The 104,452-nt window shown below is 68.6% G+C and carries 103 protein-coding genes and 2 pseudogenes; 81 read left to right on the top strand and 24 right to left on the bottom strand.

Going from position 1 to position 104,452, the window contains the following annotated elements:
• Both A5745_RS03045 and A5745_RS03040 read left to right on the top strand, forming a co-directional pair.
• Positions 1-2,339, top strand: a 2,339-nt coding sequence (locus A5745_RS03045; protein WP_254848482.1) for a tryptophan 2,3-dioxygenase family protein, incomplete at its 5' end; no start/stop codon positions are given.
• Positions 2,340-2,352: 13 nt separating this feature from the next.
• Complete coding sequence (locus A5745_RS03040) at positions 2,353-3,153, top strand: class I SAM-dependent methyltransferase (protein WP_076115053.1); 801 nt, start codon at positions 2,353-2,355, stop codon at positions 3,151-3,153.
• 117 nt (positions 3,154-3,270) lie between these two features.
• Here the strand turns inward: A5745_RS03040 and A5745_RS03035 are convergent, their stop codons facing one another.
• A complete protein-coding gene (locus tag A5745_RS03035) occupies positions 3,271-4,122 on the bottom strand; it encodes an alpha/beta fold hydrolase (RefSeq protein ID WP_175879754.1) in 852 nt (283 codons plus the stop codon).
• A 67-nt stretch (positions 4,123-4,189) separates the two neighbouring features.
• On the opposite strand from A5745_RS03035, the gene A5745_RS03030 reads away from it, so the two are divergent.
• The 8 genes from A5745_RS03030 (at position 4,190) to trmD (ending at position 9,855) form a co-directional block, all read left to right on the top strand.
• The gene (locus A5745_RS03030) at positions 4,190-5,575 is read left to right on the top strand and encodes an NAD(P)/FAD-dependent oxidoreductase (RefSeq protein ID WP_175879753.1); all 1,386 of its coding nucleotides are present in this window, start codon (positions 4,190-4,192) and stop codon (positions 5,573-5,575) included.
• Positions 5,576-5,657: 82 nt separating this feature from the next.
• A complete protein-coding gene (locus A5745_RS03025; protein WP_083662669.1) occupies positions 5,658-6,389 on the top strand; it encodes a tryptophan 2,3-dioxygenase family protein in 732 nt (243 codons plus the stop codon).
• 13 nt (positions 6,390-6,402) lie between these two features.
• Positions 6,403-7,179, top strand: a complete 777-nt coding sequence (locus A5745_RS03020) for a S9 family peptidase (protein ID WP_254848481.1) — start codon at positions 6,403-6,405, stop codon at positions 7,177-7,179.
• A 32-nt stretch (positions 7,180-7,211) separates the two neighbouring features.
• Positions 7,212-7,643, top strand: a complete 432-nt coding sequence (locus tag A5745_RS03015) for a nuclear transport factor 2 family protein (protein WP_076115062.1) — start codon at positions 7,212-7,214, stop codon at positions 7,641-7,643.
• Between the two features lie 161 nt (positions 7,644-7,804).
• Complete coding sequence (gene rpsP, locus A5745_RS03010) at positions 7,805-8,365, top strand: 30S ribosomal protein S16 (RefSeq protein ID WP_076115049.1); 561 nt, start codon at positions 7,805-7,807, stop codon at positions 8,363-8,365.
• A gap of 5 nt (positions 8,366-8,370) precedes the next feature.
• A complete protein-coding gene (locus A5745_RS03005; RefSeq protein WP_003878715.1) occupies positions 8,371-8,613 on the top strand; it encodes an RNA-binding protein in 243 nt (80 codons plus the stop codon).
• A gap of 13 nt (positions 8,614-8,626) precedes the next feature.
• Positions 8,627-9,163 carry a ribosome maturation factor RimM gene (gene rimM / locus A5745_RS03000; RefSeq protein ID WP_076063484.1) on the top strand — a complete coding sequence of 179 codons (537 nt, stop codon included), beginning with the start codon at positions 8,627-8,629 and terminating at the stop codon, positions 9,161-9,163.
• A 2-nt stretch (positions 9,164-9,165) separates the two neighbouring features.
• Positions 9,166-9,855 carry a tRNA (guanosine(37)-N1)-methyltransferase TrmD gene (trmD, locus tag A5745_RS02995; protein WP_076115048.1) on the top strand — a complete coding sequence of 230 codons (690 nt, stop codon included), beginning with the start codon at positions 9,166-9,168 and terminating at the stop codon, positions 9,853-9,855.
• Here the strand turns inward: trmD and A5745_RS02990 are convergent.
• The gene (locus A5745_RS02990) at positions 9,852-10,823 is read right to left on the bottom strand and encodes a hypothetical protein (RefSeq protein WP_076115047.1); all 972 of its coding nucleotides are present in this window, start codon (positions 10,821-10,823) and stop codon (positions 9,852-9,854) included. The genes trmD and A5745_RS02990 overlap by 4 nt on opposite strands.
• Before the next feature lie 347 nt (positions 10,824-11,170).
• Between A5745_RS02990 and rplS the strand changes: the two genes are divergently transcribed.
• From rplS to A5745_RS02970, 4 genes are read left to right on the top strand one after another with little or no spacing between them, the layout of a single operon-like run.
• Complete coding sequence (gene rplS / locus A5745_RS02985; RefSeq protein ID WP_076063490.1) at positions 11,171-11,512, top strand: 50S ribosomal protein L19; 342 nt, start codon at positions 11,171-11,173, stop codon at positions 11,510-11,512.
• Between the two features lie 54 nt (positions 11,513-11,566).
• Positions 11,567-12,457 (top strand): signal peptidase I, encoded by an 891-nt coding sequence (gene lepB / locus A5745_RS02980; RefSeq protein ID WP_076115046.1) that lies wholly within the window; start codon positions 11,567-11,569, stop codon positions 12,455-12,457.
• A gap of 14 nt (positions 12,458-12,471) precedes the next feature.
• A complete protein-coding gene (locus A5745_RS02975) occupies positions 12,472-13,191 on the top strand; it encodes a ribonuclease HII (RefSeq protein ID WP_076115061.1) in 720 nt (239 codons plus the stop codon).
• A gap of 56 nt (positions 13,192-13,247) precedes the next feature.
• Positions 13,248-13,553 (top strand): DUF2469 domain-containing protein, encoded by a 306-nt coding sequence (locus A5745_RS02970; RefSeq protein WP_007171389.1) that lies wholly within the window; start codon positions 13,248-13,250, stop codon positions 13,551-13,553.
• Position 13,554: 1 nt separating this feature from the next.
• On the opposite strand, the gene A5745_RS02965 is transcribed toward A5745_RS02970, so the two are convergent.
• A complete protein-coding gene (locus A5745_RS02965; protein ID WP_076063493.1) occupies positions 13,555-14,310 on the bottom strand; it encodes a GAF and ANTAR domain-containing protein in 756 nt (251 codons plus the stop codon).
• Between the two features lie 272 nt (positions 14,311-14,582).
• Between A5745_RS02965 and A5745_RS02960 the strand changes: the two genes are divergently transcribed.
• The 9 genes from A5745_RS02960 to A5745_RS02920 all read left to right on the top strand — a co-directional run bounded on the left by A5745_RS02960 (position 14,583) and on the right by A5745_RS02920 (position 24,864).
• Positions 14,583-15,563 (top strand): NAD-dependent epimerase/dehydratase family protein, encoded by a 981-nt coding sequence (locus A5745_RS02960; RefSeq protein ID WP_076115045.1) that lies wholly within the window; start codon positions 14,583-14,585, stop codon positions 15,561-15,563.
• Between the two features lie 36 nt (positions 15,564-15,599).
• Complete coding sequence (locus A5745_RS02955) at positions 15,600-17,921, top strand: FdhF/YdeP family oxidoreductase (protein ID WP_175879752.1); 2,322 nt, start codon at positions 15,600-15,602, stop codon at positions 17,919-17,921.
• The gene (fdhD, locus tag A5745_RS02950; protein WP_076115044.1) at positions 17,921-18,736 is read left to right on the top strand and encodes a formate dehydrogenase accessory sulfurtransferase FdhD; all 816 of its coding nucleotides are present in this window, start codon (positions 17,921-17,923) and stop codon (positions 18,734-18,736) included. The genes A5745_RS02955 and fdhD overlap by 1 nt, the downstream gene beginning before the upstream one ends.
• Positions 18,737-18,830: 94 nt before the next feature.
• A complete protein-coding gene (locus A5745_RS02945) occupies positions 18,831-19,208 on the top strand; it encodes a YraN family protein (RefSeq protein WP_076115043.1) in 378 nt (125 codons plus the stop codon).
• Positions 19,208-20,719, top strand: coding sequence for a YifB family Mg chelatase-like AAA ATPase (locus A5745_RS02940; protein WP_076115042.1), 1,512 nt, complete (start codon positions 19,208-19,210; stop codon positions 20,717-20,719). Before A5745_RS02945 ends, A5745_RS02940 begins: the two co-directional genes overlap by 1 nt.
• The gene (gene dprA / locus A5745_RS02935) at positions 20,716-21,867 is read left to right on the top strand and encodes a DNA-processing protein DprA (protein WP_076115041.1); all 1,152 of its coding nucleotides are present in this window, start codon (positions 20,716-20,718) and stop codon (positions 21,865-21,867) included. Before A5745_RS02940 ends, dprA begins: the two co-directional genes overlap by 4 nt.
• A gap of 32 nt (positions 21,868-21,899) precedes the next feature.
• Positions 21,900-22,760: a siderophore-interacting protein gene (locus A5745_RS02930; protein WP_076115040.1), complete on the top strand. Its 861-nt coding sequence runs from the start codon at positions 21,900-21,902 to the stop codon at positions 22,758-22,760.
• Positions 22,761-22,762: 2 nt separating this feature from the next.
• On the top strand, positions 22,763-23,935 hold the full coding sequence (locus A5745_RS02925) for a lactate 2-monooxygenase (RefSeq protein ID WP_076115039.1): 1,173 nt from the start codon (positions 22,763-22,765) through the stop codon (positions 23,933-23,935).
• A 32-nt stretch (positions 23,936-23,967) separates the two neighbouring features.
• A complete protein-coding gene (locus A5745_RS02920; protein WP_076115038.1) occupies positions 23,968-24,864 on the top strand; it encodes a tyrosine recombinase XerC in 897 nt (298 codons plus the stop codon).
• Positions 24,865-24,934: 70 nt separating this feature from the next.
• Here A5745_RS02920 and A5745_RS02915 read toward each other — a convergent pair.
• Positions 24,935-25,378 (bottom strand): annotated as a pseudogene (locus A5745_RS02915) (M23 family metallopeptidase); the annotation flags it as partial.
• 269 nt (positions 25,379-25,647) lie between these two features.
• Between A5745_RS02915 and rpsB the strand changes: the two are divergent.
• From rpsB to A5745_RS02900, 3 genes are read left to right on the top strand one after another with little or no spacing between them, the layout of a single operon-like run.
• On the top strand, positions 25,648-26,505 hold the full coding sequence (gene rpsB / locus A5745_RS02910) for a 30S ribosomal protein S2 (protein WP_076115059.1): 858 nt from the start codon (positions 25,648-25,650) through the stop codon (positions 26,503-26,505).
• A 1-nt stretch (position 26,506) separates the two neighbouring features.
• Positions 26,507-27,322, top strand: a complete 816-nt coding sequence (gene tsf / locus A5745_RS02905) for a translation elongation factor Ts (RefSeq protein WP_076115036.1) — start codon at positions 26,507-26,509, stop codon at positions 27,320-27,322.
• 31 nt (positions 27,323-27,353) lie between these two features.
• The gene (locus A5745_RS02900; protein WP_076115035.1) at positions 27,354-28,772 is read left to right on the top strand and encodes an amidase; all 1,419 of its coding nucleotides are present in this window, start codon (positions 27,354-27,356) and stop codon (positions 28,770-28,772) included.
• A 1-nt stretch (position 28,773) separates the two neighbouring features.
• On the opposite strand, the gene A5745_RS02895 is transcribed toward A5745_RS02900, so the two are convergent.
• Together A5745_RS02895 and A5745_RS02890 are read right to left on the bottom strand one after the other, a co-directional pair.
• Positions 28,774-29,193, bottom strand: coding sequence for a MarR family winged helix-turn-helix transcriptional regulator (locus tag A5745_RS02895; RefSeq protein ID WP_076063514.1), 420 nt, complete (start codon positions 29,191-29,193; stop codon positions 28,774-28,776).
• 43 nt (positions 29,194-29,236) lie between these two features.
• Positions 29,237-30,076 carry a glucose 1-dehydrogenase gene (locus A5745_RS02890; RefSeq protein ID WP_076115034.1) on the bottom strand — a complete coding sequence of 280 codons (840 nt, stop codon included), beginning with the start codon at positions 30,074-30,076 and terminating at the stop codon, positions 29,237-29,239.
• 269 nt (positions 30,077-30,345) lie between these two features.
• On the opposite strand from A5745_RS02890, the gene A5745_RS02885 reads away from it, so the two are divergent.
• Positions 30,346-30,906: an MPT63 family protein gene (locus A5745_RS02885; RefSeq protein WP_076063517.1), complete on the top strand. Its 561-nt coding sequence runs from the start codon at positions 30,346-30,348 to the stop codon at positions 30,904-30,906.
• 94 nt (positions 30,907-31,000) lie between these two features.
• On the top strand, positions 31,001-31,936 hold the full coding sequence (locus A5745_RS02880) for a lysophospholipid acyltransferase family protein (protein ID WP_076063519.1): 936 nt from the start codon (positions 31,001-31,003) through the stop codon (positions 31,934-31,936).
• Positions 31,937-31,976: 40 nt separating this feature from the next.
• On the opposite strand, the gene A5745_RS02875 is transcribed toward A5745_RS02880, so the two are convergent.
• Both A5745_RS02875 and A5745_RS02870 read right to left on the bottom strand, forming a co-directional pair.
• The gene (locus A5745_RS02875; RefSeq protein ID WP_076063521.1) at positions 31,977-32,702 is read right to left on the bottom strand and encodes a winged helix-turn-helix domain-containing protein; all 726 of its coding nucleotides are present in this window, start codon (positions 32,700-32,702) and stop codon (positions 31,977-31,979) included.
• A gap of 201 nt (positions 32,703-32,903) precedes the next feature.
• Entirely contained in the window at positions 32,904-33,146 is a 243-nt protein-coding gene (locus tag A5745_RS02870) for a CsbD family protein (protein ID WP_076063523.1), read from the bottom strand.
• Between the two features lie 301 nt (positions 33,147-33,447).
• Between A5745_RS02870 and pyrH the strand changes: the two genes are divergently transcribed.
• From pyrH to A5745_RS02840, 6 genes are all read left to right on the top strand, one after another.
• Complete coding sequence (pyrH, locus tag A5745_RS02865) at positions 33,448-34,200, top strand: UMP kinase (protein WP_076063525.1); 753 nt, start codon at positions 33,448-33,450, stop codon at positions 34,198-34,200.
• A 12-nt stretch (positions 34,201-34,212) separates the two neighbouring features.
• Positions 34,213-34,770 carry a ribosome recycling factor gene (gene frr, locus A5745_RS02860; protein ID WP_076063527.1) on the top strand — a complete coding sequence of 186 codons (558 nt, stop codon included), beginning with the start codon at positions 34,213-34,215 and terminating at the stop codon, positions 34,768-34,770.
• Between the two features lie 22 nt (positions 34,771-34,792).
• On the top strand, positions 34,793-35,725 hold the full coding sequence (locus tag A5745_RS02855; protein WP_371336808.1) for a phosphatidate cytidylyltransferase: 933 nt from the start codon (positions 34,793-34,795) through the stop codon (positions 35,723-35,725).
• Positions 35,726-35,787: 62 nt separating this feature from the next.
• A complete protein-coding gene (gene rlmN / locus A5745_RS02850) occupies positions 35,788-36,891 on the top strand; it encodes a 23S rRNA (adenine(2503)-C(2))-methyltransferase RlmN (protein WP_076115033.1) in 1,104 nt (367 codons plus the stop codon).
• Positions 36,892-36,936: 45 nt separating this feature from the next.
• Positions 36,937-37,443, top strand: a complete 507-nt coding sequence (locus A5745_RS02845) for a protein disulfide oxidoreductase (RefSeq protein WP_139329422.1) — start codon at positions 36,937-36,939, stop codon at positions 37,441-37,443.
• Positions 37,444-37,447: 4 nt separating this feature from the next.
• Positions 37,448-38,329 (top strand): cytochrome c biogenesis CcdA family protein, encoded by an 882-nt coding sequence (locus tag A5745_RS02840; protein WP_076115032.1) that lies wholly within the window; start codon positions 37,448-37,450, stop codon positions 38,327-38,329.
• A 15-nt stretch (positions 38,330-38,344) separates the two neighbouring features.
• On the opposite strand, the gene A5745_RS02835 is transcribed toward A5745_RS02840, so the two are convergent.
• On the bottom strand, positions 38,345-38,599 hold the full coding sequence (locus A5745_RS02835; RefSeq protein ID WP_076063534.1) for a DUF2631 domain-containing protein: 255 nt from the start codon (positions 38,597-38,599) through the stop codon (positions 38,345-38,347).
• A gap of 21 nt (positions 38,600-38,620) precedes the next feature.
• Here A5745_RS02835 and dxr point away from each other — a divergent pair, with 21 nt between their 5' ends.
• The 13 genes from dxr (at position 38,621) to A5745_RS02770 (ending at position 53,147) form a co-directional block, all read left to right on the top strand.
• On the top strand, positions 38,621-39,901 hold the full coding sequence (gene dxr, locus A5745_RS02830; RefSeq protein WP_083662665.1) for a 1-deoxy-D-xylulose-5-phosphate reductoisomerase: 1,281 nt from the start codon (positions 38,621-38,623) through the stop codon (positions 39,899-39,901).
• Positions 39,898-41,112 (top strand): RIP metalloprotease, encoded by a 1,215-nt coding sequence (locus A5745_RS02825; protein WP_076063537.1) that lies wholly within the window; start codon positions 39,898-39,900, stop codon positions 41,110-41,112. Before dxr ends, A5745_RS02825 begins: the two co-directional genes overlap by 4 nt.
• A 15-nt stretch (positions 41,113-41,127) precedes the next feature.
• A complete protein-coding gene (gene ispG / locus A5745_RS02820; protein ID WP_076063538.1) occupies positions 41,128-42,294 on the top strand; it encodes a flavodoxin-dependent (E)-4-hydroxy-3-methylbut-2-enyl-diphosphate synthase in 1,167 nt (388 codons plus the stop codon).
• Positions 42,295-42,341: 47 nt separating this feature from the next.
• A complete protein-coding gene (locus A5745_RS02815; RefSeq protein WP_076063540.1) occupies positions 42,342-43,196 on the top strand; it encodes a GNAT family N-acetyltransferase in 855 nt (284 codons plus the stop codon).
• Positions 43,197-43,350: 154 nt separating this feature from the next.
• Entirely contained in the window at positions 43,351-45,165 is a 1,815-nt protein-coding gene (locus tag A5745_RS02810; protein WP_076115030.1) for a penicillin-binding transpeptidase domain-containing protein, read from the top strand.
• 95 nt (positions 45,166-45,260) lie between these two features.
• Positions 45,261-45,839 carry a DUF1707 domain-containing protein gene (locus A5745_RS02805; RefSeq protein ID WP_076063545.1) on the top strand — a complete coding sequence of 193 codons (579 nt, stop codon included), beginning with the start codon at positions 45,261-45,263 and terminating at the stop codon, positions 45,837-45,839.
• A gap of 81 nt (positions 45,840-45,920) precedes the next feature.
• Positions 45,921-46,778, top strand: coding sequence for a type I methionyl aminopeptidase (map, locus tag A5745_RS02800; protein ID WP_076063546.1), 858 nt, complete (start codon positions 45,921-45,923; stop codon positions 46,776-46,778).
• Between the two features lie 7 nt (positions 46,779-46,785).
• A complete protein-coding gene (locus A5745_RS02795) occupies positions 46,786-48,288 on the top strand; it encodes a cobyric acid synthase (RefSeq protein ID WP_076115029.1) in 1,503 nt (500 codons plus the stop codon).
• A gap of 58 nt (positions 48,289-48,346) precedes the next feature.
• A complete protein-coding gene (locus A5745_RS02790; protein ID WP_076063550.1) occupies positions 48,347-48,901 on the top strand; it encodes an alpha/beta hydrolase in 555 nt (184 codons plus the stop codon).
• Between the two features lie 17 nt (positions 48,902-48,918).
• Positions 48,919-50,283, top strand: a complete 1,365-nt coding sequence (locus tag A5745_RS02785) for a glutamine synthetase family protein (protein WP_076115028.1) — start codon at positions 48,919-48,921, stop codon at positions 50,281-50,283.
• A gap of 22 nt (positions 50,284-50,305) precedes the next feature.
• Positions 50,306-51,016: a gamma-glutamyl-gamma-aminobutyrate hydrolase family protein gene (locus A5745_RS02780; protein WP_170874540.1), complete on the top strand. Its 711-nt coding sequence runs from the start codon at positions 50,306-50,308 to the stop codon at positions 51,014-51,016.
• Positions 51,013-52,374, top strand: a complete 1,362-nt coding sequence (locus tag A5745_RS02775; RefSeq protein WP_076115027.1) for an aldehyde dehydrogenase — start codon at positions 51,013-51,015, stop codon at positions 52,372-52,374. The genes A5745_RS02780 and A5745_RS02775 overlap by 4 nt, the downstream gene beginning before the upstream one ends.
• Positions 52,371-53,147, top strand: a complete 777-nt coding sequence (locus A5745_RS02770) for a 3-oxoacyl-ACP reductase (protein ID WP_175879756.1) — start codon at positions 52,371-52,373, stop codon at positions 53,145-53,147. Before A5745_RS02775 ends, A5745_RS02770 begins: the two co-directional genes overlap by 4 nt.
• Here A5745_RS02770 and A5745_RS02765 read toward each other — a convergent pair.
• The 5 genes from A5745_RS02765 to A5745_RS02745 are packed head-to-tail and all read right to left on the bottom strand — an operon-like array spanning position 53,144 to position 58,687.
• Positions 53,144-53,971, bottom strand: coding sequence for an oxaloacetate decarboxylase (locus A5745_RS02765; RefSeq protein ID WP_076115025.1), 828 nt, complete (start codon positions 53,969-53,971; stop codon positions 53,144-53,146). The two genes, A5745_RS02770 and A5745_RS02765, sit on opposite strands and share 4 nt — an antisense overlap.
• A gap of 29 nt (positions 53,972-54,000) precedes the next feature.
• The gene (locus tag A5745_RS02760; RefSeq protein WP_076115057.1) at positions 54,001-55,122 is read right to left on the bottom strand and encodes an alkaline phosphatase family protein; all 1,122 of its coding nucleotides are present in this window, start codon (positions 55,120-55,122) and stop codon (positions 54,001-54,003) included.
• A 16-nt stretch (positions 55,123-55,138) separates the two neighbouring features.
• On the bottom strand, positions 55,139-56,245 hold the full coding sequence (locus tag A5745_RS02755) for a HoxN/HupN/NixA family nickel/cobalt transporter (RefSeq protein ID WP_076115056.1): 1,107 nt from the start codon (positions 56,243-56,245) through the stop codon (positions 55,139-55,141).
• 14 nt (positions 56,246-56,259) lie between these two features.
• Entirely contained in the window at positions 56,260-57,651 is a 1,392-nt protein-coding gene (gene mtr, locus A5745_RS02750; RefSeq protein WP_076115024.1) for a mycothione reductase, read from the bottom strand.
• Between the two features lie 4 nt (positions 57,652-57,655).
• A complete protein-coding gene (locus A5745_RS02745; protein ID WP_076063559.1) occupies positions 57,656-58,687 on the bottom strand; it encodes an alpha/beta hydrolase in 1,032 nt (343 codons plus the stop codon).
• A gap of 93 nt (positions 58,688-58,780) precedes the next feature.
• Between A5745_RS02745 and mqo the strand changes: the two genes are divergently transcribed.
• From mqo to A5745_RS02705, 8 genes are all read left to right on the top strand, one after another.
• On the top strand, positions 58,781-60,277 hold the full coding sequence (mqo, locus tag A5745_RS02740; protein ID WP_076115023.1) for a malate dehydrogenase (quinone): 1,497 nt from the start codon (positions 58,781-58,783) through the stop codon (positions 60,275-60,277).
• Positions 60,274-60,744 (top strand): GNAT family N-acetyltransferase, encoded by a 471-nt coding sequence (locus A5745_RS02735; RefSeq protein WP_076115022.1) that lies wholly within the window; start codon positions 60,274-60,276, stop codon positions 60,742-60,744. Before mqo ends, A5745_RS02735 begins: the two co-directional genes overlap by 4 nt.
• Positions 60,745-60,752: 8 nt before the next feature.
• Entirely contained in the window at positions 60,753-62,597 is a 1,845-nt protein-coding gene (locus A5745_RS02730) for a magnesium chelatase subunit D family protein (RefSeq protein WP_076115021.1), read from the top strand.
• Between the two features lie 26 nt (positions 62,598-62,623).
• On the top strand, positions 62,624-63,238 hold the full coding sequence (gene cobO / locus A5745_RS02725; RefSeq protein WP_076115020.1) for a cob(I)yrinic acid a,c-diamide adenosyltransferase: 615 nt from the start codon (positions 62,624-62,626) through the stop codon (positions 63,236-63,238).
• Positions 63,232-64,638: a cobyrinate a,c-diamide synthase gene (locus tag A5745_RS02720; protein WP_076115019.1), complete on the top strand. Its 1,407-nt coding sequence runs from the start codon at positions 63,232-63,234 to the stop codon at positions 64,636-64,638. Before cobO ends, A5745_RS02720 begins: the two co-directional genes overlap by 7 nt.
• Positions 64,635-65,843, top strand: a complete 1,209-nt coding sequence (cobA, locus tag A5745_RS02715; RefSeq protein ID WP_076063570.1) for a uroporphyrinogen-III C-methyltransferase — start codon at positions 64,635-64,637, stop codon at positions 65,841-65,843. The genes A5745_RS02720 and cobA overlap by 4 nt, the downstream gene beginning before the upstream one ends.
• 33 nt (positions 65,844-65,876) lie before the next feature.
• Positions 65,877-67,469, top strand: a complete 1,593-nt coding sequence (locus A5745_RS02710) for an MFS transporter (RefSeq protein ID WP_076115018.1) — start codon at positions 65,877-65,879, stop codon at positions 67,467-67,469.
• A 106-nt stretch (positions 67,470-67,575) separates the two neighbouring features.
• Positions 67,576-69,324: a proline--tRNA ligase gene (locus tag A5745_RS02705; RefSeq protein WP_076115017.1), complete on the top strand. Its 1,749-nt coding sequence runs from the start codon at positions 67,576-67,578 to the stop codon at positions 69,322-69,324.
• 26 nt (positions 69,325-69,350) lie between these two features.
• On the opposite strand, the gene A5745_RS02700 is transcribed toward A5745_RS02705, so the two are convergent.
• The gene (locus A5745_RS02700) at positions 69,351-69,797 is read right to left on the bottom strand and encodes a ferritin-like domain-containing protein (protein WP_076063576.1); all 447 of its coding nucleotides are present in this window, start codon (positions 69,795-69,797) and stop codon (positions 69,351-69,353) included.
• Entirely contained in the window at positions 69,794-70,315 is a 522-nt protein-coding gene (locus A5745_RS02695; RefSeq protein WP_254848480.1) for a hypothetical protein, read from the bottom strand. The genes A5745_RS02700 and A5745_RS02695 overlap by 4 nt, the downstream gene beginning before the upstream one ends.
• A 264-nt stretch (positions 70,316-70,579) precedes the next feature.
• On the opposite strand from A5745_RS02695, the gene rimP reads away from it, so the two are divergent.
• The 6 genes from rimP (at position 70,580) to A5745_RS02665 (ending at position 76,861) form a co-directional block, all read left to right on the top strand.
• Positions 70,580-71,131, top strand: a complete 552-nt coding sequence (gene rimP / locus A5745_RS02690; RefSeq protein ID WP_076115015.1) for a ribosome maturation factor RimP — start codon at positions 70,580-70,582, stop codon at positions 71,129-71,131.
• Positions 71,128-72,183, top strand: coding sequence for a transcription termination factor NusA (gene nusA / locus A5745_RS02685; protein ID WP_076063580.1), 1,056 nt, complete (start codon positions 71,128-71,130; stop codon positions 72,181-72,183). Before rimP ends, nusA begins: the two co-directional genes overlap by 4 nt.
• A gap of 60 nt (positions 72,184-72,243) precedes the next feature.
• Positions 72,244-72,618, top strand: a complete 375-nt coding sequence (locus A5745_RS02680) for a YlxR family protein (RefSeq protein ID WP_217695261.1) — start codon at positions 72,244-72,246, stop codon at positions 72,616-72,618.
• 67 nt (positions 72,619-72,685) lie between these two features.
• Positions 72,686-75,403, top strand: coding sequence for a translation initiation factor IF-2 (gene infB, locus A5745_RS02675; protein WP_076115014.1), 2,718 nt, complete (start codon positions 72,686-72,688; stop codon positions 75,401-75,403).
• Positions 75,403-75,876 (top strand): 30S ribosome-binding factor RbfA, encoded by a 474-nt coding sequence (gene rbfA / locus A5745_RS02670; RefSeq protein ID WP_076063583.1) that lies wholly within the window; start codon positions 75,403-75,405, stop codon positions 75,874-75,876. Before infB ends, rbfA begins: the two co-directional genes overlap by 1 nt.
• A complete protein-coding gene (locus A5745_RS02665; RefSeq protein WP_076115013.1) occupies positions 75,851-76,861 on the top strand; it encodes a bifunctional oligoribonuclease/PAP phosphatase NrnA in 1,011 nt (336 codons plus the stop codon). Before rbfA ends, A5745_RS02665 begins: the two co-directional genes overlap by 26 nt.
• Positions 76,862-76,883: 22 nt before the next feature.
• Here A5745_RS02665 and A5745_RS02660 read toward each other — a convergent pair whose 3' ends face one another.
• Positions 76,884-77,306, bottom strand: a complete 423-nt coding sequence (locus A5745_RS02660; RefSeq protein WP_076063588.1) for a hypothetical protein — start codon at positions 77,304-77,306, stop codon at positions 76,884-76,886.
• A 4-nt stretch (positions 77,307-77,310) separates the two neighbouring features.
• Positions 77,311-78,060, bottom strand: a complete 750-nt coding sequence (locus A5745_RS02655) for an enoyl-CoA hydratase (protein WP_076115012.1) — start codon at positions 78,058-78,060, stop codon at positions 77,311-77,313.
• Positions 78,061-78,099: 39 nt separating this feature from the next.
• Between A5745_RS02655 and A5745_RS02650 the strand changes: the two genes are divergently transcribed.
• Both A5745_RS02650 and A5745_RS02645 read left to right on the top strand, forming a co-directional pair.
• Positions 78,100-78,369, top strand: coding sequence for a DUF2277 domain-containing protein (locus A5745_RS02650; RefSeq protein ID WP_076063591.1), 270 nt, complete (start codon positions 78,100-78,102; stop codon positions 78,367-78,369).
• On the top strand, positions 78,366-78,938 hold the full coding sequence (locus tag A5745_RS02645; protein ID WP_076115011.1) for a DUF1802 family protein: 573 nt from the start codon (positions 78,366-78,368) through the stop codon (positions 78,936-78,938). The genes A5745_RS02650 and A5745_RS02645 overlap by 4 nt, the downstream gene beginning before the upstream one ends.
• A 38-nt stretch (positions 78,939-78,976) precedes the next feature.
• Here the strand turns inward: A5745_RS02645 and A5745_RS02640 are convergent, their stop codons facing one another.
• A complete protein-coding gene (locus A5745_RS02640) occupies positions 78,977-79,570 on the bottom strand; it encodes a DUF3558 domain-containing protein (RefSeq protein ID WP_076063924.1) in 594 nt (197 codons plus the stop codon).
• Positions 79,571-79,739: 169 nt separating this feature from the next.
• Here A5745_RS02640 and A5745_RS02635 point away from each other — a divergent pair, with 169 nt between their 5' ends.
• The 5 genes from A5745_RS02635 (at position 79,740) to A5745_RS02615 (ending at position 84,826) form a co-directional block, all read left to right on the top strand.
• Positions 79,740-80,705, top strand: a complete 966-nt coding sequence (locus A5745_RS02635) for a metallophosphoesterase (RefSeq protein WP_076115010.1) — start codon at positions 79,740-79,742, stop codon at positions 80,703-80,705.
• Positions 80,702-81,397 (top strand): 4'-phosphopantetheinyl transferase, encoded by a 696-nt coding sequence (locus A5745_RS02630; RefSeq protein WP_076063596.1) that lies wholly within the window; start codon positions 80,702-80,704, stop codon positions 81,395-81,397. Before A5745_RS02635 ends, A5745_RS02630 begins: the two co-directional genes overlap by 4 nt.
• Positions 81,394-82,299: a tRNA pseudouridine(55) synthase TruB gene (gene truB / locus A5745_RS02625; protein WP_076115009.1), complete on the top strand. Its 906-nt coding sequence runs from the start codon at positions 81,394-81,396 to the stop codon at positions 82,297-82,299. The genes A5745_RS02630 and truB overlap by 4 nt, the downstream gene beginning before the upstream one ends.
• Positions 82,300-82,365: 66 nt before the next feature.
• The gene (locus A5745_RS02620; protein WP_076115054.1) at positions 82,366-83,568 is read left to right on the top strand and encodes a lipid-transfer protein; all 1,203 of its coding nucleotides are present in this window, start codon (positions 82,366-82,368) and stop codon (positions 83,566-83,568) included.
• Positions 83,569-83,572: 4 nt separating this feature from the next.
• Positions 83,573-84,826: an acyl-CoA dehydrogenase family protein gene (locus A5745_RS02615; protein WP_076115008.1), complete on the top strand. Its 1,254-nt coding sequence runs from the start codon at positions 83,573-83,575 to the stop codon at positions 84,824-84,826.
• Positions 84,827-84,833: 7 nt separating this feature from the next.
• Here the strand turns inward: A5745_RS02615 and mntR are convergent, their stop codons facing one another.
• A complete protein-coding gene (gene mntR / locus A5745_RS02610; protein WP_076063602.1) occupies positions 84,834-85,538 on the bottom strand; it encodes a manganese-binding transcriptional regulator MntR in 705 nt (234 codons plus the stop codon).
• 71 nt (positions 85,539-85,609) lie between these two features.
• Here mntR and A5745_RS02605 point away from each other — a divergent pair, with 71 nt between their 5' ends.
• From A5745_RS02605 to A5745_RS02585, 5 genes are all read left to right on the top strand, one after another.
• Positions 85,610-86,581 carry a bifunctional riboflavin kinase/FAD synthetase gene (locus tag A5745_RS02605; RefSeq protein WP_076063603.1) on the top strand — a complete coding sequence of 324 codons (972 nt, stop codon included), beginning with the start codon at positions 85,610-85,612 and terminating at the stop codon, positions 86,579-86,581.
• A 165-nt stretch (positions 86,582-86,746) separates the two neighbouring features.
• The gene (gene rpsO, locus A5745_RS02600) at positions 86,747-87,016 is read left to right on the top strand and encodes a 30S ribosomal protein S15 (RefSeq protein WP_076063605.1); all 270 of its coding nucleotides are present in this window, start codon (positions 86,747-86,749) and stop codon (positions 87,014-87,016) included.
• A 281-nt stretch (positions 87,017-87,297) separates the two neighbouring features.
• The gene (locus A5745_RS02595; protein ID WP_076115007.1) at positions 87,298-89,583 is read left to right on the top strand and encodes a polyribonucleotide nucleotidyltransferase; all 2,286 of its coding nucleotides are present in this window, start codon (positions 87,298-87,300) and stop codon (positions 89,581-89,583) included.
• Positions 89,564-90,931, top strand: coding sequence for a pitrilysin family protein (locus tag A5745_RS02590; protein WP_076115006.1), 1,368 nt, complete (start codon positions 89,564-89,566; stop codon positions 90,929-90,931). Before A5745_RS02595 ends, A5745_RS02590 begins: the two co-directional genes overlap by 20 nt.
• A gap of 4 nt (positions 90,932-90,935) precedes the next feature.
• A complete protein-coding gene (locus tag A5745_RS02585; RefSeq protein ID WP_076115005.1) occupies positions 90,936-91,973 on the top strand; it encodes a nitronate monooxygenase in 1,038 nt (345 codons plus the stop codon).
• A 2-nt stretch (positions 91,974-91,975) separates the two neighbouring features.
• On the opposite strand, the gene ald is transcribed toward A5745_RS02585, so the two are convergent.
• Positions 91,976-93,103, bottom strand: a complete 1,128-nt coding sequence (gene ald / locus A5745_RS02580) for an alanine dehydrogenase (protein WP_076115004.1) — start codon at positions 93,101-93,103, stop codon at positions 91,976-91,978.
• A gap of 67 nt (positions 93,104-93,170) precedes the next feature.
• Between ald and A5745_RS02575 the strand changes: the two genes are divergently transcribed.
• From A5745_RS02575 to A5745_RS02550, 6 genes are all read left to right on the top strand, one after another.
• The gene (locus A5745_RS02575; protein WP_076115003.1) at positions 93,171-93,698 is read left to right on the top strand and encodes an Lrp/AsnC family transcriptional regulator; all 528 of its coding nucleotides are present in this window, start codon (positions 93,171-93,173) and stop codon (positions 93,696-93,698) included.
• 16 nt (positions 93,699-93,714) lie between these two features.
• Positions 93,715-94,200 (top strand): SRPBCC family protein, encoded by a 486-nt coding sequence (locus A5745_RS02570; protein WP_076063616.1) that lies wholly within the window; start codon positions 93,715-93,717, stop codon positions 94,198-94,200.
• 19 nt (positions 94,201-94,219) lie between these two features.
• Positions 94,220-95,665 carry an NAD(P)/FAD-dependent oxidoreductase gene (locus tag A5745_RS02565; RefSeq protein WP_076115002.1) on the top strand — a complete coding sequence of 482 codons (1,446 nt, stop codon included), beginning with the start codon at positions 94,220-94,222 and terminating at the stop codon, positions 95,663-95,665.
• An 80-nt stretch (positions 95,666-95,745) separates the two neighbouring features.
• Entirely contained in the window at positions 95,746-96,666 is a 921-nt protein-coding gene (locus A5745_RS02560) for a metal-dependent hydrolase (RefSeq protein WP_076115001.1), read from the top strand.
• 3 nt (positions 96,667-96,669) lie between these two features.
• The gene (locus A5745_RS02555) at positions 96,670-98,469 is read left to right on the top strand and encodes an SDR family oxidoreductase (RefSeq protein ID WP_076115000.1); all 1,800 of its coding nucleotides are present in this window, start codon (positions 96,670-96,672) and stop codon (positions 98,467-98,469) included.
• Positions 98,470-98,485: 16 nt separating this feature from the next.
• Positions 98,486-99,583: a 2Fe-2S iron-sulfur cluster-binding protein gene (locus tag A5745_RS02550; protein ID WP_371336797.1), complete on the top strand. Its 1,098-nt coding sequence runs from the start codon at positions 98,486-98,488 to the stop codon at positions 99,581-99,583.
• Between the two features lie 5 nt (positions 99,584-99,588).
• Here the strand turns inward: A5745_RS02550 and A5745_RS02545 are convergent, their stop codons facing one another.
• Together A5745_RS02545 and A5745_RS02540 are read right to left on the bottom strand one after the other, a co-directional pair.
• Positions 99,589-100,101 (bottom strand): GNAT family N-acetyltransferase, encoded by a 513-nt coding sequence (locus A5745_RS02545; RefSeq protein WP_076114998.1) that lies wholly within the window; start codon positions 100,099-100,101, stop codon positions 99,589-99,591.
• Positions 100,098-100,706 carry a TetR family transcriptional regulator gene (locus tag A5745_RS02540; protein WP_076114997.1) on the bottom strand — a complete coding sequence of 203 codons (609 nt, stop codon included), beginning with the start codon at positions 100,704-100,706 and terminating at the stop codon, positions 100,098-100,100. Before A5745_RS02540 ends, A5745_RS02545 begins: the two co-directional genes overlap by 4 nt.
• A gap of 164 nt (positions 100,707-100,870) precedes the next feature.
• On the opposite strand from A5745_RS02540, the gene A5745_RS02535 reads away from it, so the two are divergent.
• The gene (locus tag A5745_RS02535) at positions 100,871-101,869 is read left to right on the top strand and encodes a Rieske 2Fe-2S domain-containing protein (protein ID WP_076063627.1); all 999 of its coding nucleotides are present in this window, start codon (positions 100,871-100,873) and stop codon (positions 101,867-101,869) included.
• Between the two features lie 5 nt (positions 101,870-101,874).
• Complete coding sequence (locus A5745_RS02530; protein WP_076063629.1) at positions 101,875-102,963, top strand: dihydrodipicolinate reductase; 1,089 nt, start codon at positions 101,875-101,877, stop codon at positions 102,961-102,963.
• 16 nt (positions 102,964-102,979) lie between these two features.
• Here the strand turns inward: A5745_RS02530 and A5745_RS02525 are convergent.
• Positions 102,980-104,269, bottom strand: a pseudogene (locus tag A5745_RS02525) (HNH endonuclease signature motif containing protein); the annotation flags it as partial.
• Between the last annotated feature and the right edge of the window lie 183 nt (positions 104,270-104,452).

Raw genomic sequence — 104,452 nt, 5'->3', positions numbered from 1 at the left:
TTCATTCACCGAGTGCAGGCAATCGCTCGCATCCACCGAGCCCACGCCGGGCACCTCCAGAGACCAGCGCCTACCGCGCCCCCACCACCCCCACCGAACAAATCCTGGCCGCCATCTACGCCCACACACTCGGACACGACCACGTCAGCATCGACGACTCCTTCTTCGACCTCGGCGGAGACAGCATTTCGTCGATGCAGGTGGTGGCGCAGGCCCGTGCCGCCGGCCTGATGTGCAGGCCGCGCGATATTTTCGTCGAGCAGACGGTGGCCCGGCTGGCCCGGGTGGTTGGAATTGCCGACGGTGCAGCCGGCCCGATCGACGAGGGTGTCGGGCCGGTGTTGGCTACCCCGATCATGCGTTGGCTGCAAAGTGTTCACGGCCCGGTTGAGCAGTTCAATCTGATGGCGTTGTTGCAGGCTCCCTCGGGGGTCAGCGAGGCCGACGTGGTGGTCATGCTGCAGGCCTTGCTGGATCGGCATGCCATGCTGCGGCTCCGGGTCGACGACGACGTCGCTGGCGGCTGGTCTCTGGAGGTGCCCGGCGTGGGCTCGGTGGATGCGAGCGATTGCCTGCACTCGGTGGACGTGTGGTCCGACGAGGCGCTGGCGGAGGCGCAATCTCGGTTGAATCCGGCCGCCGGGGCGGTACTCAGCGCGCTGTGGGTCGCTTCCACCCGCCAATTGGCGCTGATCGTGAATCATCTGGCCGTCGACGTGGTGTCGTGGCGGATATTGCTGGATGACCTCAACACCGCCTGGAGTCAACACCGGGTGGGCCGGCAAGTGGTATTGCCCGCGGCGGGGACATCGTTTGCCCGCTGGGCGTCGCTGCTGGCCGAGTATGCGCGCTGCCCGGAAGTCGTGGGCCAAGCGGACGCCTGGAGGGAGGTCGTGGCGATCCCTCCCGCGCTGCCCGCGGTTCACCCCGACGTCGATACGTTTGTCACGGCTGAGCACATGGAGGCGTCGCTGGATGTCGAGACCACCCGCACGCTGCTCGGCGAGGTGCCCGTCGGGTGTGATGCCGGGGTGCACGAGATCCTGCTGATCGCGTTCGCCTTGGCGTGGGCGGAGTTTTTGGGCACCGGCGACACCCCGATCGGCATCGACGTCGAGGGCCACGGACGCGACGAGGAGCTGGCCCCCGATGTTGACCTGTCGCGCACCGTGGGGTGGTTCACCACCAAATCCCCGGTGTCGTTGACGGTCGGCGGGCTGCCTTGGACACACGTGACGGCCGGCGAATCAGCACTGGGCCTGGTGATCAAGGACGCTACAGCGCAACTTCGTGCGCTACCCCAGCCCCTGACCTATGGGCTGCTGCGCTATCTGAACACCGATGTTGATCTGGCCGGGCCCGACCCGCCGATCGGGTTCAACTACCTGGGACGCCTGGGTGTACCGGTGCTCGATGCTTCGGCCGATGGTGAAGTCTGGCGGATCGGCTATTGGGGATCGTCGTTCACCGACAGCGGCGCCGCCGGCCGCGCCATGCCGCTGGCGCACACCGCGGCCGTCAACGCCATCACCGTCGACACCGACGCCGGCCCGCAACTGCACGTCCAGTGGACGTGGGCGCCATCGGCCCTGGATCGCGAGCAGGTCACCCAGCTCAGCCGGTTGTGGTTTGACGCCCTCGGCGGCATCTGCGCGCATGTGCGAAGCGGTGGGGGAGGCTTGGCTCCTGCCGACATCGCGGCCGAACCGAAGCCGGGAGATACGAGCAGGCTGCGCTACGACGATTACCTGCACCTCGACCAACTGCTCGACGCCGTGCGGCCCTTGTTCGCAGACGGCGACCGTTGCGCTTGGGGCGACGAAAGATACTTCCTGATCATCCACCAAACCTCCGAACTGTGGGTTTCGCAGATCCTCGCCGATCTCGAGGTCGCGCTGGAGGCCGCCCGCCTGGCGGACTTCGACAGGGCGATCGAACGCTTGAAGCGTGCCAACGCCGTGCTCGAACTGGTGTTGACGACACAGGGTGCCCTACAACATCTTGCGGTGGATGACTTCCATCGGTTCCGGCCTCGATTACAGGGTGTGAGCGCGGCACAGTCGGCGCAATTCGAAATCTTGCTGCGGGGCGTTCGACACGCTCCGGTGAAGGGCCTCCTCGAGATTGCCGCCGATCGGCGCGACGACGACGGCGGCGACCGCCGAAAGAAACTGCAACTGGGCGCGCAGCTCGATGTGTTCATCGCCGGCCTGACGCGGTGGCGGCTGGCTCACGTGGACGCAGTCCGCCGCTTCATTGGCGGAAACCGAGGCACCGGCGGCAGCGCCGGCGTCGACTACCTGATCGATCAATTGATCGAGGCAAGCCGCCCATTATAAGGAGGCACCCACCATGGCGAACATCGACGAGCCGGCTCGCGACATCGCGACCATGCCCCGGGGCGGGCCTGACGCTTCCTGGCTGGACCGGCGGTTGCAGACCAACCGGCTGGAATACCTGGATCGCGACGATGTCGACAAACTTAAGCGCAGGGTGATTCGCTCGCTTGACAGGGTCGAACGGTTGTTTGCCCTGCACACGACGGGCGCCCGTATGGCGCTTGATGAGGTGGCCGATATCTCCTCTCCCAAGGTCTTAGAACTCGGGTCCGGTCACGGCGGGCTGTCCCGCAAGCTGCTGGAGATTCATCCCACCGCTCAGGTCACAGTGACCGACATCGATCCCACGTTTGTGGCGGCCATCGCCGCCAGTGACCTCGGCAGTCACCCCCGCGCCACGGTGCGCGAAATGGATGCCGCGGCAATCGACGCGCAAGACGGGGAGTACGACCTCGCAGTGTTTGCGCTGTCGTTGCATCACTTGCCGCCTGCACTGGCCTCCCGGGTGTTCGCCGAAGGGACCCGCGCTGCAGACAAGTTGTTGATCATTGACGCCCACAGGCCGTCAGCACCGGTCCACTTGATGATGCTGGCACTGACGCTGCCGTTTGCTGCGCTATTGCCGCTAATACACGACGAGGTAATCAGCGCACTACGCGCCTATAGCCTGTCGGCGCTACGTGCGCTCGCCCACGATGCGGACCCGGCGATTAACGTCGAATTCCGCCGCGCGCGGGGCGCGATGGTGGTGGTTGCGAGTCGCGCACGGCAACCCGGCAATCGTCACCGGGATCACGAACCGCGGTCCCGGTGAACTCGAACAGTTCGAGCACAGCCAACCCCCGCCCTGGTGCGCACGGCGCTCACCGACGAATAACCCAGCTACGCAAGGAATCACGGGCTGCGACGGCAGTTGGAGCCGACTCGGGGTCTACTGCGTGCCGCCTTCGTGTGATCCGCCACCGGTGAGGGCGGCCACAAGGTCGCCGGCGCGATTGACGATCAGGGAGATGTGCCCCTCGTCGGGGTAGTAGGTGGCAGTGCAGTGGGGTAGTTCGTCGGCGATCGCGCGGGCCACGCCGATCGGCACCGAGCGGTCGAGCTCGCCGTGCCAGAGGTAGACCTCGGACATTTCGATGTCGCGCCACGAGAAACCCCACGGGTGCCCGAATATTGCGCCCTCGCGGGCGGGGCCGCGCGGGCCTTGCCGGAACGCGTCGGCCAGCACGGCGGCCATGAGCTCGGCGACCCCGGGTTGGTCGAGGACCAGCCGGTCCGGTTCGACCCAGCCGCGCGCCAGGCGCCGCAGCCGTCGCTGACCGCGCTCGGCGTCGGCGAACAAGCGAGACGTCAGCCGGGTGACGACCCACGGTATCGACCTGGACAGCAGAGCCCTAACCGGACCGAAGGGGCCGAGGGGGGAGACCAGGCCGCAGGCGTTGAGCCGGCCCGGGATCCGGTAGGCGCACGCCGCCGCGTGGGGTCCACCGCTGGCGACCCCGACGACCGAGAACCGGTCGATACCCAGCCCGTCGGCAAGCTCGGCCACATCGTCGGGCCAGTCGAGCAGCCGGCGCCGGGGTTGATAGGTCGAGAGCCCCATGCCCGGGCGATCCACGCCGAGCAGCCGAACGCCGGCGTCCTCGGCGGCCTGCGCCAAAAACCTTGCCTCGAGCCGAGAACCGGGATCGCCGTGAAAGTAGAACAGCGCCTGCCCGTCTCGGTTGCCGTACTCGGCGTATCCGATCGTGCGCCCGTCCGTCAGCCGAATTGCCTCGCCCATTGTTCTACTTCTATGCCATACAGAGGCCATACAGAAGCCATACTTGCGTGGAAGGAGGGGGGTGCCGATGAGCAAGCTCGGACAGCGAGCCGTTGTCTGCGGCGCGAGTATGGCCGGGCTGCTGGCCGCTCGAGTGCTGTCGGACTTTTACGAAACGGTGACGCTTGTCGAGCGCGACCGGCTGCCCGACGGCGCCGAGCAGCGCCGAGGCGTGCCCCAGGGACGGCACTTCCATGCGCTACTGAGCACCGGGTCGAAAGCCCTGAGCGAGCTGTTCCCCGGCCTGCTCGACGAACTTGTCGCTGATGGCGCCATCGTCCTCGACAACGACCAATCGCGTGCCTATGTCCAGTTGGGCCGGCACGAGCTCGACTTCTCCGGCGAATTTGCCGACCCGGCAGCGCTTTTCATCTATCAACCGAGCCGGCCCTTTTTGGAGGCCCACGTCAGGCGACGGGTCCGCGCCCTCGCGAACCTGACGTTTTTGGAGGGCCATGACGTCGTCGAGCCGATCGCGGGCCAGGCCCATCGGGTGACCGGCGTTCGCGTGGTCAACCGTGACACCGGTGCGGAAACCGTGCTGGATGCCGACATGGTGGTCGATGCGACGGGCCGGGCCGCGCGCATGCCGGCGTTCCTCGACAACCTGGGCTACGAGCGACCCGTCGAGCAGCGCTACCCGGTGCAGCTGAGCTATGCCAGCCAATTTCTCCGCATTCCCCCGGGCATGCTCGACGAGAACGCCATCTCGGTGGGCCTCACGCCCGACCGGCCGGTCGGCGTGGTGGTGGTGGCCTACGAGCACGGCACCTGGATTTTGACCCTGTTCGGCATCGACGGCTACGAACTGCCCGACGACCTGCCCGGCATCATCGACTGCGCCGCGGAATTCGCGCCGCCCTTTCTGATCGACGCGCTGCGGGCCGCCGAGCCGCTCGGTGCGGTGTCCGCGCAGCGATACCCGGCCAGCACCTGGCGGCGCTATGACAAACTGCGCCAATTCCCGGCGGGGCTGCTGGTGATCGGCGACGCGATCTGCAGCTTCAACCCGGTGTACATGCAGGGCATGACCATGGCCGCGCTGCAGGCCGTCGCGCTTCGAGACTGCCTGGCCGATCGCGACGGCGACCTCAGTCGGCGATTCTTCAAGGCGGCTGCCAAGCAGATCGCCCCCGTTTGGCGGGGGAACCGTCTCAACGATTTCGCCGTGTCACACGCGGATGGTTGGCGTCGGGCGCTACGGCGCTTGATGAACTGGCACTCGGAGAAGGTGCAGGCAGCCGCAGCCAACGATCCGGCGGTCACCGAAGCGCTCCTGCGGGTGCAGCACTTTGTCGACCCACCGGGCCGGCTAATGCAGCCCTCGTTCCTGATGCGGCTCGTCGCAGCAAACCGGCGCCCCAAAATGGCCCGAGCCACTGGGGTTGAGGGTCTGCGCGCAGGGGGCCCCTGAGCGCTTTCGCTCTGGGTCGAGCCAGACAACGACATCGCGGAATACGGCCCCGGCGGGCAAATGCTCGGGTACGGTGCCAGACATGGGGAGTAACGGGTGGGCTACGCATGCCGGTTCGGTGAACGTAATTCCCGCGGTATGCCCGGCCAGTGGTCTTTCGGACCATGACGGCGGCGAGGCCGAGCGAACTGCCGGGGGCAAGAGGCTCACCTACGCCGATTACCTGCACCTCGACGGCCTGCTCGACGCCGTCCGGCCCTTGTTCGCCGACGGCGACCCCGCCGCCTGGGGCGACGAGCGATTCTTCCTGATCATCCACCAAGTCTCTGAGCTGTGGGTTTCGCAGATCCTCGCGGACCTCGAGGTCGCGCTCGAGGCCGCTCGCCGGGGGGACTTCGACAAGGCGATCGATCGCTTGAAGCGTGCCAACGCCGTGCTGGAGCTGACGCTCACGACGCAGGGCGCCCTGGAACATCTCGCGGTGGACGACTTCCACCGGTTCCGGCCGCACTTACAGGGCGTGAGCGCGGCACAGTCCCCTCAGCTCGCGACCTTGCTGACGGGCGCGGACCACGCTCCCGTGGCGGGGCTGCTGGAGATCACCGCCGATCGGCGCGCCGGCGACAGCGCTAGCCGCCGGCAGAAACTGCACTTGAACGCGCAGCTCGACGTGTTCATCGCCGGCCTCACCCGCTGGCGGCTCGGCCACGTGGACGCGGTCCGCCGTTTCATCGGGGACGGCCCGGGCACCGGGGGCTCGGCCGGGGTCAGCTACCTGATCGATTGCCTGGACGGGACTCCCCGCCCGTCGTAGGACACGTTTGCGCGTGACGCTCGTGCGCTATGGCACCCATCCGAGCCAGTACGGCGTGCTCAGCCTTCCCGACGGCCCGGGTCCCTGGCCGGTTGCCGTCGTCGTCCACGGCGGGTTCTGGCGGACGGCCTACGGCGCCGACCTGGCCTCCGAGCTGGCCGAGGATCTGGCGCGGCACGGCTTCGCCGCCTGGAACATCGAATACCGCAGGGTGGGCGAGGACCCGGATCGCGGGGGCGGTGGCTGGCCGGCCACCTGCCTCGACGTCGCCGCCGCAGTCGACCTGCTGGCCGCGACCGGCCAGAACCTGGCAGCGGGCCGCCTCGACCTGTCGCGGGTGGTCGCGATCGGGCACTCCGCGGGCGGTCAGCTTGCCGGCTGGCTGGCCGGCCGGGGGTCGCTGCCCGCCGGCGCGCCCGGGGCCTCGCCCCTCGTGCCGCTAACCGGTTTCGTCAGCCAGGCGGGGGTCCTGGACCTGGCGCTGGCGCTGGAGGAGGACCTGGGCGCCGGAGCGGTTCGCGACTTCCTCGGTCCCGGGAGCGACGCTGAGGCCCGCTCGCTGGCCAGCCCCAGCGCACTGCTTCCGATGGGCGTTCCTTCGGTTTGCGTGCACGGCACCGACGACGGCGACGTGCCACTGGGGCAGTCGCAACGCTTCGTCGCGGCGGCTCGGCACGCCGGCGACGACTCCCGGCTGCTGACGCTCCCCGGCACCGATCACTACGCGCTGATCGATGTGGCCTCGCCCGCGTGGGCGGCGTGCCGTGCGGCGGTCATCGATCTCGCGTAGCTGGCCGTCGGTCTCCGGTGTTGAATCAAGGCATGTTGAGCCTGGCCGAAATTTCCGACCGCCTCGAGATCCAGCAGCTGCTGGTGGACTATTCCACCGCCATCGACAACCGCCGCTTCGACGATTTGGACAAGGTCTTCACCCCCGACGCGTACATCGACTACCGCGAGCTCGGCGGCATCGATGGCCGCTACCCCGAGGTGAAGAAGTGGCTGTCCGAAGTGTTGCCGACCTTCCCGGTGTATGCGCACATGCTCGGCAACTTCTCGGTGCGCATCGAGGGGGACACCGCGTCGTCTCGGGTGATCTGCTTCAACCCGATGGTGCTGCCCGGCGACCCCCAAGCAAAACAAGAGCAGGTGCTGTTTTGCGGCCTGTGGTACGACGACGAGTTCGTGCGCACCCCCGAGGGCTGGCGGATGACGCGCCGGGTGGAGACCAAGACCTTCCAGAAGGTGATGTAGGCGAATTTCCGCCGGGGGACCGCGTTCTGGCACAATGGGCGGCTGTCCGCCCCGCGACTACGGCCGTTGGGCGGTCACACACGCGAGGCAAAACCGGATCCGGGCAGTCCGCCCGGCTCGCTGAATTGCAGCGTGACACACACAGGAGAACTCGCTTAACCATGGCTGTGAAGATCAAGCTCACTCGGCTTGGCAAAATCCGCAATCCCCAGTACCGAATCGCCGTCGCCGACGCACGCACGCGGCGCGACGGCCGCTCGATCGAGGTAATCGGCCGCTACCACCCGAAGGAAGACCCGAGCCTCATCGAGATCAACTCCGAGCGTGCCCAGTACTGGCTTTCCGTGGGCGCCCAGCCGACCGAGCCCGTGCTCAAATTGCTGAAGATCACCGGCGACTGGCAGAAGTTCAAGGGGCTGCCGGGCGCGGAGGGTCGCCTGAAGGTCAAGCCGGCCAAGCCCAGCAAGCTCGAGCTGTTCAACGCCGCGTTGGCCGCCGCCGAGGGCGAACCCACCACCGAGGCCGCGAAGCCGAAGAAGAAGGCCCCGGCCAAGAAGGCCGCCAAGGCCGCCGAGCCCGCGCCCGAGACGAGCGCCGAGCCCGCCGCCGAGGCCGCTCCGGAGACGAGCGCTGAGCCCAGCGCCGAAGCCAGCCCCGAAGCCGAGAAGGCTCAGGCGCCGGCCGAGGGCGGCGAGCAGTCCGAACCGACCACCGAAAGCTGACTGACGTGAGCACCGTCGTCGTGGATGCCGTCGAGCATCTGGTCCGCGGGATCGTCGACAACCCCGACGATGTTCGGGTGGACATGGTGACCAGTCGGCGCGGCCGAACCGTCGAAGTACACGTTCATCCGGACGACCTGGGCAAGGTGATCGGTCGGGGGGGACGGACCGCGACCGCATTGCGCACGCTGGTCGCCGGCATCGGTGGCCGCGGTATCCGCGTCGACGTGGTGGACACCGACCAGTAGGGCAGCGCTGCTCATGGAGCTGCTCGTCGGGCGCGTCGTCAAAGCGCACGGCATCGGCGGTGAGGTGGTGGTGGAGGTCCACACCGACGATCCCGCCGCCCGGTTTGCGCCCGGTGTTACGTTGCGCGCCAGGCAATCTCGAGGCGACGGCCCCGAGCGCAGCTATGTCGTCGCCGACGTCCGAGAGCACGGCGGACGGCTGCTCGTGCGGTTGACCGGCGTGGACGACCGTGACGCCGCCGAGGCGTTGCGCGGCAACCTGTTCGTGGTGGATTCCGACGACCTGCCACCGATCGACGAGCCGGACACCTACTACGACCATCAGCTCGAGGGCCTGCGCGTCCGGACGACGACGGGGCACGACGTCGGCGTCGTTACCGAGGTGCTGCACACAGCGGCGGGCGAGTTGTTGGCGGTACGACGGGATGACGACGGGGAAGTGTTGGTGCCGTTCGTCGGCGCGATCGTCACGTCGGTGTCGGTGAACGACGGCCCGGGCACAGGTGTCGTCGAGATCGACCCGCCCGAGGGCCTGCTGGAGCTGGGGTAGTCATGCGCATGGATGTGGTGACGATCTTCCCGGCGTATCTCGACCCGCTGCGACAGTCGTTGCCGGGCAAGGCGATCGAGTCGGGTCTGGTCGACCTGCGGGTGCACGATCTGCGGCGGTGGACCCACGATGTGCATCGTTCGGTCGACGACGCGCCCTACGGCGGCGGCCCGGGCATGGTGATGAAGGCGCCCGTGTGGGGCGAAGCGCTCGACGAAATCTGTTCCGACGACACACTATTAGTCGTCCCCACCCCCGCGGGCACATTGTTCAAGCAGGCCACCGCGCAACGCTGGAGCGGCGAGGCGCACCTGGTGTTCGCCTGCGGCCGCTACGAAGGCATCGACCAGCGGGTCGTCGAGGATGCCGGGCGCCGGATGCGGGTCGAAGAAGTCTCGATCGGCGACTATGTGCTGCCGGGCGGCGAGTCGGCGGCCGTCGTGATGATCGAAGCGGTGTTGCGGCTGCTGACCGGCGTCCTGGGCAATCCCGCGTCACACCGCGAGGATTCGCATTCGCCGCAACTCGACGGGCTCTTGGAGGGGCCGAGCTATACCCGGCCACCGAGCTGGCGTGGCCTCGACGTTCCCGACGTCCTGCTGTCCGGCGATCATGCGCGAATCGCCGCCTGGCGTCGCGAGGTTTCGCAGCAGTGGACTCGGGAGCGCCGGCCCGACCTGTCCAGCGACTAATCGGTGCGGATGGATCCGATTCGCCCGTTGGGAAATATCGTCTTGACCGCACGGGTGATCGTGTCGCGCGCGGTGGTGTCATCGGACGTCTGCAGCGACTGAACAACCATGACGTAGCGGTGGTCCGCGCCGATCACTCCGGTCGACAGATGCACCCATGCGCTGCCGATACAGCACATCCAGCCCTGCTTGACCGCCACCGATTCGGCGTACAGACCCTCGGGAATACCGAATCGCTGTGGGTAGCCGTCGATTCCGTTCGGGGTGGACTGCGCCAGATCGTTGACGATGATCTTGGCGCGCTCCGCCGGTAACCCGCCCGAGCCGTCGAGCAGGACGTCGTAGTAATGGACCAGGTCCGTCAGCGAGCTCATGGTGTTCCACCAGCGCCCGTCGCTGGGCGGGGTGGTCGACGAAAGTCCGTAGCGGCCCGCGACCTGGGTGATGATGGCGTCCCCCCCGCCCTGGCCCCAGAATTTCTCGGCGGCGCCGTCGTCGGAGGACTGCAACATCACGTCCAGCGCCTGGCGGTCGTCCGGGGACAGGACGGTCTTGCCCTCGGATTCGGCCAGTAGCAGATCGTCGGCGATGAACAGCTTGGCCACCGATGCGGTGCCGACGATCTGAGTGTTGCCGCTGGAGACCAGTTGATGGGTCTTGCGGTCGAGGATGGCGACCGACAGGGCGGCGCCGGCGGCGGCGGCTTCGTCGTTCGCCTGCTGGATCCGCGCCTGCAGTCCGTCGAATCCGGAGCCGGGCAGCGCCCGCGGTGGCGCCGGCATCGAGCCGATGTCCCGCATGAGCTCGGCTTGCTGCGGGGGCTGCGCCGGGCGATCGGGTGTGCTGTATGCCGGCCGGCTGGCCGCCTTCGTGGAGACCTTCGCCGCGACGATGGCCTCGTCGCACCCGGCGATCACCAGTGTCACCGCCGCCAGGGCGGTGAGCACAGTGAGCGGCCGTGCGCGCATCAGTCTCCTCCGGACGTCTGGGAAAACGTTCGTGTGGGCGGGCCGCATCGCCGTCTGCCCGGGCATCACGCTGAGGTTGCGGTTCGACTAGCGCGTTTTGACCCGAGTCATGTGTACCATTCACCAGCGATTTCGGCGCGTTGTGAACCGCGGGTTTACCTGTGATTTTCAATGCACGCGAACCGTCTGGCACAATTAACCAGTTGTCTCGCAGCCATCAGCGGCCCGGACCTTTCCCGCCCGCTGCGAGATACGCCCGGAAGCCCGAACACCCATCGGCTTGGCGGCCGGCTCACACGTGTGGGCAGCTGCCCCAGGCCGCGACCCCGAGGAAGTGTCTTCTCACCATGAACAGGCTGGACTTCGTCGACCAGGCGTCGCTGCGCGACGACCTCCCGGTCTTCGGCCCGGGCGACACCATCAACGTGCACGTCAAGGTGATCGAGGGCGCCAAGGAGCGCATCCAGGTATTCAAGGGCGTGGTCATCCGCCGGCAGGGCGGCGGCATCCGCGAGACGTTCACCGTGCGCAAGGAGAGCTATGGCGTCGGCGTCGAGCGGACTTTCCCGGTGCATTCGCCGAACATCGACCACATCGAGGTGGTGACCCGTGGCGACGTCCGCCGCGCCAAGCTGTACTACCTGCGTGAACTCCGCGGCAAGAAGGCCAAGATCAAAGAGAAGCGCTGACCCGGTGCGCCCAGGTCTGCCAAAGCCGCAATCCGCGCTGGCTACGCTGATCTCGTGACCGATACCCCGGACGCACCCGAGCCCCAGTCCGACCCTGGTCAGTCAGAGCCGAAGGTCTCCACCCGCGACCCGGAGGCGCCCGCCGACGGGCTCGAGCCGCCGCCGGCACCAAAGCCCCCCTTGCCGCCCGAGGCGGTCGAGCCGGAGCCGAAGAAGAAGTCGGCGCTGCGCGAACTCGCGATCCTGGCGGTGATCGCGATCGTCCTCTACTACGTGATGTTGACGTTCGTGGCGCGCCCCTACCTGATCCCGTCGGAATCCATGGAACCGACGCTGCACGGCTGCACGGGCTGCGTCGGTGACCGCATCATGGTGGACAAGCTCAGCTACCGCTTCGGCGCGCCGCACCCCGGCGACGTCATCGTCTTCAAGGGACCGCCGTCGTGGAACGTCGGCTACAAGTCGATCCGTTCTCCCAACGCCGCGCTGCGCATGGTCCAGAACGCGTTGTCGTTCATCGGTTTCGTGCCGCCCGACGAGAACGACCTGGTCAAGCGCGTCATCGCGGTCGGGGGGCAAACGGTGCAGTGCCGGGCCGACACCGGGTTGACGGTCAACGGCAAACCGCTCAAGGAGCCATACCTGGATCCGTCCACGATGATGGCCGACCCGTCGGTGTACCCATGCCTGGGCAGCGAGTTCGGGCCCGTCACCGTCCCGCAGGGCCGGCTGTGGGTGATGGGGGACAACCGCACGCACTCGGCGGACTCGCGCGCCCACTGCACCAGCGTTCCGGCCGACGCGCTTCGGGGGGTGCTGTGCACCGGTGACCCGATGTCGGGGACGGTGCCGGTACCCAATGTCATCGGCAAGGCCAGGTTCATCGTCTGGCCGCCGTCACGATGGGGCGGTGTGGGTTCGGTGAACCCCCAACAGAGCCAGTAGCCATGGCTCCGAATATGACTCGGACCTGGCCGCCGCGGACGGTGATCCGCAAGTCGTCGGGGTTGCGAACCCTGGAGTCGGCGCTGCACCGCAGCGGCCTGGGGCCGGTGGCCGGGGTCGACGAGGTCGGCCGGGGCGCCTGCGCGGGCCCGCTGGTGGTGGCGGCCTGCGTGCTGGGGCCGAATCGGCTGGAAAGCCTTGCCGCGCTTGACGATTCGAAAAAGCTCACGGAAAAGGTGCGGGAGAAGCTGTTTCCCCTGATCTGCCGCTACGCCGTGGCCTACCACGTGGTGTTCATCCCGTCGGTCGAAGTGGACCGGCGCGGCGTGCACGTGGCCAACATCGAGGGCATGCGCCGCGCCGTCGCCGGTCTGTCGGTGCGTCCGGGCTATGTGCTGAGCGACGGTTTTCGGGTGCCCGGGCTGCCGATGCCGTCGCTGCCGGTGGTCGGCGGGGACGCGGCCGCCGCCTGTATCGCCGCGGCCAGCGTGCTGGCGAAAGTCAGCCGCGACCGGCTGATGGTCGCGATGGACGCCGTGCACCCCGGCTACGGGTTCGCCGAGCACAAGGGCTACGGCACGCCCGCGCACAGCCTGGCGCTGAACCGGCTGGGTCCGTGCGCCGAGCACCGCTACTCGTTCATCAACGTGCGCCGGGTGGCGAACGGGTCAAACGGCCGGGTGGTGGCGGAGTGTAAACCGGACCTACCGGACTTGGGCGGCGAATATTCGTGAGGAAAGATGGGGACCAGGATTGCCGGGAAAAGGACGTCTGAGTAGATGAGTCGCAGATGAGTGCTGAGGATCTCGAAAAGTACGAAACCGAGATGGAGCTCTCGCTCTACCGCGAATACAAGGACATCGTCGGCCAGTTCAGCTACGTGGTGGAAACCGAGCGACGCTTCTATCTGGCCAACAGCGTGGAGATGGTGCCGCGCAACGCCGACGGCGAGGTCTACTTTGAGCTGCGGCTGTCCGACGCGTGGGTGTGGGACATGTACCGCCCCGCGCGGTTCGTCAAGCAGGTGCGCGTGGTCACCTTCAAGGACGTCAACATCGAAGAGGTCGAAAAGCCCGAACTGCGGCTGCCCGAATAGCTCAATCTGGACCGGTCTGGCCGTTGGATGGCAGCTGACCGCGGTTTTCGATGACCGCCCGAGCCACTTCCGCGAGCTTGATGTTCAGCGCCTGAGAATGGCGCCGCAGCAGCTCGAACGCCTCGTCCTCGGTCATCTCGTGCAGCAGCATCAACATGCCGACCGCCTTGCCGATTTCGCGGTTGCTGAGCAGCCCACGTCGCAGGCTGGCGGCGTCCTCGCCCTTGGCGATGGCGTTGATGGCCACGCTGGCGAACGACGCCAACACCGCCGCTCGTCCGGCGGACTCGGCGTCGAACATGTTGGGTGTGTCGCTGAACAGGTTCAGCGCGGCCCCTTTGCGCTTGTTGACCAGCAGCCGGAAGCCCATCGCGCCACGCACCGGGGTCTCCTCGACAAGAACCGAGGCGAGCTTTGGCCACAGCGACGGTGTGGTGAGGTCGGGGTCGATCTGCGGGGTTTCCTCCTCGATCGCATCGATGCACGGGCCGTCGCCGGCGCGGCGTTCCAGCTCGTCGATCCGCTGCGCGAGCCGGTCGCTGGCGCCGACGGTGACGTAGCGGTCGTTCTCGCGGACCAACAGGCTGGCGTGGTCGCAGCCACGGATGGCCAGGGTCGCGGCGACGCAGATGGCCGCGTACATCTGCGAGGCGTCCGAGCCCTGGTAAATGATTTCGGCAAGCGCCGCGAAGACGGTCGCGGGGTCGGCCTTCTCCGCGCCGGGCGGCGCCGCGTCGGCCATTGATTCGTCTGCCATGTTGTGCCTCATTTCCGGCGGTGTCGTCTATTCGACCCGCGTCAGTGGCCGTAGATTATCGGGTTCTGACACGAGCTCGACACGCTGTGTGCGTTCTGGGGGTACCGGCGGTCCCCAGCTGCGGGTCAGCGCCACAGATGCGACGCGGCGCCGCCCGTACGTATACCCATCGAAATGCAGCTCTCACTGGCTTGCGGCACGGAAACCGCGGCGACAACCTGCGATTTTCGCGGTCACGGTTTGGCTGCCCCTCCCCCGGGAAGAGACCTGAGGTGGGAATGACGGTTGCGGTGACCGGGCCGACGGGCGAAATCGGCATCTCCGCGGTGACGGCGCTGGAGCGTGAGCCCGCGGTGGAGAAAATCGTCGGAATGGCGCGGCGGCCGTTCGACCCGTCGTCGCGCGGCTGGGTGAAGACCACCTACCAGCAGGGCGACATCCTCGACCGTGAGGCCGTCGACGCGCTGGTCGCGCAGGCCGATGTGGTGGTCCACCTGGCGTTCCTCATCATGGGGTCGCGCGAGGAGAGCGAGCGCATCAACCTGCAGGGCGCGCGCAACGTGTTCGAGGTGACGGTCAACAGCGTGCGGTCGCGGCGCCTGGTGTATACCTCCTCGGTCGCGGCCTATGGCTACCACCCCGACAACCCCGTCCCGCTCACCGAAGACGTGCCCCCGCGCGGGTCACCCGAGCACTACTACTCCGCGCAGAAGGCGGCGTGTGAGGCGTTGCTCGCCGAGATCACCCGGGACTCGTCGCTCGAGGTATTCATCCTGCGGCCGTGCATCGTCGCCGGACCCAACGCGCCCGCGCTGGCCGACGCGATGCCGTGGAACCGGCTGCCCGGTCCGATTCGCGCGGTGACCAAGATGGTGCCGGCGCTGAAACCGGTTGTGCCGGATCCCGGTTTCCCGTTGCAATTGGTCCACCATGACGACGTCGCCACCGCGATCGCACTCGCGGCCACCGCTCCGACGCCGCCAGGCGCATACAACATCGCCGCGGACGGCCTGGTGACGGTGTCCGAGGTGGCGAAGGCGCTCGGGGGCCGGCCGATACGGGTGCCCGCCGCCGCCGCGTCGGCGGCGTCCGCGGCGATTTCGCGCGTGCCGTTCGCCCCGTCGATGCTGGAGTGGCTGCACGTCGCCCGGACGTCGGTGGTGATGGACACCGCCAAGGCGAAAAAGGAACTCGGTTGGCGGCCGGTGCACTCCGCGGCGGAGACCTTGGCGGAGCTCGCTGGGTCGGTGTGAAGGCGGTGTGAGAGCGGGTCAATGTAGTTTGATTTCGTGAGGTTGTACCGTCCGGCGTCCGGCGACATCCCCGCCGACTACGACGAACACGCGGTGACCGTCGCGCCCCCCAAACGGGAGGCGGCGGGCATGCGGGCGGTGCTGGTCTCGCTGCAGCGGGGGCTCGAGCAGATGGGCGCGCTGCGCACCGCGGCGGCCCTGGCGCGGCTCAATCAGCGCAACGGTTTCGACTGTCCCGGCTGCGCATGGCCGGAGGAGCCGGGCGGGCGCAAGCTGGCCGAGTTCTGCGAGAACGGCGCCAAGGCGGTCGCCGAAGAGGCGACCAAGCGCACCGTCACGCCGGAGTTTTTCGCGCGACACTCGGTGGCGGAGCTGTCGGCCAAGCCCGAGTATTGGCTGTCCCAGCAGGGACGCCTCACCCAGCCCATGGTGCTGCGACCCGGGGACGACCACTACCGGCCGATCGGCTGGGACGACGCGTATGAGTTGATCGTCGAACGGCTCCAGGCGCTGGAGGATCCCGACCAAGCGGTGTTCTACACGTCGGGCCGCACCAGCAACGAAGCGGCCTTCTGCTACCAGCTGCTGGTCCGCTGTTTCGGCACGAACAACCTGCCCGACTGCTCCAACATGTGCCACGAGTCCTCGGGTTCGGCGCTGACCGAGTCGATCGGCATCGGGAAGGGATCGGTCACCGTCGACGACGTCGAGCAGGCCGACCTGATCGTCATCGCCGGACAAAACCCCGGCACCAATCACCCGCGGATGCTCTCGGTGCTGGAGAAGGCAAAGGCCAACGGCGCCAAGATCATTGCGGTGAACCCGCTGCCCGAGGCCGGGTTGATCCGGTTCAAGGACCCGCAGAAGGTGAACGGGCTGGTGGGGCAAGGCGTCCCGATCGCCGACGAATTCGTGCAGATCCGACTCGGCGGCGACATGGCGTTGTTCGCCGGTCTGGGCAGGTTGTTGCTCGAGGCCGACGACCGCGCCCCGGGAACCGTCATCGACCGTGCTTTTGTCGACGCGCACTGCGCGGGATTCGACGAGTACCGGCGCCGGACGCTGGAAATCGACTTCGACACCGTCCTCGCCGCCAGCGGCATCGAGAGGGAGCAGCTCGACCGCATGGCCGAGATGCTGATGGCGTCGCAGCGCACGGTCGTGTGCTGGGCCATGGGCCTGACCCAGCACACCCACGCCGTGGCCACCATCGCCGAGATCACCAATCTGCTGCTGCTGCGCGGCATGATCGGCAAGCCGGGTGCGGGAGTGTGCCCGGTGCGCGGGCATTCCAACGTGCAGGGCGACCGCACGATGGGCATTTGGGAGAAGATGCCCGAGCAGTTCCTGGCCGCCCTGGACCGCGAATTCGGAATCGCCAGCCCGCGAAAGCACGGGTACGACACCGTCGCCGCGATCCGCGCGATGCGCGACGGGCGGGCCCGGGTGTTCGTGGGCATGGGCGGCAACTTCGCGTCGGCCACCCCAGACACCGCCGTCACCGAGGCGGCCCTACGCAGTTGCGCTCTGACGGTGCAGATTTCGACCAAACTCAATCGCAGCCACCTGGTGCACGGCAGCACCGCGCTGATCCTGCCGACGCTCGGCCGCACCGACCGTGACATCCGCGGAGGCCGGAAACAGGTTGTCTCGGTTGAGGATTCGATGTCGATGGTGCACCTGTCCCGTGGCAGCCTGCACCCGCCCAGCGACCAGGTGCGCAGCGAGGTGGAAATCGTCTGCCAGTTGGCCCGCAGGCTGCTCGGCGCGGCGCATCCGGTGCCGTGGGAGCGGTTCGCGGCCGACTACGACACCATCCGCGACGCGATCGCCGCCGTGGTCCCCGGCTGCGCCGACTACAACCGCAAGGTGCGCCAGCCCGACGGATTCCAGCTGCCGCACCCGCCGCGCGATGCTCGCGAATTCCGCACCAGCACAGGCAAAGCCAACTTCGCGGCGGACCCGCTGCAGTGGGTGCCGGTGCCCCAGGGGCGGCTGGTCCTGCAGACGCTGCGCAGCCACGACCAGTACAACACCACGATCTACGGGCTCGACGACCGTTACCGCGGCGTGAAGGGGGGCCGTCGCGTGGTGTTCGTCAATCCCTTGGATATCTCAGCGTTGGGCCTGGAGGAGGGGCAGCGGGTCGATCTGGTCTCGGAGTGGACCGACGCCGACCAACGGTTGCAGCAGCGGCGCGCGAAGGATTTTCTGGTGGTGGGCTATTCGACCCCGGTCGGCAACGCCGCGTCGTACTACCCGGAGACCAACGCGTTGGTTCCGCTGGATCACACCGCGGCCAAGTCGAACACCCCGGTGTCCAAGGCGATCATCGTCCGGTTGGAGCCGGCGACGTAGTGGGGCACGTCACCGCGCGGCGGCGGGTCAGGCATCTCAGCGCCGATCGGGCGACCACCCGGCCGGAAACCCTCGCCGTCGAGGAGCCGTTGGAGATCCGCGTCAACGGCGCCCCGGTGACCGTGACGATGCGCACGCCCGGCTCGGATATCGAACTCGCGCAAGGCTTTCTGCTCACCGAGGGAATCATCGGGCGCCGCGAGGACGTGGTGACCATTCGCTACTGCGGTGGGCATGACGACGAAAACACCTACAACGTTCTGGACGTCACGTTGGCCCCCGGCGTCGCGCCACCCGACCTCGACGTCACCCGTAACTTCTACACCACGTCGTCGTGCGGGGTCTGCGGAAAGGCATCGCTGGAAGCGGTGCGGGTGATGGGCCGGTTTTCCCCCGGCTCGGATCCGGCGAGCGTGTCCGCGGCCACGCTCAAGGCGATGCCGGACCAACTCCGCTCCGCGCAAAAGGTTTTCGCGAGCACCGGTGGGCTGCACGCCGCGGCGTTGTTCGGTGTGGACGGTGCCATGCTGGCCGTGCGCGAGGACATCGGCAGGCACAACGCGGTCGACAAGGTCATCGGCTGGGCGCTCGAGCACGACAGGGTGCCACTCAGCGCGACGGTGCTGCTAGTTAGCGGCCGGGCGTCGTTCGAGTTGACGCAAAAGGCCGTGATGGCAGCGATTCCCGTGCTCGCCGCCGTGTCGGCGCCGTCATCGCTCGCGGTCTCGCTGGCCGAGGAGTCCGGCGTCACGCTGGTGGCGTTCCTGCGGCAGGACTCGATGAATGTCTACACCCGTGCCGACCGGATCACCTGAGACGGCCTGGGGATAGACCGGGGACTGGGGATAACCGCGCGTTTCGGCGGGCCCTCGGTCGTGTCATGTCGGAGCCGCCGGGCAGGTTGGCCGCATGACGACCGAAACGACTCTGACCCGCGCCCAGCTGGGAGCGATGGGCGAAGCGCTCGCCGTGGATCATCTGGCGGGGATGGGATTGCGGATCCTTGGCCGCAACTGGCGCTGCCGCTACGGCGAACTCGACGTGATCGCGTGCGACGACGCCACCCGAACCCTGGTGTTCGTCGAAGTCAAAACCCGGACCGGCGACGGCTACGGCGGCCTGGCCTATGCGGTCACCGAGCGGAAGGCCCGGCGGCTGCGGCGGCTGGCGGGGCTGTGGCTGGCCGGCCAGGGTGAGCGCTGGGCGGCGCTGCGCATCGACGTGATCGGCGTGCGGGTCGGGCGCCGCCGCACCCCGGAGATCACCCACCTGCAGGGAATCGGCTGATGGCGCTGGGGCGGGCGTTCTCGGTCGCGGTGCGCGGATTGGACGGCACCACAGTCGAAATCGAGGCCGACATCTCCTCCGGCCTGCCGGGCGTGTACCTGGTCGGGCTGCCCGACGCCGCCCTGCAGGAGTCGCGCGACCGGGTCCGGGCGGCGGTCACCAATTGCGGCAATGAATGGCCCCAGTCCCGGCTCACGCTGGCGCTGTCACCTGCGACGCTGCCGAAGATGGGATCGGTCTACGACATCGCGCTGGCGGCGGCGGTGCTGTCCGCGCAGCGCAAGCACCCGTGGGAGCGGCTGGAGAAGACGGTGCTGCTCGGTGAGCTGTCGCTGGACGGCCGGGTGCGCTCGGTGCGCGGGGTGCTGCCCGCCGTGTTGGCGGCCAAACGCGACGGCTGGCCGGCGGTCGTCGTCCCGGTGGACAACCTGGCCGAGGCCAGCCTGGTCGACGGGATCGACGTTTGGGGCGTGCGCACGCTGCGGCAACTGCAGGGCTGGCTCGGCGGCTCGGGCGGCCTGGACCCCAGGATCAGCGCCGGGACCACGGACCCGGAGCCCACGGCGGATCTGGCCGACGTGATCGGACAGGCGCAGGCGCGGTTCGCGGTGGAAGTCGCGGCCGCCGGTGCGCATCACCTCATGCTGACAGGGCCGCCAGGCGTGGGCAAAACGATGCTGGCGCAACGGCTTCCGGGACTGTTGCCGCCGCTGTCGGACGATGAGTCCCTGGAGGTCACCGCGATTCACTCGGTGGCCGGGCTGCTGACGGCGGATACCCCGTTGATCACCCGGCCCCCTTTCGTGGCGCCGCACCACAGCTCGACGGTCGCGGCGCTGGTCGGCGGGGGTTCGGGGATGGCCCGCCCCGGCGCGGTCAGCCGGGCGCATCGCGGGGTGTTGTTCCTGGACGAATGCGCCGAAATCAGCGTCAGCGCGCTCGAAGCGCTGCGAACACCGTTGGAGGACGGGGAGATTCGCCTCGCACGCCGCGACGGGGTGGCGTGTTATCCCGCCCGCTTCCAGCTGGTGTTGGCCGCCAACCCGTGTCCGTGCGCGCCGGCCGATCCGCAGGACTGCATCTGCGCTGCCGCGGCCAAGCGGCGCTATCTGGGCAAGCTGTCCGGGCCGCTGCTGGACCGCGTCGACCTGCGGGTGCAGATGCACGCGGTGCGCGCCGGGGCGATCTCGGTCACCGACGGCGAATCGACGGCGCAGGTTCGCCGGCGGGTCGCAGCGGCGCGCGACGCGGCCGCCGAGCGCTGGCGCCCACACGGATTCCGCACCAACGCCGAAGTCAGCGGGACGCTGTTGCGGCGAAAGTTTCGCCCCGGCAACGCCGCGATGGACCCGCTGAAGACGGCGCTCGACCGTGGGCTGCTTTCCATCCGCGGCCTGGATCGCACCCTGCGCGTGGCGTGGAGCCTCGCCGACCTGGCCGGCCGCAGCTCGCCCGGGCTCGACGAAGTCGCCGCCGCGCTGAGCTTTCGGCAACCGGGCATGCAGCGATGACCGATCCGGTGTTGTCCGCATGGGCTTACCTGTCGCGGGTGGCCGAGCCGCCCTGTCCGGAACTGGCCGCATTGGTGCGATGCGTGGGCCCGCAGGAGGCGGCCGACCGGGTCCGGCGGGGCCTGGTCAACGACGACCTAGCGCGCCATACCGAGGCCAGGCGCGAAATAGACCGGGCCGCAGGCGATCTCGAGCTGCTCGCGCGTCGCGGCGGACGATTGATCACGCCCGATGACGACGAGTGGCCGCTCGCGTTGGCGGCGTTCGGCGGCGCCGGCGCTCGTCCGCGTGGCGGGCCGCCAATGGTGTTGTGGGCGCTTGGTCCTGCGCGTCTGGATGAGGTGGCGTGCCGGGCGGCCGCCGTGGTCGGAACCCGAGCGGCGACTACGTATGGCGAACACGTGGCGGGGGATTTGGCGGCCGGGCTGGTCGAGCGGGACGTCGCCGTCGTCTCCGGCGGGGCCTACGGCATCGACGGTGCGGCGCACCGCGCGGCGCTGGCGGCCGACGGCATCACCGTGGCGGTGCTGGCCGGCGGGCTCGACGTTCCTTATCCCGCTGGGCATTCGGCGTTACTGCATCGCATCGGTCAGCACGGGCTGCTGTTCACCGAGTACCCGCCGGGTGTGCGCCCGGCCCGTTACCGGTTCCTGACCCGCAACCGTCTGGTGGCCGCCGTCGCCGGCGCGGTGGTGGTGGTCGAAGCGGGCCTGCGCAGTGGCGCCGGGAACACCGCCGCCTGGGCGCGGGCGCTGGGACGGGTGGTGGCCGCCGTGCCCGGGCCCGTCACGTCGTCGGCGTCGGCCGGATGCCACGCGCTGCTGCGCAACGGCGCGGAACTGGTCACCCGGGCCGACGACATCGTCGAACTGGTTGGTCGCATCGGTGAGTTGGCATCCGAGGAACCGCGGCCCACCACGGCGCTGGACGGGCTGGGCGAGGCCGAGCGTCAGGTATACGAGGCACTACCGGGCCGCGGCGTTGCCACGGTCGACGAGATCGCCGTGGCGGCCGGACTGGCGCCCCAGCAGGTGCTCGGGCCGCTCGCGATGCTCGAGGTGGCCGGCTTCGCCGAGCGCCGCGAGGGACGGTGGCGCATCGTCCGCGCCGGTGGCGGCCAAGCCGCGATGACAACGCGACTCGTATAGTCGACGAGGGTCGGGTCTGAACAGGAGGATAAGTGGCGGGTCGGCCTCTGCAGAGCTTCGAAGTCGTCGGTACCAAGCAACTCACCCGGCACATGGTGCGGGTGGTGCTGGGCAGCAGGTCTTTCGAGACCTTCGTTCCCAGCAAGTTCACCGACTCGTACGTCAAGATGGCGTTCGTCGCAGACGATGTCGACGTGGCCGCGCTGCCGCAGCCGTTGACGCTGGACAGTTTTGCCGACCTGCCGCCGGAGAAAAGGCCTTCGGTGCGGACCATGACCGTTCGCCAGGTCGACCCCGCGGCCCGCGAGATCACCATCGACATCGTGGTGCACGGCGAACACGGGGTCGCGGGCCCGTGGGCGGCCGCGGCCCAGCCCGGCCAGCCGATCTACCTGATGGGTCCCGGCGGCGCCTACACCCCCGACCCGGCCGCCGATTGGCATCTGCTGGCCGGCGACGAGTCCGCGCTGCCCGCCATCGCCGCCGCCCTAGAAGCGTTGCCCGCCAATGCGGTTGGCAAGGCCTTCATCGAGGTAGCCGGCCAGGAGGACGAAATCCCTTTGACCGCACCGGATTCCGTTGAAGTCAGTTGGGTCTATCGCGGCGGGCGCGCCGACCTGGTTCCCGAGGACCGCGCCGGCGATCACGCGCCGCTGATCGAGGCGGTCACCACCACCCCATGGCTGCCCGGGCAGGTGCACGTATTCGTCCACGGCGAGGCCCAGACGGTGATGCACAACCTGCGTCCCTACATCCGCAAAGAGCGCGGCGTCGACGCGGCGTGGGCGTCATCGATCTCCGGCTATTGGCGGCGCGGCCGCACCGAAGAGACGTTCCGGCAATGGAAGAAGGAACTGGCCGAGACTGAGGCCGGGGGAGAGGCCGGGGCTTAGCGGTGGCACCGCCACCCCACTTCGGGGACTATCAGAACGAGATCTACCTGCAGGGCCTGGCGGGAGTGGCACCGAAGCTGCCGATGGTCTTCGCCGAGCTGGAAGCCAAGGCCGAAAAAGCACTGCCGCCCTCGATCTGGTCCTACGTGGCTGGCGGGGCCGGCGACGAACGAACCCAGCGCGCCAACTGCGAGGCCTTCGAACGGTGGGGCCTCTACCCGCGCATGTTCGTCGGCGCCGCCCAGCGCGACCTGTCCGTCGACTTGTTCGGCCTGACCCTGCCCGCCCCGCTGTTCATGGCGCCGATCGGCGTCATCGGGCTGTGCGCCCAGGACGGCCACGGAGACCTCGCCACCGCACGCGCGGCCGCGGCCACCGGCGTGCCCATGGTCGCCTCGACGCTGACCGTCGACCCGATGGAAGACGTCGCCGCCGCCCTCGGCGACACGCCCGGGTTTTTTCAGCTCTACACACCGACCGACCGCGACGTGGCCGCCAGCCTGGTGCGGCGCGCCGAGGCGGCGGGCTTCAAGGGCATCGTCGTCACGCTCGACACCTGGGTCACCGGCTGGCGCCCGCGCGACCTGAGCACGTCGAACTTCCCCCAGCTGCGCGGCCACTGCCTGGCCAACTACACCAGCGATCCGGTCTTCCGCGCCAGCCTGCAACGGCCGCCGGAGGAGGACCCGCAGGGCGCCGTGCTGCGCTGGATACAGCTCTTCGGAAACGCTTTGACCTGGGACGACCTGGCGTGGTTGCGCTCGCTGACCGAGCTGCCGCTGCTCGTGAAGGGCATCTGCCACCCCGACGACGCCCGGCGCGCCCGGGACGGCGGGATCGACGGCATCTACTGCTCCAATCACGGCGGCCGCCAAGCCAACGGCGGCCTGCCCGCCATCGACTGCCTGCCTGCGGTGGTCGAGGCGGCCGACGGCCTGCCGGTCCTGTTCGACTCCGGCATCCGCAGCGGCGCCGACGTCATCAAGGCGCTGGCGCTGGGCGCCACCGCCGTGGGCGTCGGCCGCCCGTACGCCTACGGGTTGGCGCTCGGCGGCGTCGACGGCGTGGTGCACGTGCTGCGCACGCTGCTGGCCGAAGCGGACCTGATCATGGCCGTCGACGGCTATCCCACGCTCAAAGATCTCACCCCGGACACGCTGCGGCGCGTCGACTAAGCGGCGGCGGGCGCGCCTGCGACCGTGGGGAAATGCAGGCGATCCTCGAGGAGTTCGACGAGTACCTTGCGCTGCAATGCGGTCGCTCTGCGCACACCCGTCGCGCCTACCTGGGCGACGTGCGCTCGTTGTTCGAATTCCTGGACGGACGCGGCATCGGCCTGGACGGCTTGAGCCTGCCCGTGCTGCGGACGTGGCTGGCCGGGGCGGCCAGCGCCGGCGCCGCCCGCACGACCCTGGCCCGTCGCACCTCGGCGGTCAGGGCGTTCACCGCATGGGCAACGCGGCGCGGCCTGCTGACCACGGACCCCGGCGCCCGGCTGCAAATGCCCAAGGCGCACCGCACGCTGCCGGCGGTGCTGCGCCAGGATCAGGCGTTGGACGCCATGGCCGCCGCGAAATCCGGTGCGCAGCAAGGTGATCCGTTGGCGCTGCGGGACCGGCTGATCGTCGAGATGTTGTACGCCACCGGTATTCGGGTGAGCGAGTTGTGCGGCCTGGACATCGACGACGTCGACACCGGGCAGCGGTTGGTGCGGGTCCTCGGCAAGGGCAACAAGCAGCGGACGGTGCCCTTCGGGGTGCCGGCCGCCGACGCGCTGCGGGCCTGGCTGGACGACGGGCGTCCGGCCCTGCTCACGGCCGAGTCCGGGCCGGCACTGCTGCTCGGCGCGCGGGGCCGCCGGCTCGACGTGCGCCAGGCCCGCACGGTCGTGCACCAGACCGTCGCCGCGGTCAACGGCGCCCCCAACATGGGGCCGCACGGACTGCGCCACAGCGCGGCCACCCACCTCCTCGAAGGCGGGGCCGACCTGCGCGTCGTCCAGGAGTTGCTCGGCCATTCCAGCCTGGCGACCACCCAGCTGTACACCCACGTCGCGGTGTCCCGGCTGCGAGCGGTGCACGACCAGGCCCACCCGCGGGCCTAGTGTGCACCGACGGCGCCCGGTGTGCGTCCAGGCCGCCACAGAAGCACACCCGAACGCGCGACTAGCCGTCCAGCGGCTTGAGCCGGATGCGGGTCGACTTCAACAGGCCCAGCGGATCGACGTAGCGCGCGCCCGACGCCGGACCCCACATCGCGCCCCAATGCAGACACGCCGCGGCCCGGCAGCCGGGGTGTCCGGCCACCAGCTCGCCGAGCACCGTCGACGCCGTCACCGGCTGGCCGGCCCGCACGGCCGCCCGGACGGGCTCGTAGCTGGTGCGCAATCCGCCGGGATGGGCCAGCGACACCACTGGCCGCCCGGCCAGCATCCCCGCGAACACGACGGTCGCCTCACCCGCGGCGTAGACCGGCTGGCCAGGGGCGCCGGGCAGGTCCACCCCCCGATGCCCGGGATTCCAGTCGGGTGAGGGGGCGTCGAATCCCCGCGAGACCGTCGGCGGCGGCCGCAGCGGCCAATCCAACCGCGCGTCGTCGGCGGCCGCTGGCACCGCGGTGACCAGGGCCAGGGTCGCGATCAGCGCCATCCACCGCACTCGTGCAGTTCAGCGCTATACCGAAGATCGGGCCAGTCAGCGCTGTGGACAAAGCACCTGGCTGAACGGTGTAAACTGCTTCCCGCGGTCCGTGTAAACGGGCTGACTTCGCGTGTCTGCGCAACAACCGGATGCCGAGCGGTCCCGACTAAGGGTTCGACATCTCAGCAGGCACCAGGGCCCGGCTTCACCCGATGCCGGGCGACAACCGACACAAAGGACTGGCCGTAATGGCTGTTGTAACCATGAAGCAGCTGCTTGACAGCGGCACCCACTTCGGGCATCAGACCCGTCGCTGGAATCCCAAGATGAAGCGGTTCATCTTCACCGACCGCAACGGCATCTACATCATCGACCTGCAGCAGACGCTGACCTTCATCGACAAGGCGTACGAATTCGTGAAGGAAACCGTCGCCCACGGGGGCACCGTGCTGTTCGTCGGAACCAAGAAGCAGGCGCAGGAATCGGTCGCCGCCGAAGCGACCCGCGTCGGCATGCCGTACGTGAACCAGCGCTGGCTGGGCGGCATGCTCACCAACTTCTCCACCGTGCACAAGCGGCTGCAGCGCCTCAAGGAGCTGGAGGCGATGGAGCAGACCGGCGGCTTCGAGGGCCGCACCAAGAAGGAGATCCTGGGCCTGACGCGGGAGAAGAACAAGCTGGAACGCAGCCTGGGCGGCATCCGCGACATGAACAAGGTCCCGTCGGCGGTCTGGGTCGTCGACACCAACAAGGAGCACATCGCCGTCGGCGAGGCCCGCAAACTGGGCATCCCGGTGATCGCGATCCTGGACACCAACTGCGACCCGGACGAGGTCGACTACCCGATCCCGGGCAACGACGACGCGATCCGCTCGGCCGCCCTGCTCACCAAGGTGATCGCGTCCGCGGTCGCCGAGGGCCTGCAGGCCCGTGCCGGCGTGGGTCGCGGTGACGGCAAGCCGGAGGCGGAAGCCGCCGAGCCGCTCGCCGAATGGGAGCAGGAACTGCTGGCCTCGGCGACGGCCAGTGCCACCCCCGCTGCCACCCCCTCCGCGGGCAACGACGCCGCTGCGGGCGCAACCGAATCAACCCCCACGGAAGGCTGATATGGCGAACTTCACCGCCGCCGACGTCAAGCGGCTCCGGGAGCTCACCGGTGCCGGCATGCTCGACTGCAAGAACGCGCTGGCTGACAGCGACGGCGACTTCGACAAGGCGGTCGAGGCGCTGCGGATCAAGGGCGCCAAGGACGTCGGCAAGCGCGCCGAGCGGGCCACGGCCGAGGGCCTGGTCGCGGCGAAGGACGGCGCGCTGATCGAGCTCAACTCGGAAACCGACTTCGTCGCCAAGAACGCCGAGTTCCAGGCCCTCGCCGACCAGGTCGTCGGCGCGGCGTTGGCCACCAAGGCCACCGACGTCGACGCGCTGAAAGCCGCCAAGATCGGCGACACCACCGTCGAGCAGGCGATCGCGGACCTGTCGGCCAAGATCGGCGAAAAGCTGGAACTGCGCCGCGTGCAGTACTTCGACGGCAAGGTCGAGACCTACCTGCACAAGCGTGCGGCCGACCTGCCACCCGCGGTGGGCGTGCTGGTCGAGTACACCGGTGACGGTGCCGAGGCGGCGCACACCGTCGCGTTGCAGATCGCCGCGCTCAAGGCCCGCTACCTGTCCCGCGACGACGTGCCCGAAGACGTGGTTGCCAGCGAACGGCGCATCGCCGAGGAGACCGCGAAGGCCGAGGGCAAGCCGGAGCAGGCGCTGCCCAAGATCGTCGAGGGCCGGCTGAACGGCTTCTTCAAGGACGCGGTGCTGCTCGAGCAGCCGTCGGTGTCGGACAGCAAGAAGACCGTCAAGGCGCTGCTCGACGAGGCCGGCGTCACGGTGACGCGGTTCGTCCGCTTCGAGGTGGGCCAGGCCTAGCCGGCCAGCACGAACCGATAGCGTCACTGTTATGCAACGCGTGCACGCTTTCGGCGATGATGCCCTCGGCGATCTCGACGCGGTCGGCCTCAGCGCCGCCATCCGCGCCGAATGGGTCAGCCGGGCCGACGTCATCGAGGCCGCCATCTCCCGCACTGAGGCCGTCAATCCGGTCCTGAATGGCTTGGCGCACAAGGCGTTCGAGCAGGCGCGGGCCACCGCGGCAGCGTCTCCTGCGACGGGCTTTTTCAGCGGTGTCCCGACGTTCATCAAGGACAACGTCGACGTCGCCGGCCTACCGACGATGCGCGGCGCCGACGCCTGGACGGCGTTCGACGCCGTCGCCGACGGCGAGTTCACCCGGCTGTATCTGGCCACCGGGCCGACAGCGCTGGGCAAGACGCAGATGTCGGAGTTCGGGTTCAGCGCGTCCGCCGAACATCCCCGGCTGGGGCCGGTGCGCAACCCGTGGGACACCGACTACACCGCGGGTGCCTCGTCGTCGGGGTCGGGCGCGTTCGTCGCCGCGGGCGTGGTGCCGATCGCGCACGCCAACGACGGCGGCGGCTCCATCCGAATTCCGGCCTCCTGCAACGGACTTGTCGGGCTGAAGCCGTCGCGCGGTCGGCTGCCACTGGATCCGGAGCTGCGCCGCATGCCGGTAGGCATCGTCACCAACGGCGTGCTGACCCGCTCGGTGCGTGACACCGCCGCGTTCTATCGGGAGGCCGAGCGCGTCTGGCGAAACCCCAAGCTGCCGCCGGTGGGGGACGTCACGGGTCCCGGCAGGCAGCGGCTGCGCATCGCCGTGCTGACCCGTTCGGTGCACCGCGAGTGCAGCCCGCAGCTCCGCGAGCTGACGCTGAAGACGGCCAGCCTGCTCGAGGAACTGGGCCACCGCGTCGAACACATCGACGAGACCCCGGCCCCGGCCGGGTTCTCGGACGACTTCGTGCTGTATTGGGGATTCTTGGCGCTGGCGCAGGTGCGCGCCGGGCGGCGGCTGTTCGGCAAGACATTCGACCGCACCCGGCTGGACGCCCTGACGCTGGGGCTGGACCGTCACACCAGCCGCAATCTGCACCGGTTACCTGCGGTGATCATGCGCCTGCGCAGGATGCGACGGCGCAGCGCGGAGTTCTTCCGCAACTACGACGCGGTGCTCACGCCCACGGTCGCCGACGAAACGCCGCGGGTCGGCTACCTCGCGCCGACCGACTACCAGCAGCTGATGCAGCGGCTGATCGACTGGGTTGCGTTCACGCCGTGGCAGAACGTCACCGGCGATCCGGCGATCTCGCTGCCGCTGGCGCAGACCGCGGGTGGCATGCCCGCCGGCATGATGCTGGCCGCCGACATGGGGCAGGAAGCGCTGCTGCTGGAGCTGGCCCACGAACTCGAAGAGGCGCGGCCGTGGGCGCGGATCCAGGACCCCGACGGGGCCGCGTAGCTCAATCGGATCCGAGCTTTTCGAGCATCCGTTTGAACTCGCGTTGCTGGGTCGCGGTCAGCTTGGCCAGGATGCGCGAATCGGCGACCCGGACTGCCCCCTCCGCGCGCTTCAACAGGGCGCGGCCCGACGCGGTCAGCGTGGCCGGCAATGCCCGCCCGGAGGACACCGACTCCGGCCGGGCCACCGCGCCGAGCTCCTCCAGCCTGCGCAGCACGGTGTTCATCGCCTGCGGCGTGACGTTGGTGTTGCGGGACAATTCCGCGCTGGACAGGCCCGGGTTAATCGAAAGGATGCGCATACAAACGAATTCGGGCAGGGTCAGCCCGAGCGGGCCCAACACCGTGGAGACCTCCGGTCGCAGTACCGCTGCCACCCGGTAGAGCAGGTAACCGAGTGGGGCGTCTTCGATCTGACCCATGTCAATGATATTGACATATGTCGCAGGCCGGCAGTGACCGGATCTACAGAATTGGCCGGCCGCCCGTCACGGCGACCCGGGCACCGGAAATGTAGCTCGCGTCATCGGAGGCCAAAAGCACGTAGATGGGGGCGAGCTCGGCCGGCTGGCCGGCACGGCCGAGCGGCACGTTGTCACCGAAGGATTCCACGCTTTCCGCGGGCATGGTCGACGGAATCAGCGGCGTCCAGATGGGGCCGGGTGCCACACTGTTGACGCGGATTCCTTTGTCGCCCAACAGTTGAGCCAAGCTGGCCGAAAAATTGGCGATCGCCGCCTTGGTCGCCGCGTAGGGCGCCAATGTGGGGTTGGGGCTATCGGAGTTCACCGAGGAACTGCCGATGATCGACGACCCGGGGCGCATGTGCGGCAGCGCGGCCTTCGCGAGGTAGAAATAGGCACCGACATTGAGCCGGAAGGTGTAATCCCATTCTTCGTCGCTGATCTCTTCGAGGTTTTTGTGCATCATTTGGTAGGCGGCGTTGTTGACCAGGATGTCGATGCCGCCGAATTCTTTGACCGCCCGCTCGACCACCGTCCGGCAGTGAGCCGCGTCGGAGAGGTCGCCTGGAACCAGCACGCACCGGCGCCCCGCGTCCTCGACATAGCGGGCGACGTCGCGCGCGTCATCGTGCTCATTGAGGTAGGAGACGAGGACGTCGGCGCCCTCCCGCGCGAACGCGATCGCGACGGCGCGCCCGATTCCGCTGTCGCCTCCCGTGACGATCGCCCGTTTGCCGGTGAGTTTTCCCGAGCCGTGGTAACTGGTTTCGCCGCAATCGGGGACCGGATCCATCCGGGCCTGCACCCCGGGTGGGCTCTGTTGCTGTGCAGTAAAACTCATACCGCTGCGGCTACCCGCGTGGTTGGCCGCTAATCACTCGCTTACTGATGATTCTGGTGCCGCTGTTAATTCTGTGGTTCGCATCGAAAGGGCCTGCGGCGCAAAGCGGCACCAAAGAATGGCAGCCCATTCGCGCTGGTAATCGATCCGCATAAGGGGAAATTTGCGGGCAGCCCCGTTTAGCGATGCGGCAAATGGGTTATGCGAATTGCCAGCGGTTGTCGCGACCTGTCCAAGGGGAGTGACATCGACACGAAAGGAAATTGAGCATGAAGGTCAGCAAGACTGCTGTAAAGACGGCTATTGCCGCCGGGGGAATTGCGGCGACAAGCGTTTTCGCCGCAGCGACCGCCTCCGCTGCGCCGCCCAACATCCAGGGCTTCGGCACCAGCGAACAACTCGTGGACGGGCCCCTGATCACCAACTACACCGTGAGCAACCTGCAACCGAGCAACGTTGCGATTCCGGGCTACACGCCTAAAGGGACGCTCTACCAGGCGGACATCACCGCCAGGTCGGACAGCGGGCTCGTTACCCCGATGGTCAACGACTTCATCGCCCGCGGCCCCAACGGCCAGAACTACCGGGTGATCGACAAGGTCGCGGCCCCGGGCAGCCTGAACCCGGCGCCGATCCCGCAGGGCAGCGAATCGACCGGCACGCTGTACTTTGACGTGACCGGAGCGCCCCCGAACGGCGTCGTCTACAACGACGGACTGCAGGACGTCCTGATGTGGACGTCGAACGTGCCCGGCGGATCCTCGCCTGGCGCACCGCCGAACGCGAGCCCGGCACCGGGTGCGCCGCCCGCTCCGGCGCCGCACACCTGATCCGGTTGCAACTATCTCCCCGCGCCACCCCGATGGCGCGGGGAGATTTGCATGACGGCGAATCCCACGCGTACGAATCGGGTACCCGACACCCATGAGTAATCCCGACCACAGACCAACGGAAGTACGTGCGCAAGCGAAGCTCCACGCAAAGCGGGCGCAGGTAGCCATGGACGAGCGGCGCAGCCAGCAGGACGGCGGACTCAGCGGCTGGCTGGCCAAGCGCGCCGGTGAATGGGACCTCGGCGGGCAGGACGAAACGTCGCTGCAGCGCCAAAAGTTTTTCTGGAACGTCTTGGTCGACTATTGGTTCCGCATGGAGGTCGACGGCTGGGAGAACATCCCCGCGCCGCCGGCGCTGCTGGTGGGTATACATTCGGGCGCGCCATTCGTCTGGGACGCGTGGACCGTCGGTATCCAATGGTGGCGCCGCTTCGGACAGGACCGCCCACTGCACGGCACCGCGCACGACGCATTGATGGCGATTCCGCTTATCGGGCGCTACTTCCGCTCGATGGGCGTGCTTCCGGCCGCCCCCGACGCGATCGCCACCGCGTTGGCCGAGGGGCGTGACGTGGCCCTGTGGCCCGGCGGCGAAGTGGACTCGCTGCGCCCGTGGACCGAGCGTGATCATGCCAACCTCGCGGGGCGCACAGGGTTCGTGAAGATGGCGATTCGCGCCGGCGTGCCGATCGTGCCGATCGCCACCGTCGGCGGCGCCGACGCGATGCCCGTGCTGATCCGCGGCGACCGGCTGTCGAAGGTGTTGCAACTCGACCGCCTGCTGCGGCTCAAGGTGTTTCCGCTGGCGGTCTCGCTGCCCTGGGGCATCGCGCCCGCGGCGCTTCCGCAGCTGCCGCTGCCGGCCAAGATCAGGACCCGGTTCATGCCGGTGGTCGAACTGGACCGCGACCCGGCCCGCGCCGACGACGATGACTACGTCGACCGCAAGTACCGCGAGGTCGAGGACAGCATTCAGGAGGGTATGGACGCGTTGGCGCGCAAGCGCGCACTGCCGCTCTTCGCGTGACCGGACACGCAAAAGTTCATGCGGGACAGGGCATTTGGGGTCAGGCTTGAGCGCCTGTCGAGATCGGGCCCAGCGTCGCCGGTTCGTTGACGATCCATTCCGGATGCGGCGGCGTCACGGCCATGTAGCCCACACCGCGCACGGTGTCGACCATCGATTCGTGTTCGGTTCCGAGCTTGGCGCGCAGTCGCCGCACGTGAACGTCGACCGTACGGACCCGGCCGTTGCAGTCGTATCCCCACACCTCGTGCAGCAACCGGGTGCGGCTGAACGCCCGACCCGCATGCTGCACAAGGAAATTCAACAGTTTGAACTCCGTCAGCGTCAGACCGAGATCCCTGCCCGCCAGCGACCCGGTGAAACTCGCCGGGTGCAGCGTGAGGTCGCCGAACCGCAGGATGCCGTCGACCGCGCTGCGTCGGCGTTTGACCGCCAGACGCAGCCGCGCCTGCAACTCGTCCGCGCTGCCCGCCGGCAGCATCACGTCGTCGAAATTCCAGTCGACGTCGACGGTGACGACGTTTGCCGGGGTGACGACGGCCAGCACCGCGGTGCCCGGCGCGCTGGCGGTGAGGCGCCGGCAGGCGGTGCGAGCCGCGGTGAGGTTGGTACGCGCATCGATGATCGCGACGTCGGCCTTTTCGCACTGCCCGTCAATGTGATCGCCCAGCGGCGCGCGCCGCATGCTGTGTGCGAATGAACTCAGCGTCGGTAATACCGATTCGAAATCGTCGGCATCGGTGAGTAGTAGTACGTCCAAAGACATCTCCAAAATTCATGACAGTTCTGTCATGGAACCCGTAGGCACCTCCCATGGAGATGTCCGCCAGCGCAGCGCTGAATACCCGCCTCAACGCAGAACTATGCCACCTTAATTTCCCGGCCGGGCGGCAATGGCGAGCGCCCGGAGAAAGTCGACGGGCCCGGCCCGTGAAACCGGGCCGGACCCATCCGCGGAAACAAGCCGCTAATTCTGGTTGGACTTCTGCCGTTCCTCGGCCACCTGCGCGCTGCTGCGCGCCGCCTCGGCCTCGGCCTCCTTCTTGGCCGCGTTGCGCTGGGCCTCGGCCTTGTCCTGCTGGGCCTGGCCCTCGCGGGTGAGGTCATCTCGACCCGATACGGCTCCGACGGCCTCCTTGACGCGTCCCTTGGCGTCCTCGACGACGCCCTTGACGGCTTCGGCAGGTCCGGATTTGTTGGTGTCCGCCATGAATGATTCCTCCTCAGTGGCGTACTTGTTTGGGCGATTCACGCCCAATGCCGATCCGCAAACGGTCGGCCCGGTCAGCGCGGGTCCGGTCCTTATTCTCAAGACCTCGATTTCGCCCGCAAGGATGCGGATTCCCCCTGCCGCGGGATGCTCAAACATCGACCCGCTCGCGCGGGCAACCGGGCGGCAACTGACCAGATAATGCACCCCGCCCATGCCGCATTGTGCTGCGATGAGGCAGGATGTGAAATGCCGTTCCGGGTGAGGTCGTCCGGGATGGCACTGTCATGCGAGGAGTGTGATGACGGACCCCGAGCCAACCAGCGCCAACGGTGTACCGATGGGCCGATCGAAGTATTCGAGAGTGTTGCTCAAGCTCGGTGGCGAGATGTTCGGCGGCGGGCAGGTGGGCCTGGATCCCGACGTCGTGGCACAGGTGGCCCGCCAGATCGCGGAGGTCGTTCGCGACGGGGTGCAGGTCGCCGTGGTGATCGGTGGCGGCAACTTCTTCCGCGGCGCGCAGCTTCAGCAGCGCGGCATGGAGCGCACCCGGTCGGACTACATGGGCATGCTCGGCACCGTGATGAATAGCCTTGCGCTGCAAGACTTCCTGGAGAAGGAAGGCATCGTGACCCGGGTCCAGACCGCGATCACGATGGGCCAGGTGGCCGAGCCGTACCTGCCGTTGCGCGCCGTGCGCCACCTGGAGAAGGGGAGGGTCGTGATCTTCGGCGCCGGCATGGGGCTGCCGTACTTCTCCACCGACACCACCGCCGCCCAGCGGGCGCTGGAGGTCGGCGCGGAAGTCGTCTTGATGGCCAAGGCGGTCGACGGGGTGTTCTCGGAGGACCCGCGGCAGAACCCGGACGCCGAGCTGCTCACCGCGATCAGCCACCGCGAAGTCATCGACCGCGGGCTGCGTGTGGCCGACGCGACCGCCTTCAGCCTGTGCATGGACAATGGCATGCCGATCCTGGTATTCAACCTGCTGACCAGTGGCAATATCGCCCGGGCGGTCGCTGGTGAGAAGATCGGAACGCTGGTCACCACTTGAGGGGAAGACGCGATGATTGACGAGGCTCTCTTCGACGCGGAAGAGAAAATGGAGAAGGCGGTATCAGTAGCCCGCGACGACTTGTCAACCATCCGAACCGGTCGCGCCAACCCGGGCATGTTCAACCGGATCGTCATCGACTACTACGGCACCAACACGCCGATCACGCAGCTGGCGAGCATCAACGTCCCCGAGGCGCGGCTCGTCGTCATCAAGCCCTACGAGGCCAATCAGCTGCACGCCATCGAGACCGCGATCCGCAACTCCGACCTCGGGGTCAACCCCACCAATGACGGCACCCTGATCCGGGTGGCCGTGCCGCAGCTCACCGAGGAGCGCCGCCGCGAGCTGGTCAAGCAGGCCAAGCACAAGGGGGAGGAAGCCCGGGTGTCGGTGCGCAACATCCGCCGCAAGGCGATGGAAGAGCTGCACCGCATCCGCAAGGACGGCGAGGCCGGCGAGGACGAAGTGGGCCGCGCCGAAAAGGATTTGGACAAGACCACCCATCAGTACGTCACCCAGATCGATGAGCTGGTCAAGCACAAAGAAGGCGAGCTGCTGGAGGTCTAGCGGCCGCTCAGCAACGAACCCCGTGTCGTCCAACTACGCCGCCGCAGGCATCCCGCCCGAGGAGCCGGCGCGTGGGGCGGGCAAGACCATCCCGCCGCCGGCGAAGAAGACGTCCCGGGCCGGCCGCGACCTGCCCGCCGCGATCGCGGTGGGGCTGTTCACCGGTGGACTCGTCGTCGGGACGCTCTTCTTCGCGCCGCGCTACTGGGTGGTGCTGTGCGCCGGGGCGATTCTGCTCTCCAGCCACGAGGTGGTGCGGCGGCTGCGCGAGGCCGGCTATGTCATTCCGGTCATCCCGCTGCTGGTCGGCGGCCAGGTCACCGTCTGGCTGACGTGGCCGTACGGCGCCCGGGGCGCGTTGGCCGGCTTCGGGGCCATGGTGGTGGCCTGCATGTTCTGGCGGCTGTTCATGCACGACAAGAGCAGGCCCCACGATCAGTCCGCGGGTCCGCCGTCGTCGCATTACCTTCGGGACGCGTCCGCCACGATCTTCCTGGCCGTCTGGGTGCCGCTGTTCGCCTCGTTCGCCGCGCTGCTGGTCTACCACCCGAAGGAAGGCGCGGGACGGGTGTTCTGCCTGATGGCGACGGTCGTCGCCTCCGACGTGGGCGGGTACGCGGTGGGGGTGCTGTTCGGGAAGCACCCGATGGTCCCGGCGATCAGCCCGAAGAAATCCTGGGAGGGGCTGGCCGGCTCGCTGGTCTGCGGCGTCACCGCCGCGACCCTGTCCGTGACTTTCCTGGCCGGCAAAGCGTGGTGGATCGGCGCGCTGCTGGGCGTTCTCCTGGTGCTCACCTGCACCCTCGGCGACCTGGTGGAGTCGCAGGTCAAGCGCGACCTCGGCATCAAGGACATGGGCCGGCTGCTACCCGGTCACGGCGGCCTGATGGATCGCCTCGACGGCGTGCTCCCGTCGGCCGCCGCGGCGTGGGCCGTGCTCACGCTGCTGCCCTAGGTTCTTCCCTGGGTGCTTCCCCAGGTTCCGCAGCCCGCGGCGTGGCCGATACTGGACGGGTCATGGTCCAACAGTTGGTTTTCGACGAGCCCCGGCCGAGCAGGCCGCCGCGGCACCTGGCCGACCTCGACGCGGCCGGCCGCGCGTCGGCCGTCGCGGAGCTGGGCTTGCCGGCGTTTCGGGCCAAGCAGCTCGCGCACCAGTACTACGGCCGCCTGATCGCCGACCCGCGACAGATGACCGACCTCCCGGCGGCCGTGCGTGATCGGATCGCCGAGACGATGTTCCCGACGCTGCTCACCGCGGTCACCGAGGTCACCTGTGATGCCGGCCAGACCCGAAAGACGTTGTGGCGGGCCATCGATGGCGCCACGATCGAGTCGGTTCTGATGCGCTATCCGCAGCGCAACACGATATGCATTTCGTCGCAGGCCGGCTGCGGCATGGCGTGCCCGTTCTGCGCGACGGGTCAGGGCGGGCTGACGCGCAACCTGTCGACCGGCGAGATCCTCGAGCAGGTGCGTGCTGGCGCGGCGGCGCTGCGCGACGACTTCGGCGACCAGCGGCTGTCGAACGTGGTCTTCATGGGCATGGGTGAGCCGCTGGCGAACTACGCCAGGGTGCTGGCCGCCGTGCGCCGCATCGTCGAGGCGCCGCCGCACGGTTTCGGCATCTCGGCCCGAGCGGTGACGGTGTCGACGGTGGGTCTGGTTCCGGCGATCCACAAGCTCGCCGACGAGGGGCTGGGCGTGACGCTGGCGCTGTCGCTGCACGCGCCCGACGACGAGCTGCGCGACACGTTGGTGCCGGTCAACAACCGCTGGAAGATCGGCGAGGCCCTCGACGCGGCCCGGCACTACGCCGACGCCACCGGGCGGCGGGTATCGATCGAATACGCGCTGATCCGCGACGTCAACGACCAGCCCTGGCGATCCGACCTGCTCGGCAAGCGGCTGCATCGGGCCCTCGGGCCGCTGGTGCACGTGAACCTCATTCCGCTCAACCCGACGCCGGGCAGCGAGTGGGACGCCAGCCCGAAGGCCGTGGAGCGGGAGTTCGTAAGACGCATCCGATCGAAGGGAGTGTCGTGCACCGTGCGAGACACCCGCGGCCGGGAGATCAGCGCCGCGTGCGGTCAGCTCGCCGCGCAGCCTGAACCGCGCTGACTCCTCGCGCGTCTTTAAGACATAAGCCAGCAAATGAGGTGTGCCATGATTCGCCTGTTCTCCCCGCTCAGATTGTTCGCCGCAGCGGTCTTTGCCGCCGCCTTGATATTCGGCCTGGCCGAGGCGCCGCACGCGAAGGCCGCCGACGAGCGCCTGCAATTCAGCGCAACCACGCTAGGCGGTGCGCCGTTCAACGGCGCCAGTCTGCAGGGCAGGCCGGCGGTGCTGTGGTTCTGGACGCCGTGGTGTCCGTTCTGCAACGCCGAAGCTCCCGGCGTCGGCCAGGTGGCGGCCGCCAATCCGGGAGTCGCCTTCGTCGGCATCGCCGCCCACTCGGATGTCGGCGCGATGCAGAATTTCGTGTCCAAGTACAACTTGAACTTCCCCAATCTCAATGACGCCGACGGTGCGATCTGGGCCCGGTACAACGTGCCCTGGCAGCCGGCCTATGTGTTCTATCGGGCCGACGGCAGCTCGACATTCGTCAACAATCCGACCGCGGCCATGCCACAGGACGAGCTGGCGGGCCGAGTGGCCGCGCTGACGCACTGACCCGGTGAACCAGGGCCTGATAGGTCTGGCCTTCGCCGCCGGATTGGTTGCGGCCCTCAACCCGTGTGGGTTTGCCATGCTGCCCGCGTATCTCCTTCTGGTGGTGCGCGGGCAGCGCCCCGGTGCGCCGTCGCCGGCGGCCGGGTCATGGGCGCTGATCGGCCGCGCCGTGGCCGCCACCGCCGGGATGGCGCTCGGCTTCGTGACGGTGTTCGGAGTGTTCGGGGCGCTGACCATATCGGCGGCCAGCACGGTGCAGCGTTACCTGCCCTACGGGACGGTCGTGATCGGCGTCGTGCTTGTCGCCCTTGGGTTTTGGCTACTGTCCGGCCGGGAGCTGACGGCGCTGACGCCGCGGGCGATGGGCCCGCGGTGGGCGCCGAACGCGCGGCAGGGGTCGTGGCTGGTGGGCATGTACGGCTATGGCGTCAGCTATGCGATCGCCTCGCTGTCGTGCACCGTCGGCCCGTTCCTGGCCGTCACCGGGGCGGGCTTTCGCAGCGGATCGATTGTCACCGGCGTGGCGATCTACCTGGCCTACGTCGCGGGCCTGACGTCGGTGGTCGGCGTGCTCGCCATCGCCGCGGCCCTGGGCGGTTCGGCGTTGGCCGACCGTATGCGGCGGATCCTGCCCTTCGTCAACCGGATCGGTGGCGCGCTGCTGGTGGTGGTCGGCCTGTATGTGGCCTACTACGGCGTCTACGAGCTGCGCCTGTTCAACGGCCGGGCGAATCCGCACGACGCGGTGATCGGCGCGGCCGGGCGCCTGCAGGGTCTGCTGGCCGGCTGGGTCCATCAGCACGGCGGATGGCCGTGGGCTGGCGCGCTGCTCGTGCTGCTCGCCGGCGCGCTCGTCGGCGCCTGGTACCGGCGGGCGCGGCGCTGAAACCCTTTTCGAGCCCTACCTGATCCAGCCGCGCCGGCGGCCCCACAGGTCGCGCACCAGAACGAAGAGCGTCAGTGCGGCAAACCCGATCAGGAACCAGTTCTCGACGTGGCCGACGTGGTTGCCGCGCAGCATCGCGAGCAGGAATATCACCGCGAATATCCCGACGCCATGCCAGGTGCGGTGGTTGATCCGGCTCCACCCCCACGCCGCGGACGGCACCTCGGCGGGGTCGACGCCGTTGAAGTGCTCCACCTCGGTACTGGCCACGGCGATTCCCTTTCGGATCGGATGCTTTCTCAAACCGAGATTCTGGCATACGCGAGGCCCCGCGGGCATCGGGGCGCGGGGCACAATGAATGGGTGACCGAGCCGGCAAGCGCCTCAGCGACCGACGGAAACGCCCAGGGCCGCCTGCGGGTGCTGGTGCTGGGCAGCACCGGCTCGATCGGCACCCAGGCGCTGGAGGTCATCGCCGCCAATCCGGACCGCTTCGAGGTGGTCGGGCTGGCCGCGGGGGGCGCGAACGTGGACACCCTGCTGCGCCAGCGCGCCGAGACCAGGGTAACCAACATCGCCATCGCCGACGATCGCGCGGCCCAGCGCGCCGGTGACATCCCGTACAGCGGTCCCGAGGCGGTCACCCGGCTGGTCGAGGAGACCGAGGCCGACGTCGTGCTCAACGCGCTGGTCGGGGCCTTGGGTCTGCGTCCGACCTTGGCGGCGCTGGCATCGGGCGCGCGCCTGGCACTGGCCAACAAGGAATCGCTGGTCGCGGGCGGGCCGCTGGTCGTGCGGGCGGCCCGACCGGGTCAGATCGTGCCCGTCGACTCCGAGCATTCCGCGCTGGCCCAATGCCTGCGCGGGGGCGACCCCGACGAGGTCGCCAAGCTGGTGCTCACGGCCTCGGGTGGGCCGTTTCGCGGCTGGGCCGCCGCCGAGCTCGAGGCCGTCACCCCCGAGCAGGCCGGCGCCCACCCGACCTGGTCGATGGGCCCGATGAACACCCTGAACTCGGCGTCGCTGGTCAATAAGGGGCTCGAACTCATCGAGACCCACCTGCTGTTCGGCATCCCGTACGACCGCATCGAGGTCGTGGTGCACCCCCAGTCGATCGTGCATTCGATGGTCACGTTCGTCGACGGCTCGACGATCGCCCAGGCCAGCCCCCCGGACATGAAGCTGCCGATTTCGCTGGCGTTGGGCTGGCCCCGGCGGGTCGGCGGCGCCGCGCCCGCCTGCGATTTCACCACCGCTTCGACCTGGGAATTCGAGCCGCTGGACAGCGACGTTTTCCCGGCCGTCGAGCTGGCCCGGCACGCCGGGGTGACCGGCGGCTGCATGACCGCCGTCTACAACGCGGCCAACGAAGAGGCCGCGGAGGCGTTCCTCGACGGCCGGATCGGCTTCCCCGCGATCGTGCGAACGATCGCCGACGTGCTACACGCCGCGGACCAATGGGCCCCCCACTTGGGCGAGGCACCCGCTACCGTGGATGACGTACTAGACGCGCAGCGCTGGGCACGTGAGCGAGCGCAGCGCGCAGTCAGAAAGGTCCTAGCAGCCCGATGATGTTCGCAATCGGCATTGCGCTGTTCGCGCTCGCCATCCTGATCTCGGTGGCCCTGCACGAATGCGGCCACATGTGGGTGGCGCGCGCCACCGGCATGAAGGTGCGCCGGTTTTTCGTCGGCTTCGGCCCCACCTTGTGGTCGACGCGGCGCGGCGAAACCCAGTACGGCGTCAAGGCCGCTCCGCTGGGCGGCTTCTGCGACATCGCCGGCATGACCCCGGTCGAGGATCTCGCACCCGACGAAGCCGACCGCGCCATGTACAAGCAGGCGACCTGGAAGCGTGTCGCGGTGCTGTTCGCCGGCCCGGGCATGAACTTCGTCATCTGCATGGTGCTGATCTACGGCATCGCACTGGTGTGGGGGCTGCCGAACCTGCACCCGCCCACCCGGGCCGTCGTCGGCGAAACCGCTTGTGTCGCACCGGAAACGGCGCCGGGCAAGATCGGCGCCTGCACCGGGCCCGGACCGGCGGCGCTGGCCGGCATTCGCGCCGGCGACGTCGTCGTCAAGGTCGGCGACACCCCGGTGGCCAACTTCGAGGACATGGCCGCCGCGGTGCGGAAATTGCACGGCACCGTTCCGGTCGTCGTCGACCGTGGCGGCACCACGATTACCACCTACGTCGACGTGACGCCCACCCAACGCTTCTTGACCAACGGGCAGGGCGGTCAACCTCAGGCGTCGACGGTGGGCGCGATCGGGGTGGGCGCCGTCAAGTCCGCGCCCATGCACTACGGAGTGATCTCCGCGATCCCCGCCACCTTCACCTTCACCGGCGACCTGACCGTAGAGGTCGGCAAGGCGCTGGCCGCGATACCCACGAAGGTCGGTGCGCTGGTGCACGCCATCGGCGGCGGACAGCGTGACCCGCAGACACCGATGAGCGTCGTGGGTGCCAGCATCGTCGGCGGCGACACCGTCGACCACGGGCTGTGGGTGGCGTTCTGGTTCTTCCTGGCTCAGCTGAACCTCATCCTGGGCGCAATCAACCTGGTGCCACTGCTGCCCTTCGATGGCGGCCACATCGCGATCGCAGTGTTCGAAAAGATCCGCAACAGCATCCGATCCGCCCGCGGCATGGTCGCGGCCGCGCCGGTGAACTATCTCAAGCTGATGCCGGCGACATACGTGGTCCTGGTGTTCGTGGTCGGCTACATGCTGCTGACGGTGACGGCCGATGTCGTGAACCCGATCCGGATCTTCCAGTAGAGAGAAGGCATACAAGTGACCGTTGGCCTGGGCATGCCGGACGCGCCGGCGCCCACGCTCGCCCCCCGGCGCAAGACGCGGCAACTGATGGTGGGCGACGTCGGGGTCGGCAGTGACAATCCGATTTCGGTGCAGTCGATGTGCACCACCAAGACGCATGACGTCAACACCACCCTGCAGCAGATCGCCGAGTTGACCGCGGCGGGCTGCGACATCGTCAGGGTGGCGTGCCCGCGTCAAGAGGATGCCGACGCGCTGGCCGAGATCGCGCGGCACAGCCAGATCCCGGTGATCGCCGACATCCACTTCCAGCCGAAGTACATCTTCGCCGCCATCGACGCGGGATGTGCCGCGGTGCGGGTAAACCCGGGCAATATCAAGGAATTCGACGGCCGGGTGGGCGAGGTCGCCAAGGCCGCCGGCGCGGCGGGCATCCCGATCCGCATCGGGGTCAACGCCGGCTCGCTGGACAAGCGGTTCATGGAGAAGTACGGCAAGGCCACGCCCGAGGCGCTGGTCGAGTCGGCGTTGTGGGAGGCCTCCCTGTTCGAGGAGCACGGTTTCGGCGACATCAAGATCAGCGTCAAGCACAACGACCCGGTCGTGATGGTCGCCGCGTACGAGCAGCTGGCCGCGCAATGCGACTATCCGCTGCACCTCGGCGTCACCGAGGCCGGCCCCGCCTTCCAGGGCACCATCAAGTCCGCGGTCGCCTTCGGCGCGCTGCTGTCGCGGGGCATCGGCGACACCATCCGGGTGTCGCTGTCGGCGCCGCCGGTGGAAGAAGTCAAGGTCGGCATCCAGATTCTCGAGTCGCTGAACCTGCGGCCGCGTTCGCTGGAGATCGTGTCGTGCCCGTCGTGCGGTCGCGCGCAGGTCGACGTCTACACCCTGGCCAACGAAGTCACCGCCGGTTTGGACGGTCTCGACGTACCGCTGCGGGTCGCCGTGATGGGCTGTGTCGTCAACGGCCCGGGGGAGGCCCGCGAAGCCGACCTCGGCGTCGCGTCGGGAAATGGCAAGGGCCAGATCTTCGTTCGCGGCGAAGTCATCAAGACCGTGCCCGAAGCGCAGATCGTCGAGACGCTGATCGAAGAGGCCATGCGGCTCGCGTCCGAGAACAACAGCGATCACGGACCGGACACAACCGCGAGCGGTTCGCCTATTGTGACCGTAAGCTGATAGGGGCCTTTACCGGCCTTCGGTCCGCACCACAGAGAGTTCGCCAGATGTCGGCTCCGCCCATCTTTCGCCTCATCGGCGACCGGCGGGTGTCCGTGGTGCGTGACGCCGCCGCAGTGTGGCGGGTCTTCGAAGAGGACCCGGTCGGGTCGTGCATGGTCGCGGCGCGCGTGGCGGATCACGGCATCGACCCCAACTCGATAGGTGGCGAGCTGTGGACCCGCCGCGGCGTCGAGGAGTCGCTGTGCTTCGCCGGGGCCAACCTGATCCCGCTGCGCGGCGGACCGGCCGACCTCGCAGCGTTCGCCGACGAGGCGATGAGCGGGACGCGGCGGTGTTCGTCGCTGGTCGGCAGGGCCGGCCTGGTGATGCCGATGTGGGAGCGGCTCGAGTCGGCATGGGGTCCCGCGCGGGATGTGCGCGACCACCAACCGCTGATGGCCTTGACAACGCACCCGAGCTGCGAGATCGACACCGAGGTGCGCCAGGTCCGCCCGGAGGAGCTGGACGCGTATCTGGTGGCGGCCGTCGACATGTTCATCGGCGAAGTGGGCGTCGACCCGCGGCTCGGTGACGGCGGTCGCGGCTACCGCCGTCGGGTGGCGAGCCTGATCGCGGCGGGACGCGCGTGGGCCCGCTTCGAGCACGGGGAGGTCGTCTTCAAGGCCGAAGTGGGATCGCAGTCCCCGGGGGTCGGCCAGATTCAGGGGGTGTGGGTGCACCCGGAGTGGCGCGGCCTGGGGATAGGCACCGCCGGCACCGCGATGGTGGCCGCCGTGATCGTCGGCGGCGGGCGGATCGCCAGCCTCTACGTGAACAACTTCAACGCGGTGGCCCGTGCCGCCTACGCCAGGGTGGGGTTCGCCGAGGTCGGCACCTTCGCGACCGTGCTGCTGGACTAGCTGTATGCGAGCGTGCGGCTGGCCGCACGCTCGGCACCCAACGTGCGGCTGGCCGCACATTCGATGGCAGGGGGCTGGCGCCGAGCGGCCCGTAACGGTTGGGTCTCGGTGTGTCGGCGCCGGTGTGGAGGCCGTCGCTTTAACATCTGTACCGATGGCAACAAAAACCACACTGACATCATTGGTTGCAGGCGTGCTGCTCGTCGCGGTGATCGCCACGTCCGGATGCACCCCGCGGCCCGACGGCCCGGGCCCGGCCGCCGAGAAGTTCTTCCGCGCGCTGTCCATCGGCGACACCGCGTCGGCCGCCCAGCTCAGCGACAACCCCAACGAAGCCCGCGAGGCGCTGAACGCCGCGTGGGCCGGGCTGCAGGCGACGCACCTGGACGCGCAGGTGCTGTCCTCGAAGTACGCCGAGGACACCGGCACGGTCGACTACCGGTTCACCTGGCACCTGCCCAAGAATCGCAGCTGGGCGTACGACGGCCAGCTGAAAATGGCTCGCGACGAAGGTCGCTGGGAGGTTCGCTGGGCCGCCAACGGGCTGCATCCCAAGCTGGGTGAGCATCAGACGTTCGCCTTGCGCGCCGATGCGCCGCGGCGCGCGTCGGTGAACGAACTCGGCGGCAGCGACGTGCTGGCGCCGGGCTACCTGTACCACTACACGCTGGACGCCACCCAGGCCGGCCCCGGCCTCATCGGCACGGCGCACGCGATCGTCGATGTGCTACGGCCCCTGAACAATTCGCTGACCGACCCGCAGTTGCTGGCCGAGCAAGCCAGCTCGGCGACCCAGCCGGTCGACCTGGTGACGCTGCAGCCCGCCGACAACGACAAGATCTTCCCGCTGATCGGCAAGCTGCCCGGAATCGTGATCACGCCGCAGGCCGACATGCTGCCCACCGACCCGCATTTCGCGCCGGCCGTGATCAGCCAGGTGAAGAAGGCGGTCATCGACCAGCTTGACGGGCAGGCGGGCTGGCGGGTGGTCAGCGTCAACCAGAACAATGTCGACGTCGCCGTGCTGCACGAGGTCGAAGGCACGCCGGCGCCGTCGGTGTCGATCACCCTGGACCGGGCGGTGCAGAACGCGGCCCAGCACGCGGTCGACACCCGCGGCGGCAAAGCGATGATGGTCGTAATCAAGCCGTCGACGGGGGAGATCCTCGCGATCGCGCAGAACGGCGCGGCCGACGCCGACGGCCTGATCGCCACCACCGGCCTGTTCCCGCCCGGGTCGACATTCAAGATGGTCACCGCCGGGGCGGCCATCGAGCGCGACATGGCCACCCCCAACACGATGCTGGGCTGCCCCGGCCGCATCGATATCGGGCACCGCACCATCCCCAACTACGGCGGCTTCGATCTCGGCGTGGTGCCGATGTCGCGAGCATTCGCCAGTTCCTGCAACACCACGTTCGCCGAGCTGAGCAGCAGGATGCCGCCCCGGGGCCTGACGCAGGCGGCCACCCGCTACGGGATCGGGCTCGACTATCAGGTGGACGGCATCACCACGGTCACCGGGTCGGTGCCGCCGACGGTGGACCTGGCCGAGCGCACCGAGGACGGGTTCGGCCAGGGCAAGGTGCTGGCCAGTCCATTCGGTATGGCCCTGGTGGCGGCCACGGTCGCCGCCGGCAAGACGCCCGTGCCGCAGCTGATTGCCGGGCGGCAGACGGCGGTCGACGGCGACAACACCCCGATCAGCCCGAAGATGGTCGACGCGCTGCGGCCCATGATGCGGCTGGTGGTGACCAACGGGACCGCCAAGGAGATCGCCGGCTGTTGCGGCGAGGTGTACGGCAAGACCGGTGAAGCCGAATTTCCGGGCGGATCGCATTCCTGGTTCGCCGGGTACCGTGGCGATCTGGCGTTCGCCTCGCTGATCGTCGGGGGCGGCAGCTCCGAATACGCGGTCCGGATGACCAAGGTGATGTTCGAGTCGCTGCCGCGGGACTTCCTCGCCTAATCCAATGGTGGCGACCCACTGCGCCCGGCTACGCCGCGCTTGCGATCGCCACCCGCGCCGGGTCCGCGCCGCCGCAACAGCGGTAAATTGCGAACATGACGGATACCGGCCCCGACACGGTCACGTTGCGCGTGTCCGACGCCGACCGCAACGGCACCATGCGGCGCCTGCACAACGCCGTCGCGCTCGGGCTGATCGACATCGGCGAGTTCGAGCAGCGCTCGTCGCGGGTGTCCTATGCGCGCACCCAGCATGAGCTCGACGAGCTGGTCGGCGACCTGCCCGGGCCGGGTGCCATCGTCACCTCCGCGGCCGACCGGGTGGAGCTGCGGGGCTGGGCCGGTTCCCTGAAGCGCCACGGCGAATGGATGGTGCCCACCCGCCTGGCGCTGGTGCGCCGCCTGGGATCGATCGACCTCGACCTCACCCGGGCCCGGTTCGCCGGGCCGGTGGTGGTCATCGAACTCGACATGAAGTTCGGCTCCCTGGACCTGCGGCTGCCCGACGGCGCCAGCGCCTCGATCGACGACGTCGAGGTCTACGTGGGCAGCGCCGCCGACCGGCGCAGGGACGCGCCGGCCGAGGGGTCGCCGCACGTGGTGCTGACCGGCCGGGTGACATGCGGGTCGGTGATCATCCGCGGACCGCGCCGTTCCCTGCTGCGGCGTCGCTAGCGAGCCGAATTCGCCGAGCCTGCTTATTTGCCGGCGGCTCGTTGAAACGCAACGCCGAATGAGCATCGTTAAGCTGGCTGCATGCCTGCTCGCACCGCGCTTTCCCCCGGAGTGTTGTCCCCGACGCTGCCGGTGCCCAACCGCATCCCGCGTCCGGAGTACGTCGGTAAGGCGACCGCCAAGGAGGGCACCGAGCCGTGGGTGCAGACGCCGGAAGTCATCGAGAAGATGCGCGTCGCGGGCCGGATCGCGGCCGGCGCGCTCGCCGAGGCGGGTAAGGCGGTCGCGCCCGGGGTGACGACCGACGAGCTGGACCGCATCGCGCACGAGTACATGGTCGACAACGGCGCCTACCCATCGACTCTGGGCTACAAGGGATTCCCGAAGTCGTGCTGCACGTCGCTCAACGAGGTCATCTGCCACGGCATCCCCGACTCGACCGTGATCGCCGACGGCGACATCGTCAACATCGATGTCACCGCCTACATCGACGGTGTGCACGGCGACACCAACGCGACGTTCCTGGCCGGCGACGTCTCCGAGGAGCACCGGCTGCTCGTCGAGCGCACCAAGGAGGCGACGATGCGGGCGATCAACGCCGTCAAGCCGGGGCGCGCGCTGTCGGTTGTCGGCCGTGTCATCGAGGCCTACGCAAATCGGTTCGGGTACAACGTGGTTCGCGACTTCACCGGGCATGGCATCGGCACCACGTTTCACAACGGCCTGGTGGTGCTGCACTACGACCAACCCTCGATCACGACGGAAATCCAGCAGGGCATGACGTTCACGATCGAACCGATGATCAACCTCGGCGGCCTGGACTACGAGATCTGGGACGACGGCTGGACGGTGGTCACCAAGGACCGCAAGTGGACCGCGCAGTTCGAGCACACTCTGCTGGTCACCGACACCGGCGCCGAAATCCTGACCCAGGTGTAAGGACCCGTTGAACGGCGCGCTGCTCGTCGCGGGCACCAGCTCCGACGCCGGGAAATCCGTGGTGGTCGCGGGCCTGTGCCGGCTGCTGGCGGGCAAGGGCATCCGGGTCGCGCCGTTCAAGGCGCAGAACATGTCCAACAACTCGGTCGTCACCGTCGAGGGCGGCGAGATCGGCCGGGCTCAGGCGATCCAGGCGCAGGCGGCGGGGCTGGAGCCCAGCGTGCGGTTCAACCCGATCCTGCTCAAACCGGGCGGCGACCGCACGTCGCAGCTGGTGATCCGCGGGCAGGTGGCCGAATCCGTCAGCGCGGCCGGCTACATCGAGCATCGCGACCGGCTCGCCGGCATCGTGCTCGACGAATTGTCCTGCCTGCACGACGAATTCGACGCGGTGATCTGCGAGGGCGCCGGTTCGCCGGCCGAAATTAACCTGCGCACAACGGATTTGGCCAACATGGGCCTGGCCAGGGCCGCGAACCTGCCGGTGATCCTGGTCGGCGACATCGACCGCGGCGGGTTGCTGGCCCATCTGTTCGGCACGGTCGCCGTGCTCGAACCGGACGACCAGGCGCTGATCGCCGGGTTCGTGGTCAACAAATTCGGCGGCGACCCGGCGCTGCTGGAACCCGGGCTGCGGCAGCTGCTGGCCCTGACCGGCCGCCCGACCTACGGGGTGCTGCCCTACACCGACGAGCTCTGGCTCGACGCCGAGGACTCGCTGTCGGTGGTCGCCCATCGCGTCGTCGGCACGCCGGCGCCGCCCCACGGCGGCCAGTGGCTGCGGGTGGCCGCGGTCCGGCTGCCTCGGATCTCCAACTCCACCGACGTCGAGGCGCTGGCGTGCGAGCCCGGCGTGCTGGTGCGCTGGGTCACCGACCCGGCCGACCTGGCGGACACCGACCTGATCGTGCTGCCGGGCAGCAAGGCCACCGTCGCGGACCTAACCTGGCTGCACGATCGGGGACTGGCCGCCGCGATCACCCGCCACGCCGGGGCCGGCAAGCCGGTGCTGGGCATCTGCGGCGGCCTGCAGATGCTGTGCCGGTGCATCGAGGACGCGGTGGAGTCCGGTGCCGGGGAGGTCGCCGGGCTGGGGCTGCTGGACGCCGACGTCGCGTTCGCCCCGACCAAGACGCTGCGCCGCTGGCAACGGCCGCTGACCGGATACGAGATTCATCACGGGCGGCTGTCCCGGTGCGCCGAGGACGCGTGGTTCGCGCAAGACGGCGAACCGCAGGGCATCGTGCGCGGCGCGGTCTTCGGCACGCACTGGCACGGCCTGCTCGACAACGACGACTTCCGGCGCGCGTGGCTTACCCGCGTCGCCGACGCGGCCGGCCGCGGCGGATTCGCGGTCTGCCCCGACACCGACGTCACCGCACGCCGCGACGCCCAACTGGATCTGATCGCCGGGCTGCTGGCATCGCATCTCGACGTCGATGCCGTCCTCAGCCTGCTCGACGGCCCCCCGCCGAGACGACCGCACATCGCAAGCGCATTGCGGCCGTAGCGCCGTACAAGCCTCGCGCATACCGGCCGATTCCCTGTAGCGTGCGGGAGTGCCCTCGATGATGACCACACTCGACGGGTTTCCCGTTCCTGTTGGCGTAGCCGGTCCCGACAAGGGCGTCGTCGTCGTCATACTCGGCGACGCACAGCGGGCGCCCGCCGCGTATGACGCCGTGTGCGAGCGCCTGCACACCGCTTCGCTGCGCACGGTCGTCGTCGGCCTCGATCCTCGGCTGACGCCCAAGTCGGTGGTCGGCATCCTCGACGCGCTGGGCATCGGGTGGGCCGTGGTGGTCGGCGACCGCGCCGGTGCCGACCTGGCTTGGGAACTCGCGGCGACCAAGTTGGGCCGGTTCACCGGTCTGGTCGTCATCGACCGTGGGCATCCGCGGGTGCCCGACCCCAGCGGAGTCATTCGCGACGAACACTGCCCGCCGGTGGAGATCGGCACCACCGTTCTGGTCAGCTCCCCTGGCGGGCGGTCGGTGGCCCGCAACAGCCAGCGCTTCGTGTACGCCGAATACCGCACCGTGGATCTGCTCGGGCGGCGCAACGCGCAGGAGTCGACCGCGCAGTTGGCCGCCGAGATCGTGTTGCGCGCCAGCACCTGGTAGCCGGTCCGGACTCGCGCATGTTGTCCTTGGCCGCGCTGGACCAACTGGTCGGGATCGATGAGGTGGACACCGTCATCGTGGCCTTCACCGACATGCAGGGCCGGCTCGTCGGCAAGCGGATCTCGGCCCGGCTCTTTCTCGACGAGGTCGCCGCCCACGGCGCCGAGTGCTGCAGCTACCTGCTGGCCGTCGACGTCGAAATGAACACCGTGCCCGGTTACGCGATGTCGAGCTGGGACACCGGTTACGGCGACATGGTGATGATGCCCGACCTGACCACACTGCGGCTGGTGCCCTGGCTGCCCGCCACGGCGCTGGTCCTCGCGGACCTGTGTTGGGCAGACGGCGGCGCGGTCGCCGCCTCGCCGCGCGCCGTGCTGCGCCGTCAGCTGGACCGGCTGGGAAAGCGCGGACTGGCCGCGGACGTCGCGACCGAGCTGGAGTTCATCGTGTTCGACCAGTCGTATCGCGAGGCCTGGGCCGGCGGCTACCGCGGGCTGACCCCGGCCAGCGATTACAACATCGACTACTCGATATTGGCCTCATCGCGGATGGAGCCGCTGCTGCACGACATTCGGTCGGGCATGCAGGGGGCGGGCCTGCGGTTCGAGGCCGTCAAAGGCGAATGCAACAAGGGACAGCAGGAGATCGGCTTCCGCTACGACGAGGCGCTGGTGACCTGCGACAACCACGCCGTCTACAAGAACGGCGCCAAGGAAATCGCCGACCAGCATTCCCAGAGCCTGACGTTCATGGCGAAATACGATGAGCGCGAAGGCAATAGCTGTCACATCCACCTCTCGTTGCGAGCCGACGACGGCCCTGAAAAAGGTAAAGCGGTGTTCGCCGACGAATCCGGGCCGCACGGCATGTCGTCGACGTTTCGCAGTTTCGTCGCCGGCCAGTTGGCCACGCTGCGCGAACTCACCCTGTTCTTCGCCCCGAACATCAATTCCTACAAGCGATTTGCCGACGGCAGTTTCGCGCCCACCGCGCTGGCGTGGGGGCTGGACAACCGCACCTGCGCGCTGCGGGTCGTCGGGCACGGCCGCAACATCCGGGTCGAATGCCGGGTCGCGGGCGGCGACGTCAACCAATACCTCGCGGTGGCGGCGCTGATAGCCGGTGGGCTGTCCGGCATCGAGCGAGGGCTGGAGCTTCCCGATCCGTGCGCGGGCAACGCCTACGAGGACCAGGCCCTGCACCGGCTGCCCGTGACGCTGGCCGAGGCCGCCGCGTTGTTCGAGGCCTCGGCGCTGGCGCGCGAGGCGTTCGGCGACGAAGTGGTGACGCACTACCTCAACAACGCCCGCGTGGAGGTGGCGGCGTTCAACGCGGCGGTCACCGACTGGGAGAGGGTGCGCGGTTTTGAACGCCTCTAAGCGACCCGCCTCCAGGCGACCGGTGGTGGGCCTGACCACCTACCTGGAGCGGGTGCAGGCGGGAATCTGGGACGTTCCGGCCGGCTATCTGCCCGCGGACTACTTTCAGGGCGTCATCGATGCGGGAGGCGTCGCGGTGTTGCTGCCGCCGCAGCCGGCCGACGGCGACGCCGTGAGCGCGGCGCTGGACAGCCTGGACGCCTTGGTGATCACCGGGGGCTACGATCTCGACCCCGCCGCCTACGGCCAGCCGCCGCATCCGACCACCGACCCGCCGCGCAGCGTGCGCGACGCTTGGGAGCTCGCGCTGTTGCGGGGCGCGCTGGACCGACGGCTCCCGGTGCTGGGCATCTGCCGCGGCGCGCAGGTGCTCAACGTCGCGTTCGGCGGCACGCTGCACCAGCACCTGCCCGACGTGCTCGGCCATTCCCGGCATCGGGCCGGCAACGCCGTGTTCACCACGCTGCCGGTGCGGACCGTGCCGGGGACTCGGCTGGCCGCGCTGATGGGGGAGTCCACCGACGCGTCGTGTTATCACCATCAAGCCATCGACAAGGTGGGTGATCCCCTGGTGGTCAGCGCGTGGGACGCCGACGGTGTCGTCGAGGGGTTGGAGTTGCCCGGCGATCACTTCGTCCTCGCGGTGCAGTGGCATCCGGAGCAGACCCTGGGCGACCTGCGGCTGTTCAAGGCGGTCGTCGACGCCGCGCGGTCCTACGCGGACGGCCGATGACGCAACTGATCAACCCCGCCACCGAGGAAGTGCTGCGCTCGGTGCAGCACGCCGATGCGGCTGCGGTCGACGACGCGGTGGGCCGGGCGCGGGGGGCCCAGCGGCGGTGGGCGCGGCTGTCGCCGGCGGAACGGGCGGCCGGCCTGCGCGCCTTCGCCGCGGCGGTCGACGCCCATCTCGACGAGCTGGCCGCGCTCGAGGTCGCCAATTCCGGTCACCCCATCGCGTCGGCCGAATGGGAAGCCGCCCATGTCCGCGACGTGTTGACGTACTATGCCGCCAGCCCGGAGCGGTTGTCCGGCAAGCAGATTCCCGTGGCCGGAGGGCTCGACGTCACCTTCAACGAACCGCTGGGCGTCGTCGGGGTGATCACGCCGTGGAACTTCCCGATGATGATCGCGTCCTGGGGCATCGCGCCGGCGTTGGCCGCGGGCAACGCCGTTCTGGTCAAACCCGCGGAGTGGACGCCGCTGACGACGATCCGGCTCGGTGAGCTGGCGGTGGAGGCCGGGTTGGACGAAGACCTGCTGCAGGTGCTGCCGGGAAAGGGCGCGGTGGTCGGGGAGCGGTTCGTCACTCATCCCGACATTCGCAAGATCGTGTTCACCGGGTCCACCGAGGTCGGCAAAAGAGTGATGGCCGCCGCGGCCGCCCACGTCAAGCGGGTGACGCTGGAACTCGGTGGGAAAAGCGCGAACATTGTCTTCGCCGACTGCGACCTGGAGCGCGCCGCGGCGACCGCGCCGGCCGGGGTGTTCGACAACGCCGGCCAGGACTGCTGTGCCCGCAGCCGAATCCTGGTGCAGCGCAGCATTTATGACCGGTTCATGGAGCTGCTCGAGCCCGCCGTGCAAGGCGTGGTGGTCGGGGACCCGACCTCCCGCGACACCGAGATGGGCCCGCTGGTGTCGGCGGCGCACCGCGACAAGGTCGCCTCCTATGTCCCCGACGACGCCCCCGTCGCTTTTCGTGGCAGCGCGCCCACTGGGCGCGGATTCTGGTTTCCGCCAACGGTTCTGACCCCGCGGCGCACCGACCGCAGCGTCACCGACGAGATCTTCGGCCCGGTCGTCACCGTGCAGGCTTTCGACGACGAGCACGACGCCATCGCGCTGGCCAACGACACGGCATACGGCCTGTCGGGATCGATCTGGACCGACGACCTGTCCCGCGCGCTGCGCGTGTCGCGCGCGGTCGAATCCGGCAACCTGTCGGTGAATTCGCACTCGTCGGTGCGGTACAACACCCCGTTCGGCGGATTCAAGCAGTCGGGGCTGGGGCGCGAGCTCGGCCCGGACGCGCCGCTGCACTTCACCGAAACCAAAAACGTATTCATCGCGATCAAGGAGGAGAGCTGATGGACCTGACCCGACGGCTGGCGGGCCGGGTCGCAGTCATCACGGGCGGTGGCGGCGGGATCGGCCTGGCCGCGGCGCGCCGGATGCACGCCGAGGGCGCGACCATCGTCGTGGGCGACGTCGACCGCGACGCCGGCGCCGCTGCCGCCGAGGAGGTTTCGGGTTTGTTTGTGGCCGTTGACGTTTCCGACGAGGACGACGTCAACGCGCTGTTCGACACCGCGGCGGCGACCTACGGCTCGGTCGACATCGCGTTCAACAACGCGGGCATCTCGCCGCCCGAGGACGACCTGATCGAGAACACCGAGCTGCCGGCGTGGCAACGAGTCCAAGACGTCAACCTCAAATCGGTGTACCTGTGCTGCCGGGCGGCGTTGCGCCACATGGTGCCCGCGGGCAGCGGTTCGATCATCAACACCGCGTCGTTCGTCGCGGTGCTGGGCTCGGCGACTTCGCAGATCTCCTATACCGCCTCCAAGGGCGGGGTGCTGGCGATGTCGCGGGAGCTGGGCGTGCAATTCGCCCGGCAGGGCATCCGCGTCAACGCGCTGTGCCCGGGACCGGTCAACACCCCGCTGCTGGCCGAGCTTTTCGCCAAGGATCCCGACCGCGCCGCGCGCCGGCTGGTGCACGTGCCGCTGGGCCGCTTCGCCGAACCCGACGAAATCGCTTCCGCGGTAGCGTTTTTGGCCAGTGACGACGCGTCGTTCATCACCGCGTCGACGTTCTTGGTCGACGGCGGCATCAGCTCGGCCTACGTCACGCCGCTCTAGGCGGGGTCGATGAGCTCGTTGAAATCGGCCACGGAACCAATGCCCTCGACATAGCCGAAGGAGCCTTGCTCCAGCACCTCACGCGCGGCTCGAACGACGGCGCTCAGTCCGGCGCGGCAAAACGAGGTGCCGATGCTCACCCTGCGCACCCCGAAGTCCTTGAGCTGGGCCAGGGTGAATCGGGTCGACCCGAAGCCGGCCACGTAGTTCAACGGTTTCGTGACGCTGCTGCACGCCGCGCGGAGCGCCGATTCGTCGGGCAGGCCCGGCGCGTACAACACGTCGGCGCCGGCGGCCTCGAATGCCCGCAGCCTCGACAGAGTGTCGTCGAGGTCGGGACGGCCCCGGATGAAGTTCTCCGAACGAGCGGTCAACGTAAAGGGATAGGGCAGCGCGCGGGCGGCCTCCGCGGCGGCCTGTATTCGTTCGATCGCCAGTTCTCGGGGGAAGATGGGCTCGTCAGGGTCGTATGTCGCGTCTTCGATGGACGCCCCGGCCAGGCCGATCTCTCCCGCCAGCCGGACCGTCTCCGCCACCGTCTCGGGCGATTCCCCGAAGCCGTTCTCCAGATCCGCGGTCACGGGCAGGGGTGTCGCATCGACGATCGTGCGCACGTGCTCGAGCGTCTCGTCCCGGCTGACCGCGCCGTCGCCGTCGCGCCGTCCCAACGAGAACGCGAGGCCGGCACTGGTCGTCGCCAGCGCGTGGAATCCGAGGTTGGCGAACAATCGAGCGGTGCCGATGTCCCAGGGATTCGGGAGCACGAGCACCTCGTCGCCGGTGTGCAGTTGTCGGAATCGTTTGCCGCGCTCGGTGCTATCCATTCCTACGGTCTAGCACTGGCCACCGACAGCTAGTCGGTTGTGAAGGTGATCAGCGGAATCGCCGTTTCGGCCTGTGTTGGGCCGCCGTGAAAACCGATGAGGCGTGCCGTTTCCAGCGGCTCGTGCCCGGTGGCCAGCACCGCGGTATTGCCGGTGCAGACGACGACGACGTCGCCGATTCGCGGCAGGTGCGCCGGGTTGACCGGGCCGAACATCCCCGTCGCCACCGCCTCCTCGCGGCTGTACACCTGGGCCCAGCTATCCAGCACTTCGCACCAGGCGGACCGCACGTCGTCCGCCGCGCCCGGCTCGGTGTGCAGGTAGCGCACCCGCGGCTCGCCGGCGACAACCCGCACCCCCTCGCCCAGCCGCGGATCGGTGTCGAGGTCGACACGCGCTTCCGGCGGGACGTTGAGGCCGCCGTGGTCGGCGGTCACCAGCAGCGCCGCGTCGGGGGGCAGCGTCTCGACCAGGCGGGTCAGCAGCGCGTCGACACGCACGGCCGCCTCGTGCCATTGGGGCGAGCCGATGCCGAACACGTGGGCCGCCGTGTCCAGGTCGGCGGTGTAGCCGTAGACCAGCCCGGGCGCCGCCGCCAGTTCGTCGCCCAGCCGCCCGGCGCAGTCGTCGGACGGCTGTGTCGGCCGGAAATCGGCGCCGCCGTACGCGGCGTCGGTCAGGCCGCTGCCCAGGAACGGCGCCGGCAGCACCGCGCGGGCGCTGACGCCGGATCGTCGCAGCCGCTCGAACCAGGTCGGCAGCGGCTGCCATTCGGTGTGCGGCGGGTCGTCGCGCCAGCGGATGTGGTTGAGCACCCGATCCGTGCCCGGGACGTTGAGTGTGAAGCCCAGGATGCCGTGTTCGCCCGGCTGCGCGCCGGTGCCGAGCGATACCAGGCTGCTCGGCGTGGTCGACGGGAAGGTGCACGCGAGCTCGCTCAGCCGTCCGGCGCCGCCGGCGACTACCGAGGCGAGCAGCGGTGCACTGCGGGCCAAGTCGGGTAGCAGGTGCCATCCCATCCCGTCCACCAGCAGGAGCGCCACGCGATCGACGGGGCCGACGGATTCGGCGAGACCCAACCGGTCGATCCCCTCTGGCACCCCGAGCACTGCGGCCGCGGCGGGCATGACGTCGCAGATCGAACCGGGCACGTTTACACCCATTTCTCTATGCCCACTTCTCTTCGAGGCGGCCGTAGCGCCAGACGAGCACGGCGCCGACCCAGGTGAGCACGAACATGCCGACGACGACGAAGCCGACGGTGTTGAGGTCGAGGCTGCCCAGCCATTCCCAGAACGGGCCCCGCCAGCCCAGCTGGCCCGCGAACAGGCCGAGCAGTTCGATGCTGCCGATCAGCAGCGCGACAGCGACCGACAGCCCGGTGACGGTGATGTTGTAGTAGATCTTGCGCGCCGGTCGCGAAAAGGCCCAGCCGTAGGCGAAGTTCATGAACGAGCCGTCGAGGGTGTCCAGCAGGCACATGCCGGCGGTGAACAACACTGGCAGGCACAGGATGGCATACCAGGGCAGTCCGGCGGCCGCGCTGGTGCCCGCCAGCACCAGCAGTGCGATCTCGGTGGCGGTGTCGAACCCGAGGCCGAACAACAATCCGACCGGGTACATGTGCGAGGACTTCGTGATGGACTTGGTGAAGCGGCCCAGCAGCCGGTTGAGCAGCCCGCGGTTCTGCAAATGCCGTTCCAGTTCCGCTTCGATCTTCTGTGGGCCGCTTTCGGGGCCGTAGTCCCCGCGGCGCAACCGCGCGAACACCCGCACGATGCCGACCAGCACGACGACGTTGAGTATCGCGATCAGATACAGGAATACGCCCGAGACGCCTGTGCCGATCAGCCCGGTGTAGTGGTGCAGCGCCGAGGAATCATCCTCGACCGGCCCCGCGACGGCCTGCACGCCGGTCGCCAACAGCAGCGCCAGCACGAACACCACCGTGGAGTGGCCCAGCGAGAAGAAGAATCCAACGGCAAGGGGGCGGCGTCCGTCGCTCATCAGCTTGCGGGTGGTGTTGTCGATCGCGGCAATGTGGTCGGCGTCGAAGGCGTGCCGCATGCCAAGGGTGTAGGCCGTAATCCCGACACCCATGCCGAATGCGTTGCCAAACGCTTTGCCGCCCACGCTGAGTCGCGCCGGATCAACGACGAACACCAGGGTGGCCCAGCCCACCAGATGCAGGGCGACGATCACCGCGAGCATCGATCCCAATCGCCACCACTCCGCGGGTGACAGGGCGCGGCGCACACTAGACCAGCGCGACATGTCGTCCTTCCGGCTCAGCACAGACCCAGTAGCGCGTTTTCGACCACCTCCGGCAGCGCGGGATGAATCCAGTACTGGCCGCGGGCCATTTCGGCGGCGGTGAGCCCGAAGCTCATCGCCTGGATCAGCGGCTGGATGATCGACGACGCCTGGTGGCCCATGATGTGCGCGCCCACGAGGCATCCGCTGTTGCGCTCGGCGACGAGTTTGACGATTCCCGTCGTGTCCTCCATCGCCCAGCCGTAGGCGACGTCGCTGTAGTTCTGCACCACGACCGACACGTCGAATCCGCGTGCGACCGCCTGGTTTTCGGTCAATCCAACGGATGCCAGCTGGGGGTCGGTGAACACCGCCGACGGCACGTAGCGGTGATCGGTGACGGCCATCGACTCGGTGTCGTCCCAGTCGCACAACAGGTTGCGCTGCACGACGCGGGCCTCGTGGTTGGCGACATGCTTGAGCTGATACGGCGACGAGACGTCGCCGAGAGCGAAAACCCCACGCGCGGAGGTCCGCTGGTATTCGTCGACCACCACCCGGCCGTTCTCGACGTCGACACCGGCCTGGCCGGCGTCCAGCAGATCGGCGTTGGACAACCGGCCGGTCGCCACCAGCAGCACGCCCGCGTTCAACCTGGAGCCGTCGTCGAGTTCCAGCTCAACTCCAGAACCTGGGCCGGAGCCGCGGTCGAAGGCGGCGACGACGTTGCGGTGCGTGCGCAGTTCCCATTTGCTCGAGGCGATGCGGGTGAATCTTTCGCACAGGGTGTCGTCGAGATGGCGCAGCATGGTGCCGCCCCGGATCACCAGCGTCACCCGCACACCGAGCGCGGAGAAGACGTGCGCGAATTCGGCTGCCACAAAGCCACTTCCGACGATCACGATGTGCTCGGGCAACTCAGGGATCCGCATCACGGTGTCGCTGGTGTGGTACCCGACGCCGGACGCGAGGATTGCGGGCGGCACGACGGGCCGCGAGCCCGCCGCGATCACCACCTGATCGGCGGCGAATTCCTCGCCAGCGTCCGTCCGCAACAGATAACGCCCGTCGGGCAGCACCGGGCCGAACCGGGTGTGCTGGTGGTACACGTCGACGTTGGGTGCGCTGCGGCGATAGTCCTCGCCGCTCATCGCGATCGGATCGATCCGTCCGAAGACGCGCGAGACGATGTCGTCCCAGCGCACCCGGTCGATGTGGGCGTCGATGCCGTAGCGCGCCGCGCCGCGGATCTCGTCGGCCACCCCGGCGGCGTAGACAAACATCTTCGTCGGGATGCACCCGACGTTCAGACACGTGCCACCGAAGGTGCCCTGCTCGCAGATCGCCGCGCGCTTGTTCGCATAGCGCTCATCGAGAATGCTGTTGCCCGAACCGGTTCCGATGATCGCGATGTCGTAAGTCTCCACGCTGTCATCCCTTTCCGGAAGACGCCTGCGCGCCGGTGTTTAAGTCGAGGTAGCGATCCAGCCACAGGTCCAATTGCCGGTAGGCGACTTGGCGCGGCTCCGGCAGCGACAAGAAGACGTCGTGTTTGGCGTCGGTCACCGGAACGATGGTGGTGCGGTTGCCGATGCAGCCCGCCCATCGCGCGATCTGGGTGACGTCGAGGACCGCGTCGCCGCGCTGCATTGCCGCCGCATCGTTGCCTTCGCGCACGCTGTGATCGGAGCGCAGGATCAGATTGGGCACACCGACGTCGAGCCCGCGATGCAGCCGCGCCTGGCCGCGGCGGACCGCGTGTAGCCATCCCAGGGTGATCGGGAAGCCGCCCAACGGTTTCCACGCCAGGTTGTAGTCGAACTCGCCGGCGTAGTCGCGGTGCAGGGTGGTGCCGTAGCCGCCTTCGGTGGGGGAACGGATCACGCCCTTGGCGCGCACTCGCGACAGGCCGGCTATCGCCGCGGAGGTGACGAACAACCGCAGGATCGCCGGGCCGTGCAGGTCCAGGAACGGGCTATTGAGAACCAGGCCGTGCACCAGGCCGCCGATGCCGGCGTGCGCCGCCGCGCCGCGCCGGCGCATCCGGTCCAGCCATAGCGGCAGGATGAGCCCGCCCAGCGAGTGCCCGTACACCAAGACCTTCGCCCGCTGATGCCGCTCGTTGATGACGGCCAGCGCCTGTTCGAGTTCGGCGTCGTAGGCGGCCAGGTCGGTGATGAAGTGCGGCGTCTGGCCCTCGCGATGCGAACGGCCGCACTTCTGCAGATCCAGCGCGTAGAACGCGAAACCCCGCTCGGCGAAGTGATCGGCCAGTTCGGTGTGGAAGAAGTAGTCGGTGTAGCCATGCACCGCGAGCACCGCGTGGTCGGCCCGGCCGGCCTGTGCCTCGGGGCCGCGCCGGATCAGGGTTGCGGCGATATCGCCCTCGCCGGCGGGATCGCGTCCCAGCGGGAGCGTGCGCTGCCAATACCCGGGCAGGACATCGGCCACCCAGCCAGTCACCCCGCCAGTCACGAGGCCAGCTTAAAGGTTTTGCTGGTGACGGGCGGGCCGCACGCGTCAGCGCCCGGATGGCGCCCGGGATAGCCTGGGACGGTGTCAGGCCTAGCCAGTATCGCGCGCACCGACGTCGCGCTGGTAGGCGCGGGGATCATGAGCGCCACGCTGGGTGCGTTGCTGCGGCGGCTGGAACCGGACTGGTCCATCACCTTGATCGAGCGGCTGGACGCCGTCGCCGCCGAAAGCAGTAGCCCGTGGAACAACGCGGGCACCGGTCATGCCGGGCTGTGCGAAATGAACTACACGCCACAGCGCGCCGACGGCTCCGTCGACATCACCAAAGCGGTGGCCGTCAACGAGCAATTCCAGGTGACCCGCCAGTTCTGGGCGTATGCCGTCGACAACGGCATGCTGGGCGACCCCGGCTTCGTCAACGTCGTCCCGCACGTGAGCTTCGTCCACGGCGCCGAGGGCGTGGACTACCTGCGCCGGCGTCAGCGGGCGCTGGCCGACAATCCGCTGTTCGCCGGCACGGAATTGATCACCGACGCGGCTGAGTTCGCCCGCCGGCTGCCGTTCATGGCCGCCAAGCGCGACTTCGCCGAGCCGATCGCGCTCAACTGGGCCGCCGCCGGCACCGACGTCGACTTCGGTGCGCTGGCGCGGCAGCTCATCGGCTTTTGCGTGCGGGGCGGCGCCACCGCCCTGTTCGGTCACGAGGTCCGCGACCTGCGCCGCCAATCCGACGGCAGCTGGACGCTGCTGGTTCGCAATCGCCGCACAGGCGAAAAACGCCGCTGCAAGGCCAAATTCGTGTTCGTCGGCGCCGGGGGCGACGCCCTGCCGCTGCTGCAGAAGTCGGGCATCAAGGAGGTGAAGGGCTTCGCCGGATTCCCCATCGGGGGCCGGTTCCTGCGCGCCGGCAACCCGACGCTCACCGCCGCGCACCAGGCCAAGGTGTACGGCGTTCCCGCGCCGGGGGCCCCGCCGCTGGGGGCGCTGCATCTGGACCTGCGGTTCGTCAACGGCAAGCCGTGGCTGGTGTTCGGGCCCTATGCCGGCTGGTCGCCGAAGTTCCTGAAGCACGGCCACTTCTCCGACCTGCCGCGGTCGATCAAGCCCGACAACGTGTTGTCGATGCTCGGTGTCGGCGTCACCCAACTGACGCTGATCAACTATCTGATCGGCCAGCTGCGGCTCTCCGGACCGGATCGGGTGCGCGCGCTGCGCGAATTCGCCCCCGGTGCCGTGGATTCGGACTGGGAGCTGACGACGGCGGGCCAGCGCGTGCAGGTGATCCGCCGCGACAGCCGCAGGGGCGGGGTGCTCGAGTTCGTCACCACCGTGCTGAGCGACGCCGACGGCACCATCGCGGGGCTGCTCGGGGGTTCGCCGGGCGCGTCCACGGCCGTGCCGGCCATGCTCGATGTGCTGTCGCGCTGCTTCGCCGGCCGGTACCGGTCGTGGCTGCCGACGCTGAAAGAGATGGTGCCGTCACTGGGGGTGGAGCTGTCCCGTGAGCCGGCGTTGTACGACGAGGTGTGGTCGTGGGGAACCAAGGTACTGCAGTTAGATTCCAGGGGGCGATCATGACGATGGCGCTGCGCCGTAGTTGGGCCAAAGACCTTGACGCTGCGACTCTTTACGAGTTGCTCAAGCTGCGGGTGGAGGTGTTCGTCGTCGAGCAGGCGATCCCGTATCCGGAGCTGGATGGGCGTGACCTGCTCGCCGAGACCCGGCACTTCTGGCTGGAGACACCCGACGGCGAGGTGATCTGTACGCTGCGGCTGATGGAGGAGCACGCCGGCGGCGAGAAGGCATTCCGGCTCGGCCGGCTGTGCACCAAGCGCGCGGCGCGGGGCCAGGGCCACACCACCCGGCTGCTGGCCGCCGCGCTGGCCGAGGTGGGTGACTACCCGTGCCGGATCAACGCGCAGACCTATCTCGCGGACATGTATGCCCAGCACGGATTCGTCTGCGACGGTGACGATTTCGTCGACGACGGGGTGCCGCACGTGCCGATGCTGCGGCCCGGCTGGCGTCCGGTGGCCCAGACATGAACTCAGGCATGAAGCCCTATCCGTTCAGTGCGATTGTCGGGCACGATCAGCTTCGGCTCGCGCTGTTGTTGTGCGCCGTGCGGCCAGAGATCGGCGGGGCGCTGATCCGCGGCGAGAAGGGCACCGCGAAGTCGACCGCGGTGCGCGGCCTTGCCGCGCTGCTGTCGGCCGCAACCGGGAGCGGCGATGCCGGCTCGGGGGCCGGACTGGTCGAAATGCCGCTCGGCGCAACGGAGGACCGGGTCATCGGTTCGCTTGATCTGCAGCGCGTGCTGCGCGACGGTGAGCACGCGTTCTCGCCGGGACTGCTGGCCCGCGCGCACGGTGGAGTGCTCTACGTCGACGAGGTCAACCTGCTGCACGATCACCTGGTCGACGTGCTGCTCGACGCCGCCGCGATGGGGCGGGTGCACATCGAACGCGACGGCATCTCCCATTCGCACGAGGCCCGTTTCGTGCTGATCGGCACGATGAATCCCGAGGAGGGCGAACTGCGTCCGCAACTGCTGGACCGGTTCGGTCTGACCGTCGACGTGCACGCCTCGCGTGACGTCGACGTGCGGGCGCAGGTCATCCGGCGGCGGATGGCGTATGAGGCCGACCCGGACGCGTTCGCCGGGCGCTATGCCGAGGCCGACGCGGAGCTGGCGCGCCGGATCGCTTCCGCGCGTGCGCTCGTCGACGACGTGGTGTTGCCGGACAACGAATTACGGCGCATCGCGGCGCTGTGCGCGGCATTCGACGTCGACGGCATGCGGGCCGACCTGGTGGTGGCCCGCACCGCCGCCGCGCACGCCGCCTGGCGCGGCGCCAACACCGTCGAGGAGCAGGACATCCGGGTGGCGGCCGAACTGGCGCTGCCGCATCGGCGCCGCCGCGACCCCTTCGACGATCCGGGCATCGACCGCGACCAGTTGGACCAGGCCCTGGCGCAGGCCGGCCGCGACCCGGAACCCGACCCCGAGCCCGATCCGCCCGGTGGCGGTCAGTCGGCCAATGACCCTGAACCGCAATCTAATTCGCATGCTAGATCGCAACCACCCAAGCCCAGTGCGCCACCGGCGCAGACCTTCCGTACCCGGGCGCTGCGGGTGCCGGGCATCGGCGAGGGCGCACCGGGCCGACGGTCGCGGGCCCGCAACGTCTCCGGCAGGGTGGTGGCGGCCGCCGATGTTGACGACGCCGGTCCCGCGGCGCACGGACTGCACCTGTTCGCCACCCTGCTATCGGCGGCCGAGCGCGGGGGCGCGGGCCCGCTGCGACCGGGGCCGGACGACGTGCGCCGGGCGATCCGCGAGGGCCGCGAAGGCAATCTGGTGATCTTCGTTGTCGACGCGTCCGGTTCGATGGCCGCCCGCGACCGGATGGCCGCGGTCAGCGGCGCCACCCTGTCGCTGCTGCGCGACGCGTATCAGCGCCGCGACAAGGTCGCGGTGATCACCTTCCGCGGCCAGGGCGCGCGGCTGTTGCTGCCGCCGACGTCGTCGGCGCACATCGCGGGCCGGCGACTCGCCCGGTTCGACACCGGCGGCAGGACACCGCTGGCCGAGGGGCTGGTGGCCGCGCGCGAGCTGATCGTCCGGGAAAGGGCGCGCGACCGCGCGCGCCGTCCGCTGGTGGTGGTGCTCACCGACGGCCGGGCCAACGCCGGGCCGGACCCGTTGGGCCGCAGCCGAACCGCGGCGGCGCGGTTGGTCGCCGAAGGCACCGCCGCGGTGGTCGTGGACTGCGAGACATCGTATGTGCGGCTGGGCTTGGCCGGGCAGCTCGCCGGCCGGCTGGGTGCGCCGGTCGTAAGGCTGGAGCAGTTGCACGCCGACCACCTGACGCGGGCCGTGCGCAACGTCGCGTGAGAGTCGCCTGAAAGGGATAACCGTTTATGCCACAAGGCCGTCCGCTGCAGGTCCCCGACGATGGCCTGACCACCCGGTCGCGGCGCAACGCGCCGATATTGGCCGTCCACACCGGCGACGGCAAGGGCAAGTCGACGGCGGCATTCGGAATGGCGTTGCGGGCGTGGAACGCCGGGCTCGACGTCGCGGTGTTCCAGTTCGTCAAGAGCGCCAAGTGGAAGGTGGGCGAGGAGGCGGCATTCCGTCAGCTCGGGCAGCTGCACGAGCAGCACGGCGCCGGGGGCGCCGTCGAATGGCACAAGATGGGCACGGGCTGGTCCTGGTCGCGTAAGGCGGGCGGCGAATCCGACCACGCCGCAGCGGCCGCCGACGGCTGGGCCGAGATTTCGCGCCGGCTGGCCGCGCAGCGCCACGACTTCTATGTGCTCGACGAATTCACCTATCCGCTGAAGTGGGGCTGGGTTGACGTGGACCAGGTCGTGGAGGTCCTGGTGGCCCGGCCCGGCCAGCAGCATGTCGTGATCACCGGGCGCGATGCCCCGCAGCGACTGGTCGAGGCCGCCGACCTGGTCACCGAGATGGGCAAGGTCAAACACCCGATGGACGCCGGGCGCAAGGGCCAAAAGGGCATCGAATGGTGAGTCCCGTTCCCGCCGTCGTCGTCGCTGCGCCCGCGTCGGGCAGCGGAAAGACCACGGTCGCAACGGGTTTGATGGGGGCGCTGCGCCGGGCGGGCCACAACGTCGCGCCGTTCAAGGTGGGCCCCGACTTCATCGACCCCGGCTACCACACGCTGGCCGCGGGGCGGCCCGGGCGCAACCTGGACCCGGTGCTGGTGGGCGAGCGGCTCATCGGTCCGCTCTACGCCCACGGCACCGCCGGTGCGCGCATCGCGGTGATCGAGGGGGTGATGGGACTCTTCGACGGGCGGATCGGGCCGGCCGCGACCACCCCGGCCGCGGGCTCCACCGCCCACGTCGCTGGTCTGCTGGGCGCGCCGGTGATCCTGGTGGTCGACGCGCGCGGCCAGAGCCACAGCATTGCCGCTCTGCTGCACGGCTTTTCAACCTTCGATTCCGCGACCCGCATCGCCGGTGTGATCCTCAACCGCGTCGGGTCGGCCCGACACGAGCAGGTGCTGCGGCAGGCATGCGGGCACGCCGGCGTCGATGTGCTCGGGGCCATTCCGCGCGCCGCCGAATTGGAGCTGCCCACAAGGTATTTGGGGCTCGTCACCGCCGTCGAGTACGGGCGGCGCGCCCGGCAGGCGGTGGACGCGATGACCGACTTGATCGCGCGCCATGTCGATCTGGGCGCCGTGGTCGCGGCCGCGGCCGCGCGTGTCGCCGACGCGCCGTGGGATCCCGCGGCGGCCGTGGGCGCGACTCCGCGAGGCGAGGCTGTCGTGGCAATGGCATCGGGCAAGGCGTTCAGCTTCGGCTACGCCGAACACGCCGAGCTGCTGCGCGCCGCCGGAGCCACCGTCGTCGAGTTCGACCCGCTGGTCGATCCGTTGCCTCACGGCACCGACGCGGTGCTACTGCCGGGCGGCTTCCCCGAGCAATTCACCGCCGAGCTCTCGGCCAACGACGTGGTCCGCCGGCAGATCAACGAGCTCGCCGCCACCGGCGCCCCGGTGCACGCCGAATGCGCCGGGCTGATCTATCTGGCCGACGAACTCGACGGGTATCCCATGTGCGGGGTGCTTGCCGGCTCGGCGCGGTTCACTCCGCGGCTGACGTTGGCGTATCGCGACGCGGTGGCCGTCGCGGATTCGTCGCTGTATTCCACCGGAGAGCGAGTCGTCGGGCACGAATTCCACCGAACCGCAGTCACATTCACCGGTAGTTACCAACCGGCGTGGGTGTATCGCGGTGACAGCGGGGACCATGACAACGCGCCGGTGCGCGACGGCGTGGTACACGCCGGGGTGCATGCGTCGTATCTGCACACCCACCCGGCCGCGACGCCGGACGCGGTGACGCGTTTCGTCGCGCACGCCGCCGGGCGCAACCACCACCCCACTAGGCTTGGCGGGTGACCGAGAGCGCCTATCTGGTCGGATTGCGGCTGGCCGGTAAGAAGGTCGTTGTGGTCGGCGGGGGAACCGTCGCGCAGCGCCGCTTACCCCTGCTCATCGCGACCGGCGCCAACGTCCACGTCATCTCCCGCACCGTCACCCGCGCCGTCGAGGCGATGAGCGGAATCACCTTGTCGTTGCGCGAATACCGCGACGGGGACCTCGCCGGCGCCTGGTATGCCATCGCCGCCACCGACGACGCGCAGGTGAACGCCGCGGTGGTCGACGAGGCCGATCGGCGCCAGATCTTTTGCGTCCGCGCCGACATCGCGATCGAGGGGACCGCGGTGACCCCGGCGACCTTCAGCTACGCGGGGTTGTCGGTCGGGGTGCTGGCCGGCGGCGAGCACCGCCGGTCGGCGGCGATCCGGTCGGCCATCCGCGAGGCGTTGCAGACCGGGGTGATCATCCCGGAAACCGCCGAAGAGAGCTCCGACGTGGTGCGCGGCGGGGTGGCGCTGATCGGTGGCGGTCCCGGCGACCCGGAACTGATCACCGTCCGTGGCCGCCGCCTGCTCGCCCAGGCCGACGTGGTGGTCGCCGACCGATTGGCGCCGCCCGAACTGCTCGCCGAGCTACCACCGCACGTGGAAGTCATTGACGCCGCGAAGATTCCGTACGGCCGGGCCATGGCGCAGGACGCGATCAACGAGGTCATGATCGACCGAGCCCGGGCCGGCAACTTCGTGGTGCGCCTCAAGGGCGGCGACCCCTTTGTGTTTGCGCGCGGCTACGAAGAAGTGTTGGCGTGCGCCGACGCCGGGATTCCCGTCACGGTGGTGCCGGGTGTGACAAGTGCCATAGCGGTTCCCGCATTGGCCGGCGTTCCCGTCACCCATCGGGCGGTAAATCACGAGTTCGTGGTGGTCAGCGGCCACCTGCCGCCCGGTCACCCCGAATCGTTAGTGAATTGGGATGCATTGGCAGCAATGTCTGGCACGATCGTTTTGCTGATGGCCGTCGAACGTATCGAGCTTTTCGTCGACGCCCTGCTGCAAGGGGGGCGACCTGCGGAGACGCCGGTGCTGGTAGTACAACATGGAACGACGGCCGCTCAGCAGACGTTGCGGTCGACTCTCGTCGACACGCCAGAGAAGATTCGCGCCGACGGGATTCGACCTCCCGCGATCATCGTCATCGGCCCGGTGGCGGCGTTCGGCGTTTAAACAAATCTTAAGATTACTGTAAGGTAACCCGATATGACGGCTCTCAACGACAGTGAGCGCGCGGTCCACAATTGGACGGCCGCGCGCCCCGATCGTCCAGCCCCGATGCGCGCCACGCGTCCGGCGGAGACCGCCCCCACACGTATGAGCAGGTATTACCCCGCATGGCTGCCCTCTCGCCGTTTCATCGCAGCGGTTATCGCGATCGGTGGGATGCAGCTGTTGGCGACCATGGACAGCACCGTCGCCATCGTCGCGCTTCCTAAGATTCAAAACGAGCTCAGCCTGTCCGATGCCGGCCGTAGCTGGGTGATCACCGCTTACGTGCTCACCTTCGGCGGGCTGATGCTGCTCGGCGGGCGCCTCGGCGACACCATCGGGCGAAAGCGCACCTTCATCGTCGGCGTCACCCTGTTCACCATCTCCTCGGTGCTGTGCGCCGTGGCATGGGACGAGGCGACGATGGTCATCGCCCGGCTGCTGCAGGGCATCGGTTCGGCCATCGCATCGCCGACCGGTCTGGCGTTGGTCGCGACCACCTTCCCCAAGGGGCCGGCGCGCAACGCCGCGACGGCCGTGTTCGCCGCGATGACCGCGATCGGATCCGTGATGGGTCTGGTGGTCGGCGGGGCGCTGACCGAGGTGTCATGGCGGCTGGCGTTCATCGTGAACGTGCCGATCGGGCTGGTGATGATCTACCTGGCCCGCACCGCGCTGCGGGAAACCAACCGGGAGCGGATGAAGCTCGACGCCACCGGGGCGATGCTGGCCACTCTGGCGTGCACCGCCGCCGTTTATGCCTTCTCGATGGGTCCGGAAAAGGGCTGGGTCTCACCCACCACCATCGGCTCGGGCGTGGTGGCTTTGGCGGCCGCTATTGCCTTCGCCATCGTGGAGCGCACCGCAGACAACCCCGTCGTGCCGTTCGACTTGTTCCGTGACCGCAACCGGCTGGTCACCTTCGTCGCGATCTTCCTGGCCGGCGGGCTCATGTTCAGCCTGACCGTGTCCATCGGTCTGTATGTGCAGGACATCCTGGGCTACAGCGCGCTGCGCGCGGGCGTCGGCTTCATTCCGTTCGTCATCGCGATGGGCATCGGCCTGGGCGTGTCTTCGCAGCTGGTGTCGCGGTTTTCGCCCCGTGTGCTGACGATCGGCGGCGGGGTGCTGCTGTTCTGGGCGATGATCTACGGCTGGGCGTTCATGAACCGCGGCGTGCCCTACTTCCCCAACCTGGTGCTGCCCGTCGTCGTGGGCGGAATCGGCATCGGCATGGCCGTCGTGCCGCTGACGCTGTCGGCGATCGCCGGCGTCGGATTCGACCGGATCGGCCCCGTGTCGGCGATCGCGCTGATGCTGCAGAGCCTGGGCGGACCGCTGGTGCTGGCCGTCATCCAGGCCGTGATCACCTCGCGCACGCTGTACCTGGGCGGCACCACCGGCCCGGTGAAGTTCATGAACGACGCCCAGCTGCACGCGCTCGACCACGGCTACACGTACGGGCTGCTCTGGGTCGCCGGGGTGGCCGTCATCGTCGGCGGTGCGGCGCTGTTCATCGGCTACACCCCGGAGCAGGTCGCGCACGCCCAGGAAGTCAAGGACGCGATCGACGCCGGGGAGCTCTGACACCGGCTTTCCGTGTGCCTTTCGGGCGCCCTGACCGCACTCTGAAAGCCGTAAGCGCACACTCGGATTTCCTTCGCCGAAACCGCCGCCACTAGGCTTGCCCGCTGTGATCACCCGGATGTCCGAGTTGTTCCTGCGCACCCTGCGTGACGATCCCGCCGACGCCGAAGTGCCCAGCCACAAGCTGCTGGTTCGGGCGGGATACGTCCGGCCCGTCGCGCCCGGGCTGTACAGCTGGCTGCCGCTCGGGCTGCGGGTGCTGCGCAACATCGAACGCGTCGTCCGCGAAGAGATGAATGCCATTGGCGGGCAAGAGATTCTGTTCCCCGCCCTGCTGCCGCGCGCGCCGTACGAGACGACGAACCGCTGGACCGAATACGGCGACGGCATTTTTCGGCTCAAAGACCGCCGCGACAACGACTACCTGCTCGCCCCCACCCACGAAGAGGTCTTCGCGCTGACGGTGAAGGGGGAGTACAGCTCCTACAAGGACTTTCCGCTGACGCTCTACCAGATCCAGATCAAGTATCGCGACGAGGCGCGGCCGCGGGCCGGCATCCTGCGCGCCCGGGAATTCGTCATGAAGGACTCCTACTCCTTCGACATCGACGAGGCCGGGCTCAAGGCGTCCTACCACGCGCACCGGGAGGCCTACCAGCGGATCTTCGATCGGCTGAAGGTGCGCTACGTCATCGTGTCGGCGGTGACCGGCGCCATGGGCGGCAGCGCCTCCGAGGAGTTCCTGGCCGAGAGCCCGGTGGGTGAGGACACCTTCGTGCGGTGCCTGGAATCCGGTTACGCGGCCAACGTCGAGGCCGTCGTCACCGCCCGCCCGGACGCGCTGCCCATCGAGGGGCTCCCCGAGGCGGTGGTGCACGACACCCCCGACACCCCGACCATCGCCACATTGGTGGCCTGGGCGAATGAGGCCGGCCTGGGCCGCACGGTGACCGCGGCCGACACGCTGAAGAACGTCCTGGTCAAAGTCCGCCAGCCCGGCGGCGACTGGGAGCTGCTGGCCATCGGCGTGCCCGGCGACCGCGAGGTCGACGACAAGCGGCTCAGCGCCGCGCTGGAGCCGGCCGAGTACGAATTACTCGGCGACGACGATTTCGCCAAGTATCCCTTTCTGGTCAAGGGCTACATCGGGCCGAAGGCATTGCGGGACAACGACGTTCGTTATCTTGTCGATCCGCGCGTGGTGGACGGCACCAGCTGGATCACCGGGGCCGACGAGCCGGGCCGCCACGTGGTCGGGTTGGTGGCCGGGCGCGACTTCACCGCCGACGGCACCATCGAGGCCGCCGAGGTGCGCGAGGGCGACCCGTCGCCCGACGGCGCCGGCCCGCTGGTCTCCGCGCGCGGCATCGAGGTCGGCCATATCTTCCAGCTAGGCCGCAAATACACCGATGCCTTCACCGTCGACGTCCTCGGCGAGGACGGCAAGCCGGTGCGACTCATCATGGGCTCCTACGGCCTCGGGGTGTCGCGGCTGGTGGCCGTCGTCGCCGAGCAGCAGCACGACGAGCTTGGCCTGCGCTGGCCGGCGTCGATCGCGCCGTTCGACGTCCACCTGGTGATCGCCAACAAGGATGCCGAGGCCCGTGCCGGGGCCACGAGGCTGGCCGCCGACCTGGATCGGCTGGGACTGGAGGTGCTGCTCGACGACCGCACCGCCTCGCCCGGCGTCAAGTTCAAGGACGCCGAGCTGCTGGGCATGCCGTGGATCGTCGTGGTGGGGCGCGGCTGGGCGGACGGCGTGGTCGAGCTGCGCGACCGCTTCGGCGGGCAGACCCGCGAGCTGGCCGCCGGCACCTCGCTGGCCACCGACATCGTGGCGGCCCTGGCCGGCTAGCTATTCCGGCTAGCTATTCCGGCTAGCTATTCGTTGCCGCCCGGGAAACTCGTCGTGATGGGCCAGGCGTTCAGTACCCGGTTCCACCGGGCGGCCAAGACCGTGCCCTGGGACAGGGCCGTCGCGGCGAACGCGCGGTCGTCGGCCGTCTCGGCATGCTCGATGACGGCGCGCCAAGCCGTCTGGCCGTCGGTTTCCATCCGCACCGCCAGCCGCGCGGCATCCGCCGGGCTGCCCACCAGCATCGGTAGCTGGTAGCCGGGGGCGGCGACCGGGGCGGTCACCTTGCGGGCGCTCAGCATGGCGATCACGTCGTCGCGGCGCTGGCGGTGCTGCAGTAGCGCCTCCACCACCAGGTTGTTGACGCCGGGCGGCGAGAGCGCGGACACGATGCCGTAGCCGTAGATCGTCGAGTGCTCGACGGACAGCGCGTCGCACAGCGCCGCGTTGTCGGCGTCCTTGCCCGAGGTCATGGCGTCGGCCCCGCGGGCACCAGGGCCACCAGGTACGACGCCGTGCAGGACGCGGCGATGGAGCCGAGCAGCCCGGCCCGGTAGCCCGATGACGAGGCCACCAACCGGCTGGCGCTCTCGGCCGATGCGCGCAGCGCGTTGACCACATCGCTCAGCGGCGGTGGCGGTGGCGGCGGCGCGCCCGGCTCGGCGGGAGCGGGGCTGGGCGTTTCGCTCGACGAGGACGAGAGCTTGCCGGCCGCCCGGGCGATCTCGGTGGACAGCGCCCGGGCGTGCGCGGCGCGCTGGGTGGCGACGACGGTCAGCGCGGCGGCGATCTGCGGCGGGTTGCCGACGGCCGCCGCGGCGGCAGTCGCGAGCGCGCTGTCGCGGCGGGCCTGGTCCAGCGGCCCGAGCAACTCCTCGACGGCGGGGGGCTTGGGCGGGGGCTCGCCACAGGCGGACGCGGCCACCCCGAGCGCGGCGATTGCCGCGCCGCCGGCGAGCACACCCCGCCGGTTGGTGACGGGTACGGGCACAGAAACATCCTGCCATTGCCACCTGCCATCGCGGGGAGGGCGGCCACGCCAAGAGGACCTCGACTGACCCACTACCTGACCCACCACCTGACCCACTACCTCGCCATGCGATCCGCCCCGTCATGGGCGATTCCTGGCGTATCGTTGATAGCTGGTTCTCGTCGAACGTCCAACGTTCCGCCGGGACGCCGGAAGCCGCCTGGGCGGCTGACAGGGCGGCGGTATCCGCCAGATGACCGGACAACTCAAGATGAGGAGCTCGCCGTGACCACCGGGCTACCTTCGCAGACGCAGGTGATCGAGCTACTCGGTGAAGAGTTCGCGCGCGCCGGCTATGAGATCGAAGACGTGGTCATCGACAGCCGCGCGCACCCGCCGCGGATCAGTGTGATCGCCGACGGCGACACCGCGCTCGACTTGGACACCATCGCCGCGTTGTCGCGCTCGGCGTCGGCTTTGCTGGACGGCTCGGACCTTCTCGCCGGCATTCGCGAGCGCTACGTCTTGGAGGTCAGCTCGCCGGGCGTGGACCGCCCGCTGACCAGCGCGAAGCACTTCCGCCGCGCGCGCGGACGCAAGGTCGAACTGGCGCTGGCGGACGGATCGCGGCTGACGGGCCGCGTCGGTGAGACCCGCGACGAGGCGCTGGCGTTGGTGGTCCGCGACGGGCGCGACTGGGCGGTGCGGCGGATCCCACTCGCCGAGATCGTGAAAGCCGTTGTCCAGGTTGAGTTTTCGCAGCCGCCCCAAGCGGAGTTGGAACTGGCGACTGGGGCCCTCATGGGGCAGGCCGACAGGACGGAGGCCGAAGCATGAATATCGACATGGCCGCGCTGCACGCGATCGAGGTGGACCGGGGGATCTCGGTCAACGAATTGCTCGAGACGATCAAATCCGCGTTGCTCACCGCCTACCGGCACACCCAGGGTCACCAGAACGACGCGCGCATCGAGATCGACCGCAAGACCGGCGTCGTCAAGGTGATCGCCCGCGAGCTCGACGAGGACGGCAACCTCATCAGCGAATGGGACGACACCCCGGAGGGCTTCGGCCGCATCGCCGCCACGACCGCACGCCAGGTGATGCTGCAGCGATTCCGCGACGCCGAAAACGAGCGCACCTACGGCGAGTTCTCGACCCGCGAGGGCGAGATCGTCGCGGGGGTGATCCAGCGCGACAGCCGCGCGAATGCGCGCGGCCTGGTCGTCGTCCGGATGGGCACCGAAACCAAGGCGTCCGAGGGCGTCATCCCGGCGGCCGAGCAGGTCCCCGGCGAGAGCTACGAGCACGGCAACCGGGTCCGGTGCTATGTCGTCGGCGTCACCCGGGGCGCCCGCGAGCCGCTGATCACGCTGTCGCGGACGCACCCCAATCTGGTGCGCAAGCTGTTTTCGCTGGAGGTTCCCGAAATCGCCGACGGCTCGGTCGAGATCGTGGCGGTGGCCCGCGAGGCCGGCCATCGCTCCAAGATCGCGGTCGCCTCCCGAGTGCCGGGCCTGAACGCCAAGGGCGCCTGCATCGGCCCGATGGGGCAGCGGGTCCGCAACGTGATGAGCGAGCTGTCGGGGGAGAAGATCGACATCATCGACTACGACGAGGATCCGGCCCGCTTCGTGGCCAACGCATTGTCGCCGGCCAAGGTGGTCTCCGTCTCGGTGATCGACCAGAGCGCCCGGGCCGCCCGGGTGGTGGTGCCCGACTTCCAGTTGTCGCTGGCCATCGGCAAGGAGGGCCAGAACGCGCGGTTGGCCGCCCGGCTGACCGGGTGGCGCATCGACATCCGCGGCGATTCGCCGGGAAGTTCCGAGGGGCACGCGGAGAACCAGTCCGAACACGGCGCCGGCCATCCGGTGGCACACGACCGCTGACCTGTAACCGCCCCGGCGCGGGCGGTTCTGACCATTGATCCGGTGACGCTAGACTGAGCCGTGATCCAGCGCGAGCCTTCGGAGTCGGCGCGCGGACGCCCGGGTGGACCGGTGCGGACGTGTGTTGGGTGCCGAAAGCGAGAGCTGGCCGTCGAACTGCTTCGAGTGGTAGCCGTGTCGGCCGGGAACGGCGAATACGCCGTGATCGTTGACACGGGGAGTAACCTGCCGGGGCGGGGTGCATGGTTGCATCCCGTACCGCAGTGCGTCCAGCAGGCGATTCGGCGGCGGGCTTTCACCAAAGCGCTGCGCATCGCCGGTTTACCGGACACGACCGCGGTGGTCGAGCACATAGCGACGCTTCGTGCGCTCGGCTCACCCGGCACCAACAGAAGAGGCAGCAAAGAACATGAGCACACCGTGAAGTCCCGATGACAATGCGTCATAGCTAAACCCGAGGCGCGGCCGCCCCACGACTGTCGCCTCATAGACAGGAGAAGTAGTGGCAGGTAAGGCCCGCGTACACGAGTTGGCTAAGGAACTCGGTGTCACCAGCAAGGAAGTCCTCGCCCGGCTGAATGAACAGGGCGAATTCGTCAAATCCGCGTCGTCGACCGTAGAGGCGCCGGTGGCTCGCCGGCTGCGCGAGTCGTTCGGCGGAGGCAAACCCGCCGCGGAAAAGGCCCCGGCCAAGGCCGCAAAGGCCGCCAAGGCCCCCGACCAAGCGCTGGACCAGGCCCTCGACAAGGCGATCGACAAATCCGCCGGTAACGGCGAAGCCACCGCGACCCCTGCCCAGCCCGCCGCCAAGGCGTCCCCGGCCGCGGCGGCGGAGGCGACTGCGCCAGCCGCGCCGCCGGCGGGCCAGCCGAAACCGCCGGCCCCGGGCCAACCGGCGACCCCTGGGATGACGCCGGGACCGCGTCCCGGTCCGGCGCCGAAGCCGGGCGTGCGCACCCCGCGCGTCGGCAACAACCCGTTCTCGTCGGCGCAACCCGTCGACCGGCCCATCCCGCGTCCCATGGCGCCGCGTCCCGGCGCGGCCCGGCCCGGGGCACCGCGCCCGGGCGCGTCGCCGGGCAGCATGCCGCCGCGTCCCGGCGGCGCCGGTGCGCAAGGCCGTCCGGCGCGCGCCGGTGGTCCGCGTCCCGGCGGCGGCCGGCCCGGTGGGCCCGGTGGCGGCCGCGATGCCGGTGGCGGTAACTACCGCGGCGGCGGAGGCGGCGTCGGAGCGGCACCTGGAGGCGGCGGCGGTTTTCGAGGCCGTCCCGGCGGCGGCGGTCGTCCCGGGCAGCGCGGCGGCGCGGCCGGCGCATTCGGCCGTCCCGGCGGTGCGCCGCGGCGTGGTCGCAAGTCCAAGCGGGCGAAACGCGCCGAATACGAGAACATGCAGGCGCCGGTCGTCGGTGGCGTGCGGTTGCCGCACGGCAACGGCGAGACGATCCGGTTGGCCCGCGGGGCCTCCCTGTCCGACTTCGCCGAGAAGATCGACGCCAATCCGGCCGCACTGGTGCAGGCGCTGTTCAACCTCGGCGAGATGGTGACGGCCACCCAGTCGGTGGGCGACGAGACGCTCGAGCTGCTGGGCAGCGAGATGAACTACGTCGTGCAGGTCGTCAGCCCCGAGGACGAAGACCGCGAGCTGCTGGAGTCGTTCGACCTGACCTACGGCGAGGACGAAGGCACCGAGGAAGACCTGCAGACGCGTCCGCCGGTGGTGACCGTGATGGGTCACGTCGACCACGGTAAAACCCGGCTGCTGGACACGATCCGGAATGCCAGCGTCCGCGAGGCCGAGGCGGGTGGCATCACCCAGCACATCGGCGCCTACCAGGTTTCCGTCGACCTCGACGGCGCCGAGCGGCTGATCACCTTCATCGACACCCCGGGTCACGAGGCGTTCACCGCCATGCGTGCCCGCGGCGCCAAGGCCACCGACATCGCGATCCTGGTGGTCGCCGCCGACGACGGCGTGATGCCGCAGACGGTGGAGGCCATCAACCATGCGCAGGCCGCCGACGTGCCGATTGTGGTGGCGGTCAACAAGATCGACAAGGAAGGCGCCGACCCGGCCAAGATTCGCGGGCAGCTCACCGAATTCGGTTTGGTGCCAGAGGAATTCGGCGGCGACACGATGTTCGTGGACATCTCGGCGAAGGTGGGCACCAACATCGAGGCGCTGGAGGAGGCGGTGCTGCTGACCGCGGACGCCGCGCTGGACCTGCGGGCCAACCCCGACATGGAGGCCCAGGGTGTGGCGATCGAGGCACACCTGGACCGCGGCCGCGGGCCGGTGGCCACCGTGCTGGTGCAGCGCGGCACGCTGCGCGTCGGCGACTCGGTGGTCGCCGGCGACGCCTACGGGCGGGTCCGCCGCATGGTCGACGAGCACGGCGAGGACGTCGAGGAGGCGCTGCCGTCGCGGCCGGTGCAGGTCATCGGCTTCACGTCGGTGCCCGGCGCCGGTGACAACTTCCTGGTCGTCGACGAGGACCGCATCGCACGCCAGATCGCCGACCGGCGCAGCGCCCGCAAGCGCAACGCCCTGGCGGCGCGTTCCCGCAAGCGGATCAGCCTGGAGGACCTGGACTCGGCGCTGAAGGAAACCAGCCAGCTGAACCTGATCCTCAAGGGCGACAACGCCGGTACCGTCGAGGCGCTGGAGGAGGCCCTGATGGGCATCCAGGTCGACGACGAGGTGGAACTGCGCGTCATCGACCGCGGCGTCGGTGGCATCACCGAGACCAACGTCAACCTGGCGTCGGCCTCCGACGCGGTGATCATCGGCTTCAACGTCCGCGCCGAAGGCAAGGCGACGGAGCTGGCCAACCGCGAAGGCGTGGACATCCGGTACTACTCGGTGATCTACCAGGCGATCGACGAGATCGAGAAGGCGCTGCGCGGCATGCTCAAGCCGATCTACGAGGAGAACCAGCTGGGCCGCGCCGAGATCCGCGCGATCTTCCGGTCCTCGAAGGTCGGCGTCATCGCCGGCTGCCTGATCACCTCCGGGATCGTGCGCCGCAACGCCAAGGCCCGGTTGTTGCGCGACAACATCGTCGTGTCCGACAACCTGACGATCACCTCGCTGCGGCGGGAAAAGGACGACGTGACCGAGGTCCGTGACGGCTTCGAATGCGGTATGACACTGGGTTACTCCGACATCAAGGAAGGCGACATCATCGAGTCCTACGAGCTCGTCCAAAAGGAACGCGCCTAATGGCAGATCCCGCTCGGGCGCGCCGGCTGGCCAAGCGGATCAACACGATCGTCGCGTCGGCGATCGAGTTCGAGATCAAGGATCCCGGGCTGGACGGGGTGACCATCGTCGACACGAAGGTGACAGCCGACCTGCACGACGCGACGGTGTTCTACACCGTGATGGGACGCACGCTCGACGACGAGCCGGACTACGCGGCCGCCGCGGCCGCGCTGGATCGCGCCAAGGGCGCCCTGCGCACCATGGTCGGGGCGGGAACCGGTGTGCGCTTCACTCCGACGTTGACGTTCACCCGGGACACGACGTCCGACACCGTGCGACGGATGGACGAGTTGTTGGCCCGCGCCCGCGCCGCGGACGCCGATCTGGCGCGGGTTCGGGTGGGCGCCAAGCCGGCAGGGGAGGCCGACCCGTACCGTGAGACGGGGCTCGACGCTAAGGACACCGGTGACGACGATCAACGCGAAAACTGAGCTGGCCGATGCCCCGGTTGCCGGGGTACGCGTCGACGCGGTGCGCGCCGCCGAGTTGCTGGCGGCGGCGACGACGATCGCGGTGGTCTGCCACGTCCATCCCGACGCCGACACCATCGGTGCGGGGCTGGCCCTGGCCACGGTCCTGGATCGGTGCGGCAAAGAGGTCGAGGTCGGTTTCGCCGCGCCCGAGACGTTGCCGGAGTCGTTGGGGACGCTGCCCGGCTGCCACCTGCTGGTGCATCCCGACGCGATGCGCCGCGACGTGGATTTGGTTGTGACCGTTGACGTTCCGAGCGCCAAACGGCTCGGTGCCCTGATTGACCTGGCCGGCCCGGACCAGCACCTGCTGGTGATCGATCACCACGCTTCCAACGAGGAGTTCGGTACCGCGAATTTCGTCGACCCGTCGGCGGACTCCACCACGCTGTTGGTTGCCGAACTGCTCGACGCGTGGGGCCAGCCGCTCGATACCGACGTCGCGCATTGCATTTACGCGGGACTGACGACCGACACCGGGTCCTTCCGCTGGGCCAGCGCTCGGGCTCACCGGCTGGCGGCCCGGCTCGTGGACGCCGGCGTGAACAATGCCGCGATATCCCGGGCGCTGATGGACACCCATCCATTCGCGTGGCTGCCGATGCTGTCGCGGGTGTTGGGTTCGGCGCAGCTGGTGCCCGACGGGGCGGGTGGCCGCGGTCTGGTCTACGTGGTCGTCGACAACTCCGAATGGGTCAATTCGCGCCCGGAGGAAGTCGAGAGCATCGTCGACATCGTGCGCACCACGCAGCAGGCCGAGGTGGCCGCGGTGTTCAAGGAGGTCGACCCGCAACACTGGTCGGTGTCGATGCGCGCCAAGGCCGAGGTGGATTTGGCGGCGGTCGCGTCCGTGTTCGGCGGCGGTGGCCACCGGCTGGCCGCCGGCTATTCGACGACCGGCTCGGTCGACGACGTCGTCGCCTCGCTGCGCACCGCGCTCGGCTGATCGGGTTACAGCGCCGGCCGCCTCACTTTGTCTTGGGCATGGCGTCACCCCAATAGGCGAGGACGGCGATGGCGAAGGCAATGAACACGATCGCCAGGCCGAGGGCCGGCCACTTCCACATGACGGTTCGGCGAGTGGTCCGACGAACGCCGGAGACGATCGCCCCGATGCCCGCCAGCAGCGCGGCAAGAGCGATCCCGCCGACGATGACGCCCGCTCCGCTCCACATGTTGTGAACGAAGCGCGTCACCGCTGGGCTGTCGCAGTCATCACTGCAAATGGGCATCATCGTCCACAACAAACCCAGCGCCGCGGCGGCGAGCGCCAGCAGGCTGGCCCCTGCTTGAATTACGAAAAGGGTTATGGTCGCGGCCTTGTCGGCGGTCGATCGCTGCCGGGGAGGCGGCGGAAAGCTCGCACCGTAGGGCGGCCTGTGAAAGGTCACGCGCCTAGCGCACCTGGGAGCGTCCGCGTTGCAGCACGGCCTCACGGTTGGCGGCGATGTCGTCACCGCTGGTCCGGAATTGCCTGGCCGCCATCGCTTCCAGCCACAGCCCGGCACTCGTCTGCGAATCGTCGATCCGGTGATAGGACGCCAGCAACGCCCGCACCGCGTTCTGGTTGTTGCCGACGATGCTCGCCGCCACCTCGCGGGCGGTGGCCAGCAGCGCCTCGTGCGGCACCACCTCGGTGACCAGCCCGGCCCGCAGCGCGTCGGCCGCCGACAGGTAGTCCCCGGTCATACTCATCCGCCGGGCCAGGCCGACCCCCACCTTCTGCGGTAACCGCACGCTCAAGCCCCAGGTGGGTAGCAGCCCCACCCGGGCATGGGTGTCGGCGAAGCGTGCCTGCTCCGAGGCGATCACGATGTCGCAGTACAGGACCAGCTCCAGCCCGCCGGTGACGGCGGCGCCGTTGATGGCGCCGATCACGGGCTTGGTCATCGCCGGCCACCGCGGTGAGATGTCCGGCAGGGCCGTGACGCTGCCCAGCTCCTTGAGGTCGAGTCCGGCGCAGAACACCGGATCGGTGCCGGTGACGATGATTACGTCGACGTCCTCGTCCGTCTCGGCGTCGGTCAGGGCACCGAAGAACCGGTCCCGCAGCGCCGAGGACAGGGCATTGCGGGACTGGGGCCGGTTGAGCGTCAGGGTGCGCACCCGCTCGTCGGTGTCGATCAGCAGGATGTCGTCGGTCATGCCATCACCGTAATCAGGCGCGGCGCCTATCGTTGAGCCATGTGCCGAAACATCACCGAACTGCGGGGATTGCAGCCCGCGGCCACGGCCGAGGAGATCGCGGCGGCCGCCCGCCAGTACGTGCGCAAGGTCAGCGGCATCACCCGCCCGTCGGCGGCCAACGCCGAGGCGTTCGAGACGGCGGTGGCCGAGGTCACCGAGACGACGACGCGGCTGCTGCGCGCCCTGCCGCCGCGGCGCCAGCCACCCAAGACCGTTCCGCCGCTGCGCCGGCCCGAGGTGCTGGCCCGGCTCGGCGGCCCGGTATGACGCTGACCGCCACGGCGCCCGCGCTCAAGGAGTGGAGCGCCGTCGTGCACGCGCTGCTGGACGGCCGGCAGCGCGTGCTGCTGCGCAAGGGCGGCATCGGCGAGAAACGGTTCGAGGTGGCGGCCCAGGAGTTCCTCTTCTTTCCGACCGTCGCGCACAGCCACGCGCAGCGCGTCCGGCCCGAACACCGCGACCTGCTTCAACCGGCGGCCGCCGACAGCACCGACGATCACCTGGTGATCCGGGCCGCCGCGAAAGTCGTTGCCGCGCAAGAAGTCAACCGCCCCGACGGGCTTGCGGCCATCGAGGACCTGCACATCTGGACGCCCGAATCGGTGCGCGCCGATCGGCTCGACTTCCGCCCCAAGCACAAGCTGGCGGTGTTGGTGGTGTCGGTCATCCCGTTCGCCGAGCCGGTACGCATCGCCCGCAGCCCCGACTACGCGGGCTGCAAGAGTTGGGTGCAGCTGCCGGTGCGCCCGGATTTGGCGGCGGCGGTGCATGACCCCGTCTATGACGACGCCGCGCTGGCCGACGTCGCCGTCCGCGTCCGCGACGCCGTTGGCTGACTCGGGGTTGGCTGACGGGTCGGGTAAGCGAGCCCGGACTAGAACTTGTAGTACGGCACGAGGTCGTTGGCCCGCTGCAGGTTGGTGGACGGGCAGTCGACCTCGGGGTTGGAGTAGATCGTCGAGTAGTACAGCGCCTGCTGCAGCACCCCGTAGCTGGTCTTGAACGCCACCATGCAGGAGAAGTACCAGTAGCTGTTGTGATACGTCGGCTTCAGGACCCAGTACGTGGCGGCGCGATGTCCGGCGATGGTGGTCTCCAGCGCGTCGGGCGGCAGCGACTGTTCGTATTGGCGCCAGATGATCGGCTCGACGGCCAATTGATAATTGCCCGCGTCCAAATGGCAGCGCAGGCCGTCCTCGGGTTCCGGTGGGGTGAAGGCCAGCCCGAGCCGCTGCAGGGCGTCGAACGGTATGTCCCGGCACGGATCGAACGGGCTCGGGTCGGTGGTCGCCACGATCGGGCTCTTCATCGTGGTCTCCGGGGTCTCCATCGGGGCCGCGGTCGAGCGCAGCTCGACGGCCTTGCCCGTGTCCCGCGCGGGCGGGCCGCTGAACCAGCCCGCGGTTCCCCCCAGGGCCGCCGCGATCAACGCAGCGACCGCTCCGATCAGTCGCACTCTGGTGAACACCATGCCCCCTGATCCGGACCCCCTGACGCCTCGGCGATCCCTTGGCGGGAGTGTACAAGTCGGGCCCTCACAGTGAAACGAGAACATGTTCTAATCCGCCGATCAAGGCCCTAGCCGAAACCGGGCCATCACACCGGCGGGTGACAACGGGTCGTTAGGCTGGTTAGTCGTGGCAAGTCAGCAGTCGAGCAACGGGGGACAGCCAACCCTGTGGGCGGTTTCGGACCTGCACACCGGCCACCTCGGCAACAAGCCCGTCACCGAATCGCTGCACCCGTCGTCGCCGGAGGACTGGCTGATCGTCGCCGGGGACGTCGCCGAACGCACCGACGAGATCCGCTGGGCCCTTGACCTGCTGCGACGACGCTTCGCCAAGGTGATCTGGGTGCCCGGCAACCACGAGCTGTGGACCACGAATCGCGATCCCGCGCAGGTCTTCGGCCGGGCGCGGTATGACTACCTGGTCCACATGTGCGACGAGCTGGGCGTGGTCACGCCGGAGCACCCGTTCCCGGTATGGACCGAACGCGGCGGCCCGGCCACGATCGTGCCGATGTTCCTGCTCTACGACTACACCTTCTTGCCCGAGGGGGCGACGAGCAAAGCCGAGGGTCTGGCCATCGCCCGGGAGCGCAACGTGGTGGCCACCGACGAATTCCTGCTCTCACCGGAGCCCTACCCGACCCGCGACGCCTGGTGCCGGGAGCGGCTCGCGGTCACCCGCGCGCGCCTCGAACAGCTGGACTGGATGACACCGACGGTCCTGGTGAACCACTTCCCGCTGGTCCGCGACCCCTGCGACGCGTTGTTCTACCCGGAGTTCTCGCTGTGGTGCGGCACCACCAAGACCGCCGACTGGCACACCCGCTACAACGCCGTCTGCTCGGTCTACGGACACCTGCACATTCCGCGCACCACCTGGTACGACGACGTGCGCTTCGAGGAGGTGTCGGTCGGTTACCCCCGGGAATGGCGGCGGCGCAAGCCGTACACCTGGCTGCGCCAGGTCCTGCCGGATCCGCAGTACGCGCCCGGCTACCTCAACGACTTCGGCGGTCACTTCGTGATCACCCCCGAGATGCGCAAACAGGCCACGCAATTCCGGGAACGGCTGCGCCAGCGGCAGTCACGATGACGGAGCGGATGCTGGTGTCGTCGGTGCTGCCGGCGTCCGGGGATCCGGCGTACGGGGATCTGGCGTACGCGGAGGCATACACCGATCCGCCCGGGCTGGCCCCGTTGCCCGAAGAAGAGCCGCTGATCGCCAGGTCGGTGGCCAAGCGGCGCAACGAGTTCATCACCGTCCGGCATTGCGCTCGGATCGCGCTGGGCGAGCTCGGGGTGCCGCCGGTGCCAATCCTCAAGGGCGACAAGGGACAACCGTGTTGGCCCGACGGCGTGGTCGGCAGCCTCACGCACTGCACGGGCTATCGCGGCGCGGTGGTGGGGCGCAGTGCATCCGTGCGGTCGGTGGGTATCGACGCCGAACCCCACGACGTGTTGCCCAACGGCGTGCTGGACGCTGTCACGCTGGAGGAGGAACGCCACGAGATTTCCGCCCTGCCCGAGGGCCTGCATTGGGATCGAATCCTGTTCTGCGCCAAGGAGGCAACGTACAAGGCCTGGTTCCCGTTGACCAAGCGCTGGCTGGGTTTCGAGGACGCCCACGTGGTTTTCGACGTCGATCCGGCCGGCGGCGGAAGGGCCGGGGTGTTCGTGTCCAAGATCCTGATCGATCCCGCCGCGCTGTCGGGCCCGCCGCTGACCGTGCTGCGGGGCCGCTGGTCGGTCGAGCGCGGGCTGGTGCTGACCGCGATCGTGCTATGAGCGAACCGGGCCCAGGCGGCTCCGGCATTGTGGTGATCGACAAGCCGGCCGGAATGACCAGCCACGACGTGGTGGGCCGGTGTCGCCGCATCTTTTCCACCCGCAGGGTGGGACACGCGGGGACGCTGGACCCGATGGCCACCGGCGTGTTGGTGATCGGGGTCGACCGCGCCACCAAGATCCTCGGCCTGCTGACGGCTGCGTCGAAGTCGTACGCCGCCACCGTCCGACTTGGCCAGACCACGTCAACCGAGGACGCCGAAGGTGAACTGCTGCAAAGCGTCTCGGCCGAGCGGGTGACCGGCGAGGCGATCGCGGCCGGGGTCGCCGGGCTGCGCGGCGAGATCCAGCAGGTGCCGTCGGCGGTCAGCGCGATCAAGGTCGGCGGGCGTCGCGCCTACCGGTTGGTCCGCGAGGGCCGCGAGGTCGAGCTCGAGCCGCGCCCGGTCCGCATCGACCGGCTCGAGGTGTCCGACGTTCGACGCCACGGCCCTCTCGTCGACGTCGACATCGAGGTCGACTGCTCGTCGGGCACCTACGTCCGCGCACTGGCGCGCGATCTGGGTGCCGCGCTCGGTGTCGGCGGACACCTGACGTCGTTGCGGCGCACCCGCGTCGGCCGCTTCACGCTGCACGACGCGCGCTCGCTCGACGACCTGGCCGAGCGCGACGCCTCTTCTAGGCTGAGCTGGACGCTCGACGAGGCGTGTCTGCTGATGTTTCCGCGCCGCGAGCTGTCCGCCGAGGAGGCCAACGCGGCCGCCAACGGCCGGCCCCTTTCGCCGGCCGGTGTGGACGGCGTCTATGCCGCCACGGACCCCGACGGCCGGGTGATGGCGCTGCTGCGCGACGAGGGCTCGCGCACCAAGTCGGTGGTGGTGGTTCGCCCGGCGACGCTGTAGGCATACGCTGGGTCGCGGGTAGCTAGACGGGCTACGGGTCGGAAGGGGACAACGATGTCCAGCGAGATGTCCAGCAAGATGTCCAACAAGGTTTACGTCGTCGGCGTCGGCATGACGAAATTCGAGAAGCCGGGCCGCCGCGAGGGCTGGGACTACCCGGACATGGCGCGGGAGTCCGGCACCAAGGCCCTCGAGGATGCCGGTGTCGACTACCGCGACATCGAGCAGGGCTACGTCGGCTACGTCGCGGGCGACTCGACGTCGGGGCAGCGGGCCCTCTACGAACTTGGCATGACGGGCATCCCGATCGTCAACGTCAACAACAACTGCTCCACCGGCTCGACCGCGCTTTTCCTAGCGGCACAGGCCATCCGCGGCGGCATCGCCAACTGCGCCATGGCGCTGGGCTTCGAGAAGATGCAGCCCGGGCCCCTGCAGGGCGGTGCCCAAGACCGGGAATCGCCGATGGGCAAGCACGTCAAGGCGTTGGCCGAGATCGACGAATTCGCTTTTCCCGTCGCGCCGTGGATGTTCGGGGCGGCCGGCCGCGAGCACATGAAGAAGTACGGCACCACCGCCGAGCACTTCGCCAAGATCGGCCTGAAGAACCACAAGCACTCGGTCAACAACCCGTACGCGCAGTTCCAGGAGGAGTACACGCTCGAGGACATCCTGGCCGCGAAGATGATCTCCGACCCGCTCACCAAACTGCAGTGCTCGCCGACCTCCGACGGCTCGGCCGCGGTGGTGCTGGCCAGCGAGGAATACGTGGCCAACCACGGCCTCGCCGGGCAGGCGGTGGAGATCGTGGGGCAGGCGATGACCACCGACTTCGCGTCCACCTTCGACGGCAGTGCCCGTAACATCATCGGCTACGACATGAATGTGCAAGCCGCCCAACGGGTTTACGATCAGTCCGGGCTCGGTCCCGAGGACTTCCAGGTGATCGAGCTGCACGACTGCTTTTCCGCCAACGAGCTGCTGCTTTACGAGGCGCTCGGCCTATGTGGCGAGGGCGAGGCGCCCAAGCTGGTCGACGACAACCAGACCACCTATGGCGGGCGCTGGGTGGTCAACCCGTCGGGCGGACTGATCTCCAAGGGGCACCCGTTGGGCGCGACGGGGCTGGCGCAGTGTTCGGAGCTGACCTGGCAGCTGCGCGGGACGGCCGACAAGCGTCAGGTCGACAACGTCACCGCCGCTTTGCAACACAACATCGGCCTGGGCGGCGCGGCCGTCGTGACGGCATACCAGCGCGCCGAACGCTGAACCCATGATCGAGTGGTCCGACACCGACCTGATGGTTCGGGACTCGGTTCGTCAGTTCGTCGACAAGGAGATCCGCCCTCACCTGGACGAGTTGGAAACCGGCCAGATGTCGCCCTACCCGATCGCGCGAAAGCTGTTCAGCCAGTTCGGTCTCGATGTCATGGCCGCCGAGGCGGTCAAGAAGATGCTGGACCGCGAGCGGGCCAAGGAAGCGGGCGAGGCGCTGGACGAAAAGCCGGACGGGACGGGCGGTTTCGGCGCGCAGGGATCGATGGTCGCGGTGCTGGTGTCCGAAATCGCCCGGGTCAGCATCGGATTGCTCTCCACCGCGTCGGTCAGCCTCGGCCTGGGTGCGGCGACCATCATGAGCCGCGGGACGCTTGCCCAGAAGGAACGCTGGCTGCCCGAGCTGATGACGCTGGAAAAGATCGCGGCGTGGGCAATCACCGAACCGGACTCGGGCTCGGACGCGTTCGGCGGGATGAAGACCTACGTCAAGCGCGACGGCGCGGACTACATCCTCAACGGGCAGAAGACGTTCATCACCAACGGCCCCTACGCCGACGTGCTGGTCGTGTACGCCAAACTCGACGAGGGTGATTCCGGCCCCGACAAGCAAGACAAGCGGAACCGCCCCGTGCTGGTCTTCGTGCTCGATTCGGGCATGCCGGGCCTGACGCAGGGCAAGCCGTTCAAGAAGATGGGCATGATGTCCTCGCCGACCGGCGAGCTGTTCTTCGACAACGTGCGCCTGAGCCCCGACCGGCTGCTCGGCGAGAGCGAACGGCACGACGACGGCGACGGCCGCGACAGCGCCCGGGCGAACTTCGCGGCCGAACGCATCGGCATCGCGATGATGGCGCTGGGCATCATCGACGAATGCCACCGCCTCTGCGTGGATTACGCGAAGAGCCGCACGCTGTGGGGGAAGAACATCGGGCAGTTCCAGCTGATCCAACTCAAGCTGGCCAAGATGGAGATCGCCCGAATGAACGTGCAGAACATGGTCTTTCAGATCATCGAGCGCCAACAGGCCGGTAAACCGCTGACCCTGGCCGAGGCGTCGGCGATCAAGCTGTACTCGTCGGAGGCGGCCACCGAGGTTGCGATGGAGGCCGTGCAGCTCTTCGGCGGCAACGGCTACATGGCCGAATACCGGGTGGAGCAGCTGGCCCGCGACGCCAAGTCGTTGATGATCTACGCCGGCAGCAACGAGGTTCAGGTCACCCACATCGCCAAGGGCCTGCTGACCGACTGAGCCCGGGCTAGCCCACCACCCAGATCGCCCTCGCCGCCGGACTGCCCAGGTCGACGACGGCCTCGGCGCCGTCGGCGGATTCGATCGCCACCGAGATCATGCCGGCGAATTCGCGACGGGTCAGCACCCGCACCCGCGAGTCGAGGTTGATCCCGACGCTGTCGAAATAGCGCAGCATCTCCGGGTCGGAGTCGGAGATGCGGGCCACGGTCCCGGTGTCGCCGTCGCCGCACGCCCACAGCTGACGGGCCGGGGGCGTGGGCACCCGTCCGTCCGAGGCCGGGATCGGGTCGCCGTGCGGGTCGCGTTGCGGAAATCCCAGCTTGGCGTCGATGCGGGCCACCAACCGGTCCGATACCGCGTGTTCGAGCACCTCGGCCTCGTCGTGGACCTCGTCCCAGCCGTAGCCGAGCTCGTTGACCAGGAACGTCTCCAGCAGGCGGTGCCGGCGCACCATCTCCAGCGCCGCCCGCCGCCCCGCCTCGGTCAGGGTCACCGCGCCGTACTTCTCGTGGTCCACCAGGCCCTGCTCGGCGAGTTTGCGGATCGACTCCGACGCCGTGCTGGCGGAGACCCCGATCTTCTCGGCCAGCATCTTGGTGCTGACCTTCTGCGGGGCCCCCGCGGGGGACCACTCCTGGGCATTCCAGATGACCTTCAGATAGTCCTGGCCGACCGCGGTGAGACCGCCAGGCTCTTCGTCAGCCCTCACAACCGGAAGTTTAGGCAACCGTGCCTGATCTGGCGTGCTGTCGGGCCACCCGGCGCCGTAGGCTTGCGGTCGTGCAGCGGTGGCGGGGCCAGGACGAGATCCCCACGGACTGGGGCAGATGCGTGGTCACAATCGGCGTGTTCGATGGTGTGCACCGTGGCCATGCCGAACTCATCGCGCACGCGGTGAAAGCCGGCCGCACCCGCAACGTGCCGGCCGTGCTCATGACGTTCGACCCCCACCCGATGGAAGTGGTCTATCCCGGCAGTCATCCCGCCCAGCTGACGACGCTGACCCGCCGCGCCGAGCTCGTCGAGGAGTTGGGCATCGACGTCTTCCTGGTGATGCCGTTCACGAGCGACTTCATGAAGCTCACCCCCGAGCGCTACGTCCACGAGTTGCTGGTGGAAAACCTGCACGTGGTCGAGGTCGTGGTGGGGGAGAACTTCACGTTCGGCAAGAAGGCCGCCGGCACGGTCGACACCCTGCGCAAGGCCGGCGAGCGATTCGGCTTCGCGGTCGAGTCGATGTCACTGCTCTCCGAGCACCACGACAGCGAGACCGTGACCTTTTCCTCCACCTACGTCCGGTCCTGCGTGGACGCGGGCGACATGGTGGCGGCCACCGAGGCGCTGGGCCGCCCCCATCGCGTCGAGGGCGTCGTGGTCCGTGGCCACGGCCGGGGCGCCGAGCTGGGCTTTCCCACCGCGAACGTGGCGCCCCCGATGTACTCGGCCATCCCCGCCGACGGCGTGTACGCCGCCTGGTTCACCGTGCTCGGCCCCGGACCGATGACCGGCACCGTCGTCCCCGGCGAGCGCTACCAGGCCGCGGTGTCCGTCGGCACCAACCCGACCTTCTCCGGACGCACCCGCACGGTGGAGGCGTTCGTCCTGGACACCACCGCCGACCTGTACGGGCAGTATGTGGCCCTGGACTTCGTCGCACGCATCCGGCCGCAGCACAAGTTCGACTCGGTGGCCGACCTGGTCGCCGCGATGGACAAGGACACCGAGCGGGCGCGCGCCCTGCTCACGGAGTGACCGCCTCCGACGATTCGGGGCGGGCGCCGTCCCTGCTCACGGGCTGACGATTCGGGCCGGGCGCCGCCCGGCTGATAAACTGCCGGACGACATCGGCGCGTGCTGCGGTTCGCGGTGGCCGCGCTCGAGAATCCATGATCGCGGACCAATTGATGGAGTTATTTCGTGGCGCTTACTGCCGAGCAGAAAAAAGAAATTCTCAGCCAGTACGGCTTGCATGACACCGACACCGGATCCCCGGAGGCGCAGATCGCGCTGTTGACCAAGCGGATCGCGGACCTGACCGAGCACCTCAAGGTGCACAAGCACGATCACCACTCGCGGCGGGGACTGCTGCTGCTGGTCGGGCGCCGGCGCCGGCTGATCAAGTACATCTCGCAGATCGACGTCGAGCGGTACCGCTCGCTGATCGAGCGGCTGGGTCTGCGCCGCTGACCCCCGTGTAGAGTGGGAGCGTTCTGGGCCGACTCGGCCTGGGCAAACGGTGCGGTTCGCGCAGATCCGCGTGTGCCGTTCCAGCGTGTTGGTACGCATGTCGCAAGGGAGCAGCCCGGTCTGTATCGGGCGGTCTTCGGTAGTGGCTGCCGGGCTCTCCGGATCTGGGGTAGGTCGGCCGCTTCGATCGATGGCCGTAGCCGCATTCAGACTTTTGCTCTCGGGTGATGCGTGGGCGCGCGAAAAAGCTGAATACCCAGAGAGGCCGTACGGACAACGTCATGTCTGTAGCTGAAATTGAACAGGGCGTCTTCGAGGCGACCGCCACCATCGACAACGGGAGCTTCGGCACCCGCACCGTCCGTTTCGAGACCGGCAGGTTGGCCCAGCAGGCCGCCGGTGCCGTCGTCGCGTACCTGGACGACGAAAACATGCTGCTGTCGGCGACCACCGCCAGCAAGTCTCCCAAGGAGCATTTCGACTTCTTCCCGCTGACGGTCGACGTCGAGGAGCGGATGTACGCCGCGGGCCGCATCCCCGGCTCGTTCTTCCGCCGCGAGGGCCGGCCGTCCACCGACGCGATCCTGACCTGCCGGCTCATCGACCGCCCGCTGCGCCCGTCGTTCGTCAATGGGCTGCGCAACGAGATCCAGGTCGTGGTGACGATCCTGAGCCTGGACCCGAACGACCTGTACGACGTGCTGGCGATCAACGCCGCGTCTGCCTCCACCCAGCTGAGCGGCCTGCCGTTCTCCGGTCCCATCGGGGGCGTGCGGGTGGCGCTGATCGACGGCACCTGGGTCGCCTTCCCCACCGTCGAGCAGCTCGAGCGGGCCGTCTTCGACATGGTGGTGGCCGGCCGCAAGGTCGAGGGCTCCGATGGTCCCGACGTGGCCATCATGATGGTCGAGGCCGAGGCCACCGAGAAGGTCATCGAGCTCGTCGAGGGCGGCGCGCAGGCGCCGACGGAAACCGTTGTGGCGCAAGGCCTGGAGGCCGCGAAGCCGTTCATCGCCGCGCTGTGCACCGCGCAGGAGGAGCTCGCCGGGGCCGCCGCCAAGCCCGTCGCCGAGTACCCGACGTTCCCGGACTACCAGGAAGACGTGTACTACTCGGTGGCCTCCGTGGCCACCGACGAGCTGGCCAAGGCGCTGACCATCGGCGGCAAGGCCGAGCGCGACGCGCGCACCGACGAGCTCAAGGCCGAGGTGCTGGCTCGTCTCGCCGAGACCTACGAGGGCCGCGAGAAAGAGGTCAGCGCCGCGTTCCGCTCGCTGACCAAGAAGCTGGTACGTCAGCGCATCCTCACCGACCACTTCCGCATCGACGGCCGGGGCATCACCGACATCCGCGCGCTCTCGGCCGAGGTCGCCGTCGTTCCCCGCGCGCACGGCAGCGCGCTGTTCGAGCGCGGCGAAACCCAGATCCTGGGTGTGACCACGCTGGACATGGTCAAGATGGCCCAGCAGATCGACTCGCTGGGACCCGAGACGTCCAAGCGCTACATGCACCACTACAACTTCCCGCCGTTCTCCACCGGCGAGACCGGCCGCGTCGGCTCGCCCAAGCGGCGCGAGATCGGGCACGGCGCCCTGGCCGAGCGGGCTTTGATCCCGGTGCTGCCCGGCGTCGAGGAATTCCCGTACGCCATCCGCCAGGTGTCCGAGGCGTTGGGCTCCAACGGCTCGACCTCGATGGGATCCGTTTGCGCCTCCACCCTGGCGCTGCTGAATGCCGGCGTGCCACTCAAGGCGCCGGTGGCCGGTATCGCGATGGGGCTGGTCTCCGACGACGTCGAGGTCGACGGAAAAACCGAGCGGCGCTTCGTCACTCTGACCGACATCCTCGGGGCGGAAGACGCGTTCGGCGACATGGACTTCAAGTGCGCCGGCACCAAGGACTTCGTCACCGCGCTGCAGCTGGACACCAAGCTCGACGGGATCCCGTCGCAGGTGCTCGCGGGTGCGCTGGCGCAGGCCAAGGACGCGCGGCTGACCATCCTCGAGGTCATGGCCGAGGCCATCGACGCCCCCGACGAGATGAGCCCGTACGCGCCGCGGGTGACCACCATCAAGGTGCCGGTCGACAAGATCGGTGAGGTCATCGGCCCCAAGGGGAAGGTCATCAACGCCATCACCGAGGAGACCGGCGCGCAGATCTCCATCGAGGACGACGGCACCGTGTTCGTCGGCGCCACCGACGGGCCCTCGGCGCAGGCCGCGATCGACAAGATCAACGCCATTGCGAACCCGCAGCTGCCGACTGTCGGCGAGCGATTCCTCGGAACCGTGGTCAAGACAACGGATTTCGGTGCATTCGTCTCGCTGCTGCCCGGACGCGACGGCTTGGTGCACATCTCCAAGCTCGGCAAGGGCAAGCGGATCGCGAAGGTCGAGGACGTCGTCAACGTCGGCGACAAACTGCGGGTCGAGATCGCCGATATCGACAAGCGCGGCAAGATCTCGTTGGTCCTGGTGGCGGAAGACGTGGCTATCGAAACCGCCGAACCCGCCGATGCCGGAGCGCCCCAGGAGACCGCGCCAGCCGATGCCCCCAGTTCCGTCTAGAAGGCCAGCAGCTGACCCTGCGGGCGCGTTGCGCCGGGGTAGTCACGACGTCGAGGCGACGAGCTCCGCGCTGCGCCGCACCACGCTGCCGGGGGGCCTGCGGGTGGTCACCGAATACCTGCCCGCGGTGCGTTCCGCGTCGGTCGGGGTCTGGGTCGGCGTCGGATCGCGCGACGAGGGTGCCAGCGTTGCCGGGGCGGCGCACTTCCTGGAGCATCTGCTGTTCAAGTCGACCCCGACCCGCAACGCCGTCGACATCGCGCAGGCGATGGACGCGGTCGGCGGGGAGCTGAACGCCTTCACCGCCAAGGAGCACACCTGCTACTACGCGCACGTGCTCGACAGCGATCTGGAGCTGGCCGTCGACCTCGTCGCCGACGTGGTGCTCAACGGCCGCTGCGCCGCCGACGACGTCGAACTCGAACGCGACGTCGTCCTCGAGGAGATCGCGATGCGCGACGACGACCCCGAGGACGCGCTGGGCGACATGTTCCTGGCCTCGCTGTTCGGCGATCACCCGGTGGGCCGGCCGGTCATCGGCACCGCGCGATCGGTGTCGGCGATGACGCGCGCCCAGCTGCATTCGTTCCATGTGCGGCGTTACACGCCGGAACGCATGGTCGTCGCGGTAGCCGGCAACGTGGACCACGACCACGTGGTCGAGCTGGTGCGCGAGCACTTCGGGCCTCGGTTGGTCCGCGGGCGTCATCCCGTTGCGCCCCGCAAGGGCTCGGGACGGGTGAACGGTGGCGGCGGCGGATTGCTGCTGGGACGCCGCGACGCCGAGCAGACCCACGTGTCCCTGGGCGTGCGCACGCCCGGGCGCGGTTGGGAGCACCGCTGGGCGCTCTCGGTGCTGCACACCGCCCTGGGCGGCGGGCTGAGCTCGCGGCTCTTCCAAGAGGTTCGAGAGTTGCGCGGGCTCGCGTACTCCGTCTACTCGGCGCTGGACATCTTCGCCGACAGTGGCGCGCTCTCGGTGTATGCCGCGTGTTTGCCCGAACGATTCGCCGACGTCATGCGAGTGACAAGCGCGGTGCTCGAATCGGTGGCACGCGACGGGATCACCGAAGCGGAATGCCGCATCGCCAAGGGCTCGTTGCGGGGCGGGATCGTGCTGGGCCTGGAGGATTCCGGCTCCCGGATGAGCCGGATCGGCCGCAGCGAACTGAACTACGGCAAGCACCGCAGCATCGAACACACCCTGCGGCAAATCGACGAGGTGACCGTTGAGGAGGTCAACGCGGTGGCGCACCGGCTGCTGAGCAAGCGCTACGGCGCCGCGGTTTTGGGACCCTTTGCCTCGAAACGGTCGCTGCCCCAACAACTTCGGGCGATGGTAAATTAGCCCGATGGTACTGGTCGGCCAGCGGGTACTGGGCTTCTGGGACATCATGGTGCCCATCGTCGGCGCGCCGATGGCCGGAGGCCCGGGCACCCCGGCGCTGGCTGCGGCGGTGACCAACGCGGGCGGGCTCGGTTTCATACCCGGCGGGTACCTCAGCGCGGAGCAGTTCGCCGACGACATCGCCAAGGCGCGCGCCGCCACCACCGGCCCGCTCGGCGTCAATCTGTTTGTGCCCCAACCCAGCGTCGCCGACTTCCTCCAGCTCGAGTACTACGCGGATGAACTTGACGAGATCGCCGACAGTTACAACGTCGAGGTGGGATACCCCCAATCAGGCGACGACGACGACTGGGAGCGAAAGCTCGAGGTGGTGGCCGATCTACGCCCGGAGCTGGTGTCGTTCACGTTCGGTGTGCCGTCGCCGGATGTCATCCGCCGGCTCGGCGCGTTGGGGTTATTGGTCATGGTCACGGTGACGTCGGCGTACGAGGCGGGCGTGGCCCTCGCCGCGGGTGCCGACAGCCTGGTGGTCCAGGGCCCGGACGCCGGCGGGCACCGCGGCACTTTTGCGCCGGACATGGAGCCCAATACCGAGTCGCTGCACGAGCTGCTCGCCCGGATTCGCAAGGCACACGACGTCCCGCTCATCGCGGCGGGCGGGCTGGGCACCGCCGAGGATGTGGCCGGGGTGCTGGACAGGGGAGCGGTGGCCGCGCAGGTCGGCACGGCATTGCTACTCAGCGACGAAGCCGGCACCCATGCCGCACACCGCTCTGCCCTGAAGCATCCGCTCTTCACCGCCACCATCGTCACGCGCGCGTTCTCCGGCCGGTATGCGCGAAGTTTGGAGAATCAGTTCATCCGCCTGCTTGATCGCGTTGCGCCACTGGGTTATCCGGAGGTCAACCACATGACGGCGCCGATCCGCGCGGCGGCGGCCGAACGCGGGGACCCAAACGGCATGAACCTCTGGGCCGGAACGGGGTTCAAGGACGCCCGTCCCGGGCCCGCAGCCGACATCATCGCCGGGCTCGTCGAATAGAGTTAGCCCAACACGCTCGCCGGTTCGGTGAACGCCAAATCCAGGTCGGCGGCCACCCGCTCGGACAACAGCGCACCGTCGTGCGTCGAAAGCCCTTTTGCCAGAGCGGGATCCGACCGGCACGCCGCCCGCCAGCCCTGGTCGGCGAGCTTCAGCACATACGGCATCGTCGCGTTGGTCAGCGCGAAGGTCGAGGACTTCGGTACTGCGCTGGGCATGTTCGCCACACAGTAGAACAGCGTGTCGTGCACGGTGAACGTCGGGCAATCGTGGGTGGTCGGCCGGGAGTCCTCGAAGCAGCCGCCCTGGTCGATCGCGATGTCTACCAATACGGAGCCCGGATTCATATGTGCGACAAGCGAATTCGAGATCAGCGTGGGCGCTTTGGCGCCCGGCACCAGGACGGCGCCGATCACCAGGTCGGCCGCTTTCACGGCGCCTTCGAGCTCGTAGGCCGAAGAGTAGCGGGTGCGGACCGCGACGCCGAACTCCGCGTCGAGCCGGCGAAGCTTGTCGATGTTGACGTCGAAAACCGTCACCGCCGCGCCCATGCCGCTGGCCACCCGGGCGGCGTTGTAGCCCGCGGTGCCGCCGCCGATCACCACCACGTCGGCCGGTTCGACGCCGGGCACCCCGCCCATCAGCACGCCGCGACGATGGGGAGGCCCGCCGTGGGTCCGCATCAGTTGATAAGCCCCGACCTGCGCGGAAAGCCGGCCCGCGACTTCGCTCATCGGCGCCAGCAGCGGCAGCGCGCCGTCGGCCGATTGGACGGTCTCGTACGCGATCGAGGTCGTGCCGGACGACAACAACGCCTCGGTGCAGGCGCGCGATGCGGCCAAATGCAAGAACGTGAACAGGGTCTGGCCGCGCCGCAGGCTGGCGTACTCGTCGGGCAGCGGTTCTTTGACCTTGAGCAGCAGATCGGCCTCGGACCACACTTGCCCGGCGGTGTTGATCAGCTGGGCACCCGCGGCCTTGAAATCCGCGTCGGAGATTGCCGAGCCCTCGCCGGCGCCTGCCTGCACGAGCACCTCGTGGCCGCGGCGCGTCAGTTCGACCACGCCGGACGGGGTGAGGGCCACCCTGAATTCGTTGTTCTTGGTCTCGGTCACGACGCCGACGCGCATGGCTCAAGTGTGAAGAAAGTTCGGAGAGCCTTCAAACATGCTGACGATAATTCTATAAAGTACACATATGGCCGATAAGTTAGCGAAACCAGCGGCTGCCCCGGACGATTCACCGAAGGATGTTCGGCCCGTTGATCTACCCGTCGATCTGGACGGCGTGGACCGCAGGATCCTGGGTTTGCTGCACGCCGATGCGCGCATCCCCAATAACGCGCTCGCCGAGGCGGTCGGGATCGCGCCGTCGACGTGTCATGGCCGGGTGCGCCGGTTGACGGACCTCGGCGTCATCCGGGGTTTCTACACCGACATCGACCCGGTCGCGGTGGGGATGCCCCTGCAGGCGATGATCTCCGTCAGCCTGCAGTCCAACGCGCGCGGCAAGATCCGCAGCTTCATCGCACAGATCCGCCGCAGGCGGCAGGTGATGGACGTCTATTTCCTCGCCGGCGCAGACGATTTCCTGTTGCACGTCGCCGCGCGCGACACCCAGGACCTGCGCTCGTTCGTGGTCGAAAACCTCAACGCCGACGCCGACGTCGCCGGCACCCAGACGTCGCTGATCTTCGAACATCTCCGTGGGGCGGCGCCCATCTAGGGCATATGATCCACCAATGAGTGAGCCCTGTGTGTCGGCCAGCGTTCAGATCGACGCCCGCCCGGACGTGGTCTACGGGCTCATCACCGACCTGCCGACGCTGGCGTCGCTTGCCGAGGAGGCGGTGGCGATGGAATGGCTCAAGGGTGACGCCGTCCGCCCCGGTGCGGTGTTCGTCGGGCACAACCAAAACGGCGGCAAGCGGTGGAGCACGAAATGCACCGTCACCGACGCCGAGCCGGGCCGCACCTTCGCGTTCGACGTGCGGCACACGGTCTTCCCGATCGCGCGGTGGCAATACGACATCACCGACTTGGCGGCGCTTGATTTGGACGCGTCGGGCGGCGGGTGCCGGGTCACCGAAAGCACCTGGGACCGCCGGCCGGGTTGGTTTGCCAAGCTCGCGGGCAGGGCCACCGGCGTGACCGACCGGGTGGCCGCCAACAGAAAACACATCGAGCTCACCCTGCAGCGCCTCAAGCAGCGCGCCGAGGGCGGGTAACTCCAGGGCGGTGGCACCGATGACAAGACGCGATCCCGCCGTAGCCGTCGTCGGAGCCGGCATGTCCGGGTTGTGCGTCGCAATTGCGTTGCTGCGCAGCGGAATTACCGATGTCACCATCTACGAGAAGGCCGACGAGGTGGGCGGCACCTGGCGCGAGAACACCTATCCCGGCCTGGTCTGCGACATACCCTCGCGGGTCTACCAGTACTCGTTCGCCCGCAAACCCGACTGGTCGCACCTGTTCTCGCCGGGCGGCGAAATCCAGGCGTATTTCTGTGCCATCGCCGATCGCTTCGGGCTGCGGGACCGCATCCGGTTCGGCACCGAAATCACCCATGCCCACTTCGAGGACGGCCGCTGGGTGCTGCACACGGATGCCGGCGACGAGTCCACCGTGGACTTCCTGATCTCGGCCACCGGCGTGCTGCATCACCCCCGGATGCCGTCGATCCCCGGCCTGGACGACTTCGCCGGCCACGTCTTCCATTCGGCGCGCTGGGATCACGACGTCACGTTGCGGGGGCGCCGAATCGCGGTGGTGGGCAACGGATCTACCGGTGTCCAGCTCGTCAGCGGCCTGGCCGGGCTGGCCGGTCACGTCACGATGTTCCAGCGCACCGCGCAATGGGTGCTGCGGCTGGCCAATCCCCGATATAGCAGGTTCACCGCCATTACCCGGCGGAAGATCCCGTGGCTCGACGGGTTGGCGTATCGCGGGTACAGCCGCGCCTACGACTTCTTCTCGGTGGGGCTGATCAAGCCCGGCTTGCGCCGACGGATCATGGCGGCGCTGTGCCGCGCCAGCCTCTGGGAGGTGCGCGATCGCGAACTGCGCCGGGCGCTGACACCGGACTACACGCCGGCGTGCAAACGGTTGGTGATGTCGAACGGCTTTTACCGGGCGATGCAGCGCGACGACGTCGAGCTGGTCACCGCCGGCATCGACCACGTGGAGCGGCGCGGCATCGTCACCGACGACGGCGTGCTGCACGAGACCGACATCATCGTGTTCGCAACGGGATTCGACACGCACGCGTTCTTCCGGCCGATGGAGCTGATCGGCCGGGACGGCATCCGCGCCAACGACGTCTGGCGCGACGGTCCGAGGGCCTACCAAACGGTCGCCCTGTCGGGCTTTCCCAACTTCTTCATGATGCTCGGGCCGCACAGCCCGGTGGGAAACCTGGCGCTCACGACGGTGGCCGAATCACAGTCCGACCACATCCTGGGCTGGATCGAGCGCTGGCGCCGCGGCGAATTCGACACTATCGAGCCGACGGCCTCGGCAACCGAGCGTTTCAACGCGAAGCTGCGTGCCGCGATGCCGGACACCGTGTGGACCACCGGCTGTAACAGCTGGTATCTGAACAAGGACGGGGTGCCCGAGGTGTGGCCGCTGACCCCGGCCGAGCACCGCTCCATGCTGGCCAACCCCGATCCCAGTCAGTACGAGTTGGCATAAATCCCTCGGACATCCCACGGGCGCAAAACCCGGTACCGGCGGTTTCGCATATCTGGGCCGAGTCACTATACTTGCCCGTGATGTTCACCGTCGACGACCAGGCCGCCGGGCCCCACTATGGCCGGTCCGGGACGTCGCTGGACCACGAGCGCCTCGTGCTCGAAGCTCGCGACGTCGAGTTCGACTGGGCGAAGCTGCCGCTTCACTACGTGCCCGGCGAGCCGTTTGCCACCCACGTCCTCGACGTGTTGCACCTGCTGCTGCCGGCGGGCGAGGAGTTTTTCGTCGACGTCTTCAAGAGGACGTTGCCGTTGATCAAAGACGATCAGCTGCGGCTGGATGTGCAGGGGTTCATCGGTCAGGAGGCCGTGCATTCCCAGGCGCACTCCGGGGTGCTCGACCACTTCGCCGCCCGAGGCGTCGACGTGACGCCCTACACCGACCAGATTGGCTGGCTGTTCGGAAAGCTGCTGGGCGAACGGCCGCGGTGGAGCCCCCGGCGACAGCACAGCTGGCTGCTGGAGCAGGTTTCCTTGGTGGCGGCGATCGAGCACTACACCGCGATTTTGGGTGAGTGGATTCTGAATGCCCCGGCGCACGATGCGATTGGCACCGACCCGACCATGCTGGACATGCTGCGGTGGCACGGGGCCGAAGAGGTCGAGCACAAGGCGGTGGCCTTCGACACCATGAAGCACCTGCGGGCCGGATACTGGCGGCAGGTGCGCGCCCAGCTGGTGGTGACGCCCGCGATGCTGTGGTTGTGGATTCGCGGGGTGCGGTTCATGTACTCGGTGGATCCGCAGCTGCCGCCCGGGACCAAGCCGCGCTGGCGGGACTACTTTCGGGCGGCCCGGCGCGGCCTGGTCCCCGGGCCTATGCGATTCATCCGGGTCGTCGCCGATTACTACCGGCCGGGGTTCCACCCGTCGCAGCTGGGCGGGCTGGGGCTCGCGGTCGACTATCTGGCCCTCTCGCCCGCCGCCCGCGCGTCGCACTGATCTATGAGCATCACGTCCCGCATCACCGCGTCCGATGGCGTCGAGCTGGCGGTTCACGCCTACACCGAGATCGACCCGGCGCGCCCGACCATCCTGGCTATCCACGGCTATCCCGACAACCACCACGTGTGGGACCCGGTGGCCGAGGAATTCGGAGCGCGCTACCCGGACCGCTACAACTTGGTGGCCTACGACGTGCGCGGAGCCGGCGAATCATCCCGTCCACCAAGACGATCCGGATACGCCTTCGGACAGCTGGTGTCCGATATCGGCGCGGTGATCGACAGCCTGGGAGTGCAGCGGGTCCACCTGCTGGCCCACGACTGGGGCTCGATTCAGGCCTGGGCCGCCGTCACGGATGATCCGGTGATGGGCGACTCGGTCATGGGCAGGGTCGCCTCCTTCACGTCGATCTCGGGTCCGCACCTGCGATACGCGGGCGCCTTCCTGCGATCCGGCCGCTCGCCCCGGACGCTGGCCCAGGTCGCCAGGCAATTGGTGTCGTCGGGCTATATCGGTTTCTTCCTGTGTCCGGTTGTGCCGGAGTTGGCGTTTCGCTCGCGCCTGGGCGTGAAAGTCGTTGAAGCTCTGGAACGTATCGGCCGGTCGAGCACGCGGAGCAAGTACCACAAGGCGCCGCGCTCCGTTGCCGACTATGTCAACGGGCTCAACCTGTACCGGGAGAACATGCCCGCGCCGTTCTTGTCGCCGGGGCCGGAGCTACCCAAAACCACCGTGGCGGTCCAGGTGCTGGTGCCGCGCAGGGACGTCTTCGTGACGCCGGCCCTGCAACGGTTCACCGGCGCGATACCCGATGGCGGCCGGGTGATTTCGATCGAGGGCGGCCACTGGGTGGTGACCTCGCGCCCCGAGGTCATCGCCCGGCTGACCGCCGAATGGGTCGACTGTAACGTCGATCGCGCTGTCGACAGCACTATCAGCGGCGCGCTCGCCGGGCTGGGCGTGCGCGGCGGACCGCGCGAGGTACAAGGCAAGCTCGCCCTCGTCACCGGGGCAGGTGCCGGCATCGGCAGGGCCACCGCGGTCGAACTGGCCCGGCACGGCGCGCGCAAGGTCGTGATCGTCGATCGCGATCTGGCCGCCGCCCACGAAACCGCGGACGCCGTTCGCGCCGCGTGCGCCGAGGCGGCGGTGTACCAGGCCGACGTCAGCGACGAATCCGCGATGAATAACCTTGCCGCACAAGTCCTCAACGAGCACGGTGTCGTCGACATCCTGGTGAACAACGCCGGCATCGGAATGGCCGGCCGGTTCCTGGAGACGACGTCGGCGAACTGGGACGACATCCTCGGCGTCAACGTCCGCGGCGTCATCTCCGGCAGCAGGGCGTTCGGCGCCCAGATGGTCGAGCGGGGCGAGGGCGGAACGATCATCAACGTGGCGTCCGCGGCGGCGTTCCTGCCGTCGAAATCCATGGTCGCCTACAGCACGACCAAGGCGGCGGTGCTGGCGTTCAGCGAATCACTGCGGGCCGACCTCGCCGACGAGGGGATCACCGTGACTGCGGTGTGCCCGGGGTTCGTCAATACCAACATCGCCAAAAGCACCATCTACGCGGGCATGTCGGCCGAACAGCAGGCGCGCGCCCGGGACAAGGCCGACGCGGCCTACCGGCGCCGCAACTACACACCGGAAGCCACCGCCCGAGCGATCGTCAAGGCCATCGGACGCGGCCCGGCCGTGTTACCGATCGCCGCCGAGTCCAGGATCGGCTACGCGATGAGCCGCATCAGCCCGTCGATGATCCGGCTGTTCGCGCGTTTCGACCTGCGCCGAAAATAGGGCCAGCGCTAGGGATTTGACTGTGCCGGAAAGTATTTGGGGATCAAGCATTTGGGAATCTAGGCCCGCCGACCTCTATGGCCGCCGCGACCGCGATCGGCTGGGCACGGTGCTGTGGGGGATTCGCACGGTGATCGGCGGATTCGCCTCGGTCTCGCGATGGGAGCCGTCGCGGGTCAAGCCGGTGCGGCGGACGCAGGCCGCGGTGGTCACCAAACGCGAACTCGCCGCGCCGGACGTCGTTGCGTTGACGCTGGCCGATCCCGACGGCGGATTGCTGCCGTCCTGGACGCCGGGCGGGCACATCGACGTCCAGTTGCCGTCGGGCCGGCGACGGCAGTACTCGCTGTGCGGTCCGCCCGGGCGGCGCACCGACTACCGCATCGCCGTGCGCCGGATCGCCGACGGCGGTGGCGGTTCGATCGAGATGCACGATGCGTACGACGTGGGTGACACGTTGGTGTTCGAAGGACCGCGTAATGCGTTCTATCTGGGCGCGGCCGAGCGCGATGTGCTGTTTGTGATCGGCGGCATCGGGGTGACACCCATCTTGCCGATGTTGCAGGTGGCCCAGCAGCGCGGAATCGACTGGCGCGCCGTCTATGCGGGCAGCAGCCGCGAATTCATGCCGTTCCTGCGCGAGGTGGTCGCGGTGGCGCCAGAGCGGGTCACTGTGTGGGCCGACGACGAGCACGGCCGAGTGGCCGGCGTGGACGAGCTACTGGCCGGCGCCGGGCCGACGACGGCGGTCTACGTGTGCGGACCCACCGGCATGCTGGAAGCGGTGCGGGTGGCCCGCAACGAACATGCCGATGCGCCACTGCATTACGAGCGGTTCAGCCCACCGCCGGTGGTTGACGGCGTTCCCTTCGAGCTCGAGCTCGCGCGCTCCGACCGGGTGCTGCGCGTGCCCGCGAATCGGTCCGCGCTGGACGTGATGCTCGACCACGATCCGACGACCGCCTACTCCTGCCAGCAGGGTTTCTGTGGGACCTGCAAGGTCAAAGTCCTTGCCGGACAAGTCGATCACCGCGGCCGAACCGCGGTCGGCGACGACGAGATGGTGGTCTGCGTGTCGCGGGCAAAGGGCGATCGTTTGGTCATCGACGCCTGACGGGGTCAGTCTCGTGCCGGAGATCGATACAGCCGGTAGCCCACATGCGGCACGGGCACGTCGGGCAGTGGCTTCCAGACCAGGGTGCGGCCATCGAGGCGGAAGTTTCTCTTCTCGTAGAATTCGCGTGCCTTGCAGTTCTTTTCGGCGCACCACAAGATCACGTCGCCGGAGGGGTTGGCGCGCACCGCCGTGTCGAGTAGGCGGCCACCGATGCCGCAGCCCTGGCTTTCCTCCGCGGTGTAGAGGGCGTCGATTTGTAGGTCTTCGGGATTGACCTCGTCGGGTCCGAAGATGGTCACGCCGACTGTCTTGCCGTCGGCCTCCGCGATCCACATGGACCAGCCGGGTCGACTGAGATCTTGCGGGTAAGTCTCGGTGGCCCAGCGCCGCGGCGAGCCGAGAATGTCGAGCAGGTGGTCCGCCAGTATCCCCGACCACGACTGCCGCCACACGGGATAGTGCATCCGTGCGACGTCAGCGAAATCGGCCGGAGTGGCTTCACGGATCCTGATCATTCGGTGTTCTCCGATGATCTCCGATGATCACTGTCTCGCGAACCCTCCAAGTACGCGGCGAGGGCGTTGGTCAGACCCCGACGCGCCATGTCGAGGTCGGCATACGACCCCAGCTGGCGCTCCGACACCAGGCCGCGCATCGCGCCGGGGATGAGGGCGGCCACCTCGCGTACCCGTTCGGGATCGACGTCGAGACCGGCGAAGGCATGCTGGCAGGTGTCCAGCCAGCTCTTGCCCCAGGAGAACAGTTCGGTGGCGGTTCGCGGGTAGAGACGCTCGAGCTCGTCAGGGTCCCGAGGCAGCGCGGCCCGCAGATTCTCGATCGCGCGCGAGTCCGCCGACGCCAAGCCGCGGTAGAGCGTTTCGATGATGGCGCCGACACGCTCTCGCAGCGGTGCGTCCGGGTGGACCGGCGCGGACAGCGCGGAGAAGGTCGCGGCCCGCCGCTCGGCGGTGCGGTGCAGCACCGCGGCCCAGAAACCGTCGGTGTCGCCGAACTGGTACTGCACGGCGCCCCAGGTGGCGCCGATGTCCTTGGCGATGCGGTTGGCCGACACCGAGCCCGGTTCGCCCGATGCCAGCGACCGCAGCGCGGCCTCCAGCATGCTCTCGCGGGTCGCGTTGCCACGCCGATTGGGCCGCCGATTGGGGCGCCGACCGGCGGCTTTTGTTTCGGGCACCCGCCTAGCCTAACATTTTCATAGACGGTACTGTGATTCTGCGCGTCTGTGATTCTGTTCGCGAAGGAGGGCTCTGATGGCAGGGTTAAATGGCTAAGCCGCCGTTGTCGATGAAACCGACCGGATGGTTCCAGGTCGCGTGGTCCGACGAGATCGGCGTCGGCGACGTGCACCGGATGAAGTACTTCGACCAGGAGATGGTCGCCTGGCGCGCCGAGTCCGGCGAGCTCACCGTGATGAACGCCTATTGCGAACACCTCGGCGCGCACCTGGGCTACGGCGGCAAGGTGGTAGGCGAGGTGCTGCAATGCCCGTTTCACGGGTGGCAGTGGAGCCCGCAGGGGCGCAACGTGTGCATCCCGTATCAGGACCATCCCAACCGCGGCCGGCGCATCCGCACCTATCCGGTCGTCGAACGCAACGAGTCCGTCTACATCTGGCACGACGCCGAACGTCGCGAGCCCTATTTCGACGCGCCCGACGTATTTGCCGCGTTCGGCGACGGCAGCAGCGCCGACGACTACTACCCACAGCAGCGCCTGTACCGCGAAAGCCTCGAGCTGCACCCGCAATACGTGCTGGAAAACGGCGTCGACTTCGCACACTTCAAGTTCGTGCACAACACCCCGATCGTGCCGGTCTTCACCCGGCACGACTTCGACGAGCCGGTCTCGTTCGTCGACTTCACCATCACCTTCGAAGGCGACGACGGCCAGAAGATCGAGGACGTCAACAGCGGGGTGGAGGCCATCAACGGCGGCCTGGGAATCGCTGTGACCAAGAGCTGGGGCATGGTCGACAACCGCACCATCTCGGCGATCACACCGGTCGACGAGCGCACCTCGGACGTCCGGTTCATGGTCTACATCGGCCGCCCTAAGGTTGGCGCGGGCAAGGATCCGGCCCGGGCCGAGACCAGGGCGCAGGAGTTCGGCCGCGAAGTGATCCGCCAGTTCGAGCAGGATGTCGAAATCTGGCAGCACCAACGTTATTCGGATCCACCCGCGCTGGCCACCGATGAGTACGAGGGTTTCACCGCGATTCGCAAGTGGGCCAAGCAGTTCTACGCAGCATCCCAGAAAGGCTGAACTTCATGAACGCACCCGCTCGACCGATCCGCGTCTTCCAGGTCGGAAGTGGAAACGTCGGCTCGGAGATGATCAAGCGGATCGCCACCCAGCCCGACCTGGAACTCGTTGGCGTGCACTGCTATTCGCCGGAGAAGGTCGGCAAGGACACGGGCGAGTTCGCCGGCTTGGCTCCCAACGGGGTGACGTTTACCGGGAGCGTCGAGGAGATCATCGCCGCCAAGCCCGATGTGCTGACGTTTCACGGCGTCTTTCCCGATGAGGACCTCTACGTCAAAGTGCTCGAGGCCGGGATCAACATCGTCACCACCGCCGACTGGATCACCGGCTGGCATCGCGACAAGAACCACCCGCACCCGTCTGGCAAGCCGGTGACCCAGCTGCTGGCGGAGGCGTGCGAGAAGGGCGGTGCGAGCTTCTACGGCACCGGGATGAACCCGGGGCTGAACCAGATTCTGGGCGTCGTGTGCTCGGCCGACGTCGCCGACATCGAGAACATCACCACCATCGAATCCGTCGACGTGTCATGCCACCACTCCAAGGACACCTGGATCGAGGTCGGCTACGGCCAGCCCGTCGACGATCCCGAAATCCCGTCGAAGTTGGAGAAGTACACCCGCGTCTTCGCCGACAGCGTGCTGATGATGGCGGATTGCTTCGATCTGCCGCTCGACGAGGTCAAGTTCAGCTACGAATTGGGCGCCTGCACCAAGGACGTCGACCTGGGCTGGTACACGCTCCCCAAGGGCTCGCTGGGCGGCAACTATCTCAAATACCAGGGCATCGTCGACGGGGTGCCGCGGGTCGAGACGCACCTGGAGTGGCAGATGACCCCGCACACCGACCCGAGCTGGAACATCAAGGGCTGCTACATCACCCAGATCAAGGGCGACCCGTGCATCTACAACAAACACATGATTTTCCCCAAACCCGGTGTGGACCTGTCCAACCCGGACAACTTTGCCTCGATCGGCATGACCGTGACCGGGATGCCCGCGTTGTACTCGATCAAGTCGGTGGTGGCGGCGCCCCCGGGACTGATCACCAGCGCCGACCTGCCGCTGCGCGGCTTCGCGGGGCGGTTCAAGAGGTAGCACCGGTGATGGGGCGTCAAGGGGCTTCGTCGTCGTCATCGTCATCGTCATCGTCATCGTCGAAGAGGCGTTCCGGGTGGTGGTAGTCGTTGGTGCGCGCGCCGCGGTCCAGCTGCGGTGGCGGGATCCACGCGGTGCGACCGTCGGGGAGTTTCCTTGTCCGCCAGCCTTTTTCGATCAGCTTGTGGTGGGGTGTGCAGGCGAAGGTGAGCTTGTCCGCATCGGTCATCCCGCCTGTGGCCCAGTCGTCGACGTGGTGGACCTCGGACCAGTAGCCGGGTCCGTCGCAGCCGGGGTGGGTGCAGCCGCGATCCTTCGCGTAGAGGACTATTCGTTGATCCGGTGACGCGATTCGTCTTGACCGGCCCAGGTACAACGGCCGGCTTGAGTGGTCGTCGAACACGGCCAGGTAGTGGTAGGCGTGGCCGGCCATGCGGATCACGTCGCGCATCGGCAGCAGCGTCCCGCCGCCCGTGACTGCCCGGCCCGCGCCCGACGTCAGTTCCTGCAGCGTGGTCGACACGATGACGGTGACCGGCAAGCCGTTGTGCACGCCGAGTTTCGGATCGCCCAACCGGCCGCGCACCAGGGCGTTCAGCGCGTCGTGCTGGCGCTGGGCATGGTTGCGCGTGTCGCTGACCGCCGACTCCTCGGTGGGTTCGCCTTCGACGCAAGGGGTTTGGTCGTCCGGATTGCACATTCCGGGCGCGGCGAACCGGGCCAGCCACGCGTCGAGGCCGGCGCGCAATTCCGGGGATGCCACCAGCTTCCCGAGGCTCATCCCGTCGGGGCGCTGACCGCACCATGTGAAGCCGCGCTTCCGCGCGCGGTCAGAGTCGGAGAATTTGCCGTCGGGATTGATCCGCAGCGCGCATTGGTGCGCCACCTTCTGAAGCTGGTCGGGACGCAGCTTCATCGCCTGGCGGGCCAGAAAGCGCTCGGCTTTTTCTACCGTTTCGACGGGTATCGCATCCGGCAGGTCAGCGACGAATGTCTGAATCACCCGCACGTGCTGACCGTCAAGCAGCCCCTCGCGCCAGGCCTCGGCGGTGGCCGGCAGCTCGGGTGGCAATTCCTCGCCCGTGAGCGTCAGGCGCGGGGAAAGCTGTTTGGCGTCGCGGACCCGACGGCCGGCTTCGGCGCAGCTGATCCGCAGCCAGTCGGCGACCACTTTGTGGACCGGGCCGCCAATGTCGGCCGGATCCTCTTTCGCGAGGCCGCCGATGACGTCGTTGCTTACGGCCATCTGTCGTCGTCGGGCCGTCTCCATTCGCTCCAGCAGGCGCAGCCTGACCGCGGGGCTCAGGACCTAGAATTCGAACATGCGTTCGATCGAGGTTCCGGCCGAAGTGGCTGCCGCTTTGGAAGCGCAGGACGCCGCCGACGCGGCGATCCGGCGCCTGAACTTCGACGTCCTGAGCCCCGCGGTCAGGCTGCGCCTGCTGGAGCGAATGGAGACGGCCCGACGACGACAGATGGCCGTAAGCAA

The sequence above is a fragment of the Mycobacterium sp. IS-2888 genome (assembly GCF_001954215.1).
Lineage (GTDB): Bacteria > Actinomycetota > Actinomycetes > Mycobacteriales > Mycobacteriaceae > Mycobacterium.
Note: the sequence above shows the minus strand (reverse complement) of the source record. Positions and strands in the feature narration are given on the sequence as shown.

Excerpts from the sequence above, each read along its gene's own strand:
- A5745_RS02630 (WP_076063596.1), top strand. The coding sequence starts at position 80,702 with ATGACGGAGCGGATGCTGGTGTCGTCGGTGCTGCCGGCGTCCGGGGAT.
- A5745_RS02650 (WP_076063591.1), top strand. The coding sequence starts at position 78,100 with ATGTGCCGAAACATCACCGAACTGCGGGGATTGCAGCCCGCGGCCACG.
- A5745_RS02825 (WP_076063537.1), top strand. The coding sequence starts at position 39,898 with ATGATGTTCGCAATCGGCATTGCGCTGTTCGCGCTCGCCATCCTGATC.
- rpsB (WP_076115059.1), top strand. The coding sequence starts at position 25,648 with ATGGCTGTTGTAACCATGAAGCAGCTGCTTGACAGCGGCACCCACTTC.
- A5745_RS02890 (WP_076115034.1), bottom strand. The coding sequence starts at position 30,076 with ATGAGTTTTACTGCACAGCAACAGAGCCCACCCGGGGTGCAGGCCCGG.
- A5745_RS03025 (WP_083662669.1), top strand. The coding sequence starts at position 5,658 with ATGGGGAGTAACGGGTGGGCTACGCATGCCGGTTCGGTGAACGTAATT.
- A5745_RS03030 (WP_175879753.1), top strand. The coding sequence starts at position 4,190 with ATGAGCAAGCTCGGACAGCGAGCCGTTGTCTGCGGCGCGAGTATGGCC.
- A5745_RS02940 (WP_076115042.1), top strand. The coding sequence starts at position 19,208 with ATGGCGCTGGGGCGGGCGTTCTCGGTCGCGGTGCGCGGATTGGACGGC.
- A5745_RS02595 (WP_076115007.1), top strand. The coding sequence starts at position 87,298 with ATGTCTGTAGCTGAAATTGAACAGGGCGTCTTCGAGGCGACCGCCACC.
- A5745_RS03040 (WP_076115053.1), top strand. The coding sequence starts at position 2,353 with ATGGCGAACATCGACGAGCCGGCTCGCGACATCGCGACCATGCCCCGG.
- A5745_RS02970 (WP_007171389.1), top strand. The coding sequence starts at position 13,248 with ATGAGTGCTGAGGATCTCGAAAAGTACGAAACCGAGATGGAGCTCTCG.
- trmD (WP_076115048.1), top strand. The coding sequence starts at position 9,166 with ATGCGCATGGATGTGGTGACGATCTTCCCGGCGTATCTCGACCCGCTG.
- rlmN (WP_076115033.1), top strand. The coding sequence starts at position 35,788 with ATGGTCCAACAGTTGGTTTTCGACGAGCCCCGGCCGAGCAGGCCGCCG.
- cobO (WP_076115020.1), top strand. The coding sequence starts at position 62,624 with ATGCCACAAGGCCGTCCGCTGCAGGTCCCCGACGATGGCCTGACCACC.
- A5745_RS02735 (WP_076115022.1), top strand. The coding sequence starts at position 60,274 with ATGACGATGGCGCTGCGCCGTAGTTGGGCCAAAGACCTTGACGCTGCG.
- A5745_RS02885 (WP_076063517.1), top strand. The coding sequence starts at position 30,346 with ATGAAGGTCAGCAAGACTGCTGTAAAGACGGCTATTGCCGCCGGGGGA.
- A5745_RS02785 (WP_076115028.1), top strand. The coding sequence starts at position 48,919 with ATGTTGTCCTTGGCCGCGCTGGACCAACTGGTCGGGATCGATGAGGTG.
- A5745_RS02535 (WP_076063627.1), top strand. The coding sequence starts at position 100,871 with ATGGCTAAGCCGCCGTTGTCGATGAAACCGACCGGATGGTTCCAGGTC.
- pyrH (WP_076063525.1), top strand. The coding sequence starts at position 33,448 with ATGACGGACCCCGAGCCAACCAGCGCCAACGGTGTACCGATGGGCCGA.
- A5745_RS02720 (WP_076115019.1), top strand. The coding sequence starts at position 63,232 with ATGGTGAGTCCCGTTCCCGCCGTCGTCGTCGCTGCGCCCGCGTCGGGC.
- A5745_RS02975 (WP_076115061.1), top strand. The coding sequence starts at position 12,472 with ATGACTCGGACCTGGCCGCCGCGGACGGTGATCCGCAAGTCGTCGGGG.
- A5745_RS02530 (WP_076063629.1), top strand. The coding sequence starts at position 101,875 with ATGAACGCACCCGCTCGACCGATCCGCGTCTTCCAGGTCGGAAGTGGA.
- rpsP (WP_076115049.1), top strand. The coding sequence starts at position 7,805 with ATGGCTGTGAAGATCAAGCTCACTCGGCTTGGCAAAATCCGCAATCCC.
- A5745_RS02755 (WP_076115056.1), bottom strand. The coding sequence starts at position 56,245 with ATGTCGCGCTGGTCTAGTGTGCGCCGCGCCCTGTCACCCGCGGAGTGG.
- A5745_RS02540 (WP_076114997.1), bottom strand. The coding sequence starts at position 100,706 with ATGCTGGAGGCCGCGCTGCGGTCGCTGGCATCGGGCGAACCGGGCTCG.
- rbfA (WP_076063583.1), top strand. The coding sequence starts at position 75,403 with ATGGCAGATCCCGCTCGGGCGCGCCGGCTGGCCAAGCGGATCAACACG.
- dxr (WP_083662665.1), top strand. The coding sequence starts at position 38,621 with ATGCTTTCTCAAACCGAGATTCTGGCATACGCGAGGCCCCGCGGGCAT.
- A5745_RS02620 (WP_076115054.1), top strand. The coding sequence starts at position 82,366 with ATGTCCAGCAAGATGTCCAACAAGGTTTACGTCGTCGGCGTCGGCATG.
- truB (WP_076115009.1), top strand. The coding sequence starts at position 81,394 with ATGAGCGAACCGGGCCCAGGCGGCTCCGGCATTGTGGTGATCGACAAG.
- A5745_RS02590 (WP_076115006.1), top strand. The coding sequence starts at position 89,564 with ATGCCCCCAGTTCCGTCTAGAAGGCCAGCAGCTGACCCTGCGGGCGCG.
- A5745_RS02810 (WP_076115030.1), top strand. The coding sequence starts at position 43,351 with ATGGCAACAAAAACCACACTGACATCATTGGTTGCAGGCGTGCTGCTC.
- A5745_RS02585 (WP_076115005.1), top strand. The coding sequence starts at position 90,936 with ATGGTACTGGTCGGCCAGCGGGTACTGGGCTTCTGGGACATCATGGTG.
- A5745_RS02880 (WP_076063519.1), top strand. The coding sequence starts at position 31,001 with ATGAGTAATCCCGACCACAGACCAACGGAAGTACGTGCGCAAGCGAAG.
- A5745_RS02570 (WP_076063616.1), top strand. The coding sequence starts at position 93,715 with ATGAGTGAGCCCTGTGTGTCGGCCAGCGTTCAGATCGACGCCCGCCCG.
- A5745_RS02730 (WP_076115021.1), top strand. The coding sequence starts at position 60,753 with ATGAAGCCCTATCCGTTCAGTGCGATTGTCGGGCACGATCAGCTTCGG.
- A5745_RS02870 (WP_076063523.1), bottom strand. The coding sequence starts at position 33,146 with ATGGCGGACACCAACAAATCCGGACCTGCCGAAGCCGTCAAGGGCGTC.
- tsf (WP_076115036.1), top strand. The coding sequence starts at position 26,507 with ATGGCGAACTTCACCGCCGCCGACGTCAAGCGGCTCCGGGAGCTCACC.
- A5745_RS02560 (WP_076115001.1), top strand. The coding sequence starts at position 95,746 with ATGTTCACCGTCGACGACCAGGCCGCCGGGCCCCACTATGGCCGGTCC.
- A5745_RS02655 (WP_076115012.1), bottom strand. The coding sequence starts at position 78,060 with ATGACCGACGACATCCTGCTGATCGACACCGACGAGCGGGTGCGCACC.
- A5745_RS02565 (WP_076115002.1), top strand. The coding sequence starts at position 94,220 with ATGACAAGACGCGATCCCGCCGTAGCCGTCGTCGGAGCCGGCATGTCC.
- A5745_RS02710 (WP_076115018.1), top strand. The coding sequence starts at position 65,877 with ATGACGGCTCTCAACGACAGTGAGCGCGCGGTCCACAATTGGACGGCC.
- A5745_RS03035 (WP_175879754.1), bottom strand. The coding sequence starts at position 4,122 with ATGGGCGAGGCAATTCGGCTGACGGACGGGCGCACGATCGGATACGCC.
- A5745_RS02765 (WP_076115025.1), bottom strand. The coding sequence starts at position 53,971 with ATGGATAGCACCGAGCGCGGCAAACGATTCCGACAACTGCACACCGGC.
- A5745_RS02920 (WP_076115038.1), top strand. The coding sequence starts at position 23,968 with ATGCAGGCGATCCTCGAGGAGTTCGACGAGTACCTTGCGCTGCAATGC.
- A5745_RS02700 (WP_076063576.1), bottom strand. The coding sequence starts at position 69,797 with ATGACCTCGGGCAAGGACGCCGACAACGCGGCGCTGTGCGACGCGCTG.
- A5745_RS02555 (WP_076115000.1), top strand. The coding sequence starts at position 96,670 with ATGAGCATCACGTCCCGCATCACCGCGTCCGATGGCGTCGAGCTGGCG.
- rimM (WP_076063484.1), top strand. The coding sequence starts at position 8,627 with ATGGAGCTGCTCGTCGGGCGCGTCGTCAAAGCGCACGGCATCGGCGGT.
- A5745_RS02875 (WP_076063521.1), bottom strand. The coding sequence starts at position 32,702 with ATGTCTTTGGACGTACTACTACTCACCGATGCCGACGATTTCGAATCG.
- dprA (WP_076115041.1), top strand. The coding sequence starts at position 20,716 with ATGACCGATCCGGTGTTGTCCGCATGGGCTTACCTGTCGCGGGTGGCC.
- A5745_RS02945 (WP_076115043.1), top strand. The coding sequence starts at position 18,831 with ATGACGACCGAAACGACTCTGACCCGCGCCCAGCTGGGAGCGATGGGC.
- A5745_RS02815 (WP_076063540.1), top strand. The coding sequence starts at position 42,342 with ATGTCGGCTCCGCCCATCTTTCGCCTCATCGGCGACCGGCGGGTGTCC.
- A5745_RS02615 (WP_076115008.1), top strand. The coding sequence starts at position 83,573 with ATGATCGAGTGGTCCGACACCGACCTGATGGTTCGGGACTCGGTTCGT.
- A5745_RS02965 (WP_076063493.1), bottom strand. The coding sequence starts at position 14,310 with ATGGCAGACGAATCAATGGCCGACGCGGCGCCGCCCGGCGCGGAGAAG.
- A5745_RS02790 (WP_076063550.1), top strand. The coding sequence starts at position 48,347 with ATGATGACCACACTCGACGGGTTTCCCGTTCCTGTTGGCGTAGCCGGT.
- frr (WP_076063527.1), top strand. The coding sequence starts at position 34,213 with ATGATTGACGAGGCTCTCTTCGACGCGGAAGAGAAAATGGAGAAGGCG.
- A5745_RS02575 (WP_076115003.1), top strand. The coding sequence starts at position 93,171 with ATGGCCGATAAGTTAGCGAAACCAGCGGCTGCCCCGGACGATTCACCG.
- A5745_RS02990 (WP_076115047.1), bottom strand. The coding sequence starts at position 10,823 with ATGCGCGCACGGCCGCTCACTGTGCTCACCGCCCTGGCGGCGGTGACA.
- A5745_RS02775 (WP_076115027.1), top strand. The coding sequence starts at position 51,013 with ATGACGCAACTGATCAACCCCGCCACCGAGGAAGTGCTGCGCTCGGTG.
- nusA (WP_076063580.1), top strand. The coding sequence starts at position 71,128 with ATGAATATCGACATGGCCGCGCTGCACGCGATCGAGGTGGACCGGGGG.
- A5745_RS03015 (WP_076115062.1), top strand. The coding sequence starts at position 7,212 with ATGTTGAGCCTGGCCGAAATTTCCGACCGCCTCGAGATCCAGCAGCTG.
- rplS (WP_076063490.1), top strand. The coding sequence starts at position 11,171 with ATGAACAGGCTGGACTTCGTCGACCAGGCGTCGCTGCGCGACGACCTC.
- A5745_RS02845 (WP_139329422.1), top strand. The coding sequence starts at position 36,937 with ATGATTCGCCTGTTCTCCCCGCTCAGATTGTTCGCCGCAGCGGTCTTT.
- A5745_RS02900 (WP_076115035.1), top strand. The coding sequence starts at position 27,354 with ATGCAACGCGTGCACGCTTTCGGCGATGATGCCCTCGGCGATCTCGAC.
- A5745_RS02545 (WP_076114998.1), bottom strand. The coding sequence starts at position 100,101 with ATGATCAGGATCCGTGAAGCCACTCCGGCCGATTTCGCTGACGTCGCA.
- A5745_RS02645 (WP_076115011.1), top strand. The coding sequence starts at position 78,366 with ATGACGCTGACCGCCACGGCGCCCGCGCTCAAGGAGTGGAGCGCCGTC.
- A5745_RS02895 (WP_076063514.1), bottom strand. The coding sequence starts at position 29,193 with ATGGGTCAGATCGAAGACGCCCCACTCGGTTACCTGCTCTACCGGGTG.
- A5745_RS02805 (WP_076063545.1), top strand. The coding sequence starts at position 45,261 with ATGACGGATACCGGCCCCGACACGGTCACGTTGCGCGTGTCCGACGCC.
- map (WP_076063546.1), top strand. The coding sequence starts at position 45,921 with ATGCCTGCTCGCACCGCGCTTTCCCCCGGAGTGTTGTCCCCGACGCTG.
- ald (WP_076115004.1), bottom strand. The coding sequence starts at position 93,103 with ATGCGCGTCGGCGTCGTGACCGAGACCAAGAACAACGAATTCAGGGTG.